This is a genomic window from Lentzea fradiae, from assembly GCF_900100955.1.
Classification (GTDB): Bacteria; Actinomycetota; Actinomycetes; order Mycobacteriales; family Pseudonocardiaceae; genus Lentzea; species Lentzea fradiae.
In genome coordinates this window covers 36419-149872 of sequence record NZ_FNCC01000015.1, presented here as the reverse complement: position 1 = coordinate 149872, position 113454 = coordinate 36419, and the positions used below count along the sequence as shown (strand labels likewise).

General features: G+C 70.4%; 108 protein-coding genes and 2 pseudogenes (1 of these 110 running past the window's edge). 49 read left to right on the top strand and 61 right to left on the bottom strand.

Features of this window, described 5'->3' with window-relative positions; translation table 11 throughout:
* A protein-coding gene (locus BLT23_RS31595) for a hypothetical protein (RefSeq protein WP_090055889.1) crosses the window boundary here: on the top strand, positions 1-270 show its 3' portion. It extends 390 nt beyond the left edge of the window; the window shows 270 of its 660 coding nt (coding positions 391-660); its start codon lies off the left edge, out of view; it ends in the stop codon at positions 268-270.
* A 3-nt stretch (positions 271-273) separates the two neighbouring features.
* Here the strand turns inward: BLT23_RS31595 and BLT23_RS31590 are convergent, their stop codons facing one another.
* The 3 genes from BLT23_RS31590 to BLT23_RS31580 all read right to left on the bottom strand — a co-directional run bounded on the left by BLT23_RS31590 (position 274) and on the right by BLT23_RS31580 (position 3671).
* Positions 274-741 carry a hypothetical protein gene (locus tag BLT23_RS31590; RefSeq protein WP_090055885.1) on the bottom strand — a complete coding sequence of 156 codons (468 nt, stop codon included), beginning with the start codon at positions 739-741 and terminating at the stop codon, positions 274-276.
* Positions 738-1574 carry a DUF1996 domain-containing protein gene (locus tag BLT23_RS31585; protein WP_090055880.1) on the bottom strand — a complete coding sequence of 279 codons (837 nt, stop codon included), beginning with the start codon at positions 1572-1574 and terminating at the stop codon, positions 738-740. The genes BLT23_RS31590 and BLT23_RS31585 overlap by 4 nt, the downstream gene beginning before the upstream one ends.
* Before the next feature lie 174 nt (positions 1575-1748).
* Complete coding sequence (locus BLT23_RS31580) at positions 1749-3671, bottom strand: endo-beta-N-acetylglucosaminidase (protein ID WP_176947002.1); 1923 nt, start codon at positions 3669-3671, stop codon at positions 1749-1751.
* A 228-nt stretch (positions 3672-3899) separates the two neighbouring features.
* Here BLT23_RS31580 and BLT23_RS31575 point away from each other — a divergent pair, with 228 nt between their 5' ends.
* Positions 3900-4739, top strand: coding sequence for a dienelactone hydrolase family protein (locus BLT23_RS31575; RefSeq protein ID WP_090055872.1), 840 nt, complete (start codon positions 3900-3902; stop codon positions 4737-4739).
* A 53-nt stretch (positions 4740-4792) separates the two neighbouring features.
* Here BLT23_RS31575 and BLT23_RS31570 read toward each other — a convergent pair whose 3' ends face one another.
* The 4 genes from BLT23_RS31570 to BLT23_RS31555 all read right to left on the bottom strand — a co-directional run bounded on the left by BLT23_RS31570 (position 4793) and on the right by BLT23_RS31555 (position 9804).
* Positions 4793-7288 (bottom strand): ABC transporter permease, encoded by a 2496-nt coding sequence (locus tag BLT23_RS31570; protein WP_245744387.1) that lies wholly within the window; start codon positions 7286-7288, stop codon positions 4793-4795.
* Between the two features lie 16 nt (positions 7289-7304).
* Positions 7305-8111 (bottom strand): ABC transporter ATP-binding protein, encoded by an 807-nt coding sequence (locus BLT23_RS31565; protein WP_090056140.1) that lies wholly within the window; start codon positions 8109-8111, stop codon positions 7305-7307.
* A gap of 171 nt (positions 8112-8282) precedes the next feature.
* Entirely contained in the window at positions 8283-8771 is a 489-nt protein-coding gene (locus BLT23_RS31560; protein WP_143036109.1) for a hypothetical protein, read from the bottom strand.
* A 46-nt stretch (positions 8772-8817) separates the two neighbouring features.
* A complete protein-coding gene (locus BLT23_RS31555) occupies positions 8818-9804 on the bottom strand; it encodes an LLM class flavin-dependent oxidoreductase (RefSeq protein ID WP_090055860.1) in 987 nt (328 codons plus the stop codon).
* A gap of 30 nt (positions 9805-9834) precedes the next feature.
* On the opposite strand from BLT23_RS31555, the gene BLT23_RS31550 reads away from it, so the two are divergent.
* The 4 genes from BLT23_RS31550 to BLT23_RS31535 all read left to right on the top strand — a co-directional run bounded on the left by BLT23_RS31550 (position 9835) and on the right by BLT23_RS31535 (position 13464).
* Entirely contained in the window at positions 9835-10104 is a 270-nt protein-coding gene (locus BLT23_RS31550; protein ID WP_090055857.1) for a GNAT family N-acetyltransferase, read from the top strand.
* A gap of 35 nt (positions 10105-10139) precedes the next feature.
* Positions 10140-11129 carry an MBL fold metallo-hydrolase gene (locus tag BLT23_RS31545; protein WP_245744384.1) on the top strand — a complete coding sequence of 330 codons (990 nt, stop codon included), beginning with the start codon at positions 10140-10142 and terminating at the stop codon, positions 11127-11129.
* 626 nt (positions 11130-11755) lie between these two features.
* The gene (locus BLT23_RS31540; protein ID WP_090055848.1) at positions 11756-12445 is read left to right on the top strand and encodes a M15 family metallopeptidase; all 690 of its coding nucleotides are present in this window, start codon (positions 11756-11758) and stop codon (positions 12443-12445) included.
* Between the two features lie 263 nt (positions 12446-12708).
* On the top strand, positions 12709-13464 hold the full coding sequence (locus BLT23_RS31535) for a class I SAM-dependent methyltransferase (RefSeq protein ID WP_090055844.1): 756 nt from the start codon (positions 12709-12711) through the stop codon (positions 13462-13464).
* 151 nt (positions 13465-13615) lie between these two features.
* Here the strand turns inward: BLT23_RS31535 and BLT23_RS31530 are convergent, their stop codons facing one another.
* Positions 13616-14581 (bottom strand): fructosamine kinase family protein, encoded by a 966-nt coding sequence (locus BLT23_RS31530; protein ID WP_090055839.1) that lies wholly within the window; start codon positions 14579-14581, stop codon positions 13616-13618.
* Positions 14582-15295: 714 nt separating this feature from the next.
* Here BLT23_RS31530 and BLT23_RS31525 point away from each other — a divergent pair.
* Genes BLT23_RS31525 through BLT23_RS41870 form a run of 3 tightly spaced genes read left to right on the top strand, consistent with a single transcriptional unit; the run spans position 15296 to position 16668 of the window.
* Complete coding sequence (locus tag BLT23_RS31525) at positions 15296-16021, top strand: lysophospholipid acyltransferase family protein (RefSeq protein ID WP_245744382.1); 726 nt, start codon at positions 15296-15298, stop codon at positions 16019-16021.
* Positions 16018-16167 carry a hypothetical protein gene (locus tag BLT23_RS41060; protein WP_176947001.1) on the top strand — a complete coding sequence of 50 codons (150 nt, stop codon included), beginning with the start codon at positions 16018-16020 and terminating at the stop codon, positions 16165-16167. Before BLT23_RS31525 ends, BLT23_RS41060 begins: the two co-directional genes overlap by 4 nt.
* Before the next feature lie 45 nt (positions 16168-16212).
* Complete coding sequence (locus tag BLT23_RS41870) at positions 16213-16668, top strand: ClpX C4-type zinc finger protein (RefSeq protein ID WP_090055830.1); 456 nt, start codon at positions 16213-16215, stop codon at positions 16666-16668.
* Here the strand turns inward: BLT23_RS41870 and BLT23_RS31515 are convergent.
* The 3 genes from BLT23_RS31515 to BLT23_RS31505 are packed head-to-tail and all read right to left on the bottom strand — an operon-like array spanning position 16643 to position 19738.
* Positions 16643-17083: a response regulator gene (locus BLT23_RS31515; RefSeq protein WP_090055827.1), complete on the bottom strand. Its 441-nt coding sequence runs from the start codon at positions 17081-17083 to the stop codon at positions 16643-16645. The two genes, BLT23_RS41870 and BLT23_RS31515, sit on opposite strands and share 26 nt — an antisense overlap.
* Entirely contained in the window at positions 17076-18596 is a 1521-nt protein-coding gene (locus tag BLT23_RS31510; protein ID WP_245744380.1) for a sensor histidine kinase, read from the bottom strand. Before BLT23_RS31510 ends, BLT23_RS31515 begins: the two co-directional genes overlap by 8 nt.
* Positions 18593-19738: a PP2C family protein-serine/threonine phosphatase gene (locus tag BLT23_RS31505; protein ID WP_090055823.1), complete on the bottom strand. Its 1146-nt coding sequence runs from the start codon at positions 19736-19738 to the stop codon at positions 18593-18595. Before BLT23_RS31505 ends, BLT23_RS31510 begins: the two co-directional genes overlap by 4 nt.
* A gap of 54 nt (positions 19739-19792) precedes the next feature.
* Here BLT23_RS31505 and BLT23_RS31500 point away from each other — a divergent pair, with 54 nt between their 5' ends.
* The gene (locus tag BLT23_RS31500; RefSeq protein WP_425434429.1) at positions 19793-20290 is read left to right on the top strand and encodes a GNAT family N-acetyltransferase; all 498 of its coding nucleotides are present in this window, start codon (positions 19793-19795) and stop codon (positions 20288-20290) included.
* On the opposite strand, the gene BLT23_RS31495 is transcribed toward BLT23_RS31500, so the two are convergent.
* The 4 genes from BLT23_RS31495 to BLT23_RS31480 all read right to left on the bottom strand — a co-directional run bounded on the left by BLT23_RS31495 (position 20225) and on the right by BLT23_RS31480 (position 22510).
* Positions 20225-20695: a YkvA family protein gene (locus BLT23_RS31495; RefSeq protein ID WP_090055815.1), complete on the bottom strand. Its 471-nt coding sequence runs from the start codon at positions 20693-20695 to the stop codon at positions 20225-20227. The genes BLT23_RS31500 and BLT23_RS31495 overlap by 66 nt on opposite strands.
* 10 nt (positions 20696-20705) lie before the next feature.
* Positions 20706-21116, bottom strand: coding sequence for a hypothetical protein (locus tag BLT23_RS31490; RefSeq protein WP_090055811.1), 411 nt, complete (start codon positions 21114-21116; stop codon positions 20706-20708).
* An 84-nt stretch (positions 21117-21200) separates the two neighbouring features.
* Entirely contained in the window at positions 21201-21944 is a 744-nt protein-coding gene (locus BLT23_RS31485) for an anti-sigma factor family protein (protein ID WP_090055809.1), read from the bottom strand.
* The gene (locus BLT23_RS31480) at positions 21941-22510 is read right to left on the bottom strand and encodes a sigma-70 family RNA polymerase sigma factor (protein ID WP_090055807.1); all 570 of its coding nucleotides are present in this window, start codon (positions 22508-22510) and stop codon (positions 21941-21943) included. Before BLT23_RS31480 ends, BLT23_RS31485 begins: the two co-directional genes overlap by 4 nt.
* Before the next feature lie 114 nt (positions 22511-22624).
* Here BLT23_RS31480 and BLT23_RS31475 point away from each other — a divergent pair, with 114 nt between their 5' ends.
* The 4 genes from BLT23_RS31475 to BLT23_RS31460 all read left to right on the top strand — a co-directional run bounded on the left by BLT23_RS31475 (position 22625) and on the right by BLT23_RS31460 (position 26368).
* On the top strand, positions 22625-23221 hold the full coding sequence (locus BLT23_RS31475) for a hypothetical protein (RefSeq protein ID WP_090055806.1): 597 nt from the start codon (positions 22625-22627) through the stop codon (positions 23219-23221).
* A gap of 41 nt (positions 23222-23262) precedes the next feature.
* Positions 23263-23994, top strand: coding sequence for a DUF4142 domain-containing protein (locus tag BLT23_RS31470; protein ID WP_090055803.1), 732 nt, complete (start codon positions 23263-23265; stop codon positions 23992-23994).
* A 161-nt stretch (positions 23995-24155) separates the two neighbouring features.
* Positions 24156-24986, top strand: a complete 831-nt coding sequence (locus tag BLT23_RS31465) for a 4Fe-4S domain-containing protein (protein ID WP_245744378.1) — start codon at positions 24156-24158, stop codon at positions 24984-24986.
* Complete coding sequence (locus BLT23_RS31460; protein ID WP_176947000.1) at positions 24983-26368, top strand: NAD(P)/FAD-dependent oxidoreductase; 1386 nt, start codon at positions 24983-24985, stop codon at positions 26366-26368. The genes BLT23_RS31465 and BLT23_RS31460 overlap by 4 nt, the downstream gene beginning before the upstream one ends.
* Positions 26369-26626: 258 nt before the next feature.
* Here BLT23_RS31460 and BLT23_RS31455 read toward each other — a convergent pair whose 3' ends face one another.
* Positions 26627-27571: a beta-ketoacyl-ACP synthase III gene (locus tag BLT23_RS31455; protein ID WP_090055799.1), complete on the bottom strand. Its 945-nt coding sequence runs from the start codon at positions 27569-27571 to the stop codon at positions 26627-26629.
* An 83-nt stretch (positions 27572-27654) separates the two neighbouring features.
* Between BLT23_RS31455 and BLT23_RS31450 the strand changes: the two genes are divergently transcribed.
* A complete protein-coding gene (locus BLT23_RS31450) occupies positions 27655-28254 on the top strand; it encodes a TetR/AcrR family transcriptional regulator (RefSeq protein WP_090055797.1) in 600 nt (199 codons plus the stop codon).
* Here BLT23_RS31450 and BLT23_RS31445 read toward each other — a convergent pair.
* From BLT23_RS31445 to BLT23_RS31435, 3 genes are all read right to left on the bottom strand, one after another.
* Entirely contained in the window at positions 28224-28949 is a 726-nt protein-coding gene (locus BLT23_RS31445; protein ID WP_090055795.1) for an alpha/beta fold hydrolase, read from the bottom strand. The genes BLT23_RS31450 and BLT23_RS31445 overlap by 31 nt on opposite strands.
* Positions 28946-29410, bottom strand: coding sequence for a hypothetical protein (locus BLT23_RS31440; RefSeq protein ID WP_090055793.1), 465 nt, complete (start codon positions 29408-29410; stop codon positions 28946-28948). The genes BLT23_RS31445 and BLT23_RS31440 overlap by 4 nt, the downstream gene beginning before the upstream one ends.
* A gap of 260 nt (positions 29411-29670) precedes the next feature.
* Complete coding sequence (locus tag BLT23_RS31435) at positions 29671-30540, bottom strand: hypothetical protein (protein ID WP_090055789.1); 870 nt, start codon at positions 30538-30540, stop codon at positions 29671-29673.
* Between the two features lie 346 nt (positions 30541-30886).
* Here BLT23_RS31435 and BLT23_RS31430 point away from each other — a divergent pair, with 346 nt between their 5' ends.
* A complete protein-coding gene (locus BLT23_RS31430) occupies positions 30887-33376 on the top strand; it encodes an AfsR/SARP family transcriptional regulator (RefSeq protein WP_143036108.1) in 2490 nt (829 codons plus the stop codon).
* A 19-nt stretch (positions 33377-33395) separates the two neighbouring features.
* Here the strand turns inward: BLT23_RS31430 and BLT23_RS31425 are convergent, their stop codons facing one another.
* Complete coding sequence (locus BLT23_RS31425) at positions 33396-34493, bottom strand: TFIIB-type zinc ribbon-containing protein (protein ID WP_090055783.1); 1098 nt, start codon at positions 34491-34493, stop codon at positions 33396-33398.
* A 31-nt stretch (positions 34494-34524) separates the two neighbouring features.
* Positions 34525-35646, bottom strand: coding sequence for an SPFH domain-containing protein (locus tag BLT23_RS31420; RefSeq protein ID WP_090055780.1), 1122 nt, complete (start codon positions 35644-35646; stop codon positions 34525-34527).
* A gap of 138 nt (positions 35647-35784) precedes the next feature.
* Between BLT23_RS31420 and BLT23_RS31415 the strand changes: the two genes are divergently transcribed.
* The gene (locus BLT23_RS31415) at positions 35785-36963 is read left to right on the top strand and encodes an acyl-CoA dehydrogenase family protein (protein ID WP_090055777.1); all 1179 of its coding nucleotides are present in this window, start codon (positions 35785-35787) and stop codon (positions 36961-36963) included.
* On the opposite strand, the gene BLT23_RS31410 is transcribed toward BLT23_RS31415, so the two are convergent.
* From BLT23_RS31410 to BLT23_RS31395, 4 genes are read right to left on the bottom strand one after another with little or no spacing between them, the layout of a single operon-like run.
* Positions 36960-37988 (bottom strand): ABC transporter ATP-binding protein, encoded by a 1029-nt coding sequence (locus BLT23_RS31410; RefSeq protein WP_090055774.1) that lies wholly within the window; start codon positions 37986-37988, stop codon positions 36960-36962. The genes BLT23_RS31415 and BLT23_RS31410 overlap by 4 nt on opposite strands.
* Complete coding sequence (modB, locus tag BLT23_RS31405) at positions 37985-38764, bottom strand: molybdate ABC transporter permease subunit (protein ID WP_090055771.1); 780 nt, start codon at positions 38762-38764, stop codon at positions 37985-37987. Before modB ends, BLT23_RS31410 begins: the two co-directional genes overlap by 4 nt.
* Entirely contained in the window at positions 38761-39501 is a 741-nt protein-coding gene (modA, locus tag BLT23_RS31400; protein ID WP_090055768.1) for a molybdate ABC transporter substrate-binding protein, read from the bottom strand. The genes modB and modA overlap by 4 nt, the downstream gene beginning before the upstream one ends.
* Positions 39498-39902 carry a TOBE domain-containing protein gene (locus tag BLT23_RS31395; protein WP_090055765.1) on the bottom strand — a complete coding sequence of 135 codons (405 nt, stop codon included), beginning with the start codon at positions 39900-39902 and terminating at the stop codon, positions 39498-39500. Before BLT23_RS31395 ends, modA begins: the two co-directional genes overlap by 4 nt.
* Before the next feature lie 125 nt (positions 39903-40027).
* Here BLT23_RS31395 and BLT23_RS41050 point away from each other — a divergent pair, with 125 nt between their 5' ends.
* Together BLT23_RS41050 and BLT23_RS31390 are read left to right on the top strand one after the other, a co-directional pair.
* Positions 40028-40183: a hypothetical protein gene (locus tag BLT23_RS41050; protein WP_176946999.1), complete on the top strand. Its 156-nt coding sequence runs from the start codon at positions 40028-40030 to the stop codon at positions 40181-40183.
* Between the two features lie 2 nt (positions 40184-40185).
* The gene (locus BLT23_RS31390) at positions 40186-40521 is read left to right on the top strand and encodes an ArsR/SmtB family transcription factor (RefSeq protein ID WP_090056128.1); all 336 of its coding nucleotides are present in this window, start codon (positions 40186-40188) and stop codon (positions 40519-40521) included.
* Here the strand turns inward: BLT23_RS31390 and BLT23_RS31385 are convergent.
* Positions 40518-41483 carry an aldo/keto reductase gene (locus tag BLT23_RS31385; protein WP_281248922.1) on the bottom strand — a complete coding sequence of 322 codons (966 nt, stop codon included), beginning with the start codon at positions 41481-41483 and terminating at the stop codon, positions 40518-40520. The genes BLT23_RS31390 and BLT23_RS31385 overlap by 4 nt on opposite strands.
* A 181-nt stretch (positions 41484-41664) precedes the next feature.
* Here BLT23_RS31385 and BLT23_RS31380 point away from each other — a divergent pair, with 181 nt between their 5' ends.
* Positions 41665-42546, top strand: a complete 882-nt coding sequence (locus BLT23_RS31380) for a polyprenyl synthetase family protein (protein WP_090055762.1) — start codon at positions 41665-41667, stop codon at positions 42544-42546.
* A 7-nt stretch (positions 42547-42553) separates the two neighbouring features.
* On the opposite strand, the gene BLT23_RS31375 is transcribed toward BLT23_RS31380, so the two are convergent.
* Positions 42554-43453: an NADP-dependent oxidoreductase gene (locus BLT23_RS31375; RefSeq protein WP_090055759.1), complete on the bottom strand. Its 900-nt coding sequence runs from the start codon at positions 43451-43453 to the stop codon at positions 42554-42556.
* 146 nt (positions 43454-43599) lie between these two features.
* On the opposite strand from BLT23_RS31375, the gene BLT23_RS42120 reads away from it, so the two are divergent.
* Both BLT23_RS42120 and icmF read left to right on the top strand, forming a co-directional pair.
* Complete coding sequence (locus BLT23_RS42120) at positions 43600-44859, top strand: helix-turn-helix transcriptional regulator (protein WP_090055756.1); 1260 nt, start codon at positions 43600-43602, stop codon at positions 44857-44859.
* A gap of 207 nt (positions 44860-45066) precedes the next feature.
* Positions 45067-48273, top strand: a complete 3207-nt coding sequence (gene icmF, locus BLT23_RS31365) for a fused isobutyryl-CoA mutase/GTPase IcmF (protein WP_090055752.1) — start codon at positions 45067-45069, stop codon at positions 48271-48273.
* Between the two features lie 226 nt (positions 48274-48499).
* Here icmF and BLT23_RS31360 read toward each other — a convergent pair whose 3' ends face one another.
* Together BLT23_RS31360 and BLT23_RS31355 are read right to left on the bottom strand one after the other, a co-directional pair.
* A complete protein-coding gene (locus BLT23_RS31360; protein WP_090056120.1) occupies positions 48500-49180 on the bottom strand; it encodes an MOSC domain-containing protein in 681 nt (226 codons plus the stop codon).
* Between the two features lie 5 nt (positions 49181-49185).
* Entirely contained in the window at positions 49186-49620 is a 435-nt protein-coding gene (locus BLT23_RS31355) for a nuclear transport factor 2 family protein (RefSeq protein WP_090055748.1), read from the bottom strand.
* Positions 49621-49701: 81 nt separating this feature from the next.
* On the opposite strand from BLT23_RS31355, the gene BLT23_RS31350 reads away from it, so the two are divergent.
* Positions 49702-50238 carry a CGNR zinc finger domain-containing protein gene (locus BLT23_RS31350; protein WP_245744376.1) on the top strand — a complete coding sequence of 179 codons (537 nt, stop codon included), beginning with the start codon at positions 49702-49704 and terminating at the stop codon, positions 50236-50238.
* 108 nt (positions 50239-50346) lie between these two features.
* On the top strand, positions 50347-51504 hold the full coding sequence (locus BLT23_RS31345) for a hypothetical protein (protein WP_090055744.1): 1158 nt from the start codon (positions 50347-50349) through the stop codon (positions 51502-51504).
* Positions 51505-51519: 15 nt separating this feature from the next.
* On the opposite strand, the gene BLT23_RS31340 is transcribed toward BLT23_RS31345, so the two are convergent.
* The gene (locus BLT23_RS31340) at positions 51520-52170 is read right to left on the bottom strand and encodes a hypothetical protein (protein WP_090055739.1); all 651 of its coding nucleotides are present in this window, start codon (positions 52168-52170) and stop codon (positions 51520-51522) included.
* Positions 52171-52327: 157 nt separating this feature from the next.
* Here BLT23_RS31340 and BLT23_RS31335 point away from each other — a divergent pair, with 157 nt between their 5' ends.
* Entirely contained in the window at positions 52328-53890 is a 1563-nt protein-coding gene (locus BLT23_RS31335; protein WP_245744412.1) for a GAF domain-containing sensor histidine kinase, read from the top strand.
* Between the two features lie 6 nt (positions 53891-53896).
* Here BLT23_RS31335 and BLT23_RS31330 read toward each other — a convergent pair whose 3' ends face one another.
* On the bottom strand, positions 53897-54547 hold the full coding sequence (locus BLT23_RS31330) for a response regulator (RefSeq protein WP_090055733.1): 651 nt from the start codon (positions 54545-54547) through the stop codon (positions 53897-53899).
* Between the two features lie 176 nt (positions 54548-54723).
* A complete protein-coding gene (locus tag BLT23_RS31325) occupies positions 54724-55281 on the bottom strand; it encodes a YceI family protein (protein WP_090055729.1) in 558 nt (185 codons plus the stop codon).
* Positions 55282-55350: 69 nt separating this feature from the next.
* On the opposite strand from BLT23_RS31325, the pseudogene BLT23_RS31320 reads away from it, so the two are divergent.
* Positions 55351-55686, top strand: a pseudogene (locus BLT23_RS31320) (MarR family winged helix-turn-helix transcriptional regulator); the annotation flags it as partial.
* Positions 55687-55821: 135 nt separating this feature from the next.
* On the opposite strand, the gene BLT23_RS31315 reads toward BLT23_RS31320, so the two are convergent.
* Entirely contained in the window at positions 55822-56766 is a 945-nt protein-coding gene (locus BLT23_RS31315) for a helix-turn-helix domain-containing protein (protein ID WP_090055726.1), read from the bottom strand.
* Between the two features lie 71 nt (positions 56767-56837).
* Here BLT23_RS31315 and BLT23_RS41045 point away from each other — a divergent pair, with 71 nt between their 5' ends.
* Entirely contained in the window at positions 56838-56987 is a 150-nt protein-coding gene (locus BLT23_RS41045; RefSeq protein WP_176946998.1) for a hypothetical protein, read from the top strand.
* Positions 56988-57128: 141 nt separating this feature from the next.
* On the opposite strand, the gene BLT23_RS31310 is transcribed toward BLT23_RS41045, so the two are convergent.
* A complete protein-coding gene (locus BLT23_RS31310) occupies positions 57129-58259 on the bottom strand; it encodes a citrate/2-methylcitrate synthase (protein ID WP_090055723.1) in 1131 nt (376 codons plus the stop codon).
* A 42-nt stretch (positions 58260-58301) separates the two neighbouring features.
* On the opposite strand from BLT23_RS31310, the gene BLT23_RS31305 reads away from it, so the two are divergent.
* Together BLT23_RS31305 and BLT23_RS31300 are read left to right on the top strand one after the other, a co-directional pair.
* Positions 58302-59423: a citrate synthase gene (locus BLT23_RS31305; protein ID WP_090055720.1), complete on the top strand. Its 1122-nt coding sequence runs from the start codon at positions 58302-58304 to the stop codon at positions 59421-59423.
* A 390-nt stretch (positions 59424-59813) separates the two neighbouring features.
* A complete protein-coding gene (locus BLT23_RS31300) occupies positions 59814-60911 on the top strand; it encodes an acyltransferase family protein (RefSeq protein ID WP_176946997.1) in 1098 nt (365 codons plus the stop codon).
* On the opposite strand, the gene BLT23_RS31295 is transcribed toward BLT23_RS31300, so the two are convergent.
* From BLT23_RS31295 to BLT23_RS31260, 9 genes and pseudogenes are all read right to left on the bottom strand, one after another.
* A complete protein-coding gene (locus BLT23_RS31295) occupies positions 60874-62580 on the bottom strand; it encodes a 1-deoxy-D-xylulose-5-phosphate synthase (protein ID WP_090055713.1) in 1707 nt (568 codons plus the stop codon). The genes BLT23_RS31300 and BLT23_RS31295 overlap by 38 nt on opposite strands.
* Positions 62570-63511, bottom strand: a complete 942-nt coding sequence (locus BLT23_RS31290) for a 4-hydroxy-3-methylbut-2-enyl diphosphate reductase (RefSeq protein WP_090055710.1) — start codon at positions 63509-63511, stop codon at positions 62570-62572. The genes BLT23_RS31295 and BLT23_RS31290 overlap by 11 nt, the downstream gene beginning before the upstream one ends.
* 11 nt (positions 63512-63522) lie before the next feature.
* On the bottom strand, positions 63523-64578 hold the full coding sequence (locus tag BLT23_RS31285) for a family 2 encapsulin nanocompartment cargo protein polyprenyl transferase (protein WP_090055708.1): 1056 nt from the start codon (positions 64576-64578) through the stop codon (positions 63523-63525).
* A gap of 3 nt (positions 64579-64581) precedes the next feature.
* Complete coding sequence (locus BLT23_RS31280) at positions 64582-65982, bottom strand: family 2B encapsulin nanocompartment shell protein (RefSeq protein ID WP_090055705.1); 1401 nt, start codon at positions 65980-65982, stop codon at positions 64582-64584.
* Between the two features lie 22 nt (positions 65983-66004).
* Positions 66005-67012, bottom strand: coding sequence for a terpene synthase family protein (locus tag BLT23_RS41420; RefSeq protein ID WP_218133947.1), 1008 nt, complete (start codon positions 67010-67012; stop codon positions 66005-66007).
* Between the two features lie 22 nt (positions 67013-67034).
* A pseudogene (locus tag BLT23_RS41415) lies at positions 67035-68084 on the bottom strand (terpene synthase family protein); the annotation flags it as partial.
* Positions 68085-68087: 3 nt separating this feature from the next.
* Entirely contained in the window at positions 68088-69494 is a 1407-nt protein-coding gene (locus BLT23_RS31270) for a family 2B encapsulin nanocompartment shell protein (protein WP_218133945.1), read from the bottom strand.
* 405 nt (positions 69495-69899) lie between these two features.
* Positions 69900-70370 (bottom strand): heme-degrading domain-containing protein, encoded by a 471-nt coding sequence (locus BLT23_RS31265; protein WP_090055699.1) that lies wholly within the window; start codon positions 70368-70370, stop codon positions 69900-69902.
* A complete protein-coding gene (locus BLT23_RS31260; protein ID WP_090055696.1) occupies positions 70367-71371 on the bottom strand; it encodes a Gfo/Idh/MocA family protein in 1005 nt (334 codons plus the stop codon). The genes BLT23_RS31265 and BLT23_RS31260 overlap by 4 nt, the downstream gene beginning before the upstream one ends.
* Before the next feature lie 39 nt (positions 71372-71410).
* On the opposite strand from BLT23_RS31260, the gene BLT23_RS31255 reads away from it, so the two are divergent.
* The 4 genes from BLT23_RS31255 to BLT23_RS31240 all read left to right on the top strand — a co-directional run bounded on the left by BLT23_RS31255 (position 71411) and on the right by BLT23_RS31240 (position 74851).
* Positions 71411-72385, top strand: coding sequence for an ROK family transcriptional regulator (locus BLT23_RS31255; RefSeq protein WP_090055693.1), 975 nt, complete (start codon positions 71411-71413; stop codon positions 72383-72385).
* Positions 72386-72623: 238 nt separating this feature from the next.
* Complete coding sequence (locus BLT23_RS31250) at positions 72624-73424, top strand: helix-turn-helix domain-containing protein (protein ID WP_245744374.1); 801 nt, start codon at positions 72624-72626, stop codon at positions 73422-73424.
* A complete protein-coding gene (locus BLT23_RS31245) occupies positions 73421-73819 on the top strand; it encodes a VOC family protein (protein ID WP_090056108.1) in 399 nt (132 codons plus the stop codon). Before BLT23_RS31250 ends, BLT23_RS31245 begins: the two co-directional genes overlap by 4 nt.
* A gap of 279 nt (positions 73820-74098) precedes the next feature.
* Entirely contained in the window at positions 74099-74851 is a 753-nt protein-coding gene (locus tag BLT23_RS31240) for a methyltransferase domain-containing protein (protein WP_090056105.1), read from the top strand.
* Positions 74852-74884: 33 nt separating this feature from the next.
* Here BLT23_RS31240 and BLT23_RS31235 read toward each other — a convergent pair whose 3' ends face one another.
* Genes BLT23_RS31235 through BLT23_RS31215 form a run of 5 tightly spaced genes read right to left on the bottom strand, consistent with a single transcriptional unit; the run spans position 74885 to position 80443 of the window.
* The gene (locus BLT23_RS31235) at positions 74885-75148 is read right to left on the bottom strand and encodes a hypothetical protein (protein WP_143036107.1); all 264 of its coding nucleotides are present in this window, start codon (positions 75146-75148) and stop codon (positions 74885-74887) included.
* A complete protein-coding gene (locus BLT23_RS31230) occupies positions 75145-76803 on the bottom strand; it encodes a DEAD/DEAH box helicase (protein WP_090055686.1) in 1659 nt (552 codons plus the stop codon). Before BLT23_RS31230 ends, BLT23_RS31235 begins: the two co-directional genes overlap by 4 nt.
* A 57-nt stretch (positions 76804-76860) precedes the next feature.
* Positions 76861-79962, bottom strand: a complete 3102-nt coding sequence (locus BLT23_RS31225; RefSeq protein ID WP_090055683.1) for a phosphodiester glycosidase family protein — start codon at positions 79960-79962, stop codon at positions 76861-76863.
* Positions 79963-79997: 35 nt separating this feature from the next.
* A complete protein-coding gene (locus BLT23_RS31220; protein WP_090055676.1) occupies positions 79998-80249 on the bottom strand; it encodes a hypothetical protein in 252 nt (83 codons plus the stop codon).
* Complete coding sequence (locus BLT23_RS31215) at positions 80231-80443, bottom strand: HC3 family zinc finger protein (protein WP_090055673.1); 213 nt, start codon at positions 80441-80443, stop codon at positions 80231-80233. Before BLT23_RS31215 ends, BLT23_RS31220 begins: the two co-directional genes overlap by 19 nt.
* 121 nt (positions 80444-80564) lie before the next feature.
* Here BLT23_RS31215 and BLT23_RS31210 point away from each other — a divergent pair, with 121 nt between their 5' ends.
* Positions 80565-81422, top strand: a complete 858-nt coding sequence (locus BLT23_RS31210) for an ornithine cyclodeaminase family protein (protein ID WP_090055670.1) — start codon at positions 80565-80567, stop codon at positions 81420-81422.
* Positions 81423-81509: 87 nt separating this feature from the next.
* Here the strand turns inward: BLT23_RS31210 and BLT23_RS31205 are convergent, their stop codons facing one another.
* Positions 81510-82730 carry a glycoside hydrolase family 16 protein gene (locus BLT23_RS31205; RefSeq protein WP_090055667.1) on the bottom strand — a complete coding sequence of 407 codons (1221 nt, stop codon included), beginning with the start codon at positions 82728-82730 and terminating at the stop codon, positions 81510-81512.
* Positions 82731-82977: 247 nt separating this feature from the next.
* Between BLT23_RS31205 and BLT23_RS31200 the strand changes: the two genes are divergently transcribed.
* Together BLT23_RS31200 and BLT23_RS31195 are read left to right on the top strand one after the other, a co-directional pair.
* On the top strand, positions 82978-83541 hold the full coding sequence (locus tag BLT23_RS31200) for a TetR/AcrR family transcriptional regulator (protein ID WP_090055662.1): 564 nt from the start codon (positions 82978-82980) through the stop codon (positions 83539-83541).
* Positions 83538-84101 carry a hypothetical protein gene (locus BLT23_RS31195; RefSeq protein WP_090055659.1) on the top strand — a complete coding sequence of 188 codons (564 nt, stop codon included), beginning with the start codon at positions 83538-83540 and terminating at the stop codon, positions 84099-84101. Before BLT23_RS31200 ends, BLT23_RS31195 begins: the two co-directional genes overlap by 4 nt.
* Positions 84102-84138: 37 nt before the next feature.
* On the opposite strand, the gene BLT23_RS31190 is transcribed toward BLT23_RS31195, so the two are convergent.
* Positions 84139-84918 (bottom strand): helix-turn-helix transcriptional regulator, encoded by a 780-nt coding sequence (locus BLT23_RS31190; protein ID WP_218133944.1) that lies wholly within the window; start codon positions 84916-84918, stop codon positions 84139-84141.
* Positions 84919-84993: 75 nt separating this feature from the next.
* Between BLT23_RS31190 and BLT23_RS31185 the strand changes: the two genes are divergently transcribed.
* The gene (locus BLT23_RS31185; protein ID WP_090055656.1) at positions 84994-86652 is read left to right on the top strand and encodes an AMP-binding protein; all 1659 of its coding nucleotides are present in this window, start codon (positions 84994-84996) and stop codon (positions 86650-86652) included.
* A gap of 46 nt (positions 86653-86698) precedes the next feature.
* Entirely contained in the window at positions 86699-87868 is a 1170-nt protein-coding gene (locus BLT23_RS31180) for a hypothetical protein (protein WP_090055651.1), read from the top strand.
* Here BLT23_RS31180 and BLT23_RS31175 read toward each other — a convergent pair.
* Positions 87846-88709: an AraC family transcriptional regulator gene (locus BLT23_RS31175; protein ID WP_245744372.1), complete on the bottom strand. Its 864-nt coding sequence runs from the start codon at positions 88707-88709 to the stop codon at positions 87846-87848. The genes BLT23_RS31180 and BLT23_RS31175 overlap by 23 nt on opposite strands.
* A 347-nt stretch (positions 88710-89056) precedes the next feature.
* Here BLT23_RS31175 and BLT23_RS31170 point away from each other — a divergent pair, with 347 nt between their 5' ends.
* The 4 genes from BLT23_RS31170 to BLT23_RS31155 all read left to right on the top strand — a co-directional run bounded on the left by BLT23_RS31170 (position 89057) and on the right by BLT23_RS31155 (position 92755).
* The gene (locus tag BLT23_RS31170) at positions 89057-90295 is read left to right on the top strand and encodes a helix-turn-helix domain-containing protein (RefSeq protein WP_143036105.1); all 1239 of its coding nucleotides are present in this window, start codon (positions 89057-89059) and stop codon (positions 90293-90295) included.
* Positions 90292-91482, top strand: coding sequence for a helix-turn-helix domain-containing protein (locus BLT23_RS31165; protein ID WP_090055641.1), 1191 nt, complete (start codon positions 90292-90294; stop codon positions 91480-91482). The genes BLT23_RS31170 and BLT23_RS31165 overlap by 4 nt, the downstream gene beginning before the upstream one ends.
* A 106-nt stretch (positions 91483-91588) precedes the next feature.
* Positions 91589-92335, top strand: a complete 747-nt coding sequence (locus tag BLT23_RS31160) for a thaumatin family protein (RefSeq protein ID WP_090055639.1) — start codon at positions 91589-91591, stop codon at positions 92333-92335.
* Between the two features lie 36 nt (positions 92336-92371).
* Positions 92372-92755 (top strand): cysteine/serine endopeptidase inhibitor, encoded by a 384-nt coding sequence (locus BLT23_RS31155; protein WP_090055636.1) that lies wholly within the window; start codon positions 92372-92374, stop codon positions 92753-92755.
* Between the two features lie 47 nt (positions 92756-92802).
* Here the strand turns inward: BLT23_RS31155 and BLT23_RS31150 are convergent, their stop codons facing one another.
* Positions 92803-94824: a hypothetical protein gene (locus BLT23_RS31150; protein WP_090055634.1), complete on the bottom strand. Its 2022-nt coding sequence runs from the start codon at positions 94822-94824 to the stop codon at positions 92803-92805.
* Positions 94825-95409: 585 nt separating this feature from the next.
* On the opposite strand from BLT23_RS31150, the gene paaZ reads away from it, so the two are divergent.
* The gene (gene paaZ, locus BLT23_RS31145) at positions 95410-97431 is read left to right on the top strand and encodes a phenylacetic acid degradation bifunctional protein PaaZ (protein WP_090055632.1); all 2022 of its coding nucleotides are present in this window, start codon (positions 95410-95412) and stop codon (positions 97429-97431) included.
* A gap of 16 nt (positions 97432-97447) precedes the next feature.
* On the opposite strand, the gene BLT23_RS31140 is transcribed toward paaZ, so the two are convergent.
* Positions 97448-98929 (bottom strand): FAD-dependent oxidoreductase, encoded by a 1482-nt coding sequence (locus BLT23_RS31140; protein WP_090055630.1) that lies wholly within the window; start codon positions 98927-98929, stop codon positions 97448-97450.
* A 155-nt stretch (positions 98930-99084) separates the two neighbouring features.
* Between BLT23_RS31140 and BLT23_RS31135 the strand changes: the two genes are divergently transcribed.
* From BLT23_RS31135 to BLT23_RS31120, 3 genes are all read left to right on the top strand, one after another.
* Complete coding sequence (locus BLT23_RS31135) at positions 99085-100356, top strand: NAD(P)/FAD-dependent oxidoreductase (protein ID WP_090055628.1); 1272 nt, start codon at positions 99085-99087, stop codon at positions 100354-100356.
* 183 nt (positions 100357-100539) lie between these two features.
* The gene (locus BLT23_RS31125; RefSeq protein WP_245744370.1) at positions 100540-101289 is read left to right on the top strand and encodes an SRPBCC family protein; all 750 of its coding nucleotides are present in this window, start codon (positions 100540-100542) and stop codon (positions 101287-101289) included.
* Between the two features lie 130 nt (positions 101290-101419).
* Entirely contained in the window at positions 101420-102247 is an 828-nt protein-coding gene (locus BLT23_RS31120) for an extensin family protein (RefSeq protein ID WP_090055626.1), read from the top strand.
* A gap of 106 nt (positions 102248-102353) precedes the next feature.
* Here the strand turns inward: BLT23_RS31120 and BLT23_RS31115 are convergent, their stop codons facing one another.
* From BLT23_RS31115 to BLT23_RS31105, 3 genes are all read right to left on the bottom strand, one after another.
* Positions 102354-102863, bottom strand: a complete 510-nt coding sequence (locus BLT23_RS31115) for a histidine kinase (RefSeq protein ID WP_090055623.1) — start codon at positions 102861-102863, stop codon at positions 102354-102356.
* A gap of 736 nt (positions 102864-103599) precedes the next feature.
* Positions 103600-104865, bottom strand: coding sequence for a HAMP domain-containing sensor histidine kinase (locus BLT23_RS31110; protein ID WP_245744368.1), 1266 nt, complete (start codon positions 104863-104865; stop codon positions 103600-103602).
* An 11-nt stretch (positions 104866-104876) separates the two neighbouring features.
* Positions 104877-105542: a response regulator transcription factor gene (locus BLT23_RS31105; protein WP_090055618.1), complete on the bottom strand. Its 666-nt coding sequence runs from the start codon at positions 105540-105542 to the stop codon at positions 104877-104879.
* Positions 105543-105567: 25 nt separating this feature from the next.
* Between BLT23_RS31105 and BLT23_RS40285 the strand changes: the two genes are divergently transcribed.
* Positions 105568-106116 carry a hypothetical protein gene (locus BLT23_RS40285; RefSeq protein ID WP_143036104.1) on the top strand — a complete coding sequence of 183 codons (549 nt, stop codon included), beginning with the start codon at positions 105568-105570 and terminating at the stop codon, positions 106114-106116.
* A gap of 185 nt (positions 106117-106301) precedes the next feature.
* Here the strand turns inward: BLT23_RS40285 and BLT23_RS31090 are convergent, their stop codons facing one another.
* The gene (locus BLT23_RS31090) at positions 106302-107285 is read right to left on the bottom strand and encodes a hypothetical protein (RefSeq protein WP_090055608.1); all 984 of its coding nucleotides are present in this window, start codon (positions 107283-107285) and stop codon (positions 106302-106304) included.
* A 118-nt stretch (positions 107286-107403) separates the two neighbouring features.
* Here BLT23_RS31090 and BLT23_RS31085 point away from each other — a divergent pair, with 118 nt between their 5' ends.
* The gene (locus BLT23_RS31085) at positions 107404-108288 is read left to right on the top strand and encodes a Ppx/GppA phosphatase family protein (protein ID WP_090055605.1); all 885 of its coding nucleotides are present in this window, start codon (positions 107404-107406) and stop codon (positions 108286-108288) included.
* Here the strand turns inward: BLT23_RS31085 and BLT23_RS31080 are convergent.
* The 3 genes from BLT23_RS31080 to BLT23_RS31070 all read right to left on the bottom strand — a co-directional run bounded on the left by BLT23_RS31080 (position 108277) and on the right by BLT23_RS31070 (position 109428).
* Positions 108277-108624 carry an STAS domain-containing protein gene (locus BLT23_RS31080; RefSeq protein WP_090055602.1) on the bottom strand — a complete coding sequence of 116 codons (348 nt, stop codon included), beginning with the start codon at positions 108622-108624 and terminating at the stop codon, positions 108277-108279. The two genes, BLT23_RS31085 and BLT23_RS31080, sit on opposite strands and share 12 nt — an antisense overlap.
* Positions 108625-108697: 73 nt before the next feature.
* Complete coding sequence (locus tag BLT23_RS31075; RefSeq protein ID WP_090055600.1) at positions 108698-108928, bottom strand: DUF6480 family protein; 231 nt, start codon at positions 108926-108928, stop codon at positions 108698-108700.
* A gap of 104 nt (positions 108929-109032) precedes the next feature.
* Positions 109033-109428, bottom strand: a complete 396-nt coding sequence (locus BLT23_RS31070) for an ATP-binding protein (RefSeq protein WP_090055597.1) — start codon at positions 109426-109428, stop codon at positions 109033-109035.
* A gap of 126 nt (positions 109429-109554) precedes the next feature.
* Between BLT23_RS31070 and BLT23_RS31065 the strand changes: the two genes are divergently transcribed.
* Entirely contained in the window at positions 109555-109896 is a 342-nt protein-coding gene (locus tag BLT23_RS31065) for an STAS domain-containing protein (protein WP_090055594.1), read from the top strand.
* Positions 109897-110109: 213 nt separating this feature from the next.
* On the opposite strand, the gene BLT23_RS31060 is transcribed toward BLT23_RS31065, so the two are convergent.
* The coding region (locus tag BLT23_RS31060) for a HAMP domain-containing protein (RefSeq protein ID WP_090055591.1) at positions 110110-113454 on the bottom strand (3345 nt) is incomplete at its 5' end.

Genomic DNA, 113454 nt, shown 5'->3' with positions numbered 1-113454 from the left:
TTCCTGGTGTGGACGACGGCCGGCATGTTCTGCGCGGCCTCGTTCGACCGGTACGGCCCGGCCGGGATCTTCTCGGTGCCGGTCGCGTTCGTGCTGGTGTTCGCGCCGTCGATGTGGGTGCCGGGCTCGGGTGAGATCCCGTTCGTGCCGGACGTCGTGACGGTGGCCGACTTCAGCTGGCACCTGCTGTCGGTGGCGGCGTTCGTGATCGCGTCGCTGGGCACGTGGGCGGTGGCACGGCACATGCCGGTCCACGTCCGCACGTCCTGAGTTTCACCCGGCGGCCAGTTCCTCCGTGCGATGGCGTTCCATCAGCTCGACCACCGCGGCGGTGGGCGGGTGCGTGATCGCCTGCTTCGCCGAGCGCAGCACTTCGAGCGACTCGGTGAGGTGCGCGCGGACGAACTGGTCGCGCGCCTCCTCGCTCGTCGCGGCCAGCGCGATCTCGGCGTCGGTCGGCATGCCCGGCATGTCGTGGCCGGCGTGGTTGTCGGCGTACGGGGCGTCGAGCAGCTTGCGCAGCTCGGTGAGCTCGGTGGCGCGGTTGCGCTTGAGGTCGTCCCGTCCGGTGAGGCCGACCAGCTTGACGGCTTGCTCGCCGGTGGAGATCGCGAGCTCGACGAACGCCCGTTCGGTCGGGCCGTACCCGGTCTGCGAGGTCGTGGCGGGGGAGGGCGGTGGCGGGGGAGGGGGACCCTGCTGGCAGGCCGCGAGAAGACCTACCAGCAGGAGCGCCGTCACACCTGGTTGCCTGCGTGGTCGCACTTGATCACCACGTTGATGCAGTTGCGGACGCGGCGTTCCATCTCGGACCGCGGCCACACGTTGAAGAAGTCGCCGTGCATCGTCTGCCCGCTTCCCGACGCCAGCCGGAGACCGGACGTGGAACCGTTGACGGGGTACCTCAGCACCATGCGCAGCTTCGGCACCGCGACGGGGTGGCTCGACGGGCACGCGTTCGCGACCGGGTAGGCCATGTGGGACTTGTGGTCGGCCGAGTCCAGGTCACGGCCGTTCCAGCACTGCGGGAAGTCCAGGTAGGTCTCCAGCATCGTGCCCGCCGGGCACTGCACGAAGTTCTTGGACGGGTTGACCTGCCCTGCGTGCAGGCACGACCACCGCGCGATGCTGTCCGCGTCGCCGGTGGCCTTGGCGTTGCCGGCCACGATCTTGAGCCCGTAGGGGAGCGGCTGGATCGCCGCCGGGTTGTTCACGCCCTCACCGAGGTAGTAGAAGGTGACGATGGTGGGGGCGATCGGGTTGTTGTCCTTGTAGAGCGTGGGCACCCAGTAGGACGAGATGTCCGCGTTCGGGTTGCAGTTGCCCCGCTGGCCTTCCAGCGACTGCTGGGTCGAGCGGGCGTCGGTCGAGTGGTTTCCGAAGAAGTCGTGCGAGTGGGACGCGCCCGGCAGGTTGGGCAGGACGATCGGGTCGTCCGGGAGCCGGTGGCTGATCGGGCACTCGGCGAGGAACTCGGCGACGCGCACCGGTTGTCCCTGCGCCGCAACGGGAATGCTCAGCATCCCCGCGGCCAGCGCCAGGATGGTCACGAGGTGGAACAAGGGCTTCCTCATTGAAGCTTCCTCTCCGCAGCAGGATTGGGAGAGCGCTCTCACGCACGACGAGCATGGCGCAGGGCGAGTTCGGACGTCAATGCGCAAACGCCGAAAAGGCGCGGTCCTGACAACGGCTGTCCGGTCGTCTCGACTGGTCCCGGCCCGGCGGGAGGCCGAAACGCAGCCGTCGGGTCACGCCTCGGCGAGCGTGACGCGGGCCGGTGCCGAGACGTCGAACGCCTCGCTGACGGCCTCCACCTCGATCCGCGCGGTCTCGCCGGACGCCAGCGGGACGGCGGGGACGAAGTACGCGTCGTTCGCCGTGCCGCCGAGGAACACCCGTTCGGCGCCAGCCTTGTAGACGCGGTACTGCCGGACCGTCCCGGGAGCGCGGGTCCAGGTCAGCCGGGCCGCCACCGTGCCGGTGCCGGTGCGGCTCACCTGCTCGACCCGCACGTCCGACGGCGCCGCCGGGGTGGTCATGACCGGGTTCGTGACGCCGATCCGGCCGATCAGCGCGGTGACCGCCGCTCCTGGCAGCACCCGCAGCGAGATCTCCGTGAGCGTCGAGCCGGCGTGCCCGCCGAGCGGGAACACGCTGCGCCGCCACGCCCCGCTGACGCCGCCGAGGTCGAGCACCTCCTCGGTGTCGCCGAACCGGAGCACCGCCTGCAGCCGTGACGGCCCGGTGCCGGTGCGGTGGACGACCTCGAACTGGGTCGCGGCGGTGACGGCCAGCGAGGTCGCGAACAGCCGGACGTCGTTGGCGGACTGCGGCGTGCCGGTGATCTTCAACGCCGTGCCGCCGTCGTACGGGTCGTCCCAGTCGAGCGACGGCGTGACCTTCGTGCCGGTCCCGGTGACGCTCCAGCGCCACGTCGGCAGCACGTCCTGCAACGACAGGTTGTTCCACGCCTGCGTCGACCGGACGGTGCCGCCGACCGCGAACTTGCGGCCGTGGCCGGTGTTGAAGTTCGTGACGAACGGCAGCGACGTGATCGGCGTCAGCTCGGTGATGTAGTGGGCGATGCCCTTCCAGCTCGCCGTCGTCGTGGTGTTCGCCGGGTCGCCGTTCTGGCCGACCCAGAACCTGTTGTCCCGCGCGTAGAAGTCCGCGGGACCGGTCGACGACTTGAACGTCCACTCCGGACGGTAGAAGCCGAGCGACGTCACGTGCGGCTTGCCCTCGGGGAACACCGAGGCCCAGCCGACGCTCGTGTTGTAGCCGTTGGACTCGACGTCCACACCGGATGCCAGGTCGTACGGGCTGCGCCCCATCTGCCGGGCGAGCGCCGCCGAGCTCGCGAGCCCCTGGGCGCTCCACCAGAAGTTGAGGAACATCTCGTCGGACTTCTCGAAGAACACCTGGTTGCGCGCCGTCAGGGCGTTCTGCCAGCTCACGCTCCCGGTGTCGGTCATCGCGTCGTACCAGATGACCCGCAGGCCGCTGCGGCGCAGGTACACGATGAAGTCGCGCATGTCGGCCGCGAGCTGGGCGTTGCCTCCGGCGGTCTCCTGGTTGAGGAACCAGCCGTCGAAGCCGTGGTGGCGGGCGACCTGGATCATCTTGTCGGCCACCGGGAACCTGTCGCCCTCGCGCTGGACGAAGTCGCGGACCCACTGGATCTGGCCGCCGTACGCGGTGGGCGGGAGGAAGACGTTGCCGATCACCCGCACGCCGTTGCGGTGCGCGGCGTCGGTGACGGTCGGGTTGGGTGCGAGGATCAGGCCCTCCGAGGCGGAGCCGCCCCAGAACACCAGTTCGTCGATGTACTGCCAGTAGTTCGTGGCGTAGTAGTGCATGTCGAGCGAACCCTGTGCGGGGTTGAAGCTCGTCGGCGCGTACGCCACGAGCGCCTGCACGCGGGCCTCGCCGGGCCGGGCGTGGGAGTTGGCAGGTCTGGCCGGGACGACCCGTCGCGCGAGCGGCACGGTGCTGCGGTTGTACTTCGCGTCCCGGTCGGTCGAGGGATCCCAGTCGAGGATCGTGGCCGGGTGCCAGTAGGACGCGTAGGGCTGCGCGGGGTCGGCAGCAGCGGACGCGGGAGCCTCGGACAGCAGACTGGTGAGAGCTGCCGTCGAGCTCAGAACGAGGAACTGTCTCCGAGTGGGCACGTGATCACCCTTGTGGGCCATCTGATTCGCCGCATACCGCCGCCGTGGTGACTGACCGGACGACAATCCCGCGACCTGCTGCACTCGGTAACCGGTGCCGTGGCACGGCACCGCCGCGAAACGTCGCGGTAACCAGCCGAGTGGCCGAACCGCCCGTGCCTACCGGGCGGTAGCGTGGGCGGCACCGTCGCATTTGGTTCCCCTGCAACCAATCGAGGTGTCCTCGTCGTGCGCATCAAAGCAGTGCTTGCGGCGCTCATCCTGGCGCTGATCCCGGCCACCACCCCCGCCGTCGCCACCGCGGCGGCCAACCCCTACGAACGCGGCCCGGCACCCACGGCCACGTCCGTCGAGGAAGCCCGCGGCACCTTCGCCGTCACCTCCGCGGCCGTCGCCCGCCAGTCGAACTTCGGCGGCGGCACCGTCTACACGCCCACCAGCGACCTCACCTTCGGCGCGGTCGCCGTCGCCCCCGGTTTCACCTCCGACCAGAGCTCCGTCGCGCACTTCGGTCCACGGCTGGCGTCCTTCGGGTTCGTCGTGATCACCATCAACACCCTGACGCTCCTCGACGACCCGGACAGCCGAGGCCGTCAGCTGCTCGCCGCCCTCGACTACGTGGTCCGCACCAACCCCCGTGCCGACGCCTCGCGCCTCGCCGTGATGGGGCACTCGATGGGCGGTGGGGGAGCGTTGCGCGCCTCCGCGAGCCGCCCGGCCCTGCAGGCGTCGATCCCGATGGCTCCCTGGCACCTCACGCGGAACTGGTCGGCGGTCCAGGTGCCGACGCTGGTGCTCGGCGGCCAGAACGACCCCACGGCCCCGAACTCGCAGCACTCCACGCCGTTCTACAACTCGATCACGGCGGCTCCCGACAAGGCGTTCCTGGAGCTGCGCGGCGGTGACCACTCGGACCCGCGCCGCGACAACGTGACGGTGCGCAAGTACTCGCTGTCGTGGCTCAAGCGGTTCGTCGACGACGACCTGCGCTACGACCAGTTCCTCTGCCCGCCCCCGGTGCCGAACACGGTCATCTCGGTCTACCGCGACACCTGCCCGCACTCCTGACACGACGAAGGGGCTGTGCCGCGACCGGCACAGCCCCTTCTCACGGACCGAAATCACTCGTAGGCGATCGCGTCCAGCACGTTCAGCCGCGCGGCGCGGATGGCGGGCAGGATCGCCGCCACCACGCCGACGACCGCGGCGACCACCAGGTACTGGACCATGGTGGCCCACGGGAACCCGATCTCCGAGATGCCCTGGTCCTTCAGCGCCTGCACGGTCGCGACGCCCAGCGCGAGACCGACCAGCAGGCCGAGCACCGCGCCGAACACCGAGATCACCACCGACTCGACGGTGATCATCCGCATCACCTGCGCCCGCCGCATGCCGATGGCGCGCAGCAGGCCCAGCTCGCGGGTCCGCTCGATCACCGACAGCGCCAGCGTGTTGATGACGCCGAGCACCGCGATCAGGATCGCGAGCGCCAGCAGGATCTGGATCATCAGCAGGACCGTGTCGAACTGCGAGGTCGTCTGCTTCACGAACGCGCTGCGGTCCTGGACGGTGATCTCCGGGTTGTCGGCGAACAGCGGTTCGACCCGCTTCTGCACGTCCGCCGCGGCCACGCCCTGGTCGACCTGGACGAACGCCTGGCCGATCTGGTTCGAGCGGAAGCTGCTCGCCGCGGACTCCGGCAGCACCAGCGCGCCCTGCAGCACCTGCGACTTCAGCCAGACGAACGCGACGGTGAACGTGCGGGGCTCACCCTTGGCGAGCTGCAGCGTGACCGTGCTGCCGACCGACCAGCCCTTCTCGGTGGCGAGGTCCTCCGGGAGCGCGATCTGGTCGTCGCGCAGCGGTGCGATCTCGCCGTCCTTGGGCTGCAACGCGAACATCGACTTCATCGCCGGCACGTCGGTGACGGCCGCCGCGAACATCCGGTCGTCGCCCTGCAGCACGCCGTCGGAGGCCCAGCCGAACGCCGCGCTCACGCCGTCGGTCTTCTCGACCTGCGTCAGCACCTCCCGCTGGAACGTCGCCGGCTGGCCGTCGAACTGGCCCTCGCCGGAGATGATCAGGTCGGTCCGCAGCTGACCGGAGGCGAGCTTCTCGATCGACTTGGTCGCCGACGTCAGCACCACGCTCACGCCGGTGATCAGCGAGATGCCGACCATCAGCGCGGCCGCGGTGATCGCGGTCCTGCGCGGGTTGCGCGAGGAGTTGCGGCGGCCGAGCAGACCGGGCATCGACCACGACAGCAGGCGGCCGATCAGCGACACCATCGGCTTCGCGAGCACCGGGGTCAGCAGCGCGACGCCCACGAGCGCCACCAGGATGCCGCCGAAGATCAGCGGCAGCGACGCCTGCGCGAACCCGAGACCGAGCGCCGTGCCACCGGCGGCCAGCACCAGCGCGCCGGTGACGGTGATCTTCGTCAGCGGACGGTCGGGGGTGGCGGCCTCGCGCATGGCGGCGACCGGCGCGATCCGCGACGCCCGCAGCGCGGGCATGACGGCGGCGACCACGGTCACGATCATCCCGACCGCGAACGACGAGATCACCGCCGTCATCGGCACGCCGATGCCCGCGAGCTCCAGGTTCGTCCCGCCGAACGAGCTGAAGATCGTCGCCAGCAGTGCGCCGACGCCGACACCGGCACCGAGACCGACGACCGACGCGATCAGGCCGATCACCAGGGCCTCCAGCACCACGGAGGAGATGACCTGGCCGCGCGAGGCGCCCATCGACCGCAGCAGCGCGAGCTCGCGGGTGCGCTGGGCCACGATGATCGAGAACGTGTTGAGGATGATGAAGACGCCGACGAACAACGCGATGCCCGCGAAGCCGAGCAGCACGTAGTTGAAGAACTTCAGGCCCTCGTTGATCTGGTCGGCCTGCTCCTTGGCGAGGGTCTCGCCGGTCTTCACGTCGTAGGCGGACCCGAGCTTCGCCGCGACCGCGTCGCGCAGTGCCTCGTCGGAGGTGCCCTGCGCGGCCGTCGCGGTGATGGACGAGTACGCGTCCTTCTGCCCGAGCAGCAGCTGCTGGGCGACCGGTTCGGTGAACGCCATCGACAGCTCACCGCCGAGCGACTCCCTGCCGCCCGCGTAGTCGTAGACGCCGGTCACCTTGAAGGTCTTCTTGGGCTCCAGCGTGAGCACCGAGACCTCGTCGCCGACCTTGAAGCCACCGGTCGTCGCCAGGTAGGCGCCGAGGATGACCTCGTCGTCGGCCTGCGGTGCCCTGCCGTCGCGGATCTTCTCCTGGCCGTTGCCGGTCCAGTTCGCGCCGAACCGCGGAGCGCCGGAGGTGGTGATGACCTTGCCGTTCTTGCCGATCGCCCGCGCGGACCCCTGGACGTTGCCGACCGCCGACGCCACACCGGGCACCGACTTCACGTCCTCGACCGCCTGCGCCGTCAGCGGTTCCGGCTGCTTGCCCTTCTCCTGCTTCGGCGACACCGACACGTCCACGTCGGCGTAGGCGGAGGAGAACAGGTCGGTGAACGACCGCTGCAACGTGTCGGTCAGGACGAACGAACCGGACACGAACATGACGCCCAGCACCACCGCGAGCGCGGACAGCACAAGTCTGAGCTTGCGCGAGAGCAAGCTCTTGATCGTCGCCTTAAGCACCGGGCACCGCGCTGTGCTCGAAGTCGGGGGCGTCGAGGTGCTTCATCGTGTCGAGGACCTCGTCGGCCGTCGGCGACAGCAGCTCGCGGACGATGTGGCCGTCCTTGAGGAAGATGACGCGGTCGGCGTACGAGGCGGCGTTCGGGTCGTGCGTGACCATGACGATCGTCTGCCCGAACTCGTGCGCGGACTTGCGCAGGAACGCCAGGACCTCGGCGCCGGACTGCGAGTCGAGGTTGCCGGTCGGCTCGTCGGCGAACACGACCTCCGGCCGGGACACGAGGGCACGGGCGCACGCGACGCGCTGCTGCTGGCCACCGGAGAGCTGCGTCGGCCGGTGCGACAGGCGATCACGCAGGCCCACCGTCTCGATGACGACGTCGAACCACTCGCGGTCGACCTTCTTGCCGCCGATCGACAGCGGCAGCGTGATGTTCTCCTCCGCCGTCAGCGTCGGCAGCAGGTTGAACTGCTGGAAGATGAAGCCCACCTTGTCCCGCCGCAGGTCGGTGAGGCCGCGGTCCTTCAGACCGGTGACCTTGGTGTCCCCCACCCACACCTCGCCGCGCGTGACGTCGTCCAGTCCCGCCAGGCAGTGCATCAGCGTCGACTTGCCGGACCCCGACGGGCCCATGATCGCCGTGAACCTGGACTTCTCCAGGTCGACGCTCACCCCCGCGAGTGCGGTCACGGCGGCATCGCCGGAACCGTAGGTCTTCCACACGTCGACGGCTCTGGCCGCGACTCCATCGGACGCGCTCACTGTCTGTTCCCCTCCTGTGGGTCTCGTGCGCACCATCTTCGGGTACACGGGCACACCGAAGGGTCAGGTTCTCCACTGAGATGAACCCTGAGATTAACCCCGGTGTGCCTGCCATGCCTGACAGCCCTCAGAGAACTCTCAGCCGCGCGGTGCGCAGGAGGAGAACGGTATTTCAGTGCTGTGACAGCGTCTTCGGACTTTTGTGGACTACGCCGTCAACTTCCGCAGCGAGCCGGGTCCATCAGTCCTCAATGGAGTCCGGTCGGCGAGGCCGCGCACCACGGGCAGCCCGGCGGCGGCGGAGCTGCGCACGAGCCAGGTGACGAGGCCGTCACCGTACGCGCTCGCGGGCCTGGGCCACTGCGCCAGGTGCTCGCCGAAGGACGCGTTGAACGCGATGAGGCCGGGGGAGGCGAGAACGAGCACCGGGCCCTCCCCGGTGGCGACGTCCGGCGCGCCCTCGCGGAGGTCGCCGAAGAGGACCCGGTCCGCACCCCATTCGCGGGCGAGGTCCGCCACCCCGAAGAACGCCGACCCGCGTCCGTGCGCACGCACGAGGAGCTGGTGCGCGCGGAAGTCGGTCTCCAGGAACTGCTCGGCGTACGTCCCGTCGTCGGCCAGCACCAGCACGTTCGTGCCGCCGGGAAGCTCCCCGGCGTGCCCTGGATGCGTGATGCCGATGACGGTGATGCCCACGGACACCATCCTGCCGGGCGAGTGTTAACCCCCGGCAGCATCCGGGTTAAACAAGTTCCGGGAGCACTTCCGCGCCGAACAGCCTGATCGTCTCGATGACCGACTCGTGCGGCATGCCGCCGATGTCGACCATCACGAGGTGGGTGTCGATGGACAGCCGCTCCGCCAGTGCGTTGAGCCGCGTCACCACCTCGTCCGGCGTGCCGCACACCGCGGCGCCGTCCATGATGGCGTCCACGTCGATGTCGCCGTCCCCGCGCCACGGGTCCGCGAACCGCGCGTACTCCGCGAGGTGCGGGCGCCACCGTGCGCGTGCGTCGTCGCGTGCGACGAACACGTGGCTCGGCACGCCGACCCGTCCGCCGGGGAAGGCGTCCCGGTAGCGCTGGACGACCTCGCGGTAGATCGACGGGTCCCGCAGCGTCGACGGCAGCATGAGCGGCATCTCCAGCTCCGCGCCCAGGTCCGCCGACACCGCCGAGCCCGACCCGATCCACACCGCCGGCCGCGGCTTCTGCACCGGCCGTGGCGTCGTCGTCACGTCGCTCAGCTGGCCGCGGAACCGGCCGTCCCAGCTCACCGACGGCTCCTCCAGCAGCTTGAGCAGCAGCCGCAGGTGCTCCTCGAACCGCGCCCGCAGCTCACCCGGCTGCACCCCGAACGCCGCGTCCGTCTGCTGGTCGACGCCGCGCGCCACGATCAGCTCCGCCCGGCCGTCGGACAGCACGTCGAGCGTCGCGAGCGCCTCGGCGACCAGCACCGGGTCGCGGTGGGCCAGCAGCGTCACGCCGGTCGAGAGCTTCAGCGTGGACGTGCGCGCCGCGACGGCCGCCAGCAGCAGCTCCGGCGCCGACACGATGTAGCGGGTGAAGTGGTGCTCGCCGATCGCGACGCCCGCGAAACCCGCCTCCTCGGCCACCACCGCCTGCTCGACCATCGCCCGCAGCCGGTCGGCCTGCGAAACCTCCTCGCCCGTGCACGGGTTGGGCAGGTGGTCGCCCAGGATCAGCAGGTAGACGTCCATGACCGTCATCTTCCCCCGGTACGGGGCATGATGGTTCGCATGGTCACCAACAACGAGGCCGAGAGCCGGTACGAGATCCACGTGGACGGCGCGCTGGCCGGGTTCCTGGAGTACCGGACCGCCGGTGACACGGTCGCCCTGGTGCACACGGAGGTCGGTGACGAGTACGGCGGCCAGGGGCTCGGTGGCAAGCTCGCGAAGTTCGCCCTCGACGACGCTCAGGCACGCGGCGTGAAGGTCTCGCCCACGTGCCCGTTCGTGGCCAAGTACATCGACAAACACCCCGAATACCGTGTTACCGTCCGGTAGATAGTTGCGGGCGCTAACAACACGAGGTGGACCGGGTGTGGAGTGAGCCGGGCGCGTTCGAGGTCGCACCAGGGGTGCACCGGATTCCGCTGCCCTTGCCGAACGACGGCCTGCGCGCGGTCAACGTCTACGCGGTCGAGGACGGCGACGGCCTGGTCATGATCGACTCCGGCTGGGCGCTGGAGGAGGCCAAGGACCAGCTCGAAGCCGCGCTCGGCACCCTGGACAAGGGCTTCGACGACATCCGCCGGTTCCTCGTCACGCACGTCCACCGCGACCACTTCACGATGGCCGTGTCGCTGCGCCGCCTGTTCGGCTCCAAGATCGGCCTCGGCCTCGGCGAGCAGCCCTCGCTGCGGCACATGCTGCACGGCCAGGAGGACCAGCACGTCTCCGACCTGCGCAAGTGGGGTGCCGACGAGCTGGCGGAGGTGTGGGTCAAGATCATGCACCACGCGAACGCCGCCGAGGCCCTGCGCGACTACGAGGAGCCGGACGAGTGGCTCGTCCGCGGCACCGTCGAGCTGGAGCACCGCACGCTGGAGGTCATCCCGACACCCGGCCACACCCGCGGCCACGTCGTGTTCGCCGACCACGCCGCCAAGGTCCTGTTCTCCGGCGACCACGTGCTCCCGCACATCACGCCGTCGATCGGGTTCGAGCCGCTGCGCCCCGAGCTGCCGCTCGGCGACTACCTGACCTCGCTGCGGCTCACCCGCGAGCTGCCCGACCTGCGGCTGCTGCCCGCGCACGGCCCGGTCACCGACAGCTCCCACGCCCGCGTGGACGAGCTGATCCACCACCACGAGCGGCGCCTGGAGGAGATCCACCTGGCCGCGAGCGGCACCGCGTTCGAGACCGCCCGCAAGATCGGCTGGACCCGCCGCCAGCGCCGGTTCGAGGACCTCGACGTGTTCAACCAGGTCCTGGCGGTCGGCGAGACGGCCGCCCACCTGGACGTCCTGGTCGAACGTGGCGAGCTCACCCGGACCGAGAACGGCGGCGTGCTCGAATATTCGCTCTGACACCGGGGCGATCCCTCGGCGGCGCGAGATCGGCGAGGAGATGTCGCTGCCACAACAGGTGTAGTGCAGCGGCAACGGTCGTCGGCCCTGTTCGCGGGCCGGATGCAGCTTGCCGGTCCAGCCGCCCCGCGACCGGCTCAGCCCGTGATCGCCGGGTTCGGTTCCGCCGGTCGGGGTATCGGTCGGCTCGACCTGAAGATCCCTCTTCCGAGCGTCGGCGGCGAAACACGGTCTGCCAGGGTCCGTGGACAGGCGGGATATCGCGTCATCGGATGCGCTCCGAGCATTGCACATTCCGTTGTCGCCGCTGCCGACCGATTAGTTTTCGTTCATCCTGAACAGCCTTGCTATCACACACTGAACTGCATTTGCTGCCCTGCAACGCATCGGCATGAGCGGGCGTATCCGGGGCATCCTGGTTCCTGCGTGTCCGGACGTTTCGGGCAGGGCCGAAACGTCCCGGCGAAGTTGACGTTGTCCGCGCACCGCTGGCAGGGTCGATCCCGAAGACATCTTCGCGCGGCCGGGGTGAACAGTCCGCTGGCGGCCGTGGTCGATGGCTGGTTTCCTGCCTGGCCCGACAGGTGAATTCCGCTCCGTCGTAGCGGGGATCGAGAGGAAGCACTGTGAAGTTGAAAACCAGAGTTTTCACGCTCATCACGCTCACGCTGTCCGTGGTCCTGGTCGGCACCGTGCCTGCGCCCGCCTCCACGGCCCGGACCCTGGAGTTCGCCGCGCCGACCGGCAGCGGCCTCTCGCCCTACGTCGCCGTCATCAAGCCGGTCACCGCGAAGCGGCTCGCCTCCAGCTGGCGCGAAGGCTGTCCCGTCGGACCCGGTCAACTGCGGCTGGTCAGCCTGAACTTCGTCGGTTTCGACGGCGCGGTGCACCGCGGCGAACTGGTCGTCAACGCCGATCTCGCCGTCGAGGTCGCCCGCGTCTTCGCCGACCTCTACTTCGGCCGGTTCCCCATCCAGCGGATGGAGACCGTCGAGAAGTACGACTCCGACGACGACGCGTCGATGGCGGCGAACAACACCTCGGCGTTCAACTGCCGGCCGATCACGGGCGGCACCGCCTGGTCCAACCACTCCTACGGGCGGGCCATCGACATCAACCCCGTCCAGAACCCGTACATCTCCCGCAGCGGCGCGGTCTACCCGCCCAACGGCGCGCCCTACGTCGACCGCACCCGGAAGGTATCCGGCATGATCCACGCGGGCGACGCCACCGAGCAGGCGTTCACCACGCGCGGCTGGACCTGGGGCGGCTTCTGGGACACGCCGATCGACTACCAGCACTTCGAGAAGCCCTGACACCCGGCCAAGGACCGGTCCCAGGCGCCACGACGGCCTCCAGGACCGGCTCTCGTGGTGTGGCGGCTCGGAACGTATCGGTGTGCGTGGGTGCACCACCGGCTCGACCCCAACATTCGATCGTCGGTACGAGCGAGCTCAAGGAACGTGACCAGCGGCAGGAGCGGACGGGCCTCCCTCAGCGAAAACCATTGGTGAACCGACTTACCCCGCTGATGTACTGATGTGCGACGTGAGTGAGCCACGTGGCGGAGGTAGTAGTTGTGGCGGGTTATGACGCGCTTGCCGAGGTGTACGAGTGGCTCATTTCCGATGCGAAGCTGACTCCGGCCGAGTTCGCTGCTTCGTTCGATGACGTCCTCAGTCTCCTGCCGTCGAACGCTCACGTCCTCGATTGTTCGTGCGGGACCGGACAGTTGGCGGTTGGCCTCGCCGGTCTTGGCATCCGGGTTGTGGCAACTGATGCCAGCGAAGCGATGGTTCGTCGGACTGCGGAGTTGTCTGACGAGCTCGGCACATCTGTCCGGACAGTGCGGGCGGACTGGGAAGAGTTGCCCGACCATTTCGATGATGACACCTTTGACATGGTGTTCTGCGTTGGCAACTCGCTGCACCATGCCGTGGGCGCGCGAGGCAGAGTTGCTGCTCTGGAGTCGATGTCACGGCTTCTGCGCCGTGGCGGACGCTTGGTGCTCACCTCCCGCACGTGGGAACTTGTGAGAGCCAGAGGTTCCCGACTGGACATCAGTGACCGCCTCGTCCGCCGGAACGGTCGCGATGCCGTGGTGGTCTACCGCTGGGACATTGCGCCGAACTGGGAGGACGAGCACCACATCGAGATCGCGGTTGCGCAAGTTGATGCGGCTGGGTCGGTTCTTGCGCGCTCGGAACTGCTGTCGAGCTGGCCCTACCGGTATGAAGAACTCGAAGCCGAGTTGCGCCGGGTCGGACTTCGGACGGAAATGAGCACGTTCAACCCTGAGGCCGAGAACTACATGGTGGTGGCGGCCAAAGTGTAGAAATCGGGCTCAGCTACCCCTCATCCGGGACTTCGCCGTCAGGCTCCTGAAGAGGCGAGAAGACGATATGAGTCGGTTGACCTCCGGAAGCGCTCTGCCGCGATCGAGGTTGTCGGCATCCGGGTGAAGATGGTCGAGCAGGGGCGGTTCACTACGGGCAATGACGGCCATCGACGCATGCGCGAGGCAGGGCGCCGCCGCTTGGACGGGGTGTGGGCGGTCGAGGGAGTCGCACCGGAGCCGTCCCAGTCCGGAACGGCCTGAGAACGGCTCGAACCTGGTCCGCCGCGCCCCAGTCGTGGTCGAACATGGCGATGAGGGCGAGGCTTTGGCGCAGCTGGATCAGGGGCATCCGGGTTCGCCAGTCGTCGTCCAGGCCGGTCAGTTCGGCGTACACGGAGAAGAACCGCTTCGCCTCCGGCGGGTGCGGCGAGCACCACAGGTGGGCCAGGTCGACCTCGGCCCAGGTGTAGGAGACGGCCGGGTCGATCACCGCGGGCCTGCCGTCGGTGGTGGCGAGGACGTTCTGCGCCCACAGGTCGCCGTGGGTCAGGCAGGCCGGGTTCGCCGGCAGCAGGTCGGGCAGCCGCTCGCAGAGCCGCTCCAAGGCCCGCCGGTCCCGTTCGTCCAGCGCCGCCCTGACCCGCCACTCCGGCAACCAGCGCAGCAGGCGGTTCTGCGCGAAGAACTCGTGCCCGTCGGCGGTCCACGTGTTCACCTGCTGGTAGCGGCCGAGCCAGTTGTCGCGCTCCCAGCCGAACCGGTCGTGCACCGTGGACGTGTGCAGCCGGGCGAGTGCGTGGGCGAGCTGTTCCCAGTACGCCTCTTCCGCCGGTCGGTCGCGCAGGACCGACAGCACCAGCAGGTCCGGCGTCGCGAGGACGACCTCGGGCGTGACGAACCCGCCGCGGTCCCGAAGAGCGTGCAGTCCTTCCGCCTCGGCTGCGAAGAGGTCGTGTGCGGGCACCTCGGCGAACGACTTGACGAACAACCGGGTGCCGTCGCGCCGGACGGCGATGCCCGCGACCGCGGCGAGCCCGCCCTCGACCGGCTCCACGGCCGTGACGTCGACCAGCCCCGCGGCGTGCAGGCGATGCAGCAGCAGGGAGGTGGTCACCGGGCTGCCGGCTTCGCGGAGATCGGTTCGAGCTGCACAATGAGATCGGACAGCGCGTCGTACGGCGAAGTGGCCAGATCGTCGGTGAGCCTCGACGCTGTCCGAAGACAGACCCACGAACTCGTGGCACGCATGTCGTTGCACACCCCCGTCTCCACGCACGTCGGCAGATGACGCGCCCGGTGCTGATCGCGACAGCCCTGCTCTCACGCTACTGGCGATGACCCCGGCTTACCCGTGAGACGCGGCGTTGGCGCTCGCCCTCGCCACTGCTCCACGCAACCTCGGTCGGGCTGCTGTCGGGTGTGCTGGTGAACCCCGTCCCCAGCGGCGGGGGTCTTTGAGCCGTCAGTCGCGTTGAATCGGGCTCGGACGCGTTGGTGATCATCGTGGTTGTATCGATGTTCTCCGTGGTGGCGACGCAGATTCTCACCGGTGGAGCCGAATGGAAGGCGACGCTCGGTCTTCTGGTTCCAACCACACCTTTCGGTATCTTGGTGCTCGGCGTGGACGTGGCATCGACCAGGCGGTACGTCATTCGAGCGGACTTGGTTCTCGCTGGCGCAATTCCGTTGCGGGCCAAAAGGTCCAAGAGCATCAGCGCGCGATGTATCCCGCGTTGCCTGATCGCTCGTTGTTGCGGCTCCGAACATGACTTCCTGTGTTCAGACGAATACGGGACAAATCCTGGGGTCGGGTGCTGGAATGGTCGGCGTGACACCGCTGGAGCTCGCCGCCTGGACCTGGAAGATGCCCCGCAGGGGCCGGGGGTTCTGGTTCTCGCTCGCCATCGACGTGCTGTGGCCCTTCGTGGTGCTGTTCGTACGGCTGCGCGTGCGCGGCCGGCAGCACGTTCCCGGCAACGGCGGCGTGGTGCTCGCGTTCAACCACCTGTCCAACACCGACCCGATCGCGGCCGTGGTGTTCGCGCTGATGTCGAACCGGGTGCCGCGCGTCCTCGCCAAGGCGTCCCTGTGGCGCGTGCCGGTCGTGAACCGGGTGATGCGCTCCGGTGGCCACATCCCGGTCGAGCGGGGCACGGTGAAGGCCGCCGAGGCGCTCAGGCCCGCCGTGGAGGCGCTGGAGGCCGGTAAGTGCGTCATGGCGTTCCCGGAGGGGACCTTCACCTCCGACCCGGACGGCTGGCCGATGAAGGGCAAGACCGGGGTCGCGCGGATGGCGCTCGCGGCCGGGGTGCCCGTCGTGCCGGTGGCCGTGTGGGGCACCCAGGACGTGCTGCCCCAGGGCTCGGTCCTGCTGCGGCTGCTGCCGCGCAAACGGGTCGACGTCGTGGCGGGCGCACCGGTCGACCTGTCGGACCTCCAGGGCCGCGAGCTGACCGCCGAGGTGCTGGACGAGGCCACCGGACGGGTCATGGACGCCATCACGACGATGCTCGCGGGCATACGTTCGGGACGAGCGGGTAGCCGAAGTGCATGACTGCGCCAGAGGAAGTCGAGTCGCGCAAGGCGGTCCGTCCCGGTGGGACGGGCATGTGGGCTCCCGTCGTCCCCGACCCGCGTGAACACCAGGAGTGGGTCGTGCAGGCGGACGACGACCCGTTGATCGTGCGCAGCGTCGACTGAGCAACTGTCTAGACGCACTAGACGCGTCTAGCTAGCCTAGACGCCATGACACTCGACGAGGAGTTGCTGGCCGCGGCACGCCGGGCGGGCACGGCGTCAGCCGCTGCCCAGGACAAGGCCGACGTCGCCAAGGCCGTCTACCACCACGCCGTGCTGCGGCTGCACCGCGCAGGCGGCTCGATGCGCGAGATCGCCGACGCGCTCAAGATGAGCCACCAGCGCGTTCACCAGATCGTGGAACAGTCCAAGCGCGTCGAGCGCTGCTGGTTCTGCGCCCGTGCCGCCGACCAGGTCGGCAAGCTGATGGCGGGACCGGCCGCCCTGATCTGCGACCTCTGCGTCGCCTCCGCCGAGGTCGGTGAGGTCGGCGACTGCTCGTTCTGCGGCGAGACGAAGCCGGTGCACCACGGCGCCGAAGCCCGGATCTGCCGGAAGTGCCTGGACTTCAGCGCCGCCGTGATCACCGAGGCGACCGTCAGCGAGGCAGCTTCACCACGGTGACGAAGAAGTCGTCGATCTGGCGCACGACGTCGATGAACCTGTCGAAGTCGACCGGCTTGGTGACGTACGCGTTCGCGTAGAGGCTGTAGCTGCGCAGGATGTCCTCCTCCGCCTCCGACGTCGTCAGCACGACGACCGGGATCGACCGCAGCTCCGCGTCGGCCTTGACCTCGCTCAGCACCTCGCGGCCGTCCTTGCGGGGCAGGTTGAGGTCCAGCAGGATCAGGCCCGGCCTCGGCGCGTTCGCGTACTGACCCTCGCGGCGCAGGAACTCGAGCGCCTCCACGCCGTCCTTCACCACGTGCAGCGTGTTGCGGATCTTGTGGTGCTCGAACGCCTCCTGGGTCATCAGGGCGTCGCCGGGGTCGTCCTCGACCAGCAGGACGTCGATCACGTTCAGCGGTGACTCAGGCATGTGCTTCCTCAGCTTCTGCGACGAGCTCGGGTACCACGGGCAGGGTGAACTCGAAACTCGTGCCGGAGTCCACGTCGGTCCTCAGCCAGATCGAGCCGCCGTGGTACTCGACGATCTTCCGGCACATCGCCAGTCCGATGCCCGTGCCCGGATAGGCGTCCTTCGGGTGCAGGCGCTGGAAGATGACGAAGATCCGGTCAGCGTACTCCGGCTCGATCCCGATGCCGTTGTCCCGCACGGAGAACTTCCACATCTCGCCGTCACGCTGGACGTCGACGGTGATCACCGGCGTGTCGGGGCCGGTGAACTTCAGCGCGTTGCTGATCAGGTTCTGGAACACGGCGCTGAGCAGCGACGCCTCGCCCCGCACCGGGGGCAGGTCCGCGATTCGCAGGTCGGCGCCCGTCTCCTCGACGCGGTCGGAGTAGCTGTCCACGACCTGGCGCACGACCTCGTTCAGGTCGACGACGGTCTGCTCGCGGGTCAGCCTGCCGACGCGGGAGAACGCCAGCAGGTCGTTGATCAGCACCTGCATCCGCTTCGCGCCGTCCACCGCGAAGCCGATGTACTGGTCGGCGCGGTCGTCGAGCTGGCCGCCGTAGCGGCGTTGCAGCAGCTGGCAGAACGACGCGACCTTGCGCAGCGGCTCCTGCAGGTCGTGCGAGGCGACGTAGGCGAACTGTTCCAGCTCGGCGTTGGACCGCTGCAGCTCCGTCTTGGCCGCGTCGAGCGTCTCCAGCTCGTGCACGATCCGGCGGCGCATCGCGTCCACGTCCTCGCCGAGCATGACCGTCTCGCGGGGCCCGCCGACGTCGATCGGGTGGGTGAAGTCGCCCTCGGCGACCTGCCGGGTGTGGGCCGCCAGGTCCGCGAGCGGCGCGACGAGCATCCGGTACAGCAGGAACGACAGCCCGCCGATCACCGCGACGAGCAGCACGCCCATGCCGATGACGAGCCACAGGACGACACCGGCCGCGTGCGCGAGGTCATCGCGCGCGGCGCGGCTCAGCTCGCCGATGTCGGTCTGCAACGCCGCCACCTCGACCCGGACCTGGTCGAAGATCTCCTTGCCGCGGTCGAGGTCCTGCGCGGAGGACAGCGCGGGCCCGGAGAGGCGGATGCTCGCGATCGTCGGCTCGGCGTACTGGCCGCGCCACTGCAACGCCAGCTGCTCGATGCGGCTCACCCGGCCGTTGACGTCGCCGACCAGGTCGCGCACCGTCTGCGCGGCCTCCACCTCGGTCTTGCGGCCCTCCACGTACGGCGTGAGGAAGCTGTCCTCGCCGGTCAGCACGAACCCGCGCAGACCGGTCTCCTCGTCGAGCAGCGCGCGGTTGAGGTCCTTAGCGGTGCGCCCGGCGGGTTCGACCTGGTCGACCGACCGCTCGCGCGCCGAGCCCAGCCCGTCGAGGGCGATCACGGTCGACGCGATCACCGCCGCCGTCATCACGAGCAGGACCATCACGATGGCGGCGAGCAGGCGGCCCGCGGAGAGCCTCTGCGGCAGTGTCACTTTCCGTCCTTCAACAGCAGGATGGCCACGTCGTCGTCGAGCGGCCCGCCGTTGAGCTCCGTCACCTCTGCGATGACCGAGTCCACCCAGTCGGGGCCGGTCCGCAGGTGTCTGTCCAGGATCTCGCACAGCCGCTCGACGCCGAGCCGGTCGGTGTCGTCGGGCACCCGGCCCTCGATCAGGCCGTCGGTGTAGCAGGCGAGCGACCAGCCGGCCGGGAGCGGCACGTCGACACCGGTCCAGCCGTAGTCGGGCAGCACGCCGAGCGGGACGCCGATCTTGGACTGGGGCAGGTCGACGATCTGGCCGCCCGCCATCAGCAACGGCTCGGGGTGCCCGGCCAGGAAGTAGCGCGCCGACCGCCGGTCGGGCGCGACCGTCACCATGCACGCCGTGGTGAAGATGCCCTCGCCGTGCCGTTCCGCGACCAGCACCTGGTCGAGCGTGCGCAGCACCTTCTCGGCGGGCTCACCGGCCAGCACCAGGGCGCGCCACGCGATGCGCAGGCAGACGCCGAGCGCGGCCTCGTCGGGGCCGTGCCCGCACACGTCGCCGATGATGGCGTGCACCGTGCCGTCCGGCATGCCGACCGCGTCGTAGAAGTCGCCGCCGAGCAGCATGCGCTGCCCGCCGGGCTGGTAGCGGACGTCGAGGCCCACGTCGGAGTTCTGCAGCAGCGCGGGCGGCAGCAGGCCGCGTTCGAGGCGGGACCGCTCCGCGGCGATCAGCTCGGCCTCCCGCAGCAGGCGCTGGGCGTCCTCGGCGCGGCGCCGTTCGACCGCGTACCGCACGGCGCGCAGCAGCAGGTCGCCGTCGACCTGGCCCTTGATCAGGTAGTCCTCCGCGCCGGCGGCGACGGCGTCGATGCCCTCGCGTTCGTCGTCGAGACCCGTCAGGACGAGCACGGCGGGCACGTGGGGCTTCTTGAGCAGTCGGTGCAGGCCGTCGAGGCCCTGGGAGTCGGGGAGGCCGAGGTCGAGCAGGACGCACTGGGCGTCCGTCAGCAGCTCCTCCGCCTCGGCGAGCGTGCGTGCGCGAGACAGCACGAAGGGCGCGCTCGCTTCTTCGAGCAGCGCCTCGACGAGCACGGCGTCTCCATCGTCGTCCTCCACCAGGAGGACGCGCACGGTCTTCGTTCGCATCAGGGCTGAACTTTAACGTCATCCGGCTGCGGGGTCCGTGCGCGACCTACCAGGATGGTGGGTGTGTTGATCCGTCTCGCCCAACCAGCCGAACTGACATACCTCCAGGAGATCGAAGTCGCGTCCGGGGAACCGTTCCGCGACTTGGGCATGCCGGAGATAGCCGACGACGCCCCGATGTCCCTCGACGACCTGGCAGAACACGAGGTCTGGGTGGCCATCGGCGCCGAAGGAGTGCCCGTCGCGTTCATCGCGGTGGGGGACGTCGACGGCGCCACGCACGTCCACCAGGTCTGCGTGCACCCCTCCCACGCCCGCCAGGGGATCGGCGCCGCTCTCATCGAGCACGTGACCCGCGGCGACCGTCCAGTGACGTTGACCACGTTCCTCGGCGTGCCGTGGAACGCGCCCTACTACGAGCGGCTGGGCTTCCAGGCCGTGACCGACCCGTCGCCCGGTCTCGCCGGGATCATCCGCGAGGAGACCTCACGGGGACTCGATCCCGCGCGCAGGGTCGCGATGGTCCTTCTCCCAGCGCAGGTACGCGCCTGAGGTGAGGGACAGGCTGCTCAGCAGCCACACGAGGACGCCCGCGTCGTCGGTCACACCGATCACCGGCAACAGCTCGGGGACCAGGTCGATCGGCGACACGAGGTAGACCAGCGCCACCGCCCACAGCACCACCTGGCTGCGCGGCAGCTCGGGGTACCGGCCGCCGCGCCACGCCTTGAACAGCCGCGGCAGCGCCTTCGCGCGCTGGATCGGGTTGCCGATGGGGCCGGGACCGCCCTGAGCGCGCTTGCGGCGGTTGCGCAGCACACCGAGGACCACGAACACCAGGCCGAGCGGGATCATCACCCACCCGGCGACCGCGGGGCTCAGCCCGCCCAGCGGAGCGTCGCGGACGAGCAGGATCATCAGCCCGGACAGGGAGATGAGCGATCCGAAGACGACCATCCGGTGCTCCTTAGCCAGGTTCCTGGAACAGCATCGTCGGGACGGCTCTGGGCGGCTGCCGCGGTTCCTGCGGCTCCGGCTCCCGCAGCTCGATCACCGGTTCCGGCTCCTCGGCGGGAACCTCCTTGGCGACCGGCTTGCGCGCGGTCTTCACCGGGGCGGCGACGGGCTGGTCGAGCGCGGCGCGCGCCTTCGAGATCCAGACCTTCTGCATCGCCTCGTCCTTGCTGCCGGCCGCCGTGGCGGCCAGTCCGGAAAGGACACCGCGGACGCGGGGGACCAGCGCGGGATGACGCCGAACCGCCTGCCACACCGCGTGATCACCCGGTAGCCGGGCGGACACGAGCTGCTTGACCTGCGCGCGCAGCTCCTCTGTGGACAGATCGAGCCACCGCTCGACCGCGGACGGGCCTATCGCCACGTAACCATCCTCCCCGAATGCGACAACTGCCCCCACAGGATCTCACGGATCCGGTGGGGGCAGTGGGCTGGTACCGGGAAAACCTCAGGAGGCGACGGCCTCGAGGAGGGTCTTGCCGTTCTCGTCGACGATCCGGAAGGTCGCGATCTCGTCCCAGCGCATGGCGACGTTCGCCTGGAGCCGGACGGTCTTCGAGTCGCCCGCCACCTTCTCGGGTGCGTACCAGGAGGTGACCTGCGCGACGCGGCCGGCGCGTCCCACGGCGACGAGCGATCCCCTGCCGGGGCCGGACATGCCGCTGACCTCGATGTCCATCGAGGTGCCCCAGGGCTCGTCCGACGCGGTGATCTTCGTGAAGACACCGCTGTTCGGGTCCTGCTGCTGCACCTTCAGCGCGGAGTCGCTCCGGTTGTTCGCCACGGGGGTCTGCGACGTCGCGGTGCCGGAGCTCTGCGGCGCGGCCTGGTTGGAACCGTCCTCGCTGTTGCGCACGACGAGCGTGGTCGCCAGCACCGTCACCGCCACGATGCCGGCGGCGGCGGCCGCGACACCCTGGGCGACGAACCAGCGCCTGCGCTTGCGGCGGGCGGAGACGGCGTCGAGCATGACCCGGACCGACTTGCCGTCCGGGCGTTCCGGGGCAGTCCCGCGCAGCATCCCGCCGGCGTCGGCCTCGTCGATGAGGTCCGGCACCACCGCGAAGTCGCGCAGGTCAAGAGCACACCGCCGACACTCGGTCAGGTGGTTCTCGAACGCCTCCACCTCATCGGCATCGAGGATGCCGAGCACGTAGGCGGCGACGTCGAGGTGATCTGGTGCCGTTGTCACCGCGTCTCTCCCCGTTCGTGCAACGCACGCCGCAACGCACGCAGCGCGTAGTACACCCTCGACTTGACCGTGCCCGGTGGCACACCCAGTGCCGCCGCGGCCTCACCGACGGTGCGGTCCCGCAGATATGTCTCGAGAATAGCCTCCCTGTGTTCCTCCGAGAGACCGTTCATCGCCTCCGCCACGACGATCGCAGCGAGGGTGCGATCCTCTTCACTTCCCGAAGGCGACTCGTCCGAAGGGGTCAGCTCGAACTCCTGCGGACGGACGCTCCTCTTGCGCCTGTCGTCGATGACCAACCGCCTTGCCACCGTGAACAACCACGACCGCAAGAGCACGGGGTCACGCTCGAGCTTCTCGGCGTTGCGCCATGCCCTGACCAGAGTCTCCTGCACGATGTCCTCGGCCCACTGTCGGTCGTGGCCCGTCAACCTCATGCAGTGTCCCAGCAGGGCACTGCCGAATTCCTCGTACAGCCGGCGGATCAGCTCTTCCTCGAGCGATCCCGGTCTTGGTGATTGTTCGTCTAACTCGCGTTGACGTCTGTGCCGCGCCACGGGGGACATCCTTGCCCCATCAACCGTCTCAAGTCGAGAGGCAAATATTCCTCACGAACTTCGTGAACCGTTGCCGGATCGTGTCCGTACTCCTCGGTACCCAAGCCGAGAAAGGACCAGCCGATGCGACGTGGACAGGCCATCACCGCCCTGGCGGCACTGGCTCTCAGCCTCACGGCGTGCGGCGGCACCCAGACCCCTCCCGGTGGGGAGGCGACGGACGGCTTGCGGGCGCAGCCCGCCGACCTGAGCGACACGAACATGTACTTCATCTCGCACACCGACCAGGTCGGATGGTTCGTCACCGACGCGGACGGCCTGCCGCTGTACCGGTTCGACAGGGACACCCCCAAACCGTCCAAGTCCAACTGCGAGGGCGAGTGCGCCCAGCAGTGGAAGCCGGTGCTCGCGGACAAGGCGCCGATGGCGACCGGGGTGGACCCGATCTCCATGGGCGTGCTGACCAGGCCGGACGGCACCAAGCAGCTGACCATCGCCGGATGGCCGCAGTACACCTACGCCGAGGACAAGGGCGCCGGTGACATGAAGGGTCAGGGCAAGGGCGGAGTGTGGTGGGTCACCGCACCCAACGGCGCCAAGATCACCGGCGGCAAGGCCCAGAACAACAGCAGGAGCACCACCACGCCGGGCACGTCCTCCGGCTCCGGCACGAGGCAGACGCCGCAGTCCGCCTCGCCGTCCGGCACACCCGGCTACTGAGAAGAACCGTCGCAGGACCGGAATCCCCCTACCGACCTCCCTTGAACAACGAGGACATCAAGACGATGACCAGAGCCCTCGCCACCGTCTTGGCGATGTTGTTCCTCTTCGCCGGCACCGCGCCCGCCGCGGCGCAGCCCCCGGACACCGGCGGAGTCCAGGACACCCCCTCGGGTCCGCTGACCGCGAACGACCGCGATCTGCTGGTGAAGGTGCGCCAGGCGGGCCTGTGGGAGATGCCGATGGGTGAGCTCACCGCCACCAAGGCGTCGAACGAACGGGTCAAGCAGATCGGCAAGATGATCATGCTCGACCACATGATGCTGGACACGGCGACGAAGAAGGCCGCCGCCCAGCTGGGAGTGTCCATCCCGGACGTGCCGAACCCGGCGCAGCAGTCCTGGATGGAGGAGATCAACGCGCTCGAGGGAGACGCGTTCGACCAGGCGTTCGTGGCACGGCTGCGCGCCGCCCACGGTCAGGTCTTCATGTTCATCGCCAAGGTGCGTTCGCAGACCCGCAACGACGTGATCCGCCCGTTCGCGCAGGCCGGCATCGACGTGGTGATGAAGCACATGACGTTGCTGGAGAGCACGGGGATCGCGGGCGACTCGTCGTTCGCCGAACCGGTGCCCGCCGGCGGCATCATCAACGCGACCCTGGCCTCCGACGAGGGGCCGAACATGTGGGTGACCATCTCGGTCACCGCCGCGGGAGCCGTCCTCACCGTGCTCCTGCTCCGAGTTCTCCGCCCGCGACGACCGGTGCGGTGATTTCCGACAGACCCGTTGCACGACGGGAAACGGAGGTGGTGTCCCAAGGTCAGAGGCACTCCAACGCGGACCTGTTCCCACCCGCCCGGCCCTGAAGTGTCCACTCCTGCACCCAGGGGGCCGGGCGGGTTCCCGCGAGAAAGTTCTTTCCGGAGGAAGAGTTGCTGTCGAGCCAGATTCCGCTCCTGGTGGCCCAGGCGTCCGAGTTCGACTCGGGCGTCAAGAAGATGGCCCAGATCTCCGCCAGGCTGGCTTACGTCCTGATGTGCGCCACCTTGTCCTGGGGTGTGCTGATCGCGACCGGGTGGGCCGAGAAGCTCACCGGGCGCGAGGGTTTGAAGAACGGGCACATGGTGCTCGCCTCACTGGCGATCGCGTTCGGCTGCATCCACGCGTTCGCCTTCACGTTGATCCAGACCGGTACCTTCAGCTTCGTCAAGCTCGTCCTGCCGTTCGTCGACGGCGGCCTGTTCCGGCACGCGCTCGGCATCCTCGGGCTCGAGGTCATGCTCGCGATCGCCGTGTTCGCCTCGATGCGGCACAAAGTCTTCTACCGCAAGTGGTTGCGGTTCCACCAGACGGCGTACATCGCGGTGGGCATCACCGTGGTGCACTCCTGGTTCGGCGCCATCGCCAACGGAAACCTGGCGGTGCTCTGGCTCGCCGGGCTGACCGTCCTCGTCCCGACCGCCACCCTGGCGCTCGCCAGGTTCCTCCCGCCCGAGGTGCTGGTGCGCATCGGGATGCTCGACCCCGAGCGCGGCCAGGAACCCGGTGTCGGCGAGGGCGACGCGATGGACGTGAGCGTCAACAACGAGAAGTGCCACCGCTACGGCACCTGCCAGGCGGAGGCACCGGACGTGTTCAAGCTGATCGAGGACAACCGCCTGACCTACAACCGCCGGCCGCCGCAGGAGCACTTCGCTCAGGCTCGGCAGGCAGCCCGCGCGTGCCCGATGCGCGCGATCGAGATCAGGGAGCGAGTGAAGTGAGCGAACGGATCGTGGTCGTCGGCGGCGGACTCGGAGGAGTCCGTTCCGCGGAACGGCTGCGGGAGATGGGTTTCGACGGGCAGATCACCATCCTGTCCGCCGAGAGGCATCTCCCCTACCACCGCCCGGCCTTGTCGAAGCAGCTCATCACGGGCGAATGGCACCCGGACGACTCCCTGCTGTCGTTCTCGGGTGACCTCGACGCCGAGTGGCGGCTCAACTCCCCGGCCCTGCACCTGGACCCGAAGCTCCAGTCGGTCTGGGTGCCCGGCGGCGAGGAGATCAAGTACGACGGCCTGATCATCGCCACCGGCGTCGACGCCAGGGCGATGGGCGGGGCGCCGCGCCACGACCCGCGCGTGCACGTGCTGCGCACGCTGGACGACGCGATCGCGATCCGCAAGAACATCCGGCAGTCGCAGGGCCTCGTCGCCGTCATCGGCGGCGGGTTCATCGGCTGCGAGCTCGCCTGCTCCGTCCGGCACATGGGCCGCGACGTGGCGCTGATCGTGCGCTCGCCCGCGCTGCTCGGCGGCGTGGTCGGCGACGACATCGGCAAGAAGATCACCGAGGCGCACATCCACCACGGTGTCCGCCTCGCCACCGGAGTCGGCATCAAGCACTGGGTGCGCCAGCCCGGCGGCATCGGCATCCACCTCTCCGACGGCCAGGTGTTCTTCGCCTCGTGCGTCGTGCTGGCCGTCGGCGCCTCCCCGGCCGTCGACTGGCTGCGCGGCTCCGGCCTGATCATCGAGGACGGCGTGCTCTGCGACGCGACCAACCACGTGGTGGGCGCGGAGAACATCGTCGCCTGCGGCGACGTGGCCCGCTGGCCGAACATGCGCTTCAACGGCGTCGTCCGCCGCGTCGAGCACTGGCTCAACGCGGTCGAGGGAGGCCGTGCCGCCGCCGAGAACCTGCTGGTGGGCCGCACCCACGCCAAGCCCTACACGCCGGTGCCGAGGTTCTGGACCGAGCAGTACGGCATGCGCGTGCAGGGTGCGGGCCTTCCCGTGCTCGGCACCGACACCACCGACGTCAACGGCCTGACGGGCTTCATCAAGGACGGCAAGCTCGTCGGCATCGTCGGCCTGGAGTCGCCCGGCAAGATCATCACCGAGACCCCGGAACTGTTCCGGCAGAACACGGTGGACCTGGACCGTTCCGTGTGGACCCAGCCGGAGGCGACCCCGGCCGCCCCCGCGGCGGCACCGGAACCCCCGGCCACCACCAAGATCCCGGCACCCGAACCGGTCGCCGCCCGCGCAGCATCCGTTCCCCCGTCGGTCTCGTCGTCGATGTCCCCGCCTTTGCAGCGGCGGAGGCACTCGCGTTCGAGGCCGGAGATGGTGCGAGTGGGCGGAGGACGCGCGAGGCCATAACCAGGTTTGGAAGGACGGCCCGCCGGCACAGGGCAAGCGGGGACGGCGAACTCCGACGTCGCTCGCGTGGCCAGGTGGCGGACCTGCGACGTCACGCGGACGATGCGCTCGTCCCCGCGTCGGCGGGTGTCCTTCCTTCTCGTGCGTCACCGGCGGTGTGGCGGCTCGGTGGGCTCCCGAGCCGCCACACCGGCCTTGTGTTCGAAGGCTCGTCCGGCGATGCGCAGCGAGCCGTACCTCCGTGCCCGGCAGCGCGGGTCACGGGGTCGTGATCACCTGGCCTGCCCAGGACAAGCCGCCGCCGAAGGCGAAAAGAAGGACGGGGGCGCCGGAAGGAAGCTCCCCCCGTTCCACCATCTTCGACAAGGCGAGGGGAACCGAGGCGGCGGAGGTGTTGCCGGACACCGCGACGTCCCGGGCGATGACCACGTCGTCGCTGAGCTTCAGCTTGCGGGTCATGGCCTCGACGATGCGCAGGTTGGCCTGGTGCGTGACGATGCCCGCCAGGTCGGTCGTGGCGATACCCGCTCGTTCGCAGGCTTGCGCGGCCACCGCGGGGAGCTCGCTGGTGGCCCAGCGGAAGACTGCCTGGCCCTCCTGGGCGAAGCGCGGCTGCCACTGGTCGACGAGGCGGACGGCGTTGCCCCTGGACGGGTCGGAGCCCCAGGCCACGGGCGAGATTCCGGGGGTGTCGGAGGCGCTGATGATCGCGGCGCCCGCGCCGTCGCCCAGCAGGATGCAGGAGGAGCGGTCGGTCCAGTCGACCAGGTCCGACATCTTCTCGGCGCCGATGACGAGCGCGTGCTGTGCGGCGCCCGCGCGCAGGGTGTGGTCGGCGGTGGCGAGGGCGGTGCAGAAGCCGGCGCAGGCGTTGTTCAGGTCGAAGCAGACCGGGGCCGGGAGGGACAGGCGGGCTGCCACCTGGGCGGCGATCGACGGGCTGCGGTCGATCGCGGAGCAGGTCGCGACGATGACCTGGCCGATGTCGGACGGGGCCAGGCCGGAGGCGGCCAGTGCCTTCTCGGCCGCGGCGGAGGCCATGTCGGTGACCGACTCCGTCTCCGCGGCGATGCGGCGGGTCGAGATGCCGGTGCGTTGCAGGATCCACTCGTCGTTGGTGTCGACCAGCTTCTCGAGGTCGGCGTTGGTCAGCACGCGCTCAGGCTGGTGGTGGCCCAGCGCGACGACACGGGATCCGGACAAGGTGCGCTCCATTCTGGGGGTGGACGGCGCGCCGAATATAGCAACCGATCGGTCGGTAGCTAAAGGGGTCGTAGACTGGGGGCATGAGCCCGCGCCGATCCGTCGCCGACACGCTGGAGACCCGGCAGCGCATCCTCGACCACAGCCTCGCCATCGCGTCCGCCGAAGGGCTGGAGGGGCTGACCATCGGGCGCCTCGCGGGCGAGCTCGGGATGAGCAAGGCCGGGTTGCTGGGGCACTTCGGGACCAAGGAGGCGCTGCAGCTCGCGGTCGTCGACCAGGCGGCGGAGGTGTTCCTGCGCGAGGTGCCGCGCAAGGTCAAGCAGATGCCGTCCGGGCTCACGCGGCTGAAGTCGGTCTGCGAGGCGTGGGTGTCCTACCTGGAGCGCAACGTGCTGCCCGGCGGGTGCTTCTTCACCGCGGCGACGGCCGAGTTCGACGGGCGGAGCGGGCCGGTGCGGGACGCCTTGGCGGGCATGAACGCGTTGTGGCGCAGGGACTTGCGGATCCACATCCGCAGGGCGGTCAACGACGACGAGCTGCCGGGGGACACCGACGTCGACCAGCTCGTCTACGAGATCCTCGGGGTCATGCTGGCGCTCAACCACTTCCTGCAGCTGGAGAAGGACCCCGAGGCGCCCCGCAGGGCCCGTCAGGCGCTGAAGAGGTTGTTCACGAAGTGACTCACGACCCCGGCCAGCTCGGCCGGGCGTTCGACGACCATGCCGTGCGTCGCGTCGAGCTCGTGGACCCGCACGTTCGGGCAGACGACCGGCAAGTCGCGGCGCAGCCCCGCGCGGTGGGCGTCCATCAGGGGGGCCAGGTCCGGCGGAACCGGTAGGTTCCTCGTCGCCAGCACCAGCAGGAACGGGCTGGTCACCTGCGCGAAGACCGGGAGCGCGTCGAGAAACTCCGGCGCGGTCCGCAACGCCGTGAGGATCGAGCGGTCCGGACGGGTGATCGTCTCCAGCTGCGCGGTGAAGATCGCGTTCAGCCGGGTCGGAAGCTCTTCGTCTTCGAGTCCTTCGTAGAGCGAGAGGTGCGTGGCGGCGGACCGGTGTCCGTCCAGACTCACCGCGGCGGGACACGTGGGGTGCCGGAGCGCCCAGAGAGCGGCGAGCACGCCACCGAGCGAATGCCCGACCACCACGGGATCGGCGAGTCCGAAGTGGACGGCCGTCTCGTCGAGGTCGTCCAGCACCGCCTCCCAGCCCCACGGCCCGTCGGGCGACCGGCCGTGCCCACGCAGGTCGACCGCCACCGCCCGGCCGTTCAGGTGCGGCGCAAACGCTTCCCACGCCGCCGAGTCGCCGCCGAGACCGTGCAGGAGCAGGAACGGCCGGCCCTCCGAACCGAACTCACGGGCCGCGAGCTTCACCGTTGTCTCCTCAGGTCGAGGCGGGCGCGGATCGAGTCGACCGTCACGCCGCCCTCGGGGTGGCGCGTCAGCTTCTTGCGGGTGACCAGGTCGTGCACGCCCTGCCGGGTGATGCCGAGCATCGCGCCGGCCACGCCGAAGGACACGAACTCCTTGCCGGGATGCCCGATGCGCCGCGCGGCGACGCGCCCCAGCGGGGTCGCCCACCACTCGTCCGGCGGGTCGAACGGCGTGTCGCCGGGGTGCAGGACGGCGATCAGGCGGACGGCGGTCTGCCTGGCCAGCGCGTCGTCCCCGCCGAGCAGCTGCGCCGCCCACATCTCGGCGTCGGCCTCGACCGACCGGTGCAGGCCCGCCAGATCCGCTTGCGGCAGAAGGATTTCCAGTGGGTCGAGCAACCTGCTGGTCACAAGCCGGACCAGGTCGTCGCGCAGGTCCACGTGTTCGGAGGTGGTCGCCACTTGACGGACGATAGCAAGTACTTGATGGCTTGTGTCAAGCACTCGTTCGTGATGACGGATTCGATAGCGAGGCGGTGGTTGATCTACGATCCTGCCGGGCGTCCCGTGGGGGCGCCCGGCTCATTGTCGCCGGTTTTCCTTTGTGTTCACACGAATCGGCGGCGTGCGCCCTCGCTCGATTCGATGCGGAGTGGAATGATTTCCGGATTTGGTGGAGAGGGCGGTTCTGGAGGAGCGGACGACAAGTGAGGCCTCCCGCCTTACTTGATGTCCAGCTTCATGCCCACTCGTGCGCCGGTGGCCACGCCATCGGCCACGAGGTGGATCTCTTCGCATCCGTTGCTGTTCCTGCGTCGCTGGATGGAATGGCTCGCTGTTCCGGACCTCAGGCCCACCCCGTCCCAGTAGCCGCTGCAACCGGGTGGCAGGACGACCGTGTACTCCAGGTGCTCCGGACCCGGCGAGAACTTCTTGACGAACTCCTCCGGCGAGCCCTGCACGAACGGCAGGCACTTCGCCGGGAAAACGAACTCGGCCACCAGGCTGATCTCCGTGTCCCGCAGCGCGGGCTCGCTCAGGTGCACGGTCACCTTCAGCCGGCCCCTGCTGAGCCAGCAGGTCGTCACGTCGAAGCGGGTCCCGCCCCCGTCGCTCTCCAACTCCACGCTCCGGACGTGGACCTCCGTCTTGCGCCGGTACCTCTCCGGCCACTCCCAGTGCGGACCTTCCCAGAACGTGAGGAAGTCGAGCGCGTCGCAGTCGGGAACGGCGGTGAAAGTGATCCGGTCGCGGGTGTCGCCGTTGGGATCGATCGTCACGACCTGGCGCCAGTCGGTGATCCGCCAGGTGAAGTCGCAGCGTTCGTGCAGCAGGTCGCAGTACCGGCGCAGGAGCCGCCGGTCGAGTTCGGTGCGGCGGCGCCATTCCAGTTTGTTCGCGACGAGCAACACGAACAGCCCGAGGATCGCCACGACCACCGCGACAACGGCGGCGGCGCGGACACCGGCTTGGCCCAGCAGCGCGCTGAGAATCCCGCCCACGGCGAGAACGCCGAGCAGCCCTTCCGCGATGCCGATCACGCCGGTGTTGAGGACATAGGACTGCAGGGCCTCCACCGTGGAGGCCAGCATTGTGGACGACCCCTGTTTCGCCTGCTTCCGGCGGGTTCTGCGTACGCTCGCTCCGAACGTCATCGGCTACATCCTCAAGACCCCCTTGGCGGGTGCACCCGCTGCTGAAGCGGACGATACGTCCGGAGCGAGGGCTCGCCACGAGGTTCACACCAACGGAGAGGGTGGGGCTGCTCCGGATCAGTGAAGCCATCCCGGCGCGACCGTTTCGCCGTTAGGATTTTCGCCTCTGTGGTTCAGGTCTCAGCTGAACGGCGTAGTTCACGCCGGGACGGGAGCCGGTCCCGGTTGTCGAACGCGCGTCACGGCACGTGTTCGGCGTGTGCCCGGTGGCTACGATCGAAGTGTGGAGTTCCGGGTGCTCGGGCCGGTGGAGTGCTGTGGCGACGACGGCGTGCGCCTGAGCCTCGGGCCGCCCAAGCAGCGGGCCGTCCTCGCGCTGCTGCTGGCCCAGCCGGGACGGGTCGTGCCGGTCGAGCGGATGGTCAGCGTGCTCTGGGACGACGCGCCGCCCAAGACGGCGCACAAGAACCTGCAGGTGTACGTCTACCAGCTGCGCAAGATCGTCGGATCGCGGTTGCAGTCGCGCTCGCCCGGTTACCTGATGTCGGTCGACCCCGAGGAGCTTGACCTCACCCGGTTCACGGCGTTGCTCGACGTCGCTCGCCGCGAGCGCACGCCGCAGCGGTACCGGGAGGCGCTCGCGTTGTGGCGTGGGCCCGCGTTGGCCGACCTTGCGGCGTCCGGGCTGTTGCGCGGGGTCGTGGCGCGGCTGGAGGACCTGCGGGTGGCGGCACGGGCCGAGTGCGCCGAGGCGGAGCTCGACCTGGGGCGGCACGCCGAGATCATCGCGGACCTCGCCGAGTGGGCGCGGGAGCATCCGTTGCACGAACGGCTGCGCGAGCAGCAGGTTCTCGCGTTGCACCGGGCTGGGCGGTCTGCCGAGGCGCTCGCCGCTTACGAGGAGTGCCGACAGCTGCTGCACGACGAGCTGGGTGTTGAGCCGGGGGAGTCGTTGCAGCGGTTGCGGGCCGAGATCCTGCGTGCGAAACCCGTGGGGGCCGCGGCGTTGCCGCCGGGCGTCGGTGCCTTCGTCGGGCGGTCGCGTGAGCTTGCCGTGGTCATGGCGCAGGCGCGGCAGGACGGGGTGGCGGTGTGCGTGGTCACCGGACCGGCGGGGGCCGGGAAGGCGGCGCTCGCGGTCAGGGCCGCCCACGAGATGGCGCCGGGGTTCCCCGACGGGCTGCTGCACGCGGATCTGTCCGACGGGGCCTCCGACCGCGTGCTCAGCCGGTTCCTGCGCGCGCTGGGGGAGCGGCCCGGTGACGAGGAGGCGTTGCGGTACCGGTCCGCCGCGGCGTCGCGCAGGTTGCTGGTGGTGCTGACGAACGTCGCGACGGCGGCGCAGGTCCGGCGTCTGCTGCCGACCGGGCCGGGCTCGGTCGTGCTGATCACCTCACGTCGTCCGCTCACCTCGTTGCCCGGAGCGGCGCACGTGCCGCTGGGCGCGCTGCCGGTGCGGGAGGCCGCCGGGCTGCTGGAGGGGATCGCCGGAGAAGTCGGCGATGTGGCGGAGCTGGTGCGGCGCTGCGGGGGTCTGCCGCTCGCGTTGCGGGTCGCGGGTGGTCTGCTCACAGATCCACAGTGGACGCCGCGACGACTGGCCGCTCGGCTGAGCGGGGACGTCGGCGTCTTCGACGTCGCGTACGGCGAGCTGCGATCTCCTGCCGTGGCCGGGGTTTTCCGGCTGCTCGGTCTCGTGGACGGGCCGGACGTCGCGCTCCCGGCGGTGCGGGCGCTGACGGACGTGCCCGACGTCGAGGAGCTGCTCGCCGAGCTGGTCGCCGCACGTCTCGTCGAGGAACCGGTGCCGGGCCGGTACGCCCTGCACGACCAGCTGCGGCTGTTCGCCCGCGAGCGGTGTCGCACCTCCGAGTCGCCGGAGGAACGGTCGCTGGCGTTGGAACGTCTCCACAAGCACTACCTGGAAGCGTTGGCGGACAACCCTTCCGACCTGTGGCTCGCCCAGGAGCGCGACAACCTGCTCGCCGCCGCGCACCAGGCGTCGCCGGCCGACGCCATCGCGTTCGCGGCAGGGCTCTCCTGGTACTTCCGCCGTCGCTCGGAGGTGGCGGACTGGGTCGAGCTCAACACCCTCGCCCTCGAAGCGGCCAGGTCGCTGGGTGACGTTCGTGCGGAAGCACTGGCGTTGAAGGAGCTCGGCGCGGCGTGCGAACGGGGTTTCCGGTTCGTCGAGGCCGAGCGGCACTGGACGGCGGCGCTCGAACTGGCCCGTGCGTTGCACGACCGCCGGATGGAAGCCGTGACGCTCAACAACCTCGGCATCGTGCACTGGCGCCGCCGCGACCTGCCCGTCGCGGTGGCGTCGCTGGAAGCGTCACTGGCGGTGCGCGAGGAGTTGGACGACGCGCAAGGCGCCGCGTACGTGCGCACGAACCTGGGCCTGGTGCACGCGGCACAGGGCGATCTGGAGACCGCGCTGGCGTGCTACGAACGCACCCTGACGACGTTCCGGTCGTGCGGGGACAGGCCGGGGGAGCTGCACGCGCTGGCGAACACGGCCGATGCCTTGCGGCGGCTCGGTTTCCTCGACCGTGCCCTGGACCTGGTGGAGGAGGCGCTGCCGCTCGCGCGGTCGGTGGGGGACCGGCAGATCGAGGCCGGGCTGCTCCTCGACCGCGGCATCGTGCACGAGCTGGCGGGCCGCACGGCCGAGGCGAAGGACTCGTGCGCGGAGGCGGCCCGGCTGTCGCGGCGCATCGGGTTCCGCTGGGGTGAGCAGGAGGCCGTCCGGCGCCTGGCCGGTCTCGGCTGAGCCGCCGAGACCGGCCGGGTCAGGCTCCGTTGCGGGACATGAGGTAGCCGATCGTCACGATCAGCACCAGCGCGAGCAGCACCGCGGCGGCGATCTTGGCCTTGCTCCACGGACGTTCGCCGTGGATCTCGCCGGTGCGGCCGTTGACGCGCACCTGCCAGCTCTTGCCCGCGTAGATGTACGTCGCGACCCAGACCGGCAGCAGCATCAGCTTGAACGTGACGTTGTTGTGCCTGGTGGCGACCGTGTCCACCCGCTGCACGTCGCCGCCGATGTCGGTGCGGCAGTCGTTCTCGATGACCGGCGCCATCCGCTTCTTCGCCTCCTCGAACCCGCTCTCGGGTTCGAGGTCGTAGCGCAGCGCGAAGTGCCCGGCGAGGTACTGCTGCTGGTACGGGACGGCGTCCGGCAGCGGCCACGGCTGGAGCTTGTCCAGCACCGGCACCGGCAGCTGCGCCGTGGCGGGCACCAGCACGTCGTCGAAGTCCCTGGCCACCCGTCCGCGCGTGGGGTACCACCGCGTGTGCCGGACCTGACGGGTCTTGGTCTCGCCGTCCTGCTGGTAGGTCTCGGTGACGTAGTAGTACTCGCCGCGCGCACCGTTGTAGTCCGAGACCGTCTGCGAGTCGTACGTCCAGTGCGGGATGTACGTGCTCTTCGTCGACTCGGCCGTGGTGACCTTCTTCAACGCGGAAGGCGCGAACCACCGCGACGACGCCCACTTCTTCAGATGCTCGGACGCCGCACCGCGGTCGAACGCGAACGGCAGCACGCCCTCGGGCACGAGCTGACCGGACGCGTTCGGGTCGATCACGAGCGGTGAGCCGCAGAACTGGCACAGGCTCGCCGTCTCGTTCGTCTCCGTCCGCGCGGCGCAACGCTGGCACACGAAGACGTACTTGCCGATCGAGCCGACCGGCTTGCGGTCGAGGCCGGAGAGCTCGCTGAACAGCAGCTCGCGGATCGTGCGGTCGCCCACCGCGATCTCCTGCCGGTGCCCGCAGTACGGGCATTGCAGCGCGGTGGTGCCGGGGGCGAACTCCAGCCGCGCGCCACAGCCACCGCACGGGTAGGTGGTGTTCGCGACGTCGCCCTGCGAGAAACCTGGTTCGGACATGTGGGGACCCCTGGGAGGCGTTCGAACCGGCTCAGACCTGCGGCAGCGGCGGCGGGGCCGAGCCGAACAGCGCCGAGACCTCCGGCACCTGGCCCGCGGCGGTCCACTCGGACATGCCCGCCTTCCACACCAGCGTGTCCCTGGTCAGCGTGCCCGCCGAGACCTGCCCGCCGAGCGCCGCGCGGTCGAACGGGCCGAGCTGCTGTCCGTTCGCGCCGATGAACCACTGCTCGCCCTGGGGCAGCGGCGGGGGACCGGCCTGCTGCTGCGCCGGGGCGGGGGCCTGCTGCTGGGCCTGCTGCTGGGCGTTCTGCTGCACGGCGCGCTGACCGAGCGCCATGCCGAGCCCGATGCCCATGCCGTCGCCGACGGTGCCCTGGTTCGCCGCCGCGGTCTCGATCGCGTTGGCGGTCTGGAACTGCGTGTACTGGTCGAGGTTGCCGAGCACGCCCATCTGGGTGCGCTTGTCCATCGCGGCCTCGACCTCCGGCGGGACCGAGATGTTCTCGATGACGAACTTCGAGATCTCGATGCCGACCTGGCGCAGCTCGAGGTTGAGCGCGTTGGCGATCTTGCCGGAGATCGCGTCCTGCTGGGTGACGAGGTCGAGCATGGGCACGCCGGCGGCCGCGATCGACGGGCCGAGCTTGCCGATGACCATCGTGCGCAGGTAGTCCGACACCTCCTCGGTGCGGAAGTGCGGGTCGGTGCCGGCGAGCTCCTTGAGCAGCGCGACGGGCTCGATCACGCGGATCGCGTAGCCGCCGAACGCGCGCACCCGGACCATGCCGAACTCGGGGTCGCGCAGGATGATCGGGTTCTGCGTGCCCCACTTGAGGTCGGTGAACTGCCGGGTGTTGACGAAGTACACCTCGGCCTTGAACGGGGAGTTGAAGCCGTACTTCCAGCCCTTGATCGTGGACAGGATCGGCACGTTCTGCGTCGACAGCGTGTACATGCCGGGCGGGAAGGCGTCGGCGACCTGTCCCTCGTTCACGAAGACGGCGGCTTGGGACTCCCTGACCGTGAGCTTCGCGCCCATCTTGATCTCGTTCTCGTAACGAGGGAAGCGCCACACGATGGTGTCCCGGCTGTCATCGGTCCACTCGATGATGTCGATGAACTCGCCGCGGATCTTGTCGAAGATGCCCACGGGACAATCTATGCCACAAAATCTCTACACTCGATCTACAAAACGCGGCTACCAGCGAAAACCACCCCATCGAGTGACTCACCTGCGGGTGAGCTGAAGATCACGGTTCAACCGGCGTGTCGCGGTCGATCCCAGGGCATGACGCAGCTGACGGCCGACTTCTACGACTACGAGGCGTTGCTGGGCGACGAGGAGCGGAAGATCCTGCTCGGCGCCCGCGAGTTCCTGGCCGCGGAGGTCAGGCCGCTGGTCACCGAGTACTGGGACAGGGGCGAGTTCCCGCACGAGCTGATCGCGAAGTTCCGTGAGGCGGGCCTCACCGCGTTGTCGTACGAGGGCTACGGCGAGCACCACGGCGCCGTTAGCAACCTGCTCAGCGGCATGCTGGCGATGGAGATGAGCCGCACGGACGCGTCCGTCGCCACGTTCTTCGGCGTCCACAACGGGCTGGCGATGTACTCGATTTACTCGGGCGGCTCGCAGGAGCAGCGCGACCGCTGGCTGCCCGCGATGGCGGCGATGGACAAGATCGGCGCGTTCGCGATGACCGAACCGCTCGGCGGCTCGGACGTCGCGGGCGGCATGCGCACCACGGCCCGCCGCGAGGGCGACGAGTGGGTTCTCGACGGCGCGAAGAGGTGGATCGGCAACGCCACCTTCGCCGACTACGTCGTCGTGTGGGCCCGTGACGTCGAGGACGACCAGGTCAAGGGCTTCGTCGTCGAGAAGGGCGCGCCGGGCTTCGCCGCGGAGAAGATCGAGGGCAAGACCGGGCTCCGGATCGTCGAGAACGCCGAGATCACCCTGACCGGCGTGCGCGTACCGGAGGCGAACCGGCTGCAGGGCATCGAGTCGTTCCGCGACGTCGCGGAGATCCTGCGCGCCACCCGCGGCGGCGTCGCGTGGCAGGCGCTCGGCGTGATGGTCGGCGCCTACGAGATCGCACTCGCCTACACGCGGGAGCGCGAGCAGTTCGGCCGCCCGATCGCCGGGTTCCAGCTGGTGCAGGACAAGCTGGTGCGCTCGCTCGGCAACATCACCGCCTCCTGGGGCATGCTCGTGCAGCTGGCCCGGCTGCAGGACGCGGGAGTCTTCCAGGACGAGCACTCGTCGCTCGCGAAGGCGTTCGTCACGTCCCGGATGCGCGAGGTCGTCGCCTGGTCGCGCGAGATCGTCGGCGGCAACGGCATCGTGCTCGGCTACGACGTGGCCCGGTTCTTCGCCGACGCCGAGGCGATCTACTCGTTCGAGGGCACATACGAGATGAACACGCTGATCGTCGGCAAGGCGATCACCGGGGAGAGCGCGTTCGTCTAGCGCGGATAGGTGTGGATCTCCGTCGCCTTCAGCGACGCCCACAGCTCGTCGCCGGGCTGCAACCGGAGTTCGGCTACGGTCGCGGTCGTGACGTCGGCCAGCACGGCGGGGGAGCCGTCGAGGTCGACGCGGGTCGTGTGGGCGTGCTGCTCGATGCCGGACACGGTCACCGGCCACGTGTTGCGCGGGCTTCCGGCGGGTTTCTCCTGGTAGAGGCTGACGGCTGACGGCGGGAACACCACGTGCACCGGGCCGTCCGCCGGCTCCGCGACGGTGAGGGTGCCGCCGTCGTCGAGCCGCACCTCGGTGCTGTGGGCCGTGCCGCGGTAGAAGTTCAGGCCGACGAGGTGGGCGACGTAGTCGGTGCGCGGCTGCCGGACGACCTCACGTGGCGCGCCCTCCTGCACGGCCCGGCCGCCCTCCAGGATGACGATGCGGTCGGCGAGCACCATCGCGTCCAACGGATCGTGCGTCACCAGCAGCGTGTGTCCCTCGTACGTCCGCAGATGCCTGGCCAGTTCCGAACGGACGCGCAGCCGGGTGCTCGCGTCCAGCGCCGCCAGCGGTTCGTCCAGCAGAAGCAGCTCCGGTGACGTGGCGAGCGCACGGGCGAGCGCGACGCGTTGCGCCTGGCCGCCCGAGAGCGTGCGGGGCTTGGCTTTCGCGAAGTCCTCCAGCCCGACCTGCCGCAGGTGGTCGAGCGCGCGGGCGTTGGCCTCGGCCTTGCGGGTGCCGCGGGCGCGCGGCCCGAACGCGACGTTGTCGAGCACGCTCATGTGCGCGAACAGCAGGTAGTCCTGGAACACCACGCCGACCGGCCGCCTCTCGGCGGGCAGACCGTCCCACGCGGACCCGTCGCAGGTGACCCGGCCGCCCGGGGTCAGTCCGGCGAGGGCGCGCAACGCGGTGGTCTTGCCCGCGCCGTTCGGGCCGAGCAGCGCCACGACCTCGCCGCGTTCGACGCCGAGGTCCACGCCGAGGTCGAAGCCGCCGCGCCGGACGCGCAGCTCCGCGTGCAGCGTCATGCGCGGATCCACCTGTCGCGCAGGCCCGCCAGCACCGCCACCGAGACCAGCAGCAGCACGACGCTGAGCACGATCGCGGCGTCCGGGTCGGTCTCCAGCGCCAGGTAGACGGCGAGCGGCATGGTCGTCGTCGTGCCGGGGAAGTTGCCCGCGAAGGTGATCGTCGCGCCGAACTCGCCGAGCGCGCGGGCCCAGCACAGCACGGTGCCCGCCACCACTCCCGGCAGGACACCGGGCAGCGTCACCCGCCGGAACGTCAGCCAGCGCGACGCCCCGAGCGTGGCGGCGGCCTCCTCGTAACGCCGGTCGGCGGCCCTGAGCGCACCCTCGACCGAGATGACCAGGAACGGCATGGCGACGAACGCCTCCGCGACCACGACCCCCGCCGTGGTGAACGGCAGCGAGACGCCGAACCACGCGTCGAGGTGCTGACCGACGAGCCCGCGCCGTCCCAGCACCAGCAGCAACGCCACGCCGCCCACCACCGGGGGCAGCACCAGCGGCACCGTGACCAGCGCCCGCACCACCCCCGTCCCCGGCAGGTCGCCGCGCGCCAGCAGCCACGCGAGCGGCACGCCGAGCACCAGGCACACGACCGTGGCGAGCGACGCGCAGACCAGCGACAGCTTCAGCGCCTCCCCGACCTCGGCGCTGACCAGCTGGGACGGCAGGGTCGTCCAGGGCGCCTCGACCAGGAGTCCGATCAACGGCACGAGCAGGAACGCGAGCCCGGCCAGCGCGGGCAGGACCAGGACGACGGGCAGCCGTTGCCTCACGGCGCCGCGAACCCGGCGGCCGTGAGCACCTCGCGTCCCTCGGCCGACAGCACGAAGCCGACGAACGCCCGTGCCGTGGCTGGGTTCGGGGCCTTGGCGACGGTCGCGATCGGGTAGTCGTTGACCACCTGGCCGGCCTCGGCGAAGTCGAGCCCGTCCACCTTGTCGTTGGCGCGCACGTCGGTGCGGTAGACGAGCGCCGCGTCGACCTCGCCGAGCGCCACCTTCGTCAGCGCGGCCTTCACGTCCTGCTCCAGCGTGTCCGGTGCGGCCGTGACGTTCGCGGCCTCGAAGACCTTCTTCGCCGCCGCCCCGCACGGCACCTGCTCCGCGCACAACGCGATCTTCAGGTCCGCCTTGGCGAAGTCACCCAGGCCGGTGATCCCGGCCGGGTTCCCCTTCGGGACGGCGATCTGCAGAGTGTTCCTCGCGAACGTCACGGGCGTCTCCGTGACCGCCCCGGTGTCCGTCACCTGCTTCATGTTCGCGGGAGCGGCGGACGCGAACACGTCGGCGGGCGCGCCCTGGTTGATCTGCTGTGCGAGCGCGGAGCTTCCGGCGAAGTTGAACCGCACTTTCGCGCCGGGGTGCGCGGCCTCGAACCGTTCGCCCAGCTCCGTGAACGACCCGGTGAGCGACGCCGCCGCGAACACGGTGATCTCGCCGCCGCCGGTGGTCGCGGCCGGGGTGGCCCCGCACCCCGCGAGCAGCAGAGCCAGCGCGAGGACCCGTCTCACCGCAGGGCCTCCGGGATCTCCACGACGACGTGGGTGGACTTGATGGACGCCACGGCGATGCTGCCCACCTCGAGTCCCAGCTCGTCCGCGGACTCCCTGCTCATCAGCGACGTGATGCGGAACGGCCCCGCCTGCATGTCGACCTGGGCCATGACGCCGTCCTTGAGGACGCGCGTGACGATGCCCCGCATCCGGTTGCGCGCGGAGGCCGCGACCGTGACCCCCGGCTCGCCGGCCTCGGTCAGCGACTGGGCGAACGTCGCCAGCTCCGTCCCGCTGACGCCCTTGCGGCCGTTGCCGAGCGTCACCGACCCGAGGCGGCCCTGGTCGATCCACCGCCGCACGGTGTCGTCGCTGACCCCGAGCAGCGCGGCGGCCTCGCTGATCCGCAGATTCGGCACGATCGCGAGTGTAAGTCCGCTTCTGCGCCGTTTTCAACGCTCGGAAGTGGCTTCTGCGGCGACGGGTGCGGCGCGGTGTAGCCTGGTGAGTTGAAGACTTCTTCAATTCGACAGGGCGTGATGCCGTGAACGAGTTCCGGGACAACCTCCTCGCCCGCATCGAGCAGGCCGAACAGGCCGTGCGCGAGGCGGGGGAGCGCCAGGACGCCTACGCCGCCGAGGTGCACGGCGCCGACCTGGCCAACCTGCGCAGGCTCGCCGCCGAACACGGGGTGAAGTGACCGTGCCGGTTCCGCTGTACCAGGCCAAGGCCGAGTTCTTCCGCATGCTCGGGCACCCCGTGCGCATCCGGGTGCTGGAGCTGCTGCAGGACGGGCCGAAGGCGGTGCGCGAGCTGCTCGCCGAGATCGACGTCGAGGCGTCCAACCTCTCCGCCCAGCTCGCCGTGCTGCGCAGGTCGGGGATAGTGACGGCCACCCGCGAGGGGTCGACGGTGGTCTACTCCCTCGCGGGCGCCGACGTGGCAGAGCTGCTCAGAGCCGCCAGACGCATACTGAGCGAGCTGCTGGTGGGCCAGAACGAGCTGCTCGCCGAGCTTCAGAAGGACCCCGTGCGCTAGACGTGCCCGGCGATGCGGTGCGGTGCGTAGGCCGACTCCAGCGACCGCACCTCGTCCTCGGTGAGCTCGAACTCCAGCGCCGCCACCGCGTCGCCGAGCTGCGCGGGCTTGGTCACGCCGATGATCGGCGCCGTGACGACGGGGTTGCGCAGCAGCCACGCCAGCGCCACCTGCGCCCGTGACACCCCGCGGGCGGAGGCGACCTCGGCCACCTTCTCCACGATCGCGCGGTCCGACTCCACGTACAGGGTGGAGCCGAACTCGTCGGTCTCGGTGCGGGCGGTCGTGGCGTCCCAGTCGCGGACCAGCCGGCCCCTGGCCAGCGGGCTCCACGGGATCACGGCGATGCCCTGGTCCGCGCACAGCGGCAGCATCTCGCGCTCCTCCTCGCGGTAGAGGAGGTTGTAGTGGTTCTGCATCGACACGAACCGCGTCCAGCCGTTGGCGCGCTGGGTGAACAACGCCTTCGCGAACTGCCACGCGTACATCGAGGACGCGCCGATGTAGCGCGCCTTGCCGGACTTCACGACGTCGTGCAGCGCTTCGAGCGTCTCCTCCAGCGGCACGGGCGGGTCGAACCGGTGGATCTGGTACAGGTCCACGTAGTCGGTGCCCAGGCGGCGCAGCGAGTTGTCGATCTCGGCGAAGATCGCCTTGCGGGACAGGCCCGAGCCGTTCGCGCCCTCCCGCATCCGGCCGTGCACCTTGGTGGCGAGCACGACGTCCTCGCGGCGCGCGAAGTCGTTCAGTGCACGGCCGGTGATCTCCTCGGACGACCCGTTCGAGTACACGTTCGCGGTGTCGAAGAAGTTGATCCCGGCGTCGAGCGCGGCCTTGATGAACGGCCGGGACTCCTCCTCCGGCAACGACCACGAGTGGTTGCCCCTGGCCGGGTCTCCGTAGCTCATCATGCCGAGGCAGATCTCGGACACGTCCATGCCGGCGAGCTTGGTGTAGCGCACGGTCAGTCCCCTCAGGAGAAGCGATGATCACGTTCGGGTGATGGTGACGACAACCCGTTCAACATCAACCTAGTCCCGCTCCCCGGATCGTGCCTGGTTTCGACACGACAGTGGCAATCGCGCCCGTGGCGCTGACCAGCGGGTTTAGCGTCGTGCCCTCGGTGTCTGGAGAGGAACGCGCATGACGATCGTCGAGCTGGCCGCGTCACCGGCGGACGTGCCGCGGCGGGTACGCGAGGCGGTCGAGCCGCCGCTGCGGGCCGCGGTGGCCGGACTGCCCGGCGAGACCCGCGAGGTCGTCGAGCTCGGCCTGCGGTCGCGGGACTTCTCGACGGCCGCGCTCACGGTGCTGTCCGCGGAGGCCGTCGGCGACGCGGACGTGACGGCTCTCGCCGTCGCCATGGAGCTCACCGCGCTGCACGAACAGCTGCACGCCGACCTCATGAACCCGGCCGCGACCGGTGGCCCGCGGTCGGAGTTCGGCTACGACCGGGTCGTGACGGCCGCGGACACGGTGCTGTGCATGGCTTTCGCGCGGGTCACGGCGGCGGAGGCGATGGCGTTGAACGGCACGCTGATGTCCGTTGTGGACGGATACGTCCAAGAGCTGGAGATGGCCGACCGCGCCGACGTCGACCTGTCCGAGCACCTCGGGGTGGCGGCCGCGAAGCACAGCTCGCTGACGGCGCTGGCCTGCGAGCTGGGCGCGCTGGCCACCGGCGCGAGCCGGCGCCAGGCGGACCACCTGCGGGAGTTCGGCGACGACGTCGGCCTGGCGCGCAGGCACGTGGACGACGTGCTGTCCCTGCCGGTGGACCTGGCGCGCCACCGCCGCAGCCTTCCCGTGGTGGCCGTGCTCGCGGCCGGGGGCGACCCGCGCACGCAGGCGGAGGAGGGCAGGAGGTGGTCGTTGCAGCAGGCGGAGCTGCTGCTCGCCCGCGCCCTCGACCACCTGCACCAGGCGGCCACGGGCGAGGTGGACGAGCTGGCCGGGCTCGCCCACGCCGTGACGATCGCCCGGTGCGCCCCCGTCGTGCCCGTCCAGCCGACCGTCGTCCTCTGACCGGCCGCTACGGCCGCAGCAGGATCTTCCCGCCGGCGTGACCGGTCGCGCTCAGCTCCTGCGCCTTCGCGGCGTCGGCCAGCGCGAACGTCCCCGCGATCCGCACGGTGATCCCGCCCTCGGCGGCGAGCCGCGCGTACTCGCCGAGCCGGTCGCCGAACGGCGCGCCGTCACCGGAGAACGTGACGCCCAGCTCGAAGGCCGCCGGGTCGGCGATCGTGACGATCCGGTCGGTGCCGCCGCGCAGCTCGATCGACATCGGCAGGTCGCCCTGCCCGGCTGCGTCATAGACGGCGTCGACGCCCTGCGGCGCGGCGGCGCGGACCCGGTCGGCGAGACCGTCGCCGTAGACGACCGGGATCGCGCCCAGCGACCGCAGGAAGTCGTGGTTGCCGGGCGAGGCCGTGCCGACGACCGTCGCACCCCTGGCCACCGCGAGCTGGACGCCGACCGCGCCGACCACGCCCGCGGCGCCGTGCAGCAGCAGCGTGTCGCCCTCCCCGACGCCGAGGGCGTCGAGCACGCGCACCGACGTCTCGACGGCCGTGGGCAACGCCGCGGCGAGGTCCCAGTCCAGGCCGGGCGGCTTCGGCGCGAAGTCGGTGGACAGTGCGAACTCGGCGTACGCGCCGGTGGCGGTCCAGCCCAGGACCTCGTCGCCCGCCGCGACCCCGGTCACGCCCTCGCCGACCTCGTCGACGACCCCGGCGGCCTCCAGGCCGGGCACCACCGGGAACGGCGGCGCCATGTCCGGCATCCACCCGTTGCGGATCTTGTGGTCGAGCGGGTTGACCCCCGCCGCCACGACCCGCAGCCGCACCTGACCCGGTCCGGCGTGCGGCTCCTCGACCTCACCGAACCGCAGGACCTCGGGGCCGCCGAACTCGGTGTAGGTGATCGCCTTCATGTCTCGCTCCAGTGCTCGTGTGTCCGGCTGATGACCGTCCGTCGATCTTGATGGCCGGGGTGCGGCACCTGAGCCAGCCGTTCGGCCAGTTCCCGCTGTCCGGAAGACCAGCGTCCACCCGGTCGAGCGGAACTACCCTCGAAGTCATGGAGCTGAAGACGGCCGTCGAGGTGTTGCGGGCGCCCATGGGGGAGACGTTGCCGAGGCTGTCCGCGGCGTTCGCCGGCAGCATCCCCCACCAGGCGGTCGCGGAGCTGTCCAACTGCACGTTCGCGCCCTTCAAGTTCCGCGGCGACCCCCGCGGGCTGCGGCTCACGATGGCCGACCTCGCCACCCTGCGGGAGTCGGTGCCCGCGAGCGGCACCTGGCAGGGACGGGCCGTTGTGGCGGATGTGGAGCTGCCCCTCGTCGTACTGACGAGTGACGTTCCCGAGACGACCTCGATGCTGGTGTTCATCCGCACCGACGACACACCCGTGCCGCAGGAGGTCCTGTCGGACGCCCACACGCTGTGGGACCTGGTCACCGCGCACCTCGAAGGTCTGCGCAACGAGGCCGTGCCCGCCACGCTCGCGGTGTCCAGGGCCGCCGCGGCGGCCCGCGCCATGACCATCTCCGACCTCGGCGACGCCTACGGCACCGCACTGACGGCGCTGCTCGGCGTGCTGCGCGACCGTTCGCTGGACGACGCACCCGCCCGCACCCGCGCCGTGGAGCTGGCCGTCACCGCCCTGACCGAGCTGCGCTCCCGTGCCGAACTGGTCAGCGCTCTGACCGAGGAACGCGTCGGCGACGCCTTCGCCCGCCTCACCGAGTCGTTGTGCCGGGTCCTGCGAGGCCGCGGCGTGCGCCTCGACGTGGGCCCGCCCGGCGCGGAAGAGGGAGCGGACCGCGTGGTCCCCGCCGAGGTGCTGGCGACCGCCGGAGCCGTGGTCCGCTCCGCCGTGCACGCGATGCTCGACGACCAGCGCGACGTGGGCCGCGTCCACGTCACCTGGCGGGTCGTCGGCGCGGTCCTGAAGGCCACCGTGCGCGACGACGGTCCCGGCACCCTGTCGTGCGGCAGCCTCGACCGCCGCCACGCCGCGGAACGCCTGGGCCCGCTCGGCGGCAAGGCGGAGGTCGACGCCGTCCCCGGCTGGGGCACGACCGTGGTCATCGAGGTGCCGCTGGGCCCGCCGGAGAACCCGCGCGAGGACCCGCTGACCGTGCTCGGCGCCCGCGAGCTGGAGGTGCTGGGCCAGCTCGCCCGCGGCAGGCGCAACCGCGACATCGCGGTGGACCTGCACATCAGCGAGTCCACGGTGAAGTTCCACGTCGCGAAGATCCTGGAGAAGCTGGGCGTCGCCTCGCGCGGTGAGGCCGCGGCGATCGCACACGAGTGGGGTGCCGCCGCGACCCGCTAGGCGGTTCGGTTCGGCCGCGCCGATTCGCCGCGCCGCCTTTGCCCGCCGTGTGGCCTTGCCCGCAGCGCCTCTCGCGGCTGAGAGCCGCCGTCGACCGGAACTCCACCCGTCCGCCCGAAGCTCGACCCCCGACCGTCTTCCTGCTCGATCCAGAGACCTGGACCACCCTCGGTTGCACGTCCAATAGTAGGAAGTCAAACTATTCTCATGGCGATCCCACTGCACAAGCCGGCGAACCCGGTGCGGTTCGTGACCGCGTCCAGCCTGTTCGACGGCCACGACGCGGCGATCAACATCATGCGGCGGATCCTGCAGTCGCAGGGCGCGGAGGTCATCCACCTCGGCCACAACAGGTCGGTGGCGGAGGTCGTGGACGCCGCGATCCAGGAGGACGTGCAGGGCGTCGCCATCAGCGCCTACCAGGGCGGGCACGTCGAGTACTTCTCGTACCTCGTGGAGCTGCTGAACGAGCGCGGCGCGGGGCACATCCGCGTCTACGGCGGCGGTGGCGGCGTCATCGTGCCGGAGGAGATCGAGCTGCTGCACTCGCGCGGCGTCGCGCGGATCTTCTCGCCGCAGGACGGGCAGTCGCTCGGGCTCGCCAGGATGATCAACCTGATGATCGAGGAGTGCGACCACGCGCTCACCGAGCCGTTCAGCCAGGACGCGCTGCTGACGGGGTCCGACGAGGCCCTGGCGCGCGCGATCACGCACATCGAGGCCGGCACGGCCGAGCCGCTGACGTCCACCCGCAAGGTGCCGGTCCTGGGCATCACGGGCACCGGCGGGTCCGGCAAGTCGTCGCTCACCGACGAGCTGGTGCGCCGGTTCCGGCTCGACCAGCAGGACAAGCTGCGCATCGCCGTGCTCGCCGTCGACCCGACGCGCCGCCGTGGTGGTGGAGCGCTGCTGGGCGACCGCATCCGCATGAACTGCCTCGACGGCGACCGCGTGTTCTTCCGCTCGCTGGCCACGCGCCGTGCGGGCAGCGAGATCCCGGACGGGCTGGAGCAGGCCATCGTGGCGTGCAAGGCGTCCGGTGCGGACCTGGTCATCGTCGAGACGCCGGGTATCGGTCAGGGAGACGCGGCCATCGTGCCGTTCGTCGACTTCTCGCTGTACGTGATGACGCCGGAGTTCGGTGCCGCGTCGCAGCTGGAGAAGATCGACATGCTCGACTTCGCCGACGCCGTCGCCATCAACAAGTTCGAGCGCCGCGGCGCCGAGGACGCCCGCCGGGACGTGGCGCGGCAGATGGTGCGCAACCGCGAGGCGTTCGGCGCCAAATGGGAGGACATGCCGGTCTTCGGCACGTCCGCCGCGACGTTCAACGACGACGGAGTCACCGCGCTCTACCAGTTCCTGCGCGACGGCCTCGTGGAGCACGGCCTGTCCGTGGAGGAGGGCGCGCTCGCGCCGGTCAGCGGCAAGACGTCCACGTCGGCGTCGACGGTCGTGCCCGCCTCCCGTGCCCGCTACCTGAGCGACATCTCCGACACGATCCGCGACTACCACCGCAAGACCGAGGAACAGGTCGCGGCGGTCCGCGCGCACACCCAGCTCACCGCCGCCCAGAAGGCGCTGGAAGCCGCCGGCCGCACGACGGCCGACATCGCGGAGCTGGCCGGTGAGGCGGAGCGCAAGGTCGAGCGCGACACCGCGGAGCTGCTGACCGGCTGGGAGACCGTCCGCGAGCAGTACTCGGGCGACGAGCTCGTGTTCAAGGTGCGGGACAAGGAGATCCACACCCGCTTGACGCGGGAGACGTTGTCCGGCAACCAGGTCCGCCGGGTCAGCCTGCCCCGCTACGACGACGAGGGCTCGCTGCTGCGCTTCCTGCGCAAGGAGAACCTGCCGGGCTACTTCCCGTTCACCGCCGGCGTCTTCCCGTTCAAGCGCGAGGGCGAGGACCCGGCCCGCATGTTCGCGGGCGAGGGCGACGCGTTCCGCACGAACCGCCGCTTCAAGTACCTGTCGAAGGGCAGCCCGGCCACCCGCCTGTCGACGGCGTTCGACTCGGTGACGCTCTACGGCCGCGACCCCGACACCCCGCCGGACGTCTACGGCAAGATCGGCACGTCCGGTGTCTCGATCGCGTCGCTCGACGACATGAAGGCGCTGTACGACGGCTTCGACCTGGTCGCGCCGACCACGTCGGTCTCGATGACGATCAACGGCCCGGCGCCGACGATCCTCGCGTACTTCCTCAACACCGTGATCGACCAGCAGGTCGAGAAGTTCCGCTCCGAGCACGACCGCGAGCCGTCGGCGGAGGAGTACCAGCAGCTGCGGGCGTTCGCGCTGGCCAGCGTGCGCGGCACGGTGCAGGCCGACATCCTCAAGGAGGACCAGGGCCAGAACACCTGCATCTTCTCCACGGAGTTCTCGCTGCGCATGATGGCGGACATCCAGGAGTGGTTCATCCAGCAGCAGGTCCGCAACTTCTACTCGGTGTCGATCTCGGGCTACCACATCGCCGAGGCCGGGGCGAACCCCATTAGCCAGCTCGCCTTCACGCTCGCCAACGGCTTCACCTACGTGGAGTCGTACCTGGCGCGCGGCATGCACATCGACGACTTCGCGCCGAACCTGTCGTTCTTCTTCTCCAACGGCATGGACGCCGAGTACAGCGTCATCGGCCGCGTGGCCCGGCGGATCTGGGCCGTGGCCATGCGCGACCGTTACGGCGCTTCGGAGCGTTCGCAGAAGTTCAAGTACCACGTGCAGACGTCCGGCCGTTCGCTGCACGCGCAGGAGATGGACTTCAACGACATCCGCACCACCCTCCAGGCGTTGTGCGCGCTGTACGACAACTGCAACTCCTTGCACACCAACGCCTACGACGAGGCGATCACCACTCCGACGGAGTCGTCCGTCCGCCGTGCGATGGCCATCCAGATGATCATCAACAAGGAGTGGGGCCTGTCGGCGAACGAGAACCCGTTGCAGGGCTCGTTCGTCATCGACGAGCTGACCGACCTCGTCGAGGAGGCGGTCCTGATGGAGTTCGACCGCATCTCCGAACGCGGCGGCGTGCTGGGCGCGATGGAGACCGGCTACCAGCGCGGCCGCATCCAGGACGAGTCGATGCTCTACGAGCAGCGCAAGCACGACGGCTCGCTGCCGTTGGTGGGAGTCAACACCTTCCTGCCGGAGGGCGGTGAGCGCGAGGTCGTGAAGATCGAGCTCGCCCGCGCCACAGAGGAGGAGAAGGAGTCGCAGGTCCAGCGCACGCGCGCGTTCCAGGCCGCGCACCGCGACGAGGCCCAGAAGGCTCTCGCCCGCCTGCGCGAGGTCGCGCAGACGAACGAGAACGTGTTCGCGGTGCTGATGGACGCGGCCCGCGTGTGCACTCTCGGCCAGATCACCGAGGCGTTCTTCGAGGTCGGCGGTCAGTACCGGCGCAACATCTGAGCACTGCGCCGGACGTGCTGTCCCTTCTGCCGCCACGCACCCGACCGTGTGTCATCCATACAGCGGCCCCGCCTCCTCTGCGTGACGTGGCTTTAGGACGCGGGGGCCCCGCGTCCTATGGGAGGGAACGTAGGGCCCCCGCGTACCCGGCGGGAAACACGAAAGAGAGTCGCGAGCGGGCGGGTCGTTACGGACAGCACTTCTCGAGGCGCGGCTTGGACGAGGCTTAGACGGCGTAGGGCCGGCCGACGACCCACCCGCCGACGCGGCCGGGCAGCTCGTCGGTCGGCACCACCTCGACCGGGTCGCCCACGCGGACGAGGCCGGGCCGCACGACCCAGCTGTCCAGGCACAGCACGCCGCCGAACTCGCGCCGGATGCGCCGGTGCACGTCGAGGTCCTGTGCGCCGGTGTCGGGGTCGATCGTCGTCACCACGCACCGGGCCCGCTGCTGGAACATGCCGATCACCACGTCGCCGATCACCAGCGCGTGGCCGGGCCACCCCTGCTCGGCACCGGCCTCGACGCCGCCGATCAGGATGTTGGGCCGCAGCCGCCGCACCTCGACTCCGGCCGCCGCCACCTGGCCGTCCGTCGCCACCAGCACGTTGAGCACGTCGAACCGCTCCGGTCCGGTGTAGCGGGTCAGCCTGCCGCCGAACGGCAGCACCTTCTCGTGCGCTTGCCAGCTGTCCCAGGGATGTCCGTCCACGAGCGGGCCGTCGGGACCGGTGCTCGTGGGAATCGTGAGCAGGCCGTACCTCGTGCGCCCGGTCAGGACGCCACGAGGCCCCTGCACGTGCACCAGCCGGTCGCCCGCCACGCCGTCGGAGGTGAACTCGGCCTCCTGGAGGGGTTCGCCGCCCAGCGATTTCACCGGGTAACGCCACAACGCTTCCACGTGCATCGCGGTCACTCCGCCGGGATCTCGTAGGTCGACGAGGGGTCGATCCGCCTGTCCTCGGCGGCGATGCGCACGTCGTTGATGCTCGCCTCGCGCCGCGACATCAGGCCGGATGGCGCGAACTCCCAGTTCTCGTTGCCGTAGCTGCGCCACCACCGGCCCTCGTCGTCGTGCCACTCGTACTGGAAGCGCACGGCGATGCGGTTGCCGCCGAAGGCCCACAGCGACTTGCGCAGCACGTACTCGTGCTCGCGCTCCCACTTGCGGGTCAGGAACGCGACGATCTCGTCCGTGCCGCGCACGAACTCCGACCTGTTGCGCCACACCGAGTCCGGCGTGTAAGCCCCGGCGACGCGCTGCGGGTCGCGGGTGTTCCAGGCGTCCTGGGCCGCTTGGACCTTCAGGCGGGCGGTCTCGGCGTCGAACGGGGGTACGAGTGCCACGGTGGTCCTTCCAACGGTTGAGAGACCCTGCAAACGTTAGAATGAGAACCTAATGGATGCAAGTGTGTGTTACCGTTAGACGTGCTGACGCCCGACGAGCCGCGCCCGGTCCTGCTGATGAACACCATCTGGGCCAGCAGGTCGCGGCTGCACGACGACCTGACCGCGGTCGCCGGGCTCCGCGACTTCCTCGGCGTGCCGGTGGACGAGGACGACCTGGTGGCGTTCCGTGCGTTGCGACAGGCGTTGCGCGACCTCGCCGGTGTGCTCACCGAGGACACGCGTGCGATCGCGCAGGACCGCGACCTCGGCCGTGCTGTGGCTGAGGTCAACCGTGCGGCGAAGAGCGCCCGGCGATGGCCGCAGCTGACGGTCGAGTCCGGGAAGCTGTTGCAGCACAACGAAAGTGAAGGTTCTCCTGCGGACCGGGAGCGCGCGTCGATCGCGGCGGAGGCCATCGCGCTGTTCACCGGTGAGGACCGCGTCCTGTTGCGCGCCTGCCACGCGCCGGGCTGCGTGCTGTACTTCGTGAAGGACCATCCACGCCGCGAGTGGTGTTCACCCTCGTGCGGCAACAGGGTTCGCGCGGCACGCCACTACCGGCGCAATCGGGAGTGATTTCCCTGGTCCGAACGGGTTTTCCTGATCGCAGGGCCTACACATGAGCCGCCACCGTTCCGATACCCCTGGGACAGAGGCGCATTGTTTGTGTGGTGGTGATCCGCGATGTCCCGAGAATCCGTGCCAGGCCACGACATCAGCTATCACCTCGTCTGTTTCGACGAGACCGGTAACGAGCGGGGGCGCGAAAGCGCGGACGTCCTGTACGACGCCCGCCGCGGCGTCACCGACGTGTTCTTCTTCATCCACGGGTGGAACGGCGACGTGCCTGCCGCCCGGCACCAGTACGGGCAGTGGGTCGCGACGATGGCCGGCTGCCGTGCCGAACGTGAGGCCGCGCACCGGCTTCCCGGCGGTTTCAAGGCTTTGCTCGTAGGGCTGCACTGGCCGTCGAAGGCGTGGGGCGACGAGGACGTGCGGTCGGACGAGTTCATCAAGGCGCAGGCCGCGCGGCTCGGCGGCGGTGCCGGGCGCACGGCCGCGGTGCGCGCGATCGTCGAGGCGGCGCGCGACCACCCGTGCCGGATGTCCGCCACCGTCAAACAGGCTTACGAGTACCTGGAAGGCTCGGTTCCCGACCTGCCGGGTGAGGACGGGATGCCGTTCGACCCCGAGCAGCTCTACCGCGCCTGCCTGGAGGACCCGGCACTGGGCGGCATCCTGTCCCCGTTGCGGATCCTGACGTTCTGGAAGATGAAGCGGCGCGCGAGGGTGTTCGGCGAGAGCGGTGCCGCGCGCATCGCGAGGGAGGTCGCCCAGGTCGCTCCCGCCGCCCGCATCCACCTGATGGGTCACAGCTTCGGCTGCATCACCGCGACCGCGATGGCGATCGTGGTGCCGGCCGCGACGCTGACCCTGGTGCAGGGCGCCATGTCGCTGTGGTCGTTCGCGGAACGGCTTCCCGATGAGCCGGGTTCCGGTCACTTCCGCGGCGTGCTCGGCCGGGTGCCGGGCCCGATCATCGTGACGACGTCGTCGCACGACCACGCGATCGGCCGGTTCTACCCGCTGGCCGCGCGGTGGGGGCGTCAGGTCGACCTGGACTCCTACCCGAAGTACGGCGGCCTCGGCTCGCACGGCGTGCAGGGCACCTACGCGCACGGCCACCGGATCGGCTCACCCGGTGAGCTGCGCAGGGGACAGGTGCACAACGTCGACTGCTCGTCGGTGATCCGCCGCATCGACGGGATCGCGGGCGCGCACAACGACATCTGCCACCCGGAGCTCGCGAGGCTGCTGTGGAGGGCGGTGTTGTCGCACTGACGGTCCACTGTGGAGCTACCCGGTCCGCAGCCGCAGCACCAGCTGCGGCACCAGCGTGCTGCCCAGGTACGGGCGCAGGTCCGCGCGCAGAGCCGGCAGGCTCACCCGGCCCAGCTCGGGAGTGACGCGGATGCCCGCCGTGCCCGCGGTGAGCACGACGCGCTGCATGGCCTGTCCCGCGCGGATCTCCGCGGCGGAGCCCTGGTTGAACGTGCAGAGCACGAGCTCGACGCTGCTCCGCACGTGCATCCACGCACGTTCGACCTCGGCCGCGCGCGCCAGCAGGCCGCGCCACGACGCCGGTCCGGGGAACGCGGGCCACGTCCGGCGGTGGGTGCGCAACGCGTGCAGCAACGCCAGCACGTCCGGGCCGGGCTCCTGGTGACCGCCCAGCCGCACGGCCGCGGCGGCTCCCGCCGCGCTCTGGCCCGGCAGCAGCGTCACGAGTGGACGGATTCCGTGTCCCTGCAACGCCAGCCGCACGTTCAGCAGCGCGACACCGCAGGCGATCCGGGTGTCCCTGGTGTGCGGGGTGGTGGTGTGCAGCTCGATCTGCTCGGGCCGCACCTCGAACCGGACGGCGGGAGCCGCCGTCCTCGCGAGCGCCAGGACACCGCGCACGGCCTCGCCCGCGAGTCCGAGCGATCCGGGCACGGCGATCGTCATGGACCCACTGTGCGTCGCTCTCCGCCGTCCGGCCACGGCCGAAGGTCCCCGATCGGCAGGGCCGTGCGATGCGCGAAAGTGTGCCAACCTTGTCGGCGTGCCTGACGTGCCCGGTCACCGCGACCTCGAAGAGCTGCTCGACGAGGTGCGCGACCGCATGGACGAGATCGTCACCACCCGCGACCACATGCAGGAGCTGCTGGGCGCCGTGCTCGCCGTCGCGTCCGGGCTGGAGCTCGAGTCGACGCTGCAACGCATCGTCCAGGCGGCGGCCGATTTGGTGGGCGCGCGGTACGGGGCGCTGGGAGTGCTCGGCACCCGCGACGACCTGGCCAGGTTCCTGCACGTCGGCGTGGACGACGCGACCAGGCGCGAGATGGGTCACCTGCCGCAGGGCAAGGGCCTGCTGGGGTTGCTGATCAAGGACCCGACGCCGTTGCGGCTGCGCGACCTCTCCCGGCACGAGATGTCCGTGGGCTTCCCGCCGAACCACCCGCCGATGCACAGCTTCCTCGGTGTGCCGGTGCGCGTGCGCGACGAGGTGTTCGGCAACCTCTACATGACCGAGAAGATCGGCGCCGCCGAGTTCACCGCCGACGACGAGGCGGTGCTGCAGGCGTTGGCCGCCGCGGCCGGCATCGCGATCGAGAACGCCCGGCTGTTCGAGCGCTCCCGCATGCGCGAGCGGTGGCTGGAGGCCATCGGCGAGGTCAACTCGGAGCTGCTGGGCGGCGCGTCCGGCGAGTACGCGCTGCGCCTGATCACCCAGCGCACCCTGGAGCTGGCGGGCGCCGACTCCGCGTTCGTGGTCCTCGGCGACGACCGGCACACGCCGCTGGCGCTGGCCGCCCAGGCCGGGATGACGATCGGCGGCTTCGACGCGCGCGACTACGCGGTGGACGAGGTGGTCCGCTCCGGCGTCCCGTTGCTGGTGGACGACCTGCGCTCGGCGTTCGGCCCGGCACTGGCCGTGCCGCTGCGCTCCGGCACCATCGTCACGGGCGCCCTGGTCGTGCTGCGCAGGACGGGCGGGTCGCGCTTCCTGCCGGACCAGGTGCCGGTGCTGGCGTCGTTCGCCGACCAGGCGGCCGTCGCGCTGGAGTTCGCCGAACAGCAGCGCTCCCAGCGGTTGCTCGACGTGCTGGAGGACCGCGACCGCATCGCCCGCGACCTGCACGACCACGTCATCCAGCGGCTGTTCGTCACGGGGCTGACCCTGCAGGCCACCCTGCGCCGCATCACCGAGCCGGAGGTGGCCGCGCGCCTGCGGACCGCGGTCGTGCAGCTCGACGAGACGGTCCGCGAGATCCGCACGTCGATCTTCGACCTGCACTCGGCGGACGGCACGTCGTTGCGTCGCCGCCTGCTCGACCTGGTGGCCGGCCTGACCGAGGCCACGCACCTGAACCCGTCCGTCCGCATGTCCGGCACGGTCGACAACTCGGTGCCGCCCGAGCTCGCCGAACACGTGGAGGCCGTGGTGCGCGAGGCCGTCACGAACGCCGTCCGGCACGCCTCCGCGACCGAGCTGACGGTGCTGGTCGAAGCGGGGGAGGAGATCGTCATCACCGTGCAGGACAACGGGGTGGGCATCCCTGACGAGGTCGTGCGCAGCGGCCTGTACAACCTGGCACATCGCGCGGCGCAGTTCGGCGGCACGTTCAGGGTGCGCACCCCTGAGGGAGGCGGGGCGCGCGTGGTGTGGCGCGTACCCCTGTAGCCGCCCTCAGCGGGACTTGTCGCCGTCCTTGCGGAACTGCGACGCGAACACCGCCGCCTGCGTGCGGCGCTGCATGCCGAGCTTCGCGAGCAGGTGGGAGACGTAGTTCTTGACCGTCTTCTCCGCCAGGTACATGCGTTCGGCGATCTGCCGGTTCGTGAGACCTTCGCCGATCAGGTCGAGCACCGTGCGCTCCTGCTCGCTGAGCATGCGCAGCGGGTCGCCCTCCTCGCGTTCCCTGCGGATCCTGTTCAGCAGCGCCGACGTCGTGCGGGCGTCCAGAAGGGACTGTCCCGCTGCGACGGTGCGCACGGCGTTGACCAGGTCGGCACCCAAGATCTGCTTCAGCACGAAGCCGGACGCGCCCGCCATGATGGCGTCGAACAGGGCCTCGTCGTCGGCGAAGCTCGTCAGCATCAGGCATTGCAGCCCGGGAAGCCTGCTGCGCAGCTCGCGGCACAGCTCGATGCCGTTGCCGTCGGGCAGCCTGATGTCGAGCACCGCCACGTCGGCCTGGGCGCCCGGTGCCTTCGACAGGGCCTCCGCGACCGACGCGGCGTCGCCGACCACCTCCAGGTCGGACTCCTCGCCGAGCAGGTCCGCGATGCCGCGGCGGACGATCTCGTGGTCGTCGACGAGGAACACGCGCGTCGCCATGCCGGTCACGGTAGCCCAAAGACCGTGCCGCGAGCGGACGAACGGCACTCCCGGCATTACGACGATCGGGCGTCTTTCACCCGGAAACGCGGAAGTCCGGGGCGCTCGTGGCGCACCCGGACTTCCGCGGTGTGACTGGCTGGGGTTCGGCCCTTCCCGGACCGGCCCCGCCGGGGTCAGCCCTGCTTGATGGCCGAAATCTCGAACTCGAGGACGACCTTCTCGCTCACCAGCACGCCGCCGGCCTCGAGCGCCGCGTTCCAGCTGACGCCGTAGTCCTTGCGGTTGATGGTGACGGAGCCCTCGAAGCCCACGCGGGTGTTGCCGAACGGGTCGACGGCCACGCCCTCGAAGGCGAACGGGATGGTGATGTTCTTGGTGACGTCCTTGATGGTGAGGTCACCGGAGATCTCGAAGTTGTTGTCGTCGACCTGCTTCGCGGCGGTCGAGACGAACTTGATCTCCGGGTAGGTCTCGACGTCCAGGAACTCGTTCGTCGTCAGGTGGCCGTCGCGCTGCGCGTTGCGAGTGTCGATGCTCGCGGACTTCAGGACGACCTCGGCGGTGGTGTTCTCCGGCTTCTCGCCGTCGATGGAGATCTTGCCGTCGAACTCGTTGAACGCACCACGAACCTTCGTGACCATCGCGTGGCGAGCGACGAAGCCGATGCGGGAGTGCGAAGCGTCGATGACGTAGTCGCCGGTCAGTTCGGTGAGGTTGGTGGCCGTGGTCATGTCGGTCAGTCCTTCGGTTGGCTCGGAATGGTTTTTGGTTGAAGTGTCACCCACCATGCCGCAACCTGGATGATGTGTCAACTATTCCCGTATGCTGAGTTCGTGACACGATGGTTGGAGCCCGAGCAGCAGCGTGCGTGGCGTGCCTACGTGCGCATGCAGAGTGAGCTGAACGCGCACCTGAGCAGGCAGATGTCCGCCGAGTCGGAGATCTCGATGGCCGACTTCGCGGTGCTGGTGCAGCTCACGGACACGCCTGAGGAGCGGGTCCGCGTGCTGGAGCTCGCCCGGTCGCTGAACTGGGAGAAGAGTCGCATCTCACACCACGTCGGCCGGATGGAGAAGCGCGGCCTGGTGCGCAGGGAGAGCTGCGGCAGCGACGGGCGCGGGTCGTTCGTCGTGCTGACCGATCGCGGCCGCTCCGCGATCGAGGCGGCTGCGCCGTCCCACGCCGAGACGGTCCACAAGCTGGTGTTCGACCTGCTCAGCGACACTGAGGTGCAGGCACTGCGGGAGATCTCCGAGAAGATCTTCACCGGCTTAACGACAGGCGAATGTGCGGCGGTAGTCGCTCGGCGCTACGCCGACGACGCGGTGGAAGTGGTGCCTGAGGAGAGCGGCTGTCCCGAAGCCCGAGCGAACCGCGACGGCGTCGACGTCGAGATCTGACTCCTCCAGCAACCTGCGCGCGTGAAGCACCCGTTGGAGTGACAGCCACTTGTTCGGCGTGGTCCCGGTCTCCGCGGCGAACCGGCGCGCGAACGTCCGCTCGGACATCATGGCGAGCTTCGACATGGACGCCACCGTGTGGCTGTCCGCGATCGTCTCCAGCACCCTCGTCAGCACCGGTTCGAGGCTGTCGGAGCTGCACTCCGGGATCGGCACCTCCACGAACTGCCGCTGACCCCCGTCCCGCTGCGGCGCCACGACCATCCGGCGCGCGATGGCGTTGGCGACCTTCGTGCCCAGCTCCCGCCGCACCAGGTGCAGGCACGCGTCGATGCCCGCGGCCGTGCCGGCGCTCGTGACGATGTCGCCGTCGTCGACGAACAGCACGTCCGGATCCAGCCGGGCCTTCGGGAAGCGCTCGCGGAACTGGCGCACCTCACGCCAGTGCGTCGTGCAGTTCCGGTCGTCGAGCAACCCCGCCGCACCGAGGATGAACGCCCCGCTGCACACGCTGAGCAGCGTTGCGTCGGTCTCCCTGAGTGCCTTGATCAGCCTCTCGGGGTACTCCTCGCGCACCCGCGCGGCCGGAAGAGCGACGAGGTCGACGCTCTGCAGCGCGTCGAACCCGTGCTCCGGCGTGATGCTGACGCCCCGGACGTTCGTCGGCACCGGCTCGTCCGGAACCTCCCCGCACACCCGGAAGTCGACCAGCGGCACGCCCTCCTCGGTCCGGTCGACCCCGAAAACCTCGCAGAGCAGCCCGAACTCGAACGGCGCGACGCCGTCGATGAGGGGAACCGCCACCGATCTCAGCATGGCAGGATTTTAGCGCGCATCGTCAGGTCTGCCACTGTTGGCAGGATATTGACCGCCGCAAACTTACTGACATGACTCTTGCAGTGATCGTCCTCGTAGTGGCAGGCATCTCCGCGTGGCTCGACCGGCACCGCGACCGTTTCGCGGGGCTGGCGGGCTCGTCCGACGTCATCGACCGCGACCGGGTCCGGGCGGACGACGAACTGCGGTACCTCACCTGACCGGCCGGTGTCCGTGTCCGATCTGGCGGCGCGTCACGTACCAGCCGGTGTTGTTCGGTCCGGGGTGGCGCGTCGCTTCGTCCACGCGACGTGCGGGTGTCGGGCCTGCGTCTGCCTGCGGCCTGGCCACCTCTCTTTGTCTTACCTCGCGTCTTTGTCTTGCCTCGCGATGTGCGGTTCCGGGCCCGTGTACCGGGCGACCGGGCGGATGATCTTCTTGTCCTCGGACTGTTCGAGTGCGTTGGCGCACCACCCGATCACCCGGCTGCATGCGAAGGTTGGCGTGAACATCTCGCGTGGGACGCCGCACTGCTCCATCACCACGCCCGCGTAGAACTCGACGTTCGCGTACAGCTGCCGGCCCGGCTTGAGCTCGGCCAGCAGTTCCGTGACCCTGCGCTCCACGGTCACGGCGAAGTGCGTGAGGTCCGTCGGCCGTTCCAGGGCGATCTCGCGGAGCAGGAGCGCCCGCGGGTCCTCGGTCCGGTAGACGGCGTGACCGAAGCCCATGATCCGATCGCCCTGCTCGATCCGCTCGCGGACCCAGGCGTCGATGTTGTCGGGCGACCCGATCAGGTCGAGCGCCTCCAGCGCCCTGTCCGGTGCGCCGCCGTGCAACGGTCCGGAGAACGTCCCGATCGCCGCCGTCACCGCCGAGACGACGTCCGCCCCGGCCGACGCGACGACACGTGCGGTGAACGTCGACGCGTTGAACCCGTGGTCGATCGTGGCGATCAAGTACTGCTCGACAGCACGGCTCGTCCATGGTGACGGCTCCTGTCCGGTCAACATGTACAACCAGTTCGCCGACATTGACAAATCAACCCTGGGGTCGACGGGATCAAGTCCGAGCTTGAGTCGATGCAGTGCGGCGAGGATGGTCGGCGTGACGGCGCAGATCCGCAGGGCGTCCGCCTTGCGCGTGCTCATCGGCGCGTCCCACATCGGCTGCGACGGCAACATCGACAACGCCGTCCTGAGGCCGGCCAGCGCGGTCGACCCCGATCGAGCGATTGTGGGCAGCACCTCGCGGATCGACGCTGGTAGCTGCCGCAGTCCGGCCGTCTCCGCCGCGAACGCGGCGGCCTCGTCCCGATCGGGCAGCCGCCCCTCGGCGAACAGGAACCACACGTCCTCGAACGACCGAGTCCTGGCCAGCTCGATCGCGTCGTGCTCGCGGTAGTGGTAGTAGCCCGCGGCACCGTTCACGTCCCCGATCAGGGTCGTGGTGACGACGACGTCTTTAAGCCCTTTGGGTGCATCAATCAACATGGACAAGAGCGTCCGTCAACATGTCTTGTACAGTCAACGTTGATGGAATCAATGTTGACGACAAATCAAGCTGCCCGTCGCCTGGGCGTGAAGCCGGCGACGGTGTACTCGTATGTCAGTCGCGGGCTGCTGACCAGCAAGAAGGTCAACCGCTCCAGCATGTTCGACGTCACCGAGGTCGAAGAGCTGGCTCAGCGCACTGGTGCACGTGGAGCAGTGGCCGCTGTGACGGATCGCATCCGCACCCGCATCTCCCTGCTGGAGAACGACCGTCTCTACTACCGCGGCCGGTCCGTCCCCGAGTTGGCGAGCACGAGACGGTTCGAGGACGTGGCGCACTGGCTGTGGACCGAGTACGACTCGACGGGCCTGCAGTTCCCCGAGGGCCAGGAGATCTGGATGGCCCTGCCCGAGAGCGCCACCCTGACCGACCGCATCCGTGTGGCCGTGGCCATCGCGGGCGCGGGCGACCCGCTGAGGTTCGACCTCGACCGGGGCATCACCACCGCCAAGTCGCTGATCGCCGACGTCGTCGAGTCCCTGCCGATGATCGGGCGCCCGCAGGGCACCGACATCGCCGAACGCCTGTGGGCCCGCCTGTCACCCAAGCCGCCGCAGCCGGACCTGCTGAACGCGGCCCTCATCCTGCTGGCCGACCACGACCTGGCGATCTCGACGATGGCCGCACGGGTCGCGGCCTCCGCCCACGCGCACCCGTACGCCGTGGTGTCGGCAGGCTTGGGCGCGATGGAGGGCCAGAAACACGGCGCCGCCACGACGATCGCGCACCGCTTCCTCTCGCGCGCCGAGACCGACCCGATGAGCGCTCTGGCCGAGCAGCTCCGCGCGGGCCTGCCCATCCCGGGCTTCGGCCACCGCGTCTACCAGCACCGCGACCCGCGCGCCGATCACCTGTTCGCGCTGCTGCGAGAGCACGACGACCTCGTGGCGGACAAGGTGATCGCGACCCAGCCGCAGACGTTCCCGAACGTCGACCTGGCACTGGCCCAGTTCGCGCTGACGTTCGAGATGCCGCCGGACGCGGGGGAGGCCATCTTCGCGATCGCGCGGATCGTGGGGTGGATCGCGCACGCGATGGAGGAGTACAAGGAGCCGGGCCTGCGGTTCCGGGCGCTGGGCGTGTACACGGGCGACAGGCCGTAGGCCGGGAGCGATCCGCGCGGATGAAGGGGAGTCGGTCGAGGGCGGGGGTCGGCAGGTAGGAGCGTGCGGCCCGGGGGTGACGGTTGAGTGGCGGGTGAAGCCGGGTGTGGCGGCTGGCGCGTGATGACCGGGCGTGGCGTGATCGCCGTGGCCTGGTGAACCTGGCCCGGATCCCTGCTCGGCAGTGGGCCGGGCGTAGGGCGATCAGAGCGGTGATGCCGGCGGCCTGCCTGCCCGCCAGCGATCCTCCGGCTGTCGGCAGCCTCTTGGTTCGGCGCGGGCGCAGCGTGAGCGGGTGGATGCGCGGTGCGAGCGGGGGCGGGGTGCGTCGACCAAGCGGACGCCAACGGACGCTGGCGGGGACGCTGGGGGAAGCGGACCATGGAAACCATGAGATTGTCCGCAGTGGACAACCTGAAGGTGATCCTGGTGGCGTGGGTCATCGGCGGCCATGCGCTGCTCGGCTACGCCGCTGTCGGTGGGTGGCCCTACGACGAGGTCAACGAGGTCACGTTCCACCCCGGAGTCGAGACGGTGCTGGCGGCGTTGGTGGGGCCGTCGGGGTTGTTCTTCATGGGCACGTTCTACTTCATGGCCGGGATCTTCACGCCTGGCTCGATCGAGCGCAAAGGACGGCAGCGGTTCGTCGCGGAGCGGTTCGTCCGGCTGGGGGCGCCGTGGGTGGTCAGTGCGTTGGTGGTGTGGCCCACGTTCGTGTGGATCGCCTACAACGGGGCCGGGCGGAATGTGTCTTGGTGGCAGGCGTTCACGGATCGGCAGCCGTTCTTGGACAGCGGCTCGTTGTGGTTCGTGGGGGTGTTGCTGATCTTCAGCGTCGCCGTCGCGTTGGTGCCGCCGGTGCGGGAGCGCACGATCACGGCGCGGACTGTTGTGGGTATGACCGTGGCGGTGGCTGGCACGACGTTCTTGACGCGGCTGGTGTTTCCCGCGCGGAGCGGGCAGGTCGGTGACCTGCACCTGTGGTGGTGGCCGCAGTGTCTCGGCATGTTCCTGCTCGGCATGATCGGCGGGCGCAAGCTCGCGGAGCGGGTGCCGGACGAGATCTACCGGATGACCCGCAACGTCGTCATCGGCACGATCGCGGTGTTGCCCGTGGCGGCGGCGATGATGGGGGTGCTGGACCTCGCGGCTGGTGCCGAGCCGTTCCTCGGAGGGTTGCGGTGGCAGGCGTTGACGCTGGCGCTCGTCGAAGGGGTGCTGGTGGTGGCGGGCAGTCTGTGGTTGATCGGGCTCGCCCAGCGGCGGCTGGCCGGGCAGGGGCGGTTCACCGAGTGGCTGGCGCGGTCTGCTTACGTCGCGTTCGTCGTGCAGGGGCCGATTCTGCTCAGTCTGGCGACGGCGATGCGGCCGTTCGACCTGCCCGCCGAACTGAAGGCGCCTGTGGTGGGGGCCGGGGCGATCGCCTTGTCGTTCGCCATCGGGTGGTTCGTCACTTCACGCCGAGGCGCTTCAGCACGCTCGTCGTGATGCCCGCCGAGTCGAGGCCGTGGGCGCGCATGATGCGTGCACGGGTGTCGTGCGGCAGGAAACGTGGTGGCAGGGCGAACGTCACGACGCACGACGGGGAACCGGCCAGCGCTTGGCCGAGGCGGGCGCCCAGTGCTCCGGTGGACGTGGTGTCCTCGACGGCCAGGACCAGGCGGTGCTGGCCGCTGTACTTGACCAGGTGCGGGTCGAGCGGGGCGGTCCAGCGCGGGTCGACGACGTTCACGCGGACGTCGTGCGCGGCCAGCTCTTCCGCGGCGGCGAGGCAGGCTGGTGCCAGCGGGCCGACGGCGATGAGCAGCACCTCGGCGTCCGGGGCTTCGCGCAGCACGTCGAAGTGGCTGACGCGCCGCACCGCCGGCACGTCCGGGCCGAGAGCGGCTTTCGGGTAGCGCACGACCGTCGGGCCGTCGGACACCTCGACGGCCTCGCGCAGCAACGCGGCGAGCGAGGCCGGGTCGCGTGGGGCGGCCAGGCGCAGACCCGGGATCACGGGCAGCACGGACGCGTCCCACATGCCGTGGTGCGACGCGCCGTCCGCGCCTGTCACGCCGGCGCGGTCCAGGACGAACGTCACCGGCAGCCGGTGCAGGGCCACGTCCATCAGCAGCTGGTCGAACGCGCGGGACAGGAACGTCGAGTAGACGGCGACGACCGGGTGCAGGCCGCCCATCGCCATGCCGGCGGCGGACGTCACGGCGTGCTGCTCGGCCAGCCCGACGTCGAAGGTGCGGTCCGGGAACCGCCGGGAGAACGGGCGCAGGCCGACCGGTTCCAGCATCGCGGCGCTCAGGCAGACGACGTCCCGGCGTTCCGCGCCGAGGCGGACGATCTCGTCGGAGAACGCGTCCGTCCAGGTCCGGCCGCCGGAGGCACCGGAGGCGCCGACCGCGTGCATGCGGTCGGCCTCGTCGGCTTCCGCGGCGGCGTAACCCTTGCCCTTCACCGTCTTGCAGTGCACGACGACGGGACGGCCGAGGGACTTGGCCTCCCACAACGCCTGCTCGACGGCGTGCACGTCGTGGCCGTCGACCTCGCCGAGGTACGCGAGCCCCATCGCCTCGAACAGCGGGCGGGCCGAACCGGCGCGCAACGCCGCCGCGAACCCTCCCGCCGTCGGGTCGTACGAACGGCCGTTGTCGTTCAGCAGCACCACGACCGGCCGGGACGCACCGCCGATGTTGTTCAGCGCCTCCCAGCACATGCCGCCTGTCAGCGCGCCGTCACCCACGATCGCCACCACGCGGCGGTCGGCGCCGGAGAGCTCGAACGCCTTCGCCAGACCGTCCGCATAGGACAGTGCGGTCGAGGCGTGCGAGTTCTCCACGACGTCGTGCGCCGACTCGGCGGCGGACGGGTAGCCGGACAGGCCACCGGCCTGGCGCAGCGAGTCGAAGTCGGCGCAGCGGCCGGTGAGCATCTTGTGCACGTACGACTGGTGGCCGGTGTCGAACAGCACGACGTCGGTGGGGGAGGAGAACACCCGGTGCACCGCGATGGTCAGCTCCACCGCACCGAGGTTCGGGCCGAGGTGCCCGCCCGTCCGGTGCACCTTCGTGACCAGGAACGACCGGATCTCCTCCGCCAGCCCGCGCAGCTTCGCCGACGGCAGGGCCCGCACGTCCGCGGGCGAGGTGATGTCAGCCAGCACGGCGCACCGCCGGCGGCAGGGTGAACGCGATCGTCTCCGTCGCGGTCGTGTGCGTCGACACCGAGACGGCTCCCAGCTCCCGCAACGCCCGCACCACCTCGTCCACCAGCTCCGGCGGTGCCGAGGCCCCGGCGGACACCCCCACCGCCGACACGCCGTCGAGCCACGCCGGGTCGATCTCGGACGCGTCGTCGATCAGGTGCGCCGGGGTGCCGGTGCGGGCGGCCAGCTCGACCATCCGCACCGAGTTGGACGAGTTGCGGGAGCCCACGACCAGCACGAGGTCTGACCGCTCCGCGACCTCGCGGATCGCGACCTGCCGGTTCGTGGTGGCGTAGCAGATGTCGTCGGAGCCCGGCCCGCGCAGGCCGGGGAATTTGCGGCGCAGCGCCTCGACGACCTCGGCCGTCTCGTCCACGGCCAGCGTCGTCTGCGTCAGGTACGAGACGGGCCCGGTGATCTCCAGCGCCTCGACGTCCGCGACGGTCTCCACCAGCACCGTCCGGTCCGGTGCCTCGCCGAGCGTGCCCTCGACCTCCTCGTGCCCGGCGTGACCGACCAGCACGATGGTGTCGCCGCGGTCGGCGAACCGCCGGGCCTCGGAGTGCACCTTGGCGACCAGCGGGCAGGTCGCGTCCAGCACGTCGAGCGACCGTTCCCTGGCCTCCGCGCGTACCGCGGGAGAGACGCCGTGCGCGGAGAACACCGCCGTGGCACCGAAAGGCACCTCGGACAGCTCCTCCACGAACACGGCGCCACGCGCCTCCAGCGACCGCACCACGTGGAGGTTGTGCACGATCTGCTTGCGCACGTAGACGGGGCCGCCGCGCTGGTCGAGCAGTCGTTCCACGATCTCGATCGCGCGCTCCACCCCGGCGCAGAAGGACCGGGGAGAGGCGAGCAGCACCGAACGCGGCGGATGATCCGTCATCGGGTGACCTTTCAGTGGTCTCGGTGGGTGACCAGCTGGGCGAGCGTGCCGAGCTCGACCGCCGCGCGGGCGGTCGGCGAGGCTTCGCCGAGGTGGGCCAGCGCCCGCGTGTACAGCTCGCCGGCCTGCGCCTGGCTCCACGCCCTGCCGCCGGCCTCGTCGACCAGGTGCGCCGCGCGTGCCAGCGCGTCCTGGTCCAGCTCCTGCGTGCCGCCGTACAACGACGCCAGCTCCGCGGACGCGGGCACACCGGCGGTCAGCGCCCGCACGACCGGCAGCGACTTCTTGCGGTTCGCCAGGTCGGAGTGCGCGGCCTTGCCCGTCACCGCCGGGTCGCCCCAGATGCCGAGCAGGTCGTCCACGTGCTGGTACGCCAGCCCCAGCTCCGCGCCGTACCCGCGCAGCGCCTCGACCTGGAGGTCGGAACCGTTGCCGTACAACGCCCCCAGCCCCGTCGAGGCGCCCAGCAACGCGCCCGTCTTGCCGCGCGCCATCCGCTCGACCTCGGCCACCACGACGTCGGACCGCGTCTCGAAGTCGAGGTCGTGCGCCTGCCCGTCGAGCAACGCCACCACGGCGTCGCCCAGCGTGCGGATGGCCTCCAGCGCGCGCGGGTGCCCGGACGCGGCGAGGACGTCGACGGCCAGCGCCTGCAACGCGTCGCCCGCCAGTATCGCCGCGCTGACCCCGAACACCGTCCACGCCGTGGCCCGGTGGCGCCGGGTCGTGTCGCGGTCCATCACGTCGTCGTGCAGCAGCGAGAAGTTGTGGATCAGCTCGACCGCGACCGCCGCCGGCACCGCGTCGGAGGCGGTGCCGCCGACGGCCTCCGCCGCCAGCAGCACCAGCGCGGGGCGGATCGCCTTGCCGCCGTTCTCCAGCACCGGGTTGCCGTACTCGTCGCGCCACCCGTGGTGGTACTCGGCGACGCCGCGCATCGACGGCGGCAGCTGGTCCACGGCCTTGCGCAGAGCCGGGAGCACGAGGCCCCGGCTCCACGCGAGCACCTCGCCGGCCGGTCGTGCGGCGGCCAGCGGTTCTGCACTCCCGAAGGTCTCTGCTGACATGGCTTAGAGACCGATCTCCACGTTCTCCAGCACGCCCAGCGCGTCCGGCACCAGGATCGCCGCCGAGTAGTACGTCGACACCAGGTACTTGAGCACCGCGTGCTCGTCGATGCCCATGAACCGGACGTTCAGGCCGGGCTCGTACTCGTCGGGGATGCCGGTCTGGCGCAGCCCGACGACGCCCTGCTTCTCCTCGCCCAGGCGCATCGCGAGGATCGACGTCGTGCCGTTCTTGTTGACCGGGATCTTGTCGCACGGCGCGATCGGGATGCCGCGCCACGTCTGCAGCTGCTGCCCCTCGACGTCCGTCGTCGGCGAGTACAGCCCGCGCGAGGACAGCTGGCGGCCGAACGCCGCGATCGCCTTCGGGTGGGCGAGGATCAGCTTCGTGTTGCGGCGCCGCGAGATCAGCTCGTCCATGTCGTCCGGCGTGACGGGACCGGACTTCGTGCTGATCCGCTGCTTGAGGTCGGCGTTCGCGATGAGGCCGAACTCCTTGTTGTTGACGAGCTCGTACTCCTGCCGCTCGCGCAGGGCCTCGATGGTGAGCCGCAGCTGGTGCTCGACCTGGTCCATCGGCTGGCTGTAGAGGTCGGCGACACGGGTGTGGACGCGCAGGATCGTCTGCGCCACCGAGAGCTCGTACTCGCGCGGCCGCAGCTCGTAGTCGACGAACGTGTGCGGCAGCGGCGGCTCGCCGTCGTGGCCCGACGCGATGTGGATCTCGGCCTCGCCGTGCTTGTTGGCCGGGTTCGTCGGGTGCGCCAGCTGCTGCGCGATGTGCTCGCGCAACGGGTCCACCTGGTCGGCGAGCTGCCGGAACGCCGCCCTGCTCAGCACCACGGCCGTCGTCGGCGTGAGGGCGCGGGCCGTGAAGGTCCACTTCTTGTCGGCGCCGGAGAGCACGGGCTCGTCACCGAGGTACTCGCCGTCCGCCATCGTGCCCAGCGCGACCTCGTCGCCGTACTCGCCGCGGCCGGTCCTGCCGACCTTGCCGTGCGCGATGACGATGATCTCGTCGACGGGCTGGCCGCGTTCGGCGATCACGTCGCCCGGCTCGTACTCGCGCTGCTCGAAGTGGTTCGCGACCGCCGTCAGCGCCGCCTCGTCCTCGAACCCGCGCAGCAGCACGAACTCCGCGAGCTCCTGCGGGACGATCCGCACCTCGTGCCCGACGCTCGTGAACGTGACGCGGCCGTCGCCGATGGCGAAGCTCAACCGCCGGTTGACCCGGAACGCGCCACCCTTGGCCTCGACCCACGGCAGCGAGCGCAGCAGCCAGCGGGGCGAGATCCCCTGCATCTGCGGTGCGGACTTGGTGGTCGTGGCGAGGTTGCGCGCCGCGGCCCGGGAAAGGCTCAGCTGCTGGTCCTCGACCCCAAGGTCCGGATCGGTAACAGTCACTGCGAGTCCTGCCAATCTGGTTTCAGCGAATCACGAGCGCGGCGGTGCCGAGCCCTGACGGGGAGTGGAACGACTTCGGCGACGGGGTGGGGACGGAGCTGAACCTGCCGGACCTCGACGTCCAGAGCAGCTCACCGGCGAGCCACGACTTCAGCGCCTCGGCGTACCGGTGCAGCCCCGCTCTGGCCTCCGCGTCGAGGCCGTACTCGTCGGCGAGGGACGGCAGCTCGCCGAGGACCGAGCCGATCTGCCGCAGCCGGGCCGCGATCAGGTCGGCGACCACCGACACGGCCTGCTGAAGCTCGCAGTCGAAGAACCGCTGTACCGCCAGCACCGCGCTGGTCGTGCTCGCGCCGGTGGCGTAGGTGCGGTCGAACCCGACGATCTCCTGCCGCAAGGCGGGAACGTCGCCGAACGAGTCGACGAGCGCGCGCATCGTGCTGTTGCGCAACAGCTCCTCGGGCAGCTCGGCGCGGACGGACGCGCGGGCGAGCTTCGCGGAGAGCTCGGTGGCGACCGACCTGCGCCGCATCTCGACGAGGTCGATCGGGTCCGGCACCCGGCCCTGCGCGGTGTTGTGCAGCTCCCACAGCAGCGCGTCCAGGAACTCGGACAGGTGCGTCAGGTCGTCGGGGTCCAGGGTGGACCGGGTGACGAGGTCGGCCAGACCCTTCTCTGCCGGGTGCAGCGGCGAGCCCGCTCCGCCCAGCACCGACTTGAGGCCCGCGACGAAGGCTTTGCCGCCGACGACGTTGCGGGGCCGCAGGAACCCTTCGCGGAACGCGTCGGTGACGTAGAAGCCCCACGTGTGCCAGTCGTTGATGTGCTTCAGGTCTTCGAACGACGCCGTGGGGTGGGTCAGCGGGCCGAACCCGCCGTAGTCCGCCGCGTCGTAGAACGCCTCCGTCCACGGTGCGCCACCGAGCATGCCCATGTCCCGCACCCACGACCTGGTGTGCTCCCGGACGCGGTCGGCGTGCGGCGAGAGCCGGGCGGCGAAGGGCATGTCGAACCGCGGAACCTCAACCACGGCCCACCCCCGGCCACGCGCCGGACGTGCCGAGACCGGTCGGCCCGCGCAGGATCGTGCGGAAGAACGCGGAGTTGCCCGCGCCGCCGTCGGCCTTCGTGTACCGGCCGGCGTGCAGGTGCCACTCGTGGCCGCCGGACTGCCAGTCCTGCAGGCCCTTGACGTACCGCAGCACCCCGGCCTGCTCCAGCGGCCCCACGCCGTTCTCGGCGAACAGCTGGGGCAGCTCCGTGAACACGGTGTTCTCGAACTGGTGCAGGCGCGAGGTCAGCAGGGCGTTCACGGCCTCGACGGCGGTCTGCGTGTCGTGGCCGAAGAACTTCTCGAAGACGAGCACCCCGTTGGAGTTCTCGCCTTCGCGCAGCACTTCCCGCTCGTACGAGAAGATGTCGTTGCGCAGGTGGATCGCGTCGGAGAACGTGTCGGAGAGGACCCGCATCGGGCGGGCGCCCGCGATGGACGCGGGCACCTCCGCCGCTTCGGAGACCTCCACCAGGTTCGCCGACCACGGGGCGCCGCCGACCTTGCGGCGCATCTCGATGTACTCGATCGGGTTGGCGACGGTGCCGCTCTCGATGTTCTTGATCTCCCACATGCACTCGAGCAGCAGGTTGTGGGTGCTGGTGGTGAACCGCCGCCGCCAGTCCTGCGACATCAGCGGGATCGTGCGCTGCCACAGGTCGACGAGCCCGCGCTCGGTCGGGTTCCGCGGCTCCGGCCACGGGTCCGTGCCGTTGAGCGGCATGAACGCGGGCAGCCGGTCGAGGTACGCCTTCGCCCCCGCCACGTCCTTGGTCTGCTTGAACTCGGCGAAGAACTCGTCGTCGAAGTAGAAGACCCAGACGTACCAGTCGGTGATGAGGTCGAGGATCTCCGCGGGCGCGTCCGGGTGGGTCCACGCGCACATGAACCCGTAGTCGTCGCCCGCGAGGACCTCCTCGGTCCACACCCCGGTGTCGAGCATCCCCATCTCCCGTGCCCACTGCGTGGAGTGGGCACGGGCGCGTTCGAGGTGGGGGTTCATCCGAGCCGGGTGCGGCACGTAGAACTCCGGCATGCTGAAGGACGCCAACGCCTAGCCCTCGCGGCCGAGCTCGACGTGCTCGAGGACGCCGATCGCGTCCGGCACCATGATCGCGGCCGAGTAGTAGGCGCTGACCAGGTAGTTGATGATCGCCTGGTCGTTGATGCCCATGAACCGCACGGAGAGACCGGGCTGGTACTCGTCCGGGATGCCGGTCTGGTGCAGGCCGATGACGCCCTGGTTGTGCTCGCCCGCGCGGATCAGCATGACCGACGACGTGCGGGTGTCCGAGATCGGGATCTTGTTGCAGGGCAGCACGGGGACGCCGCGCCACGCCGGCACCTTCTGGCCGTTGAAGTCGATGTGCTGCGGGTACAGGCCGCGCTTGTTGAGCTCGCGGCCGAACGCGGCGATCGTGCGCGGGTGGGCGAGGAAGTAGCTCGGCTCCTTCCACACGATCGACAGCAGCTCGTCGAAGTCGTCCGGGGTGGGCGGGCCGGAGCGGGTGTGGATGCGCTGCTTGAGGTCCGCGTTGTGCAGCAGGCCGAACGAGCGGTTGTTGACGATCTCGTGCTCCTGGCGCTCGCGCAGGGCCTCGATCGTGAGCCGCAGCTGCTGCTCGACCTGGTCCATCGGGTTGTTGTAGAGGTCCGCGACGCGCGTGTGGACCTGCAGCACCGTCTGCGCGACGCTCAGCTCGTACTCGCGCGGCGTGAGCTCGTAGTCGACGAACGTGCCGGGCAGCACCGGTTCGCCGTCGTGGCCCGAAGCCACGTCGATCTCGGCCTCACCGTGCTCGTCCTGCGGCTTGTTGCGGTTGTTGAACGCCTGCTGGATGTGCGCGCGCAGGCCGCCCGCCTCGCCGTTGAGCGCCTGGAAGTCCTGCCAGGACAGCGTGAGCACGGTGACCGGGGTGACGGCCTTGGCGGTGAACTCCCACTCGCCCTGCGGCCCGGCCAGCACCGTCTCGCCGAAGTACTGGCCGTCGGCCAGGTTGCCGAGCACGGTCTCGCCGCCATACTCGCCGGTGCCGACCTTGTCGACCTTGCCGTGCGCGATGAGGACGACCTGGTCCTTCGGCCGGCCCTTCTCGACGATGAGCTCGCCGATGCCGTACTCCCGCTGCGTGAAGCGGGAGGCCAGCGAGGCGAGGACGGCCTCGTCGTCGAAGCCCTTGAGCAGCGCCAGCTCGGTCAGCTCCATCGGGATGACCCGCACGTCGGCGCCGACGTTGGTGAACGAGACGCGCCCGTCGCCCAGGGTGTAGGTGAGGCGGCGGTTCACGCGGAACGCGCCACCGGAAGCCTGGACCCACGGCAGCACCTTGAGCAGCCACCGGGAGGTGATTCCCTGCATCTGCGGGACGGACTTGGTGGTCGTGGCCAGATTACGAGCGGCGGCCGTACCCAAGCTCAGCTGCTGACGGCCCTCGTTGAGGTCAGAATCCGTCACGGTCACAACCCACACCCACCTATCTCAATGCGCTTAATGGACCAAACCGAACTAGCCGGAATGGACGTTAGTTCCCGCGATTGAGCACTGTGAAGGGGCCAGAAAGGCGACATACGGCCGGGTGGTTTACACCGTCGACAGCTACCGTGCGTGCATCTTGTTGCCTGGTCGGGATCCTCGTGTGAACGAGCGAGTGATGAAAGACTATTCGCGAGAGTGAGGAATAGCCACTCGTTTGGATCAGTAAGATCACTCTATTGTGCAAGCCTGGGAGTGGGCACCAGTGCTATGAGAAACCACTTCGAGTGGGTCGGTAATCCACTCGAAGTGGTGTTCGTCGATAAAGCGAGTTGTTCTGCGGGGTCGACCTCGTTCGAGGTTTGGATTTCGTACCCACGCCGTCGCGTGCTATTACGCCTCGCGTGCCTCCAAGAAGGACTCGAGCTGGGTCACGACGAACTCGTGGTCGTCCGCCTGGGGCAGTCCGGACACGCCCACGGTGCCGACCGGGCCGGTGCCGCGGACGATCACCGGGAACACGCCGCCGTGCGCCGCGTACAGCCCCGGGTCCAGCCGGGAGTCCGCCTCGAACGTCGTCCCCTTCTCGCGGAACGTCGTGCCGACGTAGAACGAGCTGTGCCCGAACAGGTCGACGACGCGGGCCTTGCGCTCCAGCCACACGTCGTTGTTCGGCGCGGTGCCGGGCAGCGAGGCGTGGAAGAGCCGATGTCCGTTGCGCCGCACCGAGATCGCGACCGGCAGACCCTGCTCGCGGGCGGCGTCGAGCAGGTGCAGGCCGAGCTCGACGGCGACGTCGTTGCCGAACCTGGTGAACTGCAGCCGCCGCTCCTGGGCGAGCAGCTCCTCACTCGTGGGGCTCACAGCCGGACCACCCTGTTCTCCCGTGCGGACGTGAACGCGGCCTCGATGACCCGCAGCGCCTCGACGGCGCCCGCCGGGTCGACCGGGACGCGCCCGGCCGCCAGCTCTGCGTAGAAGTGCTGGTAGGCGCCGGGTTCGACGGGGATCTCGGTCGCCTCGCCGAGCACGCCGAGGAGGGCGGTGCGGTCTTCGCGCCCCCAGTCCGCGCCGGTCGGCCGGCGTCCGGCGGCGAGCGCGTCCTCCTGCCCGTCCAGGCCGTCGACCTCGAACGCGCCGGTGCTGCCGAGCACCCGGAACCGCGGCCCGTGGTGCGCCGCGTGCGCGTTCGCCCACAGGTGTGAGCGCACGCCATTTTCGTGCGTCAGCGCCACGAACACGTCGTCGTCCACCTGAGCGCCCGGCCGCCGCCGGTCCAGTTCCGCGTAGACGGTCCGCACCGGCCCGAAGAGCTGCAGCGCCTGGTCGACGAGGTGCGCGCCGAGGTCGTAGAGCAGTCCGCCGGCTTCCGCTGGGTCGCCGAGCTCACGCCAGTTATCCCAGATCTCCGGGATCCAGCGTTCGAAGCGCGACTCGAACCGCCGGACGTCGCCGAGCTTGCCGAGCACCTCGCGGAGGGTGCGGAAGTCGCTGTCCCAGCGGCGGTTCTGGAAGACGGTGAGCGGCACGCCCTTCGCCTCCGCCGCGGCGAGCAGCTCCCCGGCCTCGGCCGACGTCGGCGCGAACGGCTTGTCGACGACGACGGCGACGCCCTTCTCGATCGCCCGCCGCGCGTGCTCGGCGTGCGTGCGGTTCGGGGTGGCGACGACGACCAGGTCGAGGTCCAGCGCGAACAGCTCGTCGGCCGTGACGATCGCCGCGTCCGGGTGCTCGGCGCGGGCCTGCGCCTGCCGCCGCGGGTTCGCCGTCACGATCGCGACCAGGTCCATGCTCTCGGTGGAGGCGATCAGCGGGGCGTGGAAGACCCGTCCCGCGATGCCGTAGCCCAGAAGTCCGACTCTCATGCTTGGAGATTAAAGCAACGCTGTTGAATAATTGCGAGCGTGGACCTCACCTCAGTGCGTTCGCACAACGACAGGACGGTGCTCCGGCTGGTCCGCTCCGGGGCCGTGAGCAGGGCTTCCCTCGCCGCGGAGGCCGGGCTGACCCCGCAGGCGGTGTCGAAGATCGTGGCGAGGCTCATCGCCGCCGGCTTGCTGGAGGAGACCGGCACGGTGCGCTCGGCTGCCCGTGGCAAGCCGAGGACGTCCCTCCGGGTCGCGGCGGGCGGTGCCCACGCGTACGGGGCGTACGTCGACCGCGACGAACTCAGGGTCGTCCGGCTGGACCTCATCGGTGAGGTGGTTTCGTCGTCGGTCGTGCCCCTCGCCCCGATGTTCACCCCTGCGGACGTGCTGGACGCGCTGGCACCGCTGGTCTCGGCCGACGAGAAGGTGCTCGGGCTCGGCATCGCCATCGCCGGTCCGCTCGACTTCACCGGTGGCGTGGTCTCCCCGAACGGCCTGCCCGGCTGGAACGCCGTGCCGCTGCGGGAGCTGGCGCGGGAGCGGCTCGGGCTCCCGGTCGTGGTCGACAAGGACACCAACGCCGCCGTGCTCGCCGAGGCGTGGCGCAGGCCGCTGGCGGACGCCGCGGTGGTGTTCGTGGGCACGGGCCTGGGCGTCGGTCTGCTGCTCGGGGGAGAGGTGCACCGGGGCGCGCGGTCGGGGGCGGGCGAGTTCGGGCACACGACGATCCAGCTCGACGGCCCGCTGTGCGTCTGCGGCAGGCGGGGGTGCGTCGAGGCGGTGCACGCGACGGTCTCCGGGGCGGAGGCGGCCAGGGTGCTCGGTGCCGCGGTGGTGAGCCTGGTGCAGCTGCTCGACCTCGACCAGATCGTCCTCAGTGGACGGAAGGTGCTGGAGTCGCCGGAGCTGTACCTGAAGGCGATGCCCGAGGTGGACGTGAGCGTCACCTCGTACGGGCCCGACCTGGTGCCGGTCGGCGCCGGACTGCTCGTGCTGGGCGAGCTGTACTGACGCCACTAAGCACTCCGCCAGAGGTTCTGTCCCCTTCTCCCGCCACGCACTCGCCCGCGTATCACCCAGCCAGCGGTCCCGCCTGCTCTGCGTGACGCGGCTTTGGTACGCGGGGGCCCCGCGTACCAACCACGCGAACGAAAGGGCCCCGCGTGCGAGCGGGGAAACACGAAAGGGAGTCGCGAGCGGGGAGGGGCGTTACGGACAGCAGTTCTGGAAGCATGTTTAGGCTGGGGGCGTGGACGTCGAGCACGTCGCCGGCTTGCCGCACCCGCGGCTCAGGCCGTTCGTGACGCGGTACTCCGGGTATCGGATGCGGACCGAACCCGGTGTCCACCGCGGCCTGCCGTCGCGGTCGCTCACCCTCGTCGTCACGCTGGACGGCACGGTCGACCTGCCGGACGGGCGGTTCGCCGCGCTGTGCGGCGGGCTGCACGACGAGGCCGTGCTCATCAGTCACGACGGGTTCCAGCACGGCGTCCAGTGCGACCTCACGCCGCTCGGGATGAGGGCGTTGTTCGGCGTGCCAGCCGGGGAGCTCTCGTGCACGACCGTCGGACTGGACGCGCTCGGCGTCCCCGACGTCGAGCTGCGCGAGCGTCTGCGGACAGCGGTGACGTGGGCGGACCGCTTCGCGTGCCTCGACGTCGTGCTGGGCGGGCTCGTCCGGCCGGTCCGGCAGCGGCCGGAGGTGGCGTGGGCGTGGCAGCGGCTCGCCACCGGGGCGCCGGTCGGGGAGATCGCCGCCGAGGTCGGGTGGAGCCGCCAGCACCTGAGCGCCCGGTTCGCCGCCGAGTACGGGCTGACGCCCAAGGTCGTGGCGAGGGTCATGCGGTTCGAGCGGGCCAACCGGATGCTGCGCGGCGAGCGCCGTCCCACGCTCACCGAGGTGGCCGCGGCCTGCGGCTACACCGACCAGGCGCACCTCAACCGCGACTGGCGCGCGTTGTGCGGCGCGACCCCGACCGAATGGATCGCGGCAGAGCTTCCATTCGTACAAGGCGGCGAGCACGGTCAGGGCGCACAGTGGCCGTCATGAACACACCCGCACCCACCTGTTGGCCGACACTGTCCTATCGGGACGCACCCGCCGCCGTCCGCTTCCTGGTGGAGGCGTTCGGCTTCACCGAGCACCTCGTCGTGCCCGGCGAGGCCGAGGGCGAGGTCGTGCACTGCGAGATGGTCTGGCCGGAAGGCGGCGGCGTCATGCTCGGGTCCACCGTGCGCTCGGCCGGTGAGGTCGGGGGGACCTCGCCGGGCGCCGCGTCGGTCTACGTGGTGACCGACCGCCCGGACGAGATCCACGCCAAGGCCCTCGCCCGCGGCGCCACGGAGATCCGCGGGCTGCGCGACGAGGACTACGGGTCGCGCGGCTTCACCGTCGCCGATCCCGAGGGCAACCGCTGGAGCTTCGGGACCTACCGCGGGGCGTGACGCAACCTCCGCGGACGTTGCCGAGTCCTCCCGGGTGGAGAGGTTCACACCCGGGGAGGACATGTGCGTCTGACAACGCCCGGTACGTCCAGGCGGCCAAACGGTCCTGCGCGCATACCGCCTCCGGGCGTAACCGCACGACCGGTCGGTCGTTGTACCACGGCGGCACCCGTTGCTCTCGTGCCGCGAGACGGATGAGGACGCGGCGTCTCGCGGCACCGGCCGGGTGCCGCCTTTTTCGGTGGCCCCGCACGGACCGCTGTGGTGCGATCCGTGCTCATGGGGACTTTCGAGGAACTGGTGGCGGAGGGGGCCGCGGTCCCGCTGGAGGGCTGGGACTTCTCCTGGTTCGAGGGCAGGGCCACCGAGGAACGGCCGCCGTGGGGCTACGCGTCGCTGGTCGCGGCCCGGCTCGCCGAGGTCGGCTCCGCCCTCGACCTGCAGACCGGCGGGGGAGAGGTGACGGCGTCGGCGCCGGTCCTGCCGCCGCTGATGGCCGCCACCGAGTCGTGGCCGCCGAACGCCGCGGTGGCGGCGAAGAACCTGCCGTTCGTCGTGCGGGCACCGGACGCCGGTCCGCTGCCGTTCCGGGCCTCGGCGTTCGACCTGGTGATCTCCCGGCATCCGGTCGTGACGCCGTGGCAGGAGGTCGCGCGGGTGCTCAAGCCCGGTGGAACCTACTTCTCGCAACAGATCGGCGAGGGCACGAACCGCGAGCTGACCGAGTTCATGATGGGACCACAGCCCCGTGGTGACGCCCGCGGCACCTCACGGGCGCGTGCGGAGGCCGAGGCCGCCGGGCTGGAGGTGCTGCGGCTGGAGCCCGTCTCGTTGCGGGTCGCCTTTTTCGACGTGGGTGCGGTCGTGCACTTCCTGCGGAAGGTGCTGTGGACGGTGCCGGGGTTCACGGTCGAGCGTTATCGCGACCGGCTTCTGGCCATGCACGAGCACATCCAGGCGCACGGCGAGTTCGCCTGCACGTCGGCGCGGTTCCTGGTGGAGGCGCGCAAACCGGCGAGGCCCTCCGCGTGATGATCGCGGAGGGCCTCGACCGTGCCGTACCTGTCAGACCTGCGGCCCGCGCTGGGCGAGCGCGATCTTGAAGCGCTCGACCTCCCACGGGTCGATCGTCATCAGCCAGCCCATGCGACGCAGCTCCTGCACCTCGTCGACGAGGTCCGTGGGCACCCAGCCGAGCTCGGCGGTGTACCGCTCCTGCACGGCGCGCCCGTCGGTGCCCGTGCCGATCCTCGCCACCTCCCGCGCGTCCTCCACGGACTCCTTGTCCTCGGAGAGCCAGGCGAAGTACTGGAACTTCACGGGGGTCAACGCGGCTGCCGTTCGCGGCGGATGGTGACGCGCTTGCCCTTGATCGTGGCGTCGCGCAGCTGCTCGATGACCTCGTTCGCGGCGGGGCCGGGCACCTCGACCAGGGAGAAGCGGTCGGCGATCTCGATCGCGCCGATGTCGCGGCCCTTCAGGCCGGTCTCGCCGGTGATCGCGCCGACGATGTCCTGCGGCCGGATGCCCGACGAACGGCCGGCGCCCAGGAACAGCCTCGTCATGCCCTCGGACGGGCCGCGGCGCTCGCGGCGCGGACCCGAGCTGCTCTCGCGGCGCGGCCTGTCCTCGCGCGGGCGGACCTCCGGGATCTCCTCCTCGTCCGCGGCGGCGCCGGACGCCTCGTGGGCGAGCTTCACGGCGGCCAGCGCGATGTCCATGACGTCGAACTCGTCGGCCAGGGTCTCGACGACGACGCGGAACCGCGACAGGTCGTCCTCCATCAGCGACTCGTGCAGCGACGACCGGGTCAGCTCCAGCTGCCGGGCGCGCAGGTCGGCGACCGTCGGCACCTTCTCCATCGGGATCTTGGTCTTGGTGACCCGCTCGATGGTCTTGAGCATCGAGTTCTCGCGCGGCTCGACCAGGGTGATCGCGACGCCCTCGCGGCCCGCCCTGCCGACCCGGCCGATGCGGTGCGTGTACGCCTCGGGCGCGGACGGCACGTTGTAGTTGACGACGTGCGTGAGCTGCTCGATGTCGAGGCCGCGGGCGGCGACGTCGGTCGCCACCAGCAGGTCGGCGGTGCCGCCGCGCAGGCGGGACATCACGCGGTCGCGCTGCTCCTGGCTGATGCCGCCGTGCAGCGACTCGGCGCGGTAGCCGCGGCCGTTGAGCGTCTCGGTGAGCTGGTCGACCTCGTCGCGCGTGCGGCAGAAGACGACGGCCGCGGTCGGCGACTCGACGTCCAGGACGCGGCCCAGCGCGGCCGGCTTGTGCTCGCGGCGCACCAGGTAGGCGGTCTGCCGGACGCGCGGCGCCTCGCCGGGCTCGGTCTTCTCGCGCTCGATCTGGATCAGCACGGGGTTGCGCAGGTGGCTCTTCGCCATGCGGTCGATGCGCGGCGGCATCGTGGCCGAGAACAGCACGGTCTGCCGTTCCGCCGGGGCCTCGCCGAGGATCGCGTCGATGTCCTCCGCGAAGCCCATGTCGAGCATCTCGTCGGCCTCGTCGAGCACGACGACCTGCAGGTCGCTCAGCTGCAGCGTGCCGCGCTGAAGGTGGTCGATGGCGCGGCCGGGCGTCGCCACCACCACGTCGACGCCGCGGGACAGCTCGCGCAGCTGTCGCCCGATCGGCTGGCCGCCGTAGATCGGGAGCACGCGTGCTCCCATGTGGCGGCCGTAGCGGTGCACCGCCTCGGAGACCTGCACCGCCAGTTCACGGGTGGGCGCCAGCACGAGCGCGAGGGGCTTCTCGCCCTTGCCGATGCGGTCGGCGACGCGTTCGAGCAGCGGCAGCGCGAACGCCGCCGTCTTGCCGGTGCCCGTGGCGGCCTGCCCGAGCAGGTCGCTGCCCGCGAGCAGGGGCGGGATCGCTTCACTCTGGATCGGCGTCGGCTCCTCGTAGCCCAGCGTGGTGAGTGCGTTGAGGATGTCGGGCCGCAGCCCCAGGTCGGCGAAACCGTTGTCGGCGGAGGTCATGACCCCTATCTTCCCCCACCGCCTCACATCGCACTCACCCAGACCGGCCCACGCGGCCTAACGCGGGCCGATCCGCACCTCGGCGGTGCCGCGCACCCCGTTCACGGTGGCGGACAGGGTGACCTGACCAGGCCGGACTCCGATGAGGACACCCGAGTCGTGGTCGAACCGCGCCACGTGCCACGGCCGCAGCCCCGACGGGTCACCGATGTGCAGGCCGCGTGACCCTTGCCACACCACGTGTATCGGGTACCGCACCGGAACCGTCCGCGTTCCCTGTTTCACCGTGGCCGCAACCGTTTCCCGCGCGCCGGGGCTCAGCTGCGCGGGCGCGTGCACCTGGAGCGCGTCCACGTGGGGCCGCACCTCGGCGCTCACCGTCCCGGCATCGACGCCGAAGAGCGTCCAGCCGGTGAACCCGTCCGGGTCGGCGGGTGCCTTGCCGGAGTTGCCGTTGACGACGTGCGGCACACCGTCCACTGTGGACGCGTGGAAGCCGCCGGCGTGGCCGCCGACGAACGTCGTGGGCCCGTCCCGTTCGGACAGCAGGCGGTACAGGTAGGCGGCTTCCAGCCGGTCGGACAGCTGGCTCGTGCGCGCGGGTGTCGGGTCGTCGAGCGGGTGGTGCATCAGCACGACGGCTTGGCCCTTCGTGGTCCGCAACGCCGTGCGCAGCATCTCCACCTGGCCGAGGCCGCCGCCGCGCAGCGTCCCGGTCGACGAGTCGAGCAGCACGAACCGGGTGCCCCTGTGGTCGAACGTGCGGTGGGTGACGCCGAACTCGCGGCGGAAGTTCTCGATCGTCCCCGGTCCCATGATCTCGTGGTTGCCCGGCACGTAGTACCAGGGAAAGCCGCCCAGCTCCTCGTCGAGGACCCGGTGCGCCAGCGCGAGGTCCGCGGGGGACGCCTCGTCGACCAGGTCGCCGTTGACCACGACGAACTCGGCCCCGGACGCCCTGATCTCGCGCAGCGTCCTGCGCGCGGACCGCACCAGGTCGCTGTCGGGGTCGCGGGCGACGAACTGCGCGTCGGACATGACGGCGAACGTCCAGCCCCGCGCCGGGCCGATCACGTCCGCCTCCGGGACCGGTGCCGGGGGCAGGGCGACCGCGGGCGGCACGTGCGCGGTGACGTCGTCGACGACGAGCTCACCGGTGTAGGAGCGGTCCGCCTTGGTCTCGATCGCGGTGAACCTGGTGACCTGGACGGGGAACTCCAGCTCCGGTGGCACCGGCACCTCGATCCGCTGCCAGCCCTCCCAGGTGACGTACGGGCCGTAGAGCGCCCGCGACCGGCCTGCCGCGTCCACGACGGTGAACGCGGTCCACTCACCCCGGCCGCCGCCGAGGACCCAGGCGGCGAGCGACAGGGGTTGCCCGCCGACCTGGATCGGCTCCGGCGGCACGGCGTACGCGGTCCGGGTCCCGGTCGAGCGGGTGAAGTCGTAGCCCAGCCGCAGCCCCTGCCCGGTGTGCCCGGCGGGCTCCGGTGCGACCGACCCGGTCGCCCTCGCCGAGCCGAAGGTCCACTGTGGAGCGTTGTCGAACGTGGCGAGCGGGACCTCCTCGGCGCCGACGGTGACCGCGAGCCGGGTCTCCTTCCCGCCGGCCAGCACCGTGACCGTGGTGGCACCCGGCTTGAGGGCCTGGACCTGGAGATCCGGGGTGACGTGGACGACCTCGCGGTCGTAGCGGAGGTCGAGGTCGGCGCGTTCGAGCGGGGCGCCGAACCCCCTGGCGTCGAAGCCGTTGACGCGCAACGGCTTCGACTCGCCCTCGCGGAGCGCGATCCGCGGCTCGGCGGGGGCCAGCCTCGCCAGCTCGCCCAGCACGGTGAGCTCGGCGGTCCTCGACGTGCCGCCGCTCGACGCGGTGAACGACGCCGGTCCCGGGCGTGACCCGGCGTGGAAGGTGTCGCCGATCGCCCAGCCGCCGGTCGCGCGGCTGAGGTGGCCGCCGGACGCCGGGCCGTACGTCTCGTCGTGGGCGCGGACGGTCATCCTCCTGGTCATGCCGGGAAAGACGCGGTCGCTGACCGTGCGGACGTCGAACCCGGTGAGGCGGCCGGAACCGGCGGGCGCGTACAGCGCGAGCCCGTTCGCGACGGGGCGCTCCACGCCGTCGGAGGGCGTGTTGACGGTCCTGAGCTTCGTGGTGCCGGGTTCGCGGGCGAGCATCGTCGACGAGCCGCCGCCGTCGAGGTTGAGGGCGTTGTGGGCGCCGAGCTCGATCATCGCGTCGGCGAGGTCGCGGAGGTCCAGGCCCGGCAGGTGCTCACCCTGCCGTCCGTCGACGGTCAGCAGGAACATCCTCTTGCCGTCCCGGGAGAACCCGACCGCGGTGCGCGGGTGCACCGCGTCGTCCGGTGCGACGTTCCTGCCGTCGTCGACCAGCAGCTGCCGACCGCCGATGGCCGTCCTGGGGGTGCTGCCGTCGCTGGTGCGGTTGCGGTAGGTGACGTCGACCCGGTCGCCGGGTTTGAGCGCTTTGAGCACGTCCGCGCCCTTCTCACGGCCGACGAGCGCGTACCCGCCGATGGGTTTGTCGCCTGGCGTCGTCACCTCCTGGACGACGTCGTCCACGACGAGCACCTCCGCTGTGTTGGTGGCGCCCTGAGTCGCGCGCGCTCGGCTGTACGTGCCCCACAACGGGTTGAAGACTCCGATGCCGTCCACGTCGATGCGCGCGCTGTTGAGCTGTGTCAGCTCGTGCGTCCCGTTGAGCGTGCCCTCGAAGAACGTCTCCATGACGCTGCCGACGCCCGCCGCGTCGATGCCCGCCGCGCGTCCGTGCCCCGACTTGCGCAGGACGCCGTCCTGGATTCCGACGCCTTCGGGCGCGTTGCTGTTGCCGATGTCGAAGAAGTCGCCGTTGACCACCGCGACGGCCCTGGTGGCCTGGGAGGACAGCGGAGCGGCCCGCGCGACCTCGCCCGGGTCGACGTACCCGGCCTGGGCCAGGGTGAGGTCGACCGCGAGCGCGTCGCCGCGGATCCAGCTGTCCTCCTCGTACCAGTCGAACGAGCTGAGCGTGACGCCGGGCGCGACCGGCTGCTCGGTCCGCTCCGTCTCGATGCGCCGGGTGATGTCCGCGCGAGCGGGAGGAACGGGAGTCAGCAGGGCGGCGGCGAGGATCACCGCGAGTGCACGTCTCGTCACACCGCGGAACCTAGCCCCGGCCGGTGAAGATCCGCCTAACGAGCGGGCGGCTGCTCCACCGACGTGAGCACGTCGGCCTCGTCCAGGTACAACCGGCCGAGGCCGAGGAGCAACGTGCCCAGCTCGCGGTAGTGCGCGGCCCGTTCCGGATCGGGGACGAGACCGCACGTGCGCAACAGGTTCTGCGCGAGCAGTTCACCGAACTGGGGACAGGTCTTCACCACCTCGCGTGACAGCCGTTGCAGGGAGAAGCGGAGGAGGTCCTCCGTCAGGACTTCCGTGGCCATGGCAGGATCCCCTCGCTCTCGCGCCAGATGCCGTCGCACGCCCGGCAGGTCGGCCACACGATCTTGTCCCGCCACAGGCTGAGCTGGTGGGGTTCGAACGGGTGGCCGCACAACGTCTCGAGGAGCTGTCCTCCGGCCGGCTCGTCGCGGATGGCGTGACGCTGCCCCTCGTGGGGCGTCCAACGAAACTTCACGGTTCTGATGGTGTGGCTTGGAGTTCGTCCATTCCATCGGTGGCCGATCGTTGTGCCACCGGAACGGGGGAGGTCAGCCGTGGTGCGCCGGGAATTTCACCCGGTCGTTACCATCCGAACCATGACCATGCCCGCAGCGATCGCTGCCGTCAGGGAGGCGTTCGCCGGGCTGACGGCGGGTGAGTTCGACCTGCCGCCGCGGCACGCCTTCGGCGACAGCCGGTCCCTCGTCATGGCGGTGCACCACCGGCCGACCGCGTCGACGGCCGTGAAGGTGGTCAGCATCGAACTCGAGCGGGACCCGGTCATCACCGGCACGCTCGTCTACTCGCACCCGGGAGGCCAGTTCGTCACGGACGCGGTGCCGCTCACCACGCTGCGGACCGGTGCGGTCGTCGGCGTGGCGACGGACCTGCTGGCCGAGGAGGACGCGTCGCACCTCGCGCTGCTGGGTGCCGGGGCGCAGGCGGCGGACCAGGTCCGGGCGGTGCACGCGGTGCGGCCGTTGAAGAAGCTCGTCGTGTTCAACCGCAACCCCGGCAAGGCGGAGGCGTTGCTGGAGGGGCTGCGCGACGAGCTGCCGGACACGGTGATGGACGTCGCGAGCGGCGCGGAGGATGCCGTCGACAGCGCCGACGTCGTGTGCTGCGCGACGGCGTCGACGGTGCCGTTGTTCTCGTGCGACGCGCTGAAGGAACGGGTGCACGTCAACGCGATCGGGTCGTACCGGCCGGTGATGCGGGAGCTGCCGCAGGAGCTGCTGGCGACCGCCGAGGTCGTCGTGGTGGACCAGGTCGAGGCGGCGCTGAGCGAGGCGGGGGAGATCATCCGGGCGGTGCGGTCGGGCGTGCTGCGGCTGGAGGCGCTCGTCGAGCTCGGCGCGGCGCTGGGGAACCCGCCGTTGCGGCAGGGGCGGACGGTGTTCAAGTCGGTCGGCGTCGCGGTGCAGGACTGGGCCGTGGCCCGGCTGCTCGCCTGAGACGACGATGGACGCGAACCCGGGAGGTTCGCGTCCATCGAGGTGGTGCTCCCCGTCAGACCGTGGCCGGCCCGACGGGGAGAGACATCAGACCGTCCACTTCTGACTGGAGACGCCGAGGCACTCCCAGATGTGGGTCTTCGTTCCGTCGTTGGCGGAGCCGCCCACCGTGTCCAGGCACTTGTTGGCCTGGGGGTTGACTATGTCCTTGGCTCCGGTGACGACCCATTGCTGCGCACCCGTCCCGTTGCAGTCCCACAGCTGGACCACTGTCCCGTTCGAGGTGCCGCTGCCGCTCACGTCGAGGCACTTGCCCAGTGCGCGGATCGTGCCGTCGCCGGGACGGCTCCACTTCTGGGCCGTGTTGCCGTTGCAGCCGACGACCTGGACCGGCGTGCCGTTGGCGGTGTTCGCCCACGCCACGTCGAGGCACTTGCCGCCGATGCCGCGGATCTCCGAACCACCGCCGCCGGACGGCGTGTCGTTGGAGACGCGGACCCAGTCGATCACGAGCTGCTGCGGGAACGTCGTGCTGCCGTCGGGGTAGCCGGGCCACTCGCCACCGACCGCGAGGTTGATGACGATGAAGAACGGCTTGTTGAAGACCCACTGGCGGCCACCGAGGTCGGCCTCCGTCTTGCGGCCGTAGACCTGGCCGTCGACGGACCAGACGATCTCGCCGGGTCGCCAGTCGACGGCGAAGGTGTGGAAGCCGTCGGCGAAGTTCGGGCCGTTGTACTGGTGGGACAGGCCACCGCCGCCGCTGTAGCCGGGGCCGTGGATGGTGCCGTACACGGTGTTCGTCTGGTGTCCCAGGAACTCCATGATGTCGATCTCACCGGAGCCCGGCCACGGGTTCCCGGTGTTGATGTCGGCACCGAGCATCCAGAACGCGGGCCAGATCCCCTGGCCGCGCGGCATCTTCATGCGCGCTTCGAACCGGCCGTAGGTCTGGGTGAACTTGCCCGCGGTGTTGATGCGGGCGGAGGTGTACTGGCACCGCCCGTACCAGCACTGGTAGTTGCCGGGGTTCTCGCGCTTGGCGGTGATGACCAGGTTGCCCTGGCCGTCGTGCGCCGCGTTCGAGGTACCCGACTGGTACCACTGGTGTTCCTTGTTGTTGCCGTTGTTGTTGCCCACTTCCATTTGCCACTTGCTGCCGTCGACACCGGTGCCGGCGGGAGCGTTGAACTCGTCGGCCCAGGTCACCGCCGCGTTGGCAGGGGGAGCTTGGCTGGTGGTGGCAACGGTGATCCCCGCGGCCACCATGACGGCGGCGGCGAGGCCCGTCCCGATGCGTCGAAGCATCGAACCGACCTTTCCGGGTGTTTAGTTGTTGCGCCCAGTGGTTCAGAAGTGTTGCCACGCCGTGACCCCCGGTCAACGTGTAAACCTTTTCATCTTTTTGGCGTATGAGAGCGCTCTCAAGGAATCCAGCTCCTGACCAGCGAGTTCGGGGCGTCTCAACTCGTCGATGACAGCGCTGGGGTGTGCCACAGGTTCAGACCACTTCGTCGGCTTGACGAGAGAAGCTAATGGCATTAGCTTCACAGCTATGGTTGCTCGAAACCGTCTCACTCCCGCCAAGGTCGTGGACGCCGCACTGGACCTGGTCGACGAACACGGCGTCGAAGGGCTCACGCTCGCCGCCGTCGCCACCCGGACCGGTGTCGCCGCGCCCTCGCTCTACAAGCACGTCGCGAGCCTCGCCGAGCTGCGGGCGCACGTCGGCGTGCGGGTGCTGGAGAACATGACCGAGTGGTTCACCGACGCGGTGCTGGGACTGTCCGGCGACGAGGCCGTCACGGCGCTGATGCACGCCTACCGCGCGTACGTCGTGCGGCACCCGAAGCGCTACTCGGCCGTTCCGGTGGACCCGCTGCACGACGAGATCCAGGGCGCCGCGGGCAGGAAGCTCATGGAGGTCATGTTCGCGACGTTGCGCGGCTACGGACTGGAGGGCTCGGAGGCCGTCCACGCCACGCGACGACTGCGGGTGATCGTGCACGGCTTCGCGTCCATCGAGGCGGAGGGCGGCTTCGGGCTGCCGGAGGGCCTCGACGACACCTACGACCAGCTCATCCGGATGTATCTCGACGATCTCAGGGGGAAGTCATGAAGTGGACGCTCACCGCCGCCGGCCTGCTGTTCCTGCTCTACCCGCTGCTGCGGCCGTGGGAGGACGAGACAACCGCCCAGGGCGCCGCGGCCGCGATGGGGTCGCAGGCGTGGGTCCTCTCGCACCTCTTCGCCATGATCGGCTTCATCCTGGTGCCGATCGCGCTGCTGGAGGTCCACCGCACCGCCGCGGTCACGTTCTGGGTCGGCGCCGGGCTCACGCTGCCCTACTACGGCGCGGAGGACTTCGCGCTGCACGAGCTCGCCACCCAGCCGAACGTCCTCGAACTGGCCGAGGCGGTCCGCTACAACCCGTTCGCCATCACGACCTTCGGCGCCGGGCTCGTGACGATGGGAGTCGCCGCGGTGCTCGTCGCGCTGAAGCTGCGGACCGCGCCCGCGGTCCTGTTCGCGGCGGGGTTCGCGTTGTTCCTGCCGCAGTTCTTCACCCCGCCCGCCGTCCGGATCGTGCACGGTGTGCTGGTGCTCGTCGGCTGCGTGTGGCTGGCCTGGGCCTCGTCGCGGCGTGCGGCGGAAGAGCCGCAGCTCGTGGCCGCCTGACCGCTGAACCCCACCGGCGAGAGTCGCGCAGGGACGGTCAGAGCGCTCCCGTCGACCTCGCCGCGTGGACAGCGGCGGTCCTGTTGTGCACCCCGAGCTTGCGCATTGCGCCGCGCAGGTACGCCTTGACGGTCTCGGCGCTCAACCCGAGCTCGGCGGCGATCTCCCGGTTCGACGCGCCGACCGCGGCCAGCCGCAGCGTGTCGAGCTCCCGCGGCGTCAGTCCGGTGGGGACCGCCACCGGTGCCTCGCCGCCCAGGTCGCGGTGCACCTTGCGGAGGCGCTCGCGCAACACCGGGTCGCGGACGAGCTTGGCCACCTCGGAAAGCTCCCTGAGGGCGGCCTGAGTGTGCAAAGAAGGCATGTCCAGGTCCCCCGCGAAGCCCTGTGCGATGGCGGCGGCCGTCCTGATCGACCGGTCACCGACGGTCGTCTGTCCGCGCACGGCCCCGTAGAGCACGCCGCACACCGCGCCGCGCACCGTCACCGGATAGGCGAACACCGAGGTCAGGCGTTCGTCCACGACCACCATCTGGTCGAACTCGTGGGTGATCGCACGGGTGGACGCGTAGTCGTTCACGCGCACCGCCGTGCCCATCGCGATGGCCGTTCCACCCAGGCCGCGGCCCGCGGCGATGCGCAGCCCGTTCAGCGAGTTACCGGCCGTGCCGAAGAAGTTGCTCAGCACCAGACCCCGGCCGGGCGAGACGGCGCCGCCGAACACGACGGGCAACCCGGTGGCACGGCGGAGCATGTCCAGGCGTTGCGGAAGCAGCGCCAGGAATCGTTCTGGCAGCACCTTCGCAGTCTCGCTCACGTCAGCACCCTCGAAAAGGGGTACACCCCCGTCCGGGGGTATACCGGGGGACGTCATCCTCCTCACTCTCTGGGAATGTCCAGTCACGACACCTACCGCGCGGCGCGCGACCTGATGCTCGCCGACCCGGAGAACTTCAGCTGGCCGAACTTCGGCGGCGACGGCTTCAACTGGGCCCACGACTGGTTCGACGTCATCGCCGGGGGCAACGAGACCACGGCGCTGCACCTCGTCGAGGAGGACGGGTCGGAGCGCGCCTACACGTTCGACGAGATGCGCCGCCGGTCGAACCGGGTGGCGTACTGGCTCGCCGCGCACGGCGTCGGCAAGGGCGACAGCGTGATGATCATGCTGGGCAACCAGGTCGAGCTGTGGGAGTCGATGCTCGCCGTGATGAAGCTCGGCGCGGTCATCATGCCGACCACGACCGCGCTCGGCCCCAACGACCTCGTGGACCGGCTGGAGCGCGGGGCGGTGGGGCACGTCATCGCGGGCGTGCGGGAGGCGGGCAAGTTCGCGGAAGGGCCGGTGCGCATCGCCGTCGGCGGCACGGCGCAGGGCTGGCTCGACTACACCGACTCCGAGCAGGCGCCGGACGACCCGCTGCCGCACCCGGAGACGAAGGCGGACGACCGGCTGCTGCTCTACTTCACCTCCGGCACCACCAGCCGGCCGAAGCTCGTCGAGCACACCCAGGTGTCCTACCCGGCCGGTCACCTCACCACCATGCGCTGGATCGGCCTGCGGCCCGGCGACGTGCACCTCAACATCAGCTCGCCCGGCTGGGCCAAGCACGCCTGGAGCTGCTTCTTCGCGCCGTGGATCGCCGAAGCGACGATCTTCGTCCACAACTACACCCGGTTCGACGCCGCCGCGCTGCTGCGCCAGCTCAGGGACAAGGGCGTCACGACGTTCTGCGCGCCCCCGACCGTCTGGCGGATGCTGATCAAGGCCGACCTGAGCGGCGGGCCGGGGTCGTTGCGCGAGGTCGTGGCGGCGGGGGAGCCGCTCAACCCGGAGGTCGTCGAGCAGGTCCGGCAGCAGTGGGGCCTCACGCTGCGGGACGGGTTCGGGCAGACCGAGACCACGCTGTCGGTCGGGAACGTGCCGGGCGCGCAGGTGAAGCTCGGCTCGATGGGGACGCCGCTGCCGGGGGTGCCCGTCGTGCTGGTCGACCCGGTCACCGGCGAGCCGGCCGAGGAGGGCGAGATCTGCGTCGACCTGGCCCGGCGGCCGATGTCGCTCATGGTCGGCTACTTCGGCGACGAGGAGCGCAACGCCGAGGCGATGGCCGGCGGCTACTACCACACGGGCGACATCGCGAGCCGCGACGAGGACGGCTACCTGTTCTACATCGGGCGGACCGACGACGTGTTCAAGGCGTCGGACTACAAGATCTCGCCGTTCGAGCTGGAGAGCGTGCTGATCGAGCACCCGGCCGTCACGGAGGCCGCGGTCGTCCCGTCACCGGACCCGCTGCGGCTCGCGGTGCCGAAGGCGTACGTGGCGCTGAGCGCGGGCTGGGAGCCGGACCGCGACACCGCGCTCGCGATCCTGCGGCACGCCCGCGAGAACCTGGCGCCGTTCCAGCGGATCCGCCGCCTGGAGTTCTACGAGCTGCCCAAGACGGTCTCCGGCAAGATCCGGCGCGTCGACCTGCGCGCACGGGAGCAGGAGACCGCCGAACGGGCGCTGGAGTGGCGCGACGACCAGTTCCCCGAGCTGCGCGGCTGACCGGTGCCACGCCGGGGGACCCCGCCCGTGCGGCATGATCCGCGGCATGGGTTCCTCGGCACTGGTGCGGCGGACCGAGCAGTGGTTCGTCCGGCAGGGGGCGCCGACGATGATCGAGGGCTACGGCTTCCGGTCCCACGTGCTGCCGCGGATGATGCCCGCGCTCGCGTTCGTCGCCGTGGGCAGCCTGGCGTGGCTGGTGCTGCAGCAGTCGTCGGGGCTGTCGCGGTGGGTGCTGCTCGGCCTGGTCGTGGCGGTGGTGGCGGCCGCCTGGGTGCTGCTCTCGGTGTTCGGGCGGCGCATGCCGGTCTTCTCGCCGCGCACGACCGCGCTCGTCCTGGTCGCCTACGCGGCGATGCCGGTCATCACGCCGACGGTGCAGTACCTCATCGACAGCAAGGTCACCGCTCCGGCCAGTGGCGAGCAGCCCGCCTCGGTGTGGGGCGCGCTGGTGCTGTTCGTGCTGTTCTTCGGGCTCGCGTTCATGGCGACGACGCTGGCCACCACCTACGGGCTGGGGGCGTTGCTGCGCGCGGCCGTCCGGCACGTGATCGCGGACCTGCGCAACAGCCTGCACCTGCTCGGCAGGGCCTTGCCGCCGATGCTGTTCGTGACGCTGTTCCTGTTCTTCACCGGCGAGCTGTGGCAGGCGATGAACCAGCTGCGGTGGCCGCGGGTGAGCCTCGTGGTGCTGCTGTTCGCCTCGATCACGGTGCTGGCCGCGGCGGCCCGGCTGCGCGAGGAGATCGGCAGGGTCGAGCAGGACCTGCGGCCGGAGGTGCTCGAACGCGCCTGCGCGGGCACGCCGCTGGCCGGGGTGGACGTGCCGGAGGCGCTGACCGCCGGGCGGCTGAACGGCAGGCAGCTGCGCAACCTGCTGGTGATGCTCGCGACCAGGCAGCTCGTGCAGGCCGCGGTGGTCGGGCTCGGGCTGTTCGCGTTCTTCGTGGTGCTCGGCCTGATCGTCGTCACGCCCGCCATCGCCGAGCAGTGGATCGGGGCACCGGCGCAGATGTCGCTGGTGCCCGGCGTGCCGTCGGCGATGCTGCGCAACGCCACGCTGTTCGCCGCGTTCGGCAGCATGTACTTCTCGGTCATCTCGATGAGCGACGCCGAGCACCGGCACCGGTTCTTCGCGCCCGTGCTGGAGAAGGTCGAGCGCACCCTGGAGGTGCGCGCGGTCTACCTGCACGTCAGATCGCGGGTTCCAGCCTGACGGCGGCGTCCCTGCTCGGCGAGGTGCCGAACTGGCGCCGGTACTCGCGGCTGAACTGCGACGGGCTCTCGTAGCCGACGCGGTGGCTGACGCTGGTCACGTCCCTCGTGGTGGCCAGCAGCAACCGCGCCTCCTGCAACCGGATCTGCTTCTGGAACTGGATCGGCGTCATCGCCGTGACGGCCTGGAAGTTGCGGTAGAACGCCGACTCGCTCATGCCGGCGATCCGCGCGACGTTCCCGACCTTGAACGACTCGGCGAAGTTGTCCCTGATCCACCTCACCGCCCTGGCGATGTGGCTGAGGCTGCTGTCCCGGACGCCGAGCTGGCGGACGACGGCGCCCTGGGGGCCCGTCATCACCCGCCAGAGGATCTCCTGCTTGACCAGCGGCGCGAGCACGCGGGCGTCGCGCGGCCGGTCGAGCAGGCGGGCCAGCCTGGTCACGGCGTCGGTCAGCTCCGGGGTGGCGTCGCTGACCGCGAGACCCTCCGGGGTGCCCGTCTCCTTCGGCTGGCCGGCGCTCAGCAGCAGCTCGGCGATCTGCTCCGGGCGCAGGACGAGGCCGATGCCGAGCGCGGGCTCGCCGGGGCGGATGCCGATCCAGGTGCCGGTGATCGGCATGTCGACCGAGGCGACCAGGTACTGGCCCGCCCGGTAGTCGTGGATGCGGTCGCCCAGCGCGATGCGTTTGCGGCCCTGGGCGACGAACGCGAGGATCGTGCCGGTCATCGACCACTCCTGCGTGCCGCCCGCGGTGATCCTGGAGACGACGACGTCGGGGATCGGCGTGGCCGGGCCGGAGCCGGCGTGTTTGGAGATCAGCGCGCGCAGTTCGTCCACCCCGCCGATGTTCCCCCTGCGCGGGACCCGCGGGCAAACGCCGTGCACCGAGTCCGGGTCGGCGATGACAGAACAAGACATTTCTTTCGCTGCTGCTGGAATGTGCGAGGTCTTCCGGAAAATCTTCGGAAACGGGCGCGGACCGGGTGTCGACAATCACTCGGCGACTGTTCACGAGAGCCGCCATTGCCGGTATGGTCCAGACCATGTAGCCGTCGTTGTGCGGTGGGTCCATCGCGGGCCGGCAGGGGCTCTGCGCTGGACCGACGCCGATTGAAAGGCGTGCTGCGTATCAATTGGTGGACTTGTGCTCCGGTGTGGTCAGAGCAGGGAAAGGCGCCGCCGAAGTGACGAACGACAGCAAGCTCGACGGGGTTCGCCGCGCCCGTTCCGAATTGATCCGAAATGGACGATGGAAAGAAGCGGACCTGCCGGAGGGGGAACCGGAGCGCGCGGCCGGTGCGCGGGTGGCGGTGCTCGACGCTCTGCGGGCGGCGCACCGCGGCACCGGCAGGACGGAGGCCGCGGACACCGCCCGGCACGTGCTGAGATCCGTGGACTCGCTCGACGTCGGCACGTTCTGGCGGGCGGTGCTCGTCCTGACGCACGCCGACGAGGTCACCACCGCGCACCGGCACTGGGCGTGCTCCGCCCATCGGTACGGCAGGGACGTGCACGACGTCCTCGGCGCCCGGATCATGCTGCGGCGCCGCAACCCGTGCGCGGCGGCCCGGCTGCTCGACTGCGCCCTGGGCAGGGGCGTCCGCCCACGGCTGCGCGTCGTCGCCACGGCGTGGCTGGTGCAGGCGCTCGTCGAGACCGGTGAGCTGAGACGGGCGCGCGTCGTCCTGGAGGACCGGGGCCCGGCCGGGGGACACCCCGACGAGGCCGAGCTGCTCTTCGCCTCGGGCAGACTGCTCTTCGCCGAGGGACGGGCCGTGGCGGCGCTGGACGAGCTCCTCGGCTGCGGGCAGCGGCTCGCCCGCTCCGGTGTCGTCAACCCGGCCGTGCTGCCGTGGCGGTCGGCGGCAGCGCTGGCGGCCACCGCCGCGGAGGACCACGTGCTCGCCCGGATCTGCGCCGACAAGGACCTGGTCGCCGCCAGGCGGTGGGGCGCGCCGCGGGCGGCCGGGCTCGCCCTGCACGCCGGTGCCCTCGCTCGCGGCGGTGACGACGTGCGGCTGGAGGAAGCCCTCGCCCACCTGGACCTGGCGGCGACCGCCGACGAGGTCCTGCGGGCGCGGCACGACCTGGCACAGCTCCTGCTCGCCCGCGGCGAGGTGGGACGGGCCCGTGAGCACACCCGGTCCCTGCGCGAAGCCGCTGCGGCAGCGTGCTGTCCACAGTGGACCAGCGAGGCCGAGGACCTGACGTGCCGGCTGCTGCGCAACGACGGCGAGTCCGCGCTCAGCGACCAGCAGCGCAGGGTCGCCCGGCTGGCACGGGCGGGGAAGTCGAACCGCGAGATCGCCGCCGAGCTGCACCTCACGCTGCGCACCGTCGAGTTCCACCTCACCGCCGTCTACCGCAAGATGGGCGTGGCCGGGAGGCCGGGGCTGCGCCGGGCGTACGTCCCGTCGGCGTGAACGGCCTGTTCGCGGTCTGGTCCGCCGAGCCGGGCCACGACTGCCCCGCAGCCGTCGCCTCCGGCCTGCTCGCCGCGGGGGAGAACTGGACAGACGCCGTCGAGTCGGCGGAGCAGGCGCTGGCGAGCCCCGCCTGCGGGGCGACGGCCGCGTGCGTGTCACGTGCGTTGGGGACGCTGGTCTGCGCAGGGGAACTGGTCGCCGCCGACGCGCACAGCCTCGCCCTGCTGGAGCGCGGTGACCCGGTGGCCACGGAGATCGCGTTGCTCGGCCGGGCCTGTGTCGCCCGCCGCACGGGCGACCTCGCGCGCTGTTCGACGTTGCTGGCCCGGTTGCGGCGCAACGGCATCAGGACCGCGCACCGGTCGCTCGTGCTGCTCTGGACGGTCCAGGACCTCATCGCGGACGGCGACCCCCGCGCAGCGGAAGCGGTGCTGTGCGAGGAAGAGCGGGCTTCCGGCGACCCGTTCCCGGTCGAGGCCGCGGCGGAGGTGGCGCTGGCACTGGGCCGTCCGCGCGACGCCCTCGCCGGACACCTCGCGTCCGGGCGGGCGTTGCTGGCGAACGGCATCGTCAACCCCGCCGTCGTGCCGTGGCGCTCCAACGCCGCACGGGCCGCGCTGGCCTGCGGCGAGCACGAGCAGGCCGCCCGCCTGGCAGGGGAGGAGCACGCCGCCGCGGTCCGGTGGGGCGAGCCCAGGGCCCTCGGCGTCAGCCTGGCGGCGGTCGCGAGGACAGGACCGCGCGACGGTGAGGACCTCGCCGCCTGCGAACGCGCGATCCGCCTGCTGGAGCTGGCACACGCCAGAGCGGACCTCGCGGCGGTCCTGTGCGACTACGGGGACCTCCTCGGCGAGCACGGCAAGGAGGCCGCGGCGGGCGAGGTCCACCGCCGGGCCCGCGCGGTGGCCGCCGACGCCGGCCTCACGGTGCTCGTTCGGCGGGCGGACGAAGCGCTGCGGGCGGCCGAGGCCCACGGCCGGGCACCGGTGCTGACGGCCGCCGAGGCCGAGGTGGCGCGGCTGGTGCGGCTCGGGCTGAGCACCAGGCAGATCGCGGCACGGCTCGCGATGGCGACCAGGACCGTGGAGCTGCACCTGACGCGGGTGTACCGCAAGCTCGGCCTCTCCGGCCGGCGCGAGCTGCGGGGCAGCCGGTGGTTCCCGGCCGCGGGCGAGCACCGCTGAAACTTTGCGGACTCACCGTGAAGACACGAACGAGCACAGCGAGTGATGGTGGGGTCCTGACGACATCCGGTGCGACCGCACCGGTCTCGCAGGAAGGAGCTCGCAGATGCCCGGGAGAGCACTCCGCTGGGTCACCGCGCTGTTCGCGCTCGTGTTCGCGCTCGCGGGGGTCACCGCGCCGGTGGCGAACGCGGCGATCGACCACAGGGTCACGTTCGTCAACAGGACCGGCCAGACGATCTGGATCGGCGCCACCGTCAACGCCGACGGCTCGCGCGCCCTGACCGGCTTGCCGACCATCGCCGCCGGCGGGTCCGCGACCATCACCATCCCCGAGACGGCCTCGCCCGGCCACTGGCGTGGCAAGTTCTTCGCCCGGCAGCACTGCACGGGCACCTCCGGCGTCGACTTCCGCTGCGCGGTGGGCGACTGCGGCGTCTACGCCGACCGGTGCGTGCTGGGTGACCAGCCCGCGAGCCTCGCCGAGTTCAACTTCGACACCCGGGACAGCCTGGCGCCCTGGTACAACGTCAGCTACGTCAACGCGTTCTCGGTACCGATCTCGATCACCCCGATCAACCCGGTGATACCGCCGGGTTCCACGTCGTGCAGCACAGCCGGCTGCACCGAGAACCTGCTGCCGTACTGCAACCCCGCGTACGTGAAGTACGGGCCGAACGGGCAGCGCGTCAACTGCGTCAACCCGAACCGGGACGCGCCGACCGACTACAGCAACACCATCAAAGCCCGGTGCCCCAAGGCTTACGCGTGGTCCAAACAGGACACCGAGCCGGGCAACCAGACCGTCTTCCAGTGCTCGAACTGCGCCGGTTTCACGGTCACCTTCAGCTGACCGCCGCTCTCAGCCCCTGCCTTTGAGAGGAAACCCATGAAGCACACGCTCAAGGCTCTCGGCGCGCTCGCGTCGGCCGCCGCGCTCTCACTCGTCTTCACCGGCACCGCGTCCGCCGTCAACGGCACCGCGAGCTACTACAACGACGCGGGCTACGGCGCCTGCGGCACCCAGATCAACGCGGCGACGGAATGGCTGGTCGCCGCCCCGGCCGCGCTGTGGACGTCGCCCAACCCGAACAACGACCCGCTGTGCCGCAAGTCCATCCGGGTCACCCACAACGGCCGCACCATCACCGTGCCGATCAAGGACAAGTGCCCGAGCTGCCCGAGCAACAAGATCGACCTCAGCCAACCGGCGTTCGCGTACTTCGCCAGCACCGCGGTGGGCATCATCAACGTGTCGTGGGAGATCGTCTGACGTGAGGCTCCGGCTGAGCCGATCGCGATCGGCTCGGCCGGGCACCGCTACCGGGAGAAGATCACCGTCTCCTCCTTGGTCAGCACGTCGATGGCGACGACCCGCGACACGTTGGGGTTCTGCTGCAGGATCGGGAACTCCGTCATGTGGAAGACGTTGTCGGGCCGCCGCGTCGGGCCGAGCAGCACGTAGACGTCACCGCTGGCACCGTGCGCGAGGCTCGCGGAGACGCTGTCCCACACGGCCTTGCCCTCGGGCGAGGTGTTGCCCCAGCCGGGCAGCTTGATGGCCCTGTCGTCCAGCGTGCCCTCGAGTGTGTTGCGCCCGTCGGCCTTCGCCATGTACTCCGCCTCGTTCATCACCGAGATCCGGTTGCCCTCGGAGTCGAAGATGTTGCCGGACCAGAAGAACGCGCCGTCCGGCTTGGAGGCCAGGACGTTGCGGAGGTTGTCGATCCACTTCCGGCTCTCCTCCGGAGTGAGGTTCTGCAGGTCCGCCCACGGCTTGCCGTCGATCGTCGTGGCGGGCCAGGCCGCGTCCGTCTTGTACCCCGAGGGCGACCCGTGGCCGTGGCCGTCCGGATAACCCCGCGGGTCGAGCAGGTCCAGGATGTTCGTCGGCGCCAGGACCGGTTTCACGGGCGGAGGCGTGGGCGGCGGAGCGAAGGGGTCGGGCGGTGCCGGTTTCGGCGGACGCGGCTCCGTGGGTGGTTGCGCGTCGCCGATCGGCTTCAGCACGTCTTCCCCCGGCCGGTTCGGCGCGAAGGTGCCCTGGGGCGGGCCCGTGAAACCGGGGACGGGGCCCGGTCGCGGCCCCGCGGAGGGGTCGGTGAACTGCGGGGCGGCGGGACCCGGCCCCGCGGACGGCTGCCAGCCGCCACCGGGACGCGGGCTCGGCCCCGGCGGGGGCGCGACCGGCTGCGGCCGGGGTGGTGGCGGCGGCGTGGGAGGTGCCGCCGCGGCGATCGGCCGCAGCGCGTCCGCCGCGGGCGGGTTCGGCGCGAAGATGCCCTGGGTCGGGCCCGCGGCACCGGGGACGTAGGGCGTCGAGCCGGGCCGCGGCCCGGCCGGTGGCCACATGGCGGTGACGTTGGTGGTGTCGGTGACCGGCGGTGCGACGGCGGGACCCCGCCCGCCGGGCGGCTGCCAGCCACCACGCGGGCCCGGCGCAGGGCCACCCACCGGACCGGCGGGACCGTGGGCCGCGGGGTTGGTCGCGCCGGTGAGGTCCGGCGCGCCGCGGACCTGTCCGCCCGCCGGTGGTGGCGTGCCGGCGGAGGCGGCGGGAGCGGTGACGCCGGTGAAGCCGGGGACCGGCGGGACCTGGCCGCCTTGCGGTGCGGGCGGGGGCGCGGGGGCCGCGGCCGTGGTGGTCGTGCCGGGCAGGTCGGGGACGTCGCTGACCCGGCCGCCTTGCGGTGCGGGGGCGGAGGTCGTGCCTGCCGTGGTGGTCGTGCCGGGCAGGTCGGGAGCGTCGCTGACCCGGCCGCCCTGCGGTGCCGGTGCGGAGGTGGTGCCGCCCGGCGGGGTGCCGGACGGGAGGTTCCTGGCCTTCGACGCGGCGCCGTCGGTGTCCGGCTCGAACTTGCTGAACTGCTTCGCGATGTTCGCGTCGTTGTCGCGGTAGGTCTGGGCGGTCGCCTTGAGGTTGTCCTGGACCTTGCGGAAGCTGTCCGCCGCGCTGGTGGCGTTGTCGACCGACTTCGAGTTGGAGCCGTTCAGCGCGCCCACGAACGGCGTGCCGATCATGCCGAGCGCGTTCCACGACATGTGCAGGCCCGCCAGCTTCGAGCTGACGCCCCGGTAGCCGGACTCGAGGTTGCCCGCGGTCCGCCCGAGTGCCGTGAGGGTCGACTCCTCGACCAGGAACCCCGACTTGCCGGTGGGCCCGGGAGTGCCGCGCGGACGGGGCGGCGAGGGAGGAGGCGGCGACGACGGCGAGGGAGGGGGCGACGAAGCCTCGGGTGGCGCTTGCGGTTCGGGAGACGACGTGGCGGGCGGCGGGTCGTTCTGACCGGTCTCGGCCGGTGCGCTCGTCCCCGGCGTGGAGGTTGATCCTTTGATGGCCATGTTCGTCTTCCGTGGTGGTCAAGCGGGCACGGAGGGATGACCGAAAGGGCACGAGGGCCTTTTCGGGTGCTCCGCCCGGAGCGGGTGTGTGTTGCGTCGCAATGACGTGGAATCAGGGCATGGCGAGGCCCGACGATTTCAACGCGTCAGCGGATGGAATCGGACAAACGCAGCTCAAGACAGCTGTGAGCTGCGACGATCCACAGAGAGGGGCAGCTTTGGGTCTACGGTGAACACCAACAGCTCTCCCTCCAAACGAATTCACAGGACGTTCTGAACCCCCGGGAATTCAGGTTAACCAAGACTTAAGGAAGCGGTCAACTTTCGGGCACGCAAACGTCTTGTTTGGCCTCCGTCTCAATAGATTCAATTGAGACGGAATGGTGGGACACGACATCCGTGAAATTGTTGTGAGGAGATCTCCGGCGTGTGGAGGTCCGGACGGACGCGACTGCTCTGCCACTGATCACCGGGCCGGTCGGCTGATACCGTGCCAGCCGGTGCGGAGGGCTCCGGGAACCGGAGTTTTCCCAGTTGGACGGGTCGATGACGATCCATCGGCCCCGGCGGGAGAAGGGTGGCGCGATGAGGTTGCTGCGCAGCTACGTGTCGGGCGGGTGGCACACGCCGGCCGCGGAGGGCGCGCCGTTGCACGACGCCGTCACGGGGGAGGAGATCGCCCGGATCTCGTCCGCGGGCGTCGACATGGGGGCGGCGCTGCGGCACGGCCGGGAGGTCGGCGGGCCCGCGTTGCGCGAGCTGACGTTCCACCAGCGGGCGCAGCTGCTCAAGGCGCTCGGCCTGTACCTCAAGGAGCACAAGGCCGAGCTGTACGCGCTGTCCGCCCGGTCGGGCGCCACCCGGTCCGACTCGTGGATCGACGTCGACGGCGGCTTCGGCGTGCTGCTCGGGTACGCGTCCAAGGCCAAGCGCGAGCTGCCCAACGACAAGGTGCTCGTCGACGGCGGCCTGGAGCCGCTCGGACGCGGGGGCACGTTCGCCGGCCAGCACATCTGCACGCCCCTGCGCGGGGTCGCGGTGCAGATCAACGCCTACAACTTCCCCATGTGGGGCCCGCTCGAGAAGTTCGCGCCCGCGTTCATCGCCGGGGTGCCGTCGCTGATCAAGCCCGCGTCCCAGACCGCCTACGTCACCGAGAAGCTGGTCGAGCTGATGCTCGCCTCCGGTCTGCTGCCGGAGGGGTCGCTGCAGCTCGTCTGCGGCTCGGCGGGCGACCTGCTCGACCACCTGACCGAGCAGGACCTCGTCGGGTTCACCGGGTCCGCCTCGACCGCGCAGCACCTGCGCACGCACCAGGCCGTCGTCCGGTCGTCGGTGCGGTTCAACGCCGAGGCCGACTCGCTGAACTGCTCGATCCTCGGCCCGGACGCGACGCCCGGCACGCCCGAGTTCGACCTGTTCGTGGGGCAGCTCGTCACCGAGATGACGACGAAGGCCGGGCAGAAGTGCACCGCGATCCGGCGTGCGCTCGTGCCGTCGTCGCTGATCGACGCGGTGGCCGAGGCGACGTCGGCCAAGCTCGCCGAGGTCGTCGTCGGCAACCCCGCCGACAAGTCGGTGCAGATGGGCGCGCTGGCCGGGCTGGAGCAGCGCGAGGAGGTGCTGCGGTCGCTGAAGGCGTTGCGGGAGAACGCGTCCGTCGTCTACGGCGACGGTCCGCTGTCCCTTGTGGACGCCGACGCCGAACGTGGCGCGTTCATGTCACCGATGCTGTTGCGCGCCGCCGCCGACGCCGTGCAGCCGCACGAGGTCGAGGCGTTCGGGCCGGTCTCGACGCTGATGCCGTACGACTCCGTCGAGGACGCGGTGACACTGGCGGCACGGGGCTCCGGCTCGCTGGTCGGCTCGGTCGTGTCTGCGGACACCGGCTTCGTGCGGGACGTCGTGCTCGGCGTGGCGCCGTGGCACGGCCGCCTGCTGGTGCTCGACCGCGAGGACGCGGGCGAGTCGACCGGGCACGGGTCGCCGTTGCCGATGCTGGTGCACGGCGGTCCGGGACGCGCGGGTGGCGGCGAGGAGATGGGTGGCATGCGAGGCGTGCTGCACCACATGCAGCGCACGGCTGTGCAGGGCAGCCCGCGCACGTTGTCCGCCATCACGAACCGGTGGGTCACGGGTGCTCCTCGCCGTGAGGCGGACGTGCACCCGTTCCGCAAGACGCTGGCCGAACTGCGCTTGGGCGACACGGTCGTGGCCGGTCCGCGCGAGGTGACGCTGGAGGACATCGAGCACTTCGCGTCGTTCACCGGTGACACGTTCTACGCGCACATGGACGAGGAGGCCGCCGCCGCGAACCCGTTCTTCGGCGGCAGGGTCGCGCACGGCTACCTCGTCGTGTCGTTCGCCGCCGGTCTCTTCGTCTCGCCGGAGCCGGGCCCGGTGCTCGCCAACTACGGCCTGGAGAACCTGCGGTTCCTCACGCCGACGTTCCCCGGCGACCAGCTGACCGTGACGCTGACGGTCAAGCAGATCACGCCGCGCGAGGACCAGGACTACGGCGAGGTGCGCTGGGACGCCGACGTGGCGAACCAGAAGGGCGAGTCGGTGGCCCGCTACGACGTGCTGACCCTGGTGGCGAAGAGCTGAGCTCCGGCTGGGGCCGTCACCGCGGCTTCTTGCGCTGGAGGGGCCGGGTCGCCGGTCCCTCCAGCACCGTGCCGTCGACGTCGAAGCGCGAGCCGTGGCACGGGCAGTCCCAGCTGTGCTCGGCGGCGTTGAACCGCACCAGGCAACCGAGGTGCGTACAGCGCAACGACACGCCGTGCAACGTGCCCTCGGCGTCGCGGTAGACACCGGTCTTGCCGGCGCCGTCGCGGACGACGTGGCCCTGTCCCGGCCGCAGGTCCTCGCTGGAGGTGGCGGCGGCGGGCATCACCCTGTCGCCGACCATCTGCACCGCGACCTCGGCGTTCTTCTTCACGAGGTCCGGCAGCGACTTCAGCGACATCCGGTGCGGGCTGAACCGGGCAGCCAGGTCGTTCGGCTTGCCGGTGACGAGGTCGGCGAGCAGGCTCGCGGCGAACGTGCCGCTGGTCAGCCCCCACTTCATGTAGCCGGTGGCGGTGAACAGCGTGTCGCTGCCCGGCGTGTAGCCGCCGATCATCGGCAGGTGGTCGTAGGCCGTCGGGTCCTGCGCCGACCACCGGTGCGTGATCTCCTCGACCTGCCAGTGCTGCCGTGCGAAGTCCTCCAGCCGGCGGTACGGCTCGACGACGGGCTTGCCGGTGGAGTGGCTCTGCCCGGCCAGGATCAGCTGGTCGCCGTACGCGGACACCGACCACGAGGGGCTGCCGGTGCTGATCGCGAGCGCTTGCGTGGGGTTCTTCACCCTGGCCGCGACGCAGTAGGCGCGGGTCAGCTCCAGCCGCGCGAAGTACAGGCCGCGGTCGAGCATCGGGAAGTGCGTGGCGATCACCACCTGCGAGGCGTCGACCCGGCCGCCCTCGGTGTGGACGCTGGTGCCCTTCACCTCGACGACCCTGCTGTTCTCGTACACCAGGCTGCCGTCGCCGTCGACCGCGCCGGCCAGGCCGAGCAGGTACTTCACCGGGTGCAGCGCGATCTGGTCGTCGAGCCGGATCGCGGCGTGGACCGGGAACGGGAGGTCGACGTCCGTCGTGCCGCTGCGCACCGGCAGGCCGACCTGGCGCGCGGTGATCAGCTCGTGGTCGACGTCGCGCACCTCGTCCTCGGCGTAGGCGTAGGTGACGGCGGGGGAGCGGCGCAGGTCGCAGTCGATGTTCTCGGAGCGGACCAGCTCGGCGACCTGGGCCACCGCGGCGACGGACGCGGTCGCGTAGTCGGTGGCGGCGCCCAGGCCGTGCCTGCTGCGGATCTGCGAGTACACCGTGGCCTGCAGAGCGGTCACCTTGGCCGTGTTGTTGCCCGACACGCCCGACGCCACCCGGCCGGCCTCCAGCACCACCACCCGCAGGCCGCGGCGCTTGAGCAGCAGCGCGGTGGTCAGGCCGGTGATGCCACCACCCACGACGGCCACGTCGAACGTGTGCTGCCCGGTCAGCGGGGGGCGTGGCTGCGCGGGGAGGGCGGTGAGCCAGAGCGACTGGTCGGCCGTGGTGGTCATGCCCGCCGTGTACCCACACCAGGCGTGGTTATGCGGCGCGGATGATCTCGGTTCGGGTGAATGTTTCGACAGTCGGCCGAACGGGAACGTGCCCGCGAAGCCACCGGATGGGGTGGCGCCGGATACGTCCGCCCCGAAGTGGGTATGCGACCTGCATGAGCAAGCACCGGGTAGTCGTTGTCGGCGGCGGTTTCGGCGGGCTGGGGGTCGTGCGCGGGCTGAAGCGCGCCGACGCCCAGGTCACGCTGATCGACCGCACGAACCACCACCTGTTCCAGCCGTTGCTCTACCAGGTGGCGACCGCGCTGCTGCCCGCGGGCGACATCGCGCCGGCGTTCCGGGCGATCCTGCGCAAGCAGCGCAACGCGCACGTGCTGCTGGGCGAGGTGACCGGGTTCGACACCACCGCGAAGAAGGTGCACGTCGACCTGCCGGACGGCACGTCGCGCCAGGTCGGCTACGACACGCTGGTCGTGGCGGCCGGGTCGCGCGACAGCTACTTCGGCAACGACGAGTGGGCCGAGGTCGCCCCGCCGATGAAGACCCTGGAGCAGGCGGTGTCGCTGCGGTCGCGGCTGCTGCGGGCGTTCGAGACGGCGGTGACCGCCGACGACCCGAAGCAGTGGCTGTCGTTCGCGGTCGTCGGCGCGGGCCCCACCGGCGTCGAGCTGGTCGGCCAGCTCGCCGACCTCGCGCGCCGCGCGCTCAAGGGCCAGTTCCGCGAGATCGACCCGCGCGACATCCGGATCACGCTGCTCGACGCCGTGCCGCACGTGCTGCCGCCGTTCCCGGAACCGCTGCGGGCGCACACCCGCAAGAAGCTCGAACAGCTCGGCGTCACGGTCATGACCGGCGCGATGGTCGAGTCGATCGACGCCGAGGGCCTCACCACCAAGGACGGCGACCGGGTCGAGGCGCGGACCATCGTCTGGGCGGCGGGTGTGCAGGCGTCCCCGCTCTCGCGCAAGCTCGCCGAGGCCACCGGCGCCGAGGTCGACCGCAAGGGCAAGATCATCGTCAACCCCGCCGACTGCTCGGTGGCCGACGGCATCTACGCCATCGGCGACATGGTCAACCTGAACGACCTGCCCGGCATCGCCGAACCGGCGATCCAGGAGGGCCACCACGTCGCCAAGGTGATCAGCGCGCGGCTGGAGGGCCGCACGCACAAGCCGTTCAAGTACCTCGACCTCGGCACGATGGCGACGATCTCGCCCGGCGACGCCGTCGCGGACATCAAGAAGCTGCACCTGCGCGGGCTCATCGGCAAGGTCGCGTGGGCGGGCGTGCACATCGCGTTCCTCGTCGGGTGGCGCAACCGGGTCGCGGTGCTGACGCAGTGGGCGTGGAACATCGTCACCGGCCGCCGCGCGCAGCCGATCATCCTGGAACCCGTGCAGGCCAAGCAGGAGCCGCGGCAGCTTTGACCGGGCCGCACGGCGGGTAACCACCCGCCGTGAACAAGGAGTTGCTGGGCATCTACCTCAACGACCACCTGGCCGGCGCGACGGCCCCGGGGCGAGCTCGCCCGCCGCGCCTGCAAGACGCACCCCGAGCTGCGCGTCCTCGCCGACGACCTGGACGCCGACCGCAAGGAGCTGCTCGACTTCATGCACGAGGTCGGCGTCGAGTCGCGTCCGCACAAGGCCGCGATCGGCTGGCTCTCGGAGAAGGCGGGCAGGCTCAAGCTCAACGGCAGGGTGCTCGGCCGCTCCCCGCTCACCGACGTCGTCGAGCTGGAAGGGCTCCGGCTCGGCATCGAGGCCAAGTCCGCGATGTGGCGGACCCTGCGCAAGCTGCAGAGCTTCGACGAGGACAGGATCGACCGGCTCGCCCGCCGCGCCGCGGAGCAGGCGGAGCTCGTCGACCGGTACCGGGTCCGCCGGGTGCCGCAGGCGTTCGACGCGCCGCAGACCTCCGGAGTCGACGTCGAACGCACCTTCACCGTCGCCTCCCCACCCGAGGGAGTCGTCGAGTACCTGCGCGACTTCGCCCGCACCGAGCAGTGGGACCCCGGCACCGTGTCGTGCCGGCGCCTCGACGACGGACCGGTCGGGGTCGGCTCCCGCTGGCACTGCGTGTCGACGTTCCTCGGCCGCCGCACCGAGCTCGTCTACGAGATGACCCGCGACGACCCGGACGGGCTGCGGTTCGTCGGCCGCAACGACACCGCCACCACGACGGACGACATCACGATCACCCCGGGAGCGGCTCCCGGCACCACCCGGATCGGCTACCGCGCGCACGTCGAGCTCACCGGACTGGCGAAGCTCGGCACCCCCGTGGCGAGGCTGGCGCTCGAGAAACTGGGCGGCGACACGGAGCGCAACCTCGTCCGGGTCCTCGGCCCCGTCCGGTAAAGACAACGGAAAACCCCAGCTCAGGCCGCATTCCCCGGGTGGATCACCATCCCTAGACTCCCTCGCGCCGGGTGCCGGGACAGGCCCCTGACCTGTCCGCTCCGGCGCGGACTCGAGAGGGAGTACTGGGGTGTTCGAGAACAACGTCACCAGGCGCGGCTTCGTCACGGGCGCGGCGGCCGTCGCCGGTCTCGCCGGTCTGTCCACCGTCGCTCCCGGCCTGGCCGGTGCCGACCCGAAGATCCACGACCAGCACACGGAAGAGGAGATCAGGGCCGCCGAGGCCGGTGTCCTGGCACTCAAGACGTTCCAGAAGATCGACGGCACGCCCGTCTACTACTGGCGTTCCAACCGCGGCAACACGACGGCCCGCAACTGGCAGGCCACCGACGCGTTCTACGACGCGCTCGTCGCCTGGATCAGGGACCTGCGGTCGCTGTCGTCGGCCTACGGCTCGATCAGCTACATCGTCTCCGCCGGGTTCTACGTCAACAAGACCGGTCAGCACGGCGCCGGCACCGCGATGGACCTCGACCACATCCGCTGGTCGGGAGGCAACACGATCTCTCCGCTGGACCAGGCGCACGCGTCGGGCACGGCGTCGGTCCGCAAGCGCTACCTCGCCACGGAGGCCGTGTGCCGCCGCCGGTTCCGCTACGTGCTCGACGGCTGGTACAACGCCGCGCATGCCGACCACATCCACTCGGACTTCGGCGGCATGCCGGTCCGCGCGGTCAAGAGCTCCGAGGCGGACACCAAGTTCGTCCAGGCCGTGTGCAACAACTTCCGCGGGTCGGGCCTCGTCGTCGACGGCGTCTGGGGCACCAAGACGACCACCGCGTTCAACGGCCTCAAGTCGGCGCTCGGCGTGACCGGCGACCCGCACTCGAGCACGTCGGTGTGGCAGGGCATGTTGTCCAAGATCGCGACCAAGGGTTTCGCGAACCAGAACATCTGATCGCTTGAGAGCGATTCCACGGAATTGCTCGGAGAATCCTCCCCGTCGCGGGAACGACAAAGGCGCGTCCACTGTGGACGCGCCTTTGCCGTGCGGTGCGGAGGGGTTACCGGGGGCCGCCGCCCATCGAGCCGCCCAGCCCGAACAGGATGCGCTGGATGAGCTCGGGATCGACGTCCGGCTCGTCGCCGAGCGCCTCGGCGGCGGGCGACCGGCGCTTCTCCCGGCGCGGCAGCGGCACGGCGGTCGCGTTCACGCCGGTCGGCAGCGGCAGCTCGCACCAGACGAGCTTGATGCCACCGGCCAGCTCCAGCACGCCGGTGCGCAGGTCGGGCGAGGCCGGCGGCATCGTGAACCGCGCCGCCTCCAGCTCGACCACCAGGTAGTCGCCGCTGAGCCTCAGGCGCAGCGTGATCAGGCGGGACGTCTTGGGGTCCGCGGACTCCACGGCGGCCTCGACCAGCGCACACGCGACGGCCGAGCACTCGCCGATCATGTTCCGCAGACGCCACTCACCGAGTGTGAAGCGCACGAACAGATCCGCGCAGTTCACCGCGGTGGGCAGCGCGATGAGTGTCAGGTCGTCAACCTGGGCGGTCTGGGCGTTCGCCTGCATGCTGCCTCCGTTTCGCGTGCGGCGCGCGATCCGCGGTGGTCACCCGAATGGCCCTCGCGGTGAGCGGGAATCTACATGGGTATACGCGGGAAGCAATGCCCTGGTTGACTCACCCGTCCAAAGTCACGACCGGGTCACGAAACGCGCTGTCCGTGCTCACTGTGAGTATACCTTCAGCCGCTGTGGGTGATCGATCGGGGGGCGGGTCGCCGTCCGCCGAACCGTTCCGCGGAATTCGTGAGCCGAGGGGGTCTGGGCTCACGTTCCGCCCGGTATGCCACGTCGTGGGGCCTTCGGGCGCCTGTGCCGGATCTTGCGGGCGACCCGGGCCGGGCATCGTTCGGCCGGAAATGGTTTCGAAATCTTAAATCAAATTAAGACGCTGGCCATTCGGTGGCGAAGCTTAAAGATGTTTAAAACCAATTAATCGTCTGAACGGTGGATTGGCCGCCGGGCGGGCTCGGCTAACTTCGTGTCCGGTCGGGAAAACGACCGAAGACCACCTGAATACGCCGGCACCCCACACCAGACGCCGAGAGCCCCGGCAGATCCACCTCGTAACACCGGTGTGGGAAAGGCCAGCGCGCACCGCTCATCGGGTTCCTCCCTCCTGCTCGGGACCCGGTGGTGCGGCAGCGGTGCGCAGCGGCCTGCCGGTGCCCGCCGGCGGCGCCGGACCCGTCCCACGGTCCGCGCCGCCGGCGGTGTGCTTCCCCGGCTCTCCCGAAAGAGCCCTTCAGACCCTCCGGAGCCTCAATTGCACGCGTGCGCCACCCAGCGGCCCGCGGTCGACGTGGAGCGAGCCACCCGTGCTCTCCGCGGCGCGGCGCGCGATGTCGAGCCCGAGCCCGGTGGAACCGCCCCCGCTCGCACCCCTGCGCACCGCCCTGCCCGCGTCCGGGATGCCGGGGCCCGCGTCCTCCACGACGAGCGCGACCAGGTCGGCCTGGTGCACGAGCGTCACGGCGAACCGCGTGCCCTCCGGCGTGTAGCGGAAGACGTTGCCGAGCAACGCGTCGAGCGCGGCCGTGAGGTCCGTGCGCGACAGCGGCACCTGTGCGGGCCGGTCCGCGCCCCTGACCGCCCACGGCCGTTCCTGGTCGTCGGCGAGCGCGGACCAGAACACCAGCCGGTCGCGGACCACGTCCGCGGCGTCCACACCGCCGTCGTCGCGACGCAGTCCCGACCGGGCGGCCCTGATGATCTCGCCGACCTCTCTCTCAAGCCCCTGCACGGCCGTGCGGATGCGGTCCGCCCCCGACCCCTGTCCGAGGGCGTCCGCGTCCAGCAGGAGGGCCGTGAGAGGGGTTCTGAGGCGGTGCGAGAGGTCGGCGACCACCTCCCGTTCCGCGGCGAGGAGGTGGCGGACGCGTTCGGCCATGGCGTTGAACGCCTTGCCGGCCTCCGCCACCTCGGGTGGTCCCTTGACCGGAACGCGCGCGGTCAGGTCCCCCTGTCCCATGCGCCGCGCGCCTTCCGCCAGCGCCCGCGTCGCGGCGACGGCTCGCGCCCCGAGCCGGTCGGCGACGAGCACAGACACGGCGACCAGCCCCACCGCCACGCCCGCGAGCAGCCACCACGTGCCGACGACGCCGTGCGTGAGCTGCTCGTGCGGCACGAACGCCTCGATGATCGCGAGACCGCTCTCGCTGGTGGCGAGCGGCTGGAGGTAGGCGACGCCGTCCGGTCGTTCGACGGTGGACGCCGTGGCGAGCTTCCTGGCCTCGTCGAGGTCCTGCGCGGTGATGTGGGACGTGCCGTAGGTGGCGGACGGCGCGCTGAGGTGCACCGCGAGCCGCTGCTGGGCGCCGTAGCGGGTGCTGCGGATCGCCTGCCGGACCTCCTGCGGCCGCGTGGTGATCACCAGGGCCGGGGTGAGCGCGTTGGCCTGCTTCTCGGCCTCGCTCAGGGCGCGGGTGTACGCGGCGTTCTTGACGACGATCGCGAGCGGGATCAGGAAGGCCAGCGCCACCATGCTGGTCGCCGCGAGAGCGACCAGCACCAGTGACCGCCTCACCTCGGCGCGACCAGCCGCACGCCCACCCCGCGCACGGTGTGCAGGTACCGCGGCTGCGCGGCCCGCTCGCCGAGCTTGCGCCGCAGCCACGACAGGTGCACGTCGAGCGTCTGGTCGTCGCGGTGGGACGGCCACAGGCTGGCGAGGATCTCGGCGCGCGGCACCACCTCGCCGTGGCGTGCCGCGAGGTAGGAGAGCAGCTCGAACTCCTTGTGCGTCAGCGAGAGCTCCCGTCCGTCGACGGAGGCCCTGCGCAGGCTCACGTCGATCTCCAGGCCGCCGACGACGAGCTGCGTCGTGTCGCGCGCCCTGCGCAGCACGGCCTGCAGCCGCGCTTCCAGGTGCTCGCTGGAGAACGGCTTCACCAGGTAGTCGTCGGCGCCCGCGTTGAGCAGGCGGACGATCTCCGCCTCGTCGTCGCGGGCCGTGGCGATCACGACCGGCGTGTTCGTGACGCCCCTGATCATCCGCAGGGCGTCGCCGCCGTCGAGGTCGGGGAGCCCCAGGTCGAGCACCACGACGTCGTAACCGGTGGCGGTGACTTCGCGCAAAGCCTCGATCGCGAGCGCCACACCGTGCACGATGTGGCCCTGACCGGTGAGCGCGCGCGTGACCGCCGCGCGCACCACGGGGTCGTCCTCGACCAGCAGCACTGATGCCATGAGCCGTTACGGGAGGGTCGCCGCGGTGAGACGGTCGCTCGGATACCTGGCCGCGTGGGCCCTGGTGACCGCGGTCGCCGTCGGCCTGTCCTGGTTCGGCATCCGCTCCGCGATGGAGCCCACGCCGGTCGCGGCCGTGGGACCCACCCTGGAGACGGTCGTCCTCCCGATGCCGACGCTCGCCCCGTCCGGCGTCACGACGCCCCCGTCCAGCACGACGCCTGCCACCTCCGCACCCACGTCCACCAAGCCTCCCGCGGTCAGTTCGTCCGTTCCGGTTCCTCCGAGTAGTACGGATGCGCGTCCCACCCCGGCTCAACTCCCGCAGGGCGAATGGCAGCCGGACGGCTCCTACGTCCACGCGTTCCACCTCAGGGGAGGTGACGTGGTGGCCCGGTACCGCCCGGACGGAACGGTGGTGGCATTGTCCGCCACCCCCGCCGACGGCTGGTCGGTGGCCGTGGAACAGCCCGGCGGACCGCTCGTCGTGAACTTCCGCACCACCGCCGGCCGCCTGTCCAGGCTCGAAGCGACCTGGACCGACGGGCCGACGGCGCGCGTGGTCGAGCAGTGAGGGTTGCAGGCCGATGGCCTTCGCGAGCCGCACGGGCTTGAGCACCCGCGGGATCACCTCGAACAGGGAGTAGGCGCCGTACGGCAGCGAGACCTCCACGCCGTCCTCGGCCGGGCGGGTGCCGCGCGCCGGCACCGCCTCCGCGCGCCGACCTGGTGGTGAGGCAGGTGCCGACGAGTCCCTCCTCAGTCGGAGGACTGCCAGACCGCGAACGGGACGTCCATCTCCTCGTCGCTGCGGCCGCCGTGCTCGAACTTCCTGGACGGGTCGGAGAGCGGGAACTCCGGCGCTGCCGCGATCGCGACGACCGGGCCCGTCTCCGGCTGCGGCAGGCCGAGGTCGCCCGCGTGGTGCACGGTGGCCGTCGAGCCCAGAGTCGTTGCGACGCGGTCGAAAACGGCCTCGGTGCGCCCGGTCTTCGGGTAGAGCCACCGGGTCCTGCCCGCCCCGCCGGAGGGGATCACGCACTCCTCGCGCACGATCGCGTCCCACGCCTCGGCCAGTTCGGCGTCCGGCGAGACGGCGACCTGACCGTTGCCGGAGTGGGCGACGACCGTCCAACCCTGTGCGGCCCAACGGGAAGCGTGCGCGTCGAGCCGGAGCATCGCCTCGTGCACCGCCTCGTCGTAGCCGTAGCGGTGCACGTGGTCGTCGATGTTGACGTACGTCCAGAGCAGCCCGGCGTCCGGCAGCGCCTTGTCCAGGTCCGCCACCACGTTCGCCACCAGCAGGGGCGGATCCTCCGCCTGCGCGGCGAGTTTGTGCTTCGGGGGCGCGGGTATCCGGGTGCAGCCTCGCAGCAGTGCCCTGGCCCAGGTTCCCTCGTGGAGGTCGAGCTCGCGGGCCAGGACCGTGGCGCCGTGCCGTTCCAGCACGGTCGGCAGGTCCGGGACCGCCGGCGCGCCGTTGACCGCGTGCACGAGGCCGGATCCGTTGCGGTACACCGTTCCCGGCACCCGGTGGACGTCGGCGGTGACGCCGGTCAGCGCGGTGAGGAAGGCGGTCGGAGCCGTGGAGGGCACGGTGGAGGTGAGCGTGGAGAGCGAGGCGGTGAGCCACGACTGCTTCGCCACGTCGGCCGAGAGACCGTCCACCGCCAGTACGATTACGCCGCGTTCCGCCTTGCTCAGGGCGTGTTCGAGCCGGGAAGGTATCTCCACCAGTGACATCGGGCGACTGTAACGCATGTCATCGGGCACATCTCGCCTGATCGGGGTCTCCGATCCCGCAGAATGGGCGCCGATGGAATGACGTGAACCTGAACCGGAACGAGAAGGAGAGTGGCGGATGGCGGTCGGGGTTCTCGACGTCGGGTGCTTCAGCGCACACCTGGTGGTCGTGGAACGAGACCTGATGCGCCCGCTGTTCTCCCACAAGGTGCGGCTGCGCCTGGACCGCGAGCTCGACTCCACCGGGGCCATCAGCGCCGCCGGTGTCGAGTCCCTCTGCGCGGCCGTGCGCGCCGCCCGCAAGAAGGCGGGTGACGTCCCGTTCCTGCCGTTCGCCACCTCGTCGGTGCGCGACTGCGCGAACGCGGCCGAGGTCATGCGCAAGGTCGCCAGACGCACCGGGGTCGACCTGGAAGTCTTGTCGGGCAAGGAAGAAGCCCGCTACTCCTACACCGCGGCCCGGCACTGGTTCGGCTGGGGCGCGGGGCCGATGGTCGTGCTCGACGTCGGCGGCGGCACGGTGGAGCTCGCGGCCGGGTCCGGCGCGGAGCCGGACTTCGCGCTGTCGCTGCCGCTCGGGGCGAGGACCCTGACGCGCGCGGGCCTGACCGTCGAGGACATGCGGGCCGAGGTGAGCGACCGTCTCTCCGGCGCCCTGCCCAACCATGAGAGCGCTCGCGCGGTCGGCTGTTCCAAGGTCTTCGAACAGCTCGCCCGCCTGGCCGGCGCCCGCAACGACACCTACGCGCCGCGGCAGCTGCGCCTGCGCGACCTGGAGAAGTGGATTCCCCGCCTGGCGAAGCTGTCGGTGCGCGAACGCGCCGCGCTGCCGGGCATCTCCCGGCACCGGGCCCGGCAGTCGCTCGCGGGCGCCGTGGTCGCGGAGGCGTTGATGAAGGCGTCCGGCCACGACGTCGTGGACATCTCGCCGTGGTCGACGAAGGAGGGCCTGCTGCTCGACCTGGTCGCGCGGTCGCGGAGCAGGAGCGAATCAGCCGCGTAGCGCCGTCACGGCGTCGTCGACGTCGGCGAACAGGTGCAGCACCTGGTCGACCGCCGTCATCTCCAGCGGGCGCAACACGATCCTCGTGTCGCTGACGACGCCGAACTTCACGCCGAGCTCGTCCGCCTGCGTCTGGGTCGTCACGAGCGCCCGGATTCCCTCCGACCCGAAGAACCGCACCTCGCGCAGGTCGACGACGAGGGCGGGGGGTTTGCGGCCGAGGAGCTCGGCGAGCCTGCTCGTCACCGGCGCCGACGACATCATGTCGATCTCGCCCGTGAGCGCGACGATCGGGATGGACTGGACATAGGTCGTTCTCTGGCGAAGCTCGTTCATAAGGACTCCCGTCCGCACCGACCGTACGCGCCTCTCGGTGACGGTCACAAGCCGAAGCGGCTGCGCGGAGCCCTCACTCCAGCAGGAAAGCCCTGGTCACGAACATCGCCGCCACCAGAACGGCGAACAACACGATGAGCGTGATCACAACGCGTGACGCCGCCTTGGACGGCGGCTTCTGCTCGTGGTGCGACAGACCGGAGGTCTGCCCGGAGTCGGGCGGCGTGTCCCCCGGCGCGACGCCGCCGCCGGGTTCCAGACCTGGCGTGCGGTACGGGTCGGGGTCAGGAGGCGTGGCGGTCATACGGGGGGAGGTACCCCGTTCCCGCCGTTCTAGTGGTGATTCCCGCGAACGGGTCTTCTGGGCGGTTCCCGCGTGGGTGGCTCCAGGGGTGGGTGGTTCCCGGTCTACCCCTGGTCCGGGACCAGTTGGGCCCAGACCACCTTGCCGGAGCTGTCCGGAGTGGTGCCCCAGTCGGCGCTCAGCGCCTGCACGAGCTGCATCCCGCGGCCCCGTGCCGAGCTGGGGTCCACGGGCCGCAGCAGAGGCTTCTCCGGCGACTCGTCGTGCACCTCGACCAGCATCCCGCCGTCCTTGCGGCGCACCGTGAGTGTGATGAGCCCCTCACCGTGGTCGATCCCGTTGGAGACGAGCTCCGTGACGACGAGCTGCGCGTCGTCCGCGAGCTCCTCCGGCAGGTCCCACGAGGCCGCGGCCTCGCGCACCAGCTGCCGGGCGCGTGCGCAGGACCCGCCCTCGGCGGTCAGGGTCACCCGCACCTCAGCCAGTGGGTCGTTCAGCACAACGCGCATCGTCGCACATCCGGTGCCCCGTTCGGATCTTTCAGCCCCCCGGTGGTCGCATGGTCGGACGCCGTGCTGCACGATTTGGGTCGCACGAGTCGGGCGTGGCGGGAAGGAACGGCGACGATGGAGCTCAACGTCGGCAGCGAGGTCCAGCGGGGATGGCGCGTGCTCGCCGTCGCCGGTGAGCTGGACATCGACACCGTCCCCGTGCTGTCCGCACGGCTTGACGCGGACGTGAGCGGCGCGCACGCGGTGCTGGACCTGGCGCACCTGCAGTTCATGGACTCGACCGGGCTGGCCCTGGTGCTCGACTGGCACCGGCGGCTGGCGGAGGCCGGGGGACAGCTGCGGATCGCCTCGGCGCAGGCACCGGTGAAGCGGCTGTTCGAGCTGGCCGACGTGGCTGAGGTGTTGAGCTTGCACGCTTCGGTCGACGAGGCCGTCTCGGTGGATGCCGCGCCGTAGGGGCGGGCCCCGGCGGGGCGTACTTGGACGCGGGCGATGGGGCTGGGCTTGCCGCTCAGCGGCCGCGCAAGGGGACGCATCGGCGGCGTGGCGAGGGTTCCGCGCGGTGGCTTGGCCACGTACTGCGGCGCCCGTGCCCTGCCGCTCTCGTGCCGCCCGCCGAGCGACGCACCCACCACCCCACCCAAGCCGGAGGGCGGGGTGGTGGGTGCGTCAGGCTTCCGAGGACACGCCCAGGTAGTAGGCGATCAGCCGGATCAGGTGTTCGGTGTCCACGGGCTTGGCGACGTAGTCGGTGGCGCCGGAAGCGAGGGATTTCTCCCGGTCGCCCTTCATGGCCTTGGCGGTCACGGCGATCACGGGGAGGTCGGCGTAGCGTTCCATCGCGCGGATGGCGGAGATCGTGGCGTTGCCGTCCAGTTCGGGCATCATGATGTCCATCAGGACGATGGCGACGTCGTCGTACTGTTCGAGGGCGCGTACGCCCGTTATGCCGTTGTCGGCGTAGATGGCTTCCAGGCCGTGCAGTTCCAGGACGCTGGTCAGGGCGAAGACGTTGCGGAGGTCGTCGTCCACGACCAGGACTTTTTCGCCGTGGAAGCGGATTGAGCCGGTGGTGGCCTGGACGGGGGCCGCCGGGGTGACGATCGGGGTCGGTTCGGGGAGGACCACAGCGTCCGTGATGGCCTTGCCCAGGGGCAGGCAGAGGGTGAACGTCGAGCCGATGCCGGGTTCGGAGCGGACTCGGAGAGCGCCGTTCAGGAGCTGGGACAGTTCGCGGCTGATGGAGAGGCCGAGGCCGGTGCCGCCGTACTTGCGGGACGTCGTGCCGTCTGCTTGCTGGAACGCCTCGAAGATCACGGCGAGTTTTTCGGCTGGGATGCCGATGCCCGTGTCGTGGACGTCGAACGCGACGGTGGACGGGTCGTCCATTCGCACGTGCAGGCGGATGCCGCCGTCGTGGGTGAACTTCACGGCGTTCGACAGGAGGTTGCGCAGGATCTGCTGCAGGCGGTGTTCGTCGGTGCGGAGGGTTTCCGGGACGTTCGGGTCCACGCGGACGGAGAACTCGAGGTTTTTCTCCGCGGTCAGGGGCAGGCAGAGCGTCTCGACGTAACGGACCAGTTCGTCGACGCGGACCGGGTCCTCGTGGACGGTCATGTGGCCCGCCTCGACCTTGGTCAGGTCGAGGATGTCGTTGATCAGCTGCAGCAGGTCGGAGCCGGACGAGTGGATCGTGCGGGCGAACTCGACCTGTTTCGGGTTCAGGTTGCCGTCGAGGTTGTCGGCGAGGAGCTTGGCGAGGATCAGCAGCGAGTTCAGGGGGGTCCTGAGCTCGTGCGACATGTTCGCCATGAACTCCGACTTGTACTTCGACGCCGTCTGCAGCTGGCGGGCGCGGTCCTCCAGCTCCTCGGAACCGGCCCTCAGCTCCGCGGTGAGGCGCTGGGACTCGACGAGGAGCAGGTCGGTGCGGGAGTTGGCCAGCATCGTGTTCACGTTGACGCCGATGGCCTCCTTGAGCTGGTCCAGGAGGTCGAGGTGGACGTCGGTGAACTCGTTGAGCGACGCCAGCTCGATCACGCCCAGCGTCTCGCCCTGGAACAGGATCGGCAGGATCACCAGGTTGACCGGGGCCGACTCGCCGAGCGCGGACGACACCGTCAGGTAGCGGCCGGGGACGTCGGTGACCAGGATCGTCTTCTTCTCGGCCGCCGCCTGGCCGACCAGCGTCTCGCCCATCGCGACGCGCGGCATGCGGGCCGACTCCAGGCGGAAGCCGTAGGAGGCGGTCAGCTCCAGCGTCTGCTTGGCGTCGTCCTCCTCCTGGATCTGGTAGAACGCGCCGTGGTGGGCGCTGACCAGCGGCGTCAGCTCGCTCATGATCAACGACGCGAGCGCGCGCAGGTCGCGGTGGCCCTGCATGAGGCCGGACAGCCTGGCCAGGTTCGTCTTGAGCCAGTACTGCTCGCGGTTCGCGCGGGTCGTCTCCTTCAGGTTCGCGATCATCTGGTTGACGTTGTCCTTGAGCTCGGCGAGCTCGCCGGACGCGTCGACGGTGATCTGCCTGGTCAGGTCGCCCGCGGTCACGGCGGTGGCGACCGCGGCGATCGCGCGGACCTGGGTCGTGAGGTTCGACGCGAGCTGGTTCACGTTGTCGGTCAGCTTCGACCACGTGCCCGCCACGCCGTCGACCTCGGCCTGGCCGCCGAGCTTGCCCTCGGTGCCGACCTCGCGGGCCACGCGGGTGACCTCGTCGGCGAACGACGACAGCTGGTCGACCATCGTGTTGATCGTGGTCTTGAGCTCCAGGATCTCGCCGCGCGCCGAGACGTCGATCTTCTTCGTCAGGTCGCCCTGCGCGACGGCGGTGGTGACCTGGGCGATGTTGCGGACCTGGTTGGTCAGGTTGTCCGCCATGAAGTTCACCGAGTCGGTGAGGTCCTTCCACGTGCCCGCCACGCCCGACACGCGCGCCTGGCCGCCCAGGATGCCCTCGGTGCCGACCTCGCGGGCGACGCGGGTGACCTCGTCGCCGAACGCGCGGAGCGTGTCCACCATGCCGTTGAGGGTGTCGGCGAGGGTCGCGACCTCGCCCTTCGCCTCGACGGTGATCTTCTTCGACAGGTCGCCGTTGGCGACGGCGGTGGCGACGGCGGCGATGTTGCGGACCTGGTCGGTCAGGTTGTCCGCCATCAGGTTGACGTTGTCGGTCAGGTCCTTCCACGTGCCGGCGACGCCCTGCACGCGGGCCTGGCCGCCCAGCCTGCCGTCGGTGCCGACCTCGCGGGCGACGCGGGTGACCTCCTCCGCGAACGACGACAGCTGGTCGACCATCGTGTTCAGCGTCGACTTCAGCTCCAGGATCTCGCCGCGCGCGTCGACCGTGATCTTCTGCGACAGGTCGCCGTTCGCGACGGCCGTCGCGACGTGGGCGATGTTGCGGACCTGGTTGGTCAGGTTGTTCGCCATGAAGTTGACGTTGTCGGTCAGGTCGCGCCACGTCCCGGCGACGCCCGGCACTGTCGCCTGACCGCCCAGGCGGCCCTCGGTGCCGACCTCGCGGGCGACGCGGGTGACCTCGTCGGCGAAGGACGACAGCTGGTCGACCATGGTGTTGATGGTCGACTTGAGCTCGAGGATCTCGCCGCGGGCGTCGATGGTGATCTTCTGGGTCAGGTCGCCGCGCGCGATGGCGGTGGTGACCTGGGCGATGTTGCGGACCTGGGTCGTCAGGTTGTTCGCCATGACGTTCACCGACTCGGTGAGGTCGCGCCACGTCCCGGCGACGCCGGGGACCTGCGCCTGACCGCCCAGACGGCCGTCCGAGCCGACCTCGCGGGCGACGCGGGTGACCTCGTCGGCGAACGACGACAGCTGGTCGACCATGATGTTGATGGTCGACTTCAGCTCGAGGATCTCGCCGCGGGCGTCGACGGTGATCTTCTGCGTCAGGTCGCCCTGCGCGACCGCCGTCGTGACCTGGGCGATGTTGCGGACCTGGGTCGTCAGGTTCTCCGCCATGAAGTTCACGTTGTCGGTCAGGTCGCGCCACGT

Excerpts from the sequence above, each read along its gene's own strand:
- BLT23_RS31585 (WP_090055880.1), bottom strand. The coding sequence starts at position 1,574 with ATGAGGAAGCCCTTGTTCCACCTCGTGACCATCCTGGCGCTGGCCGCG.
- BLT23_RS31565 (WP_090056140.1), bottom strand. The coding sequence starts at position 8,111 with ATGGTGCGCACGAGACCCACAGGAGGGGAACAGACAGTGAGCGCGTCC.
- BLT23_RS31555 (WP_090055860.1), bottom strand. The coding sequence starts at position 9,804 with ATGACGGTCATGGACGTCTACCTGCTGATCCTGGGCGACCACCTGCCC.
- BLT23_RS31550 (WP_090055857.1), top strand. The coding sequence starts at position 9,835 with ATGGTCACCAACAACGAGGCCGAGAGCCGGTACGAGATCCACGTGGAC.
- BLT23_RS41060 (WP_176947001.1), top strand. The coding sequence starts at position 16,018 with ATGACTGCGCCAGAGGAAGTCGAGTCGCGCAAGGCGGTCCGTCCCGGT.
- BLT23_RS41870 (WP_090055830.1), top strand. The coding sequence starts at position 16,213 with ATGACACTCGACGAGGAGTTGCTGGCCGCGGCACGCCGGGCGGGCACG.
- BLT23_RS31515 (WP_090055827.1), bottom strand. The coding sequence starts at position 17,083 with ATGCCTGAGTCACCGCTGAACGTGATCGACGTCCTGCTGGTCGAGGAC.
- BLT23_RS31505 (WP_090055823.1), bottom strand. The coding sequence starts at position 19,738 with ATGCGAACGAAGACCGTGCGCGTCCTCCTGGTGGAGGACGACGATGGA.
- BLT23_RS31500 (WP_425434429.1), top strand. The coding sequence starts at position 19,793 with ATGGTGGGTGTGTTGATCCGTCTCGCCCAACCAGCCGAACTGACATAC.
- BLT23_RS31495 (WP_090055815.1), bottom strand. The coding sequence starts at position 20,695 with ATGGTCGTCTTCGGATCGCTCATCTCCCTGTCCGGGCTGATGATCCTG.
- BLT23_RS31480 (WP_090055807.1), bottom strand. The coding sequence starts at position 22,510 with ATGTCCCCCGTGGCGCGGCACAGACGTCAACGCGAGTTAGACGAACAA.
- BLT23_RS31475 (WP_090055806.1), top strand. The coding sequence starts at position 22,625 with ATGCGACGTGGACAGGCCATCACCGCCCTGGCGGCACTGGCTCTCAGC.
- BLT23_RS31450 (WP_090055797.1), top strand. The coding sequence starts at position 27,655 with ATGAGCCCGCGCCGATCCGTCGCCGACACGCTGGAGACCCGGCAGCGC.
- BLT23_RS31435 (WP_090055789.1), bottom strand. The coding sequence starts at position 30,540 with ATGCTGGCCTCCACGGTGGAGGCCCTGCAGTCCTATGTCCTCAACACC.
- BLT23_RS31425 (WP_090055783.1), bottom strand. The coding sequence starts at position 34,493 with ATGTCCGAACCAGGTTTCTCGCAGGGCGACGTCGCGAACACCACCTAC.
- BLT23_RS31415 (WP_090055777.1), top strand. The coding sequence starts at position 35,785 with ATGACGCAGCTGACGGCCGACTTCTACGACTACGAGGCGTTGCTGGGC.
- BLT23_RS31410 (WP_090055774.1), bottom strand. The coding sequence starts at position 37,988 with ATGACGCTGCACGCGGAGCTGCGCGTCCGGCGCGGCGGCTTCGACCTC.
- BLT23_RS31380 (WP_090055762.1), top strand. The coding sequence starts at position 41,665 with ATGACGATCGTCGAGCTGGCCGCGTCACCGGCGGACGTGCCGCGGCGG.
- BLT23_RS31375 (WP_090055759.1), bottom strand. The coding sequence starts at position 43,453 with ATGAAGGCGATCACCTACACCGAGTTCGGCGGCCCCGAGGTCCTGCGG.
- BLT23_RS42120 (WP_090055756.1), top strand. The coding sequence starts at position 43,600 with ATGGAGCTGAAGACGGCCGTCGAGGTGTTGCGGGCGCCCATGGGGGAG.
- icmF (WP_090055752.1), top strand. The coding sequence starts at position 45,067 with ATGGCGATCCCACTGCACAAGCCGGCGAACCCGGTGCGGTTCGTGACC.
- BLT23_RS31360 (WP_090056120.1), bottom strand. The coding sequence starts at position 49,180 with ATGCACGTGGAAGCGTTGTGGCGTTACCCGGTGAAATCGCTGGGCGGC.
- BLT23_RS31345 (WP_090055744.1), top strand. The coding sequence starts at position 50,347 with ATGTCCCGAGAATCCGTGCCAGGCCACGACATCAGCTATCACCTCGTC.
- BLT23_RS31340 (WP_090055739.1), bottom strand. The coding sequence starts at position 52,170 with ATGACGATCGCCGTGCCCGGATCGCTCGGACTCGCGGGCGAGGCCGTG.
- BLT23_RS31335 (WP_245744412.1), top strand. The coding sequence starts at position 52,328 with ATGGACGAGATCGTCACCACCCGCGACCACATGCAGGAGCTGCTGGGC.
- BLT23_RS31330 (WP_090055733.1), bottom strand. The coding sequence starts at position 54,547 with ATGGCGACGCGCGTGTTCCTCGTCGACGACCACGAGATCGTCCGCCGC.
- BLT23_RS31325 (WP_090055729.1), bottom strand. The coding sequence starts at position 55,281 with ATGACCACGGCCACCAACCTCACCGAACTGACCGGCGACTACGTCATC.
- BLT23_RS31315 (WP_090055726.1), bottom strand. The coding sequence starts at position 56,766 with ATGCTGAGATCGGTGGCGGTTCCCCTCATCGACGGCGTCGCGCCGTTC.
- BLT23_RS41045 (WP_176946998.1), top strand. The coding sequence starts at position 56,838 with ATGACTCTTGCAGTGATCGTCCTCGTAGTGGCAGGCATCTCCGCGTGG.
- BLT23_RS31310 (WP_090055723.1), bottom strand. The coding sequence starts at position 58,259 with ATGTTGATTGATGCACCCAAAGGGCTTAAAGACGTCGTCGTCACCACG.
- BLT23_RS31305 (WP_090055720.1), top strand. The coding sequence starts at position 58,302 with ATGGAATCAATGTTGACGACAAATCAAGCTGCCCGTCGCCTGGGCGTG.
- BLT23_RS31300 (WP_176946997.1), top strand. The coding sequence starts at position 59,814 with ATGAGATTGTCCGCAGTGGACAACCTGAAGGTGATCCTGGTGGCGTGG.
- BLT23_RS31290 (WP_090055710.1), bottom strand. The coding sequence starts at position 63,511 with ATGACGGATCATCCGCCGCGTTCGGTGCTGCTCGCCTCTCCCCGGTCC.
- BLT23_RS31285 (WP_090055708.1), bottom strand. The coding sequence starts at position 64,578 with ATGTCAGCAGAGACCTTCGGGAGTGCAGAACCGCTGGCCGCCGCACGA.
- BLT23_RS31260 (WP_090055696.1), bottom strand. The coding sequence starts at position 71,371 with ATGAGAGTCGGACTTCTGGGCTACGGCATCGCGGGACGGGTCTTCCAC.
- BLT23_RS31245 (WP_090056108.1), top strand. The coding sequence starts at position 73,421 with ATGAACACACCCGCACCCACCTGTTGGCCGACACTGTCCTATCGGGAC.
- BLT23_RS31240 (WP_090056105.1), top strand. The coding sequence starts at position 74,099 with ATGGGGACTTTCGAGGAACTGGTGGCGGAGGGGGCCGCGGTCCCGCTG.
- BLT23_RS31230 (WP_090055686.1), bottom strand. The coding sequence starts at position 76,803 with ATGACCTCCGCCGACAACGGTTTCGCCGACCTGGGGCTGCGGCCCGAC.
- BLT23_RS31220 (WP_090055676.1), bottom strand. The coding sequence starts at position 80,249 with ATGGCCACGGAAGTCCTGACGGAGGACCTCCTCCGCTTCTCCCTGCAA.
- BLT23_RS31210 (WP_090055670.1), top strand. The coding sequence starts at position 80,565 with ATGACCATGCCCGCAGCGATCGCTGCCGTCAGGGAGGCGTTCGCCGGG.
- BLT23_RS31205 (WP_090055667.1), bottom strand. The coding sequence starts at position 82,730 with ATGCTTCGACGCATCGGGACGGGCCTCGCCGCCGCCGTCATGGTGGCC.
- BLT23_RS31200 (WP_090055662.1), top strand. The coding sequence starts at position 82,978 with ATGGTTGCTCGAAACCGTCTCACTCCCGCCAAGGTCGTGGACGCCGCA.
- BLT23_RS31195 (WP_090055659.1), top strand. The coding sequence starts at position 83,538 with ATGAAGTGGACGCTCACCGCCGCCGGCCTGCTGTTCCTGCTCTACCCG.
- BLT23_RS31185 (WP_090055656.1), top strand. The coding sequence starts at position 84,994 with ATGTCCAGTCACGACACCTACCGCGCGGCGCGCGACCTGATGCTCGCC.
- BLT23_RS31180 (WP_090055651.1), top strand. The coding sequence starts at position 86,699 with ATGGGTTCCTCGGCACTGGTGCGGCGGACCGAGCAGTGGTTCGTCCGG.
- BLT23_RS31160 (WP_090055639.1), top strand. The coding sequence starts at position 91,589 with ATGCCCGGGAGAGCACTCCGCTGGGTCACCGCGCTGTTCGCGCTCGTG.
- BLT23_RS31155 (WP_090055636.1), top strand. The coding sequence starts at position 92,372 with ATGAAGCACACGCTCAAGGCTCTCGGCGCGCTCGCGTCGGCCGCCGCG.
- BLT23_RS31150 (WP_090055634.1), bottom strand. The coding sequence starts at position 94,824 with ATGGCCATCAAAGGATCAACCTCCACGCCGGGGACGAGCGCACCGGCC.
- paaZ (WP_090055632.1), top strand. The coding sequence starts at position 95,410 with ATGAGGTTGCTGCGCAGCTACGTGTCGGGCGGGTGGCACACGCCGGCC.
- BLT23_RS31140 (WP_090055630.1), bottom strand. The coding sequence starts at position 98,929 with ATGACCACCACGGCCGACCAGTCGCTCTGGCTCACCGCCCTCCCCGCG.
- BLT23_RS31135 (WP_090055628.1), top strand. The coding sequence starts at position 99,085 with ATGAGCAAGCACCGGGTAGTCGTTGTCGGCGGCGGTTTCGGCGGGCTG.
- BLT23_RS31125 (WP_245744370.1), top strand. The coding sequence starts at position 100,540 with ATGCACGAGGTCGGCGTCGAGTCGCGTCCGCACAAGGCCGCGATCGGC.
- BLT23_RS31115 (WP_090055623.1), bottom strand. The coding sequence starts at position 102,863 with ATGCAGGCGAACGCCCAGACCGCCCAGGTTGACGACCTGACACTCATC.
- BLT23_RS31105 (WP_090055618.1), bottom strand. The coding sequence starts at position 105,542 with ATGGCATCAGTGCTGCTGGTCGAGGACGACCCCGTGGTGCGCGCGGCG.
- BLT23_RS31090 (WP_090055608.1), bottom strand. The coding sequence starts at position 107,285 with ATGTCACTGGTGGAGATACCTTCCCGGCTCGAACACGCCCTGAGCAAG.
- BLT23_RS31085 (WP_090055605.1), top strand. The coding sequence starts at position 107,404 with ATGGCGGTCGGGGTTCTCGACGTCGGGTGCTTCAGCGCACACCTGGTG.
- BLT23_RS31080 (WP_090055602.1), bottom strand. The coding sequence starts at position 108,624 with ATGAACGAGCTTCGCCAGAGAACGACCTATGTCCAGTCCATCCCGATC.
- BLT23_RS31075 (WP_090055600.1), bottom strand. The coding sequence starts at position 108,928 with ATGACCGCCACGCCTCCTGACCCCGACCCGTACCGCACGCCAGGTCTG.
- BLT23_RS31065 (WP_090055594.1), top strand. The coding sequence starts at position 109,555 with ATGGAGCTCAACGTCGGCAGCGAGGTCCAGCGGGGATGGCGCGTGCTC.